This is a genomic window from Desulfosarcina sp. (genome assembly GCF_055467485.1).
In genome coordinates this window covers 1-102751 of record NZ_JBUOIV010000014.1, presented here as the reverse complement: position 1 = coordinate 102751, position 102751 = coordinate 1, and the positions used below count along the sequence as shown (strand labels likewise).

Below are 102751 nucleotides of genomic sequence, written 5' to 3'. Positions count from 1 at the left end.
AATGGCCGCATCCGCGGCGTGGCCGGCGTGGTGGGCTGCAACAACGCCCGCACCCGCCACAACGAGGCCCACATCGCCGTGGTCAAGGAGCTGATCAAGAACGACGTCATCGTCCTGACCACCGGCTGCAACGGCATCGCCTGCGCCATGCACGGCCTGTTGACCCCGGAATCCGCCGCCGTTCACTGCGGCCCGGGCCTGGCCGAGGTGTGCGAGACCGTCGGTATCCCGCCGGTCCTGCACCTGGGTTCCTGTGTGGACAACACCCGCATCCTGCTGGCGGCCACTGAAGTGGTCAAGGCCGGCGGCCTGGGCAAGGACCTGTGCGACCTTCCCGCGGCTGGCAGCGCGCCGGAGTGGATGAGCGAAAAGGCCGTCGCCATCGGCCAGTACTTCGTTTCCTCTGGCGTCTACACGGTCTTCGGCCTGCACTTTCCCACTTCCGGTGCCCCGGTGTTCCACGACTACCTGACCAAGGATATCGAAAAGCTCTACGGCGGCAAGTGGGACATGGAAGCCGACCCGATCAAGCACGCCCACCTGATGATCGCCCACATCGACAAGAAGCGCAAAGAGCTGGGCATCGACAAAGCCCGCGAACGCGTCCTCATGGATATGGCCGACCGCCAGGCACTGGAAGGGTAATCGATTATAAACCAGATCCTCAACGAAGGAGGAATATCGCATGTCTAAATTAGTCGCATTTGCTGCCATACAGGGTGGGTACAAAGTGGTTTCCACCGCTGAGGGCCGCTACAAGAAGGCACTTGACACCTACAACGCCGACACCAAGATCGGATTTCCCAACACGGCCTACTACCTGCCGGTCATCTATTCGCTGACCGGCATGAAGGTGGAGACCCTGGAAGACCTTAAAAAACCACTGGCATTTGCCCGAGGCCTGCTGCCTCCGCATGTCAAGGGCAAGAACCACCTGCCCTACCTGGGTCCCCTGCTGGACGCCGGCATGGCCGCCATCTTCTCTTACGAGATTATCGAAGCCCTGCGCATCCTGGACCAGCCGGACTTCTACCACCCCGAAGAGGACCCGGACATCGAGGCCGGCAAGATCTGGGTAGGCCCGGCCGACGACACCATCCTGAGAAAGCGCGGCGTGGAGTTCGTGGACGGATCGGCCCCCGGCTTCGCCGCCGTGGTCGGTGCCGCCCCCAACCCGGAGATTGCCAAGGACATCATCGAAGAGTACCAGCGCAGAAGCCTTTACATCTTCTGTGCGGCCAACCATAACGGGACCACGGCCATCGAGCAGCTCCTGGAAGCCGGTGTCCAGATCGGCTGGAACACCCGCATCGTTCCCTTCGGACCGGACATCTCCTCGGCCGTATTCGCCCTCGGGTTCGCCAACCGCGCCGCCATGGCATTCGGCGGCGTCAAACCCGGCGACTACAAAAAGATTCTGCACTACAACAAGGACCGCGTGTTTGCCTTCGTCAACGCTCTGGGCGACATCGGCACCGAGTGGGGCGTGGCCGCCGCCGGCTGCGTCAACTGGGGATTCCCGACCCTGGCAGACACCGACATTCCCGAAATCCTGCCCACGGGTATCTGTACCTACGAGCACGTCGTGGCCAATGTGCCCCACAGCGAGATGTGCCAGCGCAGTGTGGAAGTGCGCGGCCTGAAAACCATCATTTCCGACATCGACATCCCCTGCGCCTTCGGCCCGGCTTATGAAGGTGAGCGCGTGCGCGGCGCCGACCTGTTCGCCCAGTGCGGCGGCGGAAAAACCCAGTGCACCGAGCTGGTCAAGATGGCCGATATGAACGCCATCGAAGACGGCAAGGTCATTGTCGATGGTCCGGACATCGCCGACATCAAAGAAGGCGACACCTTCCCGATGGGTATTTTCATCCAGGTGGCCGGCCGCGAGATGCAGGCCGATTTCGAGCCGATCCTGGAGCGCCAGATTCACCACCTGATCAACTACATCCAGGGCGTCATGCACATCGGCCAGCGCGACATCTCCTGGGTGCGCATCAGCAAGGCCGCCATCGAGAAGGGTTTCACCCTCAAAGATATCGGTGTCGTGCTGCACGCCAAGTTCCATCAGGACTTCGGCAAGATCCTGGACAAGGTCCAGGTGACCCTGAAAACCAAAAAAGCCGATGTGGATGCGCTTACCAAAACGGCGCGTGCCGAATACAAGATGCGCGACGAGCGGGTAGAGAAGATGACCGACGAGGATGTGGAGATCTACTACTCCTGCACCCTGTGTCAGTCTTTTGCCCCCAACCACGTGTGCACGGTCAGCCCGGAGCGGACCGGCCTGTGCGGCGCCTACAACTGGATGGACTGCAAGGCCTCTTTCGAGATCAACCCCACCGGCCCCAACCAGCCCATTGAAAAGGGCGAGTGCCTCGATCCGGTGCTGGGCCAGTGGAAGGGTGTCAATGACTTCGTCTACAAGGCCTCCCGCGGGGCCGTCACCCACTACAACTTTTACTCCATGGTCACCGACCCCATGACCACCTGCGGTTGCTGCGAGTGCATTGCGGCCATGCTGCCGTCCTGCAACGGGGTGATGACCGTGGGCCGCGACTACGCCGGGGAGACCCCCTGCGGCATGAAGTTCACCACCCTGGCCGGCGTCATGGGCGGCGGTGCTTCATCGCCCGGTTTCGTGGGCCACTCCAAGTTCAACATCACCCAGAAGAAGTTCATCGTTGGGGACGGCGGCCTCCTCCGGGTGGTCTGGATGCCCAAGATCCTCAAAGAAGAGATCAAGGAGCGCATCGAAAAAGCCGGTGAAAGAATTGGAGTTCCGGATCTCTACGATAAAATCGCGGATGAAACCGTGGGCGTCACCGAAGAGGAGATCCTGCCCTTCCTCCAGGAAAAGGGTCACCCGGCCCTGTCCATGGATCCGATCATCGGATAGGAGACCCAACGGCGGACCGGGCGGCAACGCCCGGTCCCTCCACCCCGACGAACCGATTCCCCGGTCCCTGCGGCCGGGAGAATTGCCCATACAGACAAGGAGAATAGTATGGCATTAACCGGTATTCAGATTTTCAAACTGCTGCCCAAGACCAACTGCAAGGAGTGCGGGGTACCCACCTGTCTTGCCTTTGCCATGAACCTGGCATCCGGCAAGGCCGAATTGGACGCCTGCCCCTACGTATCCGATGACGCACGCGAAAAACTCTCCGAGGCATCCGCTCCCCCCATCCGGCCCGTCGCGGTCGGCAAGGGTGTGCGCAAGGCAACCATCGGCGGCGAGACCGTTCAATACCGCCATGAAAAAACCTTTTACAACCCCACCCTGCTGGCAGCCCAAGTGGGATCGGACATCTCCGCAGCCGACCTGGAAGCCAAGTTGAAAGGCTGGAATGCCTTTCAGTTTGAGCGCGTCGGCCTCAACCTGCGTCCGGAACTGGTGGCCGTCAAGGATGTGAACGGCAAGGCCGACGCCTTTGCCGCCGTGGCCAAGCAGGTCGCCGAGACCTCGGAATTCAACGTCATCCTGATGAGCGAAGACGCCGACGTGATGAAAGCCGGTGTAGCCGCCTGCGCCTTCAAGCGCCCCTTGATGTACGGGGCCACCGCAGCCAATGCCGATGCCTTCGGCGCCATCGCCAAGGAAAACGACTTGCCTTTAGGCATCAAGGCCGAGTCCATCGATGCGCTGACTGCCCTGTCTGACAAATTGACCGGCATGGGCCTCAAAGACCTGGTGATTGACCCCGGTTCACGCGAGCCCAAGCAGTCCAACGAAGACATGATCGCCATCCGCCGCGCCGCGCTGAAAAACGGCAACCGGGCCGTGGGCTTCCCCACCATCGTTTTCCCCTGCGAAATGGCATCCAACCTGGATACGGAGACCATGCTGGCCGCCATGTACGTAGCCAAATACGGCGGCATCGTGGTGATGTCCGATTTTGCCGGCGAGTCCTTGTTCCCGCTGCTGCTGGAACGCCTCAACATTTTTACCGACCCGCAACGGCCCATGACCGTCACCGAGGGCATCTACCCCGTCAACAACCCCGACGAGAACTCGCGCGTGCTGGTGACCACCAACTTTGCCCTGACCTACTTTATCGTCTCCGGTGAAATCGAGGCCAGCAAGGTGCCCACCTGGCTGCTGATCAAAGACTCCGAAGGGCTGTCGGTACTCACTGCCTGGGCGGCCGGCAAGTTCGCTGGCGACGACGTGGGCATGTTCGTCAAAAAGAGCGGCATCACCGACAAGATCAAGCATCAGGAACTGGTTATTCCCGGCTATGCCGCCGCCATCGTGGGCGACGTGGAAGAGGAATTGCCCGGCTGGACCATTACCGTGGGTCCCCGGGAGGCCGCCCATATTCCCGGCTTCCTCAGAGCGTAACCGCGGTGTGATCTAACGGTCAGGGTAGGCATTCCGCCCCCCTGGACGTCGTTTCCTGGCCGGTGCGCCGGCCATCATGTTGGCAATAGCGTCATCCGTGGCCGAAGCACTGGCCGGAGCATGATGCCGAGAAAAAGAAAGGAAAGTCGTATGCTACTCATCGGCGAAAGTTTGAATGTGATTTCTACAAAGATCGGCCGCGCCTTCAAGGAGCGGGATCCCAAACCGATCCAGGAAGAAGCCCTTTTCCAAAAGGAAAAGCGAATGGATTACATCGACATCAACCTGGGTCCCGCCAAGAAAGACGGCCACGAGCTGATGCCGTGGGTGGTCCAGGTGGTTCAGGACGTGGTCCCGGATCTGCCCCTGGCCCTGGACACCTCCAACATCGACGCCATCGAAGCGGCCCTGAAGGTCATCAAGCAGGTCCCTTCCGGTACGCCGCACATCGTCAATTCAATCATGTGCCGGCCGGAGCGCTACGAGCGCATGGTGCCCATGACGGCCGAGTACAACGCCGATTTCGTCGCGCTGATGTGGGGGCCCGAAGGCCTGCCCCGCGATGAAAACGAGCGCGCCGCCCTGTGCGTGGAACTGCTTTACTTCGCCAACGAAGCCGGCATCCCCAACGAGAAGATTTGGGTGGACGGCATCGTGACACCGGTGAACATCCAGCAGCCCCAGGCCATCAGCTTGATGGAGTTCCAGAAAATGATACCGGATATCGCCCCGGGCGCCAGAAGCACCTGCGGTCTGTCCAACATCTCCAATGGACCGCCCGACCACCTTCGCCCCATCCTGAACCAGACCTACACGGTGATGCTGATGAAATGCGGCATGGAATCGATCATCACCGATCCGCGCGACGAGCAGCAAACCGCCATCTGCAAGGGCGAGCGCCAGGATGTCGTGGACCTGATCTACGGCATGCTCGACGGCATCGAGCCCGACCGCGCCAGCCTCTCCAAGGAGATGCTGGATTACGCCAAGACCGTGGACGTTATCCTCGGCAAAACCCTGTATTCCGACTCCTGGTTGGAAATTTAGTCCTTCTAAAACGGTGCACAAAAAACCCCTTCCGTGTTGGAAGGGGTTTTTTTGTCTTGTCGCCGGCGATTTCAGATCTCAAATTTGAAGCGTGAACGCCTCAGTGCCCGGGCATGCGTGTCTTCACCGTATGGTCGGTCAGCGCCCGCGTCCGGTCCGAAAAGAGTTTGGCGCAGGTGGGACAGTATTTATGGCTCTCCTTCACATGGGGATGGGGAGCCGTCCGGCGCTCGATATAATCGATAAACCGCGTGGTGGCAAACCAGCGGCCGCATCCCTCGCAGCGTTCCAGGGGGTGTTTGCCGATCAGTTCATCCCGAATCATCACCGTTCGGACATTCTCACGGTCTATCACCTGGATCGCGCCGGTGGGACAGATATTGGCGCAGGTGCCGCATCCAATGCACCGATCCGGCTCCGGAATCACGTAACTGTCCCCGTCAATCTTCTTCATCTTCAGGGCTCCCGCACCGACGATCTCCTTACATACCCGGATGCACAGACGACAACGCACGCACCCGTCCTGCGGCGGACCGAGATCCACGCCGTGCTCCATGGCCATCTGGCGCAGCCGTGTCGACTGGGGCGCCATGCGCAGCAGATTCTTGAAGGCTTTTTTGCGGGCGGCGTCTACGATGGGACCGGTGGTTTTGATCTCCAGGCCATCGGAGACCTTGAGGATGCAAGAGAGCATGGCAATCTGCCGACCGCCGGTCCTTCCGGTGACTTCGACCGCACAAAGCTTGCACGATCCGGAGGGCTTCAGCGCGGGATGGTAGCACAGGGTCGGAATCGTGATTTGATTTTCCCGGGCCACCTGGAGAGCGGTCTGGCCCTCCTGCACCGGGTAGGCTGTCCCGTCGATGATTGTCGTGATCATAGTGTCAGTCCTGTGCGGCATCCTGAAGATCGGTGATGTATTCTTGAAGGTAATGCAGTTCGGCAGTCAATTCCCCCACGTGATGCTTCACCAGGTCGGAAATCGTTAGCATACTGACAATCCGCTGGTCCTTTATCACCGGCAGGTGCCTGATATCCGCCTGGATCATCATGGCCATGGCACTGCTCGCCAGGTCGTCCGGCTGGGCCACGATCAAGTTGGGGGTCATGGCTTCGGTAAGGGGCATTTCCCGAAACAGTCGGTGGCGCCAGGCCACGTGGCACCGGAGGACGTCCCGCTCGGTAAAAATGCCCACCGGTGTCTCACCGTCCATCACGACCAGCGCAGAGGTTTGATGTTCAGTCATCTGCACAATGGCATCCTCGGCGGTCCGCTGCGCGGAGATGGTGTGGACCACTCGGCATTTTTGTTTCATCACATCCTGGACACGCATGCTCGTCATGCTCCTGAAAGATCGAATGGTTCTGAACGCTCAGCGTTGAGGAAACGGGCCGATGGGCGATACGACTGCGACCGATAATGCAGTCCCGTTTGATTGTATCAACACCTCAACTGTCGATGGGGCGCATGCAGTCCTGGGGAAGCCGGTGCGTGCCCTTGCCTTCCAGGCTCACTTCAACCAGGGCATCCGGATCGTTGATGGCCGTATCCGGGTCGGTGATGATGCCGTGAAGGCCGATGAACCGGTCCATGTAAGCTTCCCAGCTCTCGTCCTTGCTGCGTTGGAAGATTTCTATTTTCTGGCCTTTTCGGAAAACCATGTTGATTCTCCCTGTGTATTCGTCAGCACAATTGATGTTCTCCCCGGCTCTCAACAGGCTATCGCACCGGCATCATATTAACGTTGAACCTGGCCGTTCTGGTACGGGCGCAATTGTCACAGATCAGATCGCCCTCGGGGACGTGTGTCACCGATTTCGTCCGCTTGCGGATATAATCCAGATATTTCATAGGCCCCATGGCTTTGCCGCAGGAGTTGCAGTAGACCAACTTCTGTCTGTTGAGGATGGTTCCGCAAAGCAGCAGCAGCCGCTCATCACCCCGGTCTTCTATTTTCATGGCGTCGTTGGGGCAGTTGGTCGCACATGCACCGCAGGCGATACAGCGTTCCTCGGTAACCCGCAGATCCGTGGGACCGGGATGGTCGAAATCCAGGTATCCCATTTCAAGGGCGCTGATGCCCATTTTATCCCGGCAGACCTCCACACATTTACCGCACCGGCGGCAGATATCGCACCTCAGGCAGCGGCGGGCTTCCTCGCGGACCATGTTTTCGGTGTACCCCAACTCGACCTGCTGAAAGGTGGTCCGGCGGCGGTCCATGTTCAACATATCCATAGTGGGCCGCTTGATGACCGTCTTGGTGCTGGCCGGCACTTCGATGCAGGCCTCCCGCCGCCGTCGAACCGGGACAGGCGGCATCTGGGGTTGAGGGATTCCCAGCAGGTAGCGGTCAATGGCCTCGGCGGCCCTTTTACCGCCACCGATGGCCTCGATTACCGTGGCTGGTCCGGTTACCGCGTCACCGGCGGCGAAGATTCCCTCGACAGTGGTTTCCATGGTAACCATGTTCACATCGATGGTACCCCGTCGCGTCCAGCCCATGCTTTGCAGTTCACCCATGCAAAGCTGGTCCACTTTCTGGCCGATAGCGCTGATTACCACGTCGGCATCCATGGTATACTCACTTCCCAGGACGGGGACAGGCGACATCCGGCTGCTGCCCTCGCGCTTCACCAGTTCAGCCCGGATACAGCTCAGCCCGGTTATTTTTTTTTCTTTTCCGACGATTTTGGCTGGAATGGTCAGAAAAGAAAAGCGAACGCCCTCCTCCTCAGCCTGCTCCACCTCTTCCTCATCGGCCGGCATCTCGTGACGGGTCCGGCGATAGGCAATGGTCACCTCCGGGCATCCCAGGCGCAGGCAGGTTCGCGCGGCATCGATGGCCACGTTGCCCCCGCCGATCACCACCACCCGTTTTCCCGGCACGCGCCGATCACCCAGGGCCACCCGACGAAGCAGATCGATGGCCTCCACAGTCTGGGGGAAATCGGCTTCCCCTGGAATGCCCAAGTTATAGGCCTTATGGGCCCCGATGGCAAAGAAAAAGGCATCGTATCCCTGGGATTTCAGATCGTCAAGGGTGACATCTGCACCGAACCGGGTGTTGAACGCAAAGGTGACGCCCAGTTCTTCCAGCATGGCCACCTCCCGGTCGATCACCTCCCGGGGCAAGCGATAGCGGGGAATGCCCACCATGATCATGCCGCCGGCTGTGGGCAGCGCCTCGATCACGTGAACCCCGTAGCCTTTCAAGGCCAGGTAATAGGCCGCGCTCAGCCCACCGGGTCCCGCACCGATCACGCAGACCCGCTTGCCCTGATCCGGCCCTTTTTCCGGGTTGCGGTAGGTGCCCTCAGACATGGCCCGTTCGGCGGCAAATGCCTTGAGAAATTTGATGGAAACCGGGGTGTCCATGCGGCCGCGCACACACATGAATTCACAGGGCCGGGTACACACCAGGCCGCAGACCCAGGGGAAAGGGTTATCCTGCCTGATCACGTCGATGGCCTCGGCGTCCCGGCCCTGGCCGATGAGGGTCACATAGGTGGGGACATCGATGCCCGCCGGGCACGTCATCTGGCAGGGTGCCGGCGTCAACCACTCACAGGTCTCTGTTGGGCAGTTGTGGGTTTTTACATGGCTTTCGAACACTTCTCCGTGCGCGTCCATGGTCTGGTGAAGGTGTTCACCCAGCTTGAAGCCTTCAGGCTCACCGGGGTCCTGAAGCAGATCCTGGATCAATTCCAGGACAGTCGGCAGATGCTCACCGCCGGCACGCCCCCACGCCACGTCATCCAAAAGGCTGTGAATTTCTTCGGCGATTCGACGGCTCCGCGGGTGCTTCAATCCACCCTTGCAGATGACTTCATCGATAAAGTGAATGCTTTCGGTGACCGGACATTGGCTAATAGACATGAATGACCTCTTGCCACCCATTCAGCCCCTGCTGCCGCGTCTCATAAGATGGCCGGAGTCGAAGGACAGGCTGCCTGCAACCCTGGCCACAAGAGGAGTGATCCCCCCGGGGTTAACCCGGGGGGATCGGTAGGGAGGGGTATGGGTGCTAGGAACATCGATATAAACAAACTTGGTTTTGGTTAAAAAGGGGATATCGGATAATTGTCCCCGTTAACTCATCATCAGCCCGTGGGCGGTGCTTCATTGCTCATGCACCGGCACACTGCATCAGAATGCACAATGCTCAAGCGATGCGATGGCCTGGGCATGGCGATCCCGGCGGATCTGCGTCATCTCTTCCACCTTGCCGAACTTCAGGCAGTGGGTGGTACAGGTGGTCACGCAGGCGGGGTTCAACCCCTGGTCCACGCGGTCTTTGCAATAATCGCATTTGACTACCTTGCCGGTTTCCGGATTCCACTGGGGTGCACCCCAGGGGCAGGCGGAAATGCAGGTCTTGCAGCCCACACACAGGTTGTGGTCAACAAAAACAATGCCGTCACTGCTGCGCTGCTGCATGGCACCGGTTGGGCAGGCGGCCACACACCAGGGATTTTCACAATGAAAGCAGGGCATAAAAATATAGGCGGCCCGGGGAAGCCCGCCGATCATCTTTGGCCCGACCTGAATGATCTGGCACAGCCGGGGGCCGACCGGAAGATTCTTGTTGGCCTTGCACTGCACTTCACAGGCATGGCATCCGATACACTTTTTGGTATCCTGAAACAGATAGTATTGGCTCATAATCCTCGCATCCTATGTAACCCGCGGGAAGCGCTCCAAGAGCATTCCCAGGTTGGTAAATCGGCCTGTCAGGCGGCCTTTACATTGACAAACGTATCATGATAGGCGGGGCTTCCGCCCACCTTGTCGTAGATGTTCTCCTGAAGGGCCGCATCGCTGACACCTCTGTTATAGGACCGCTCCGCCCGCTTGGCCTGGTGCCCGAACCCATGCAGCAGGAAGACACACTCGGGATGGATCAGGTCGGTGACAAACGCACGCATTTTTCCGCTGTGGCGGCTGGAGGCAATCTCCACCATGGCCCGGTCGGCAATGCCCAGTTCGGCGGCCTTCTGGTTGTTGATCCACAACAGGTTTTCCCCGCACAGCTCGTTGAGGTATTCAACATTTTGTGTGGAGACATGGGTGTGCAGGGCCGCCCGGCCGGTAACCAGCCGGAACTTGCCCGGCTCCGCCGACGGCATGGGTTCGTAAGCCGGAAAGGACTCAAACCCGGCATCTTCCAGAAGTGAAGACTTGAACTCGATTTTTTTGGACGGGGTATTGAGCTTGAGACCATCCATCCGATCCCAGAAAATCTGCTTTTTCCCATAGGCCACGAACCCTTTGGCATCAAAATCCTCCATGGTGAATCCGGTGCCTTCCAACTGCCAGCGCACCAGCTCGTCCATGTTTTCATAGGGGAAATAGTTGCTGGTACCGATACGGTCGGCAATCTGCTTGAGGATCATGGCTCCTTCCCGCGTGTCGTAACGCGGGGTCACCGCCTGCCGGCGAAGAAACATCTGGGGTTTTAGGCCGTTGGCCTGCTGGATACAGTCAGTTCGTTCCAGGTAAGTGGATTCAGGCAGGATGACGTCGCTGTACCAAGCGATATCGCTGTAGTTGATGTCGATCGTGACGATGAGATCCAGCTGATCCAGTGCCTTGCGGGTCAATGCCGTGTCGGCGATGGACATGAGCGGCTCGAAGCGGAAATTGAACAGAGCCTTGATCGGGTAGGGATCGGCGTTCATGATGGCATGGGGAAGCCGGTGGGGAACCCCATGGGCCGGGTCCGGCAGCGGAAAGTCGGGCGTCCCGGCCTTGTCGAACCGCGGCACCTTGATTTTCGGAAACTTCTGTTCGACCAGTTTACGAGCCGCCTTTCCGCCTGCTTCGCCGGGGCCTTTTTTAAAGAAGATCCCACCTTTGGTCTCGATGGAGCCCATCAGGGCGTTGAGCATGAGGATAGATCGCCTGAGGTAGATTTCATTGGTGTGACTGGCGCCACGGTACCCATAGTGGAAGGCCACTGCCGGCCGGTCCTTGGCCAGTTCGCGGGCCAGGGCCACTATTTCGGCAGCAGGAATCCCGGTCTCCGCTTCCGCCCACTGGGGAGAATAAGGAGCGACGAAATCCTGAAGCTCGGCCAAGCCATGCACCCAGCGGTCAACAAAAGCGGCATCATAAAGCCGTTCGTCCAGGATCACATGCATCAGGGCGTAATTGAGCGCCAAGTCGGTACCCGGGCGGATCATCCAGTAGCGGTGCGCCTTGGTGGCGGTGACCGAGACGCGCGGGTCGATGTAGGTCATCTTGGCGCCCTCTTCCATGGCTGCCATCAGGTTGTTGACTTCCTTGACAGACAGGGCCTCGAAGATATTGCGTCCATACAGCACGATGTGCCGGGTATTGCGGTAATCGACGCCGATCTGGCCGTCGGTGAGCCCGAAAAGCGATCGACAGGCCGTGTTGACGGATCCCTTGCACAGGGCGTCATGGGTGAAATGGTTGGGAGAGCCGATGGCCTTTAAAAAGGTCTTGCTCACATGGGTGGCCAGTTGGGTCCGTTCACCCAAAACGACGCTGTGACCGCCGTACTGGTCGATGATCGCCTTGAGTTTGTCACCCACGTAGTCCAGGGCCTCGTCCCAGCTGGCCTTGCGCCAGTTCCCCGATCCGCGTTCACCGACGCGGATCATCGGGCTCTGCACCCGCTGACGGTCGTAAAGCAGTGACGTCCCGGCGGCACCGCGGGGGCACAGGCTGCCCTCCATGCCGGCCACATGGGGATTCCCTTCGATCCACGTCACCTGCCCGTCCTTGACCTGAACCTTGATCGGACATCGAATCGAACACATAAAACAGAGACTGTAAACTTCTTTTTCCATTGGTTTCCTCCGACATAGTGAACTGCTAAGCGGTGTTGAATGCTGTTGACCACAGTATTGGCTTTTGCTTCACAAAGCAATAAGCATACCATATCAATCTATGGCCGCTGCTTTCCCGAACTTCCAACTGAAACTCAATACAGCGTCATTTCAGCTTCTTACCTTCGGACAACCCATCGGCTTTGGGCGTTATTGGTTGGCATGAGGAGGTTTGGGCAACCGTTGTGCATTTTTCTTAATGCAGTGATATATTTTTGTTGCACTTCGCCTGGTTTTGTTAAATGCTGTTAATTCAACAGAATAGTACAGTGGCAACATTTTTGTTGCACAAAAAGAAGAATAGCCGCCCGACGAAGCGGATGACAGGCGCCTAACCGTTCGGCATGAAAGTCGTTATCCTTTTGATATCGTTATTTTTTTTACATAATCCGGGAGCATCCCCGATTATCATCCGGTGGCACGCAACTTGCTCAGTAGCGGGCAGTCATTTTATTCCAATAGTCAGGGGGTGATGATTGAAAATCGTAACATTTTGACAAATTTAAGTTTTTTGGTTTTTCATGACAGTGGGAAATGGCCGGCAAGCATTTCGGCCAGTACTATCAACATCCTGGAGGAGAATTATGAATAAGAATGTAACGTTGCTCATGGTGCTGCTGACGATCTTTTCCATCGTGGCCGTGCCGGTTTTCCTGACCACCGGCAATGCAGTAGCCGCCAACCTGGAAGAGGCCATTGCCAAAGCACCCCAGGGAACTGAAAAAGGCCAGATCGATCCCAACGCCGCACCCGGTTACCTGGGGATTCCCGGTGCACCTCAACTCAACCCCATCGTCGGCTTCTTGTGGGCCATTTGGGTCGGCTGGATCTTCTCGACAGTCGGCGCCTTCGGCGGCATCATGGCCGGCGTTGGTCACATCACGATATATGGTCTGGGAGCCTATGCCAAAACTTTCAAGGACACCGCGCCCGGTTTGAACAAGACCATCACCGACAGTATCCGGGTCTCCAACCAGTGGCTGGTGGGAACCTCCGCTCTGGTCTCCAGCTTTAACTACTGGAAACAGAAACGCCTGGTTGCCTCCCTGGGTATCTTTCTGGGTATCGGTGCCCTGCTGGCCACCCTGATCGTGGTATACACCAGTGCGGGTAAAGTCAAATTTTCCCAGTACCAGGGCTACTTCGGACTGGTAGTCTTCATCATCGGCGGATTCATGGTCTATGAAATGACGCCCAAAGGCCAGGCGTCCAAAAAGGCAGCCAAAGCAGCCGCCAAGGCCTTCGAGGAGGCCGCCAAGGCAAAGGTTGCCATTGAAGACCAAGGGGTTAAAACCTCCAAATGGAGCCTGGCCAAAACCGAGATTTCCTTTTTCGGTCAGACGTTTACCTTCAGCCCGCTGTGGGCCCTGGCAGGCGGCTTCTTCATCTCCGCGCTGGCTTCGTTCCTGGGTATCGGCGGCGGTTTCCTGTATGTACCCTTCCTCACTAGTGTGGTCGGCCTGCCCATGTTCGTCGTCGCGGGAACGTCCGCCCTGTCGGTCCTGATCGGCATGATTTTCGCGATTTTCAACTTCATGGTCCTCAAGGGTGTCATGGTACACTGGTCACTGATTGGTGTGGAGTTGATCGGTATCTTCATCGGTTCCATGATCGGTCCGCGAACCGGCAAGTACATCCCCGAAAAGGTCCTCAAGGGTATATTCATCTTCCTGGCGCTTTACATCGGTTTGCGCTATACCTTGAGAGGTTTTTTCGGTATCGCCATGCTGTAGGGCACCGCAGTTGGTTGTTCAATTAACATGCTGACAGGCCCGGTGCCCGGTTTCAGCCTGGCACCGGCCCTGCCGGCAAATCGCCCATCAGCGATGTCACCGAACCCAATCGATACTCGTCGCCGACGTGGCCATGGAAAATATCTTGCACAGCATCTATGTCAATATGGATCTCTTTCTGATCTTTTTTTATCGGATGACCGACCTTCCTATCGCCAATTTTCTGATCGGGACTTTCAACCTCTCTTTTCTGTGTGTCATCGTCGGTGAACTGTCCGTTTCTCTGGCGCTCAAATTCAATAAGCCATACGTAGATCGGATAACGGCTGAAATAAAGGAAAAAGAACGCTTGTCCATGGCTGCCTACCAGGCCGGCGACAAAGTGAGCTACAAGGCACTGAACAAAGAGGCCACCGATATCTGGGGCAAGGGTTTTTTCACTATGGTGGCATACAGCGCCGGCATTCTGTGGCCGCTTCCCTTTGCCATGGGGTGGCTGGGCACACGCTTCGCCGATGTTGATTTCCCGGTGGCGGCCCCTCTCTCCCTTCTGTTCGAAGACGGTGTGGGCTATATGTTCACGTTCATACCCATGTATATTCTCGCCCGCATCCTGTTCAAATATATGAGGCCCTATCTGCCCTATTTCAAAGGCGTGCAGAAAATGCTGGATGCCGCCGACAATCCCAGCCATCAACGCACGAAAAAGACCTGACACACCCCATCGGGAATTAGAGGCGTGCGGAGGGGTTGACGGCCTGTCGATCTCAACGCTGTTTTATCAGGGGTGTGAAATATATCAAAATGCGCACGATCCGACAGATCACTGGCAGTTTTTTACCTTATGCAGCGGCATGCTGGTGTTTCTGCGTCACGTTGTTTTCAAGTACGCCGTCCCTTGCCACCCAGGGTCATGCGGGCATCGAAGGGGTGTGGGTCCACCAGTTCGCCCACCTGTTCTTCCTGTTTTCAATGGTGCTGCTCATCTACTGGCTCAGGCGGGCGGGGCTCGTGAAAGCCCCCGGGTGGCGCTACATCCAGTATGCGGCACTGTTCTTTATTCTCTGGAATGTCGACACGTTCCTGGTGCACTTCCTGGATGAACAGATCCAGGCCGTCGCGGTGGACAATCTCGGCGACTGGCAGATCCGGGTCGTGGCCGTCGGCGACCGCACATGGCTGTCGGCCGTCTATTACCTGGCAAAAATGGATCACCTGCTTTGCGTGCCGGCCATGATCTTCCTGATGCTGGGATTGCGCCACATGCTCAAAGAGGTCGGGCCGGTTGAATCCGGCTCGAATGTCCGGTGATGAATGCATCCCTGATCCCTATCTGGTCGGTGGATGTCGTCGGGTCCATCCTGATGATTGTCTTTGCATTTCTGAGTTTCGGACTGTGCCTGCGGCTCAAGCGCAAAGACCCCAACAACATCATCGTCACCTACCTGTTATGGGTATGCTTTGCGCTGTTCGTGTTCGCCATTTCCCGGTCCGCCGGCCACTTGCTCAAACAGGTTTTTCTGCTGTCCGATCAACCTGACCTGTGGGCGGCCATCCAGCCTTTTTCCGGCGCCATCAACACCTTTACCTTTGTCATGGTGGGATCGGTCACGCTCTTTTTCGAACGGACATGGGCGATTTACGGCACGATTCTGAAAGACCGCCAGGCGCTGCAGAATGCCCATGAAGAATTGCTTTACCTCAATCAGAACCTGGAGCAACTGGTAGATAAGCGCACCGAGGCACTGGTCATTTCAGAGCAGAAGTACCGACGGATTTTCGAAGTTTCCAAAGACATGATCATGGTGACCCGCAAGGATGGCCAAATCGTCAACCTGAACCCGGCAGGCAGAAGCATGGTCGGCTTCAACGCGGCCGACAGCGAGAACTGGATCCATGGGTACGCTTTCCAGGATTTCTTATCGGGCCCCGACGACTGGGATGCAATCAGTCGACAAATCGAAGCTCGCGGATTTATCTCGAGTGAAGAGTTCGATCTGGTACTGAAAGACGGCACCCGGCGTCGGATGCTGCTTTCCGGCAGCCTGGCCAAGAGTCCCGCCGAGGAGGGTGAGACCATTCATTTTCTGATCAAGGACATCGAACAGCGTCGGTTGATGCAAAAACAGATGGCCCAAGCCGACAAACTGGCCTCCATCGGCGAGCTTTCCTCCGGAATCGCCCACGAGATCAACAATCCATTGGGCATTATTTTAGGTTACACCCAGCTCTTGATGCGAAGCGAGCACCCCTATTCAGACCGATTCAATGACCTGAAAACCATCGAAAAACATGTCAAATCCTGCAAGGCCATCGTCGAAGACCTGCTCAACTTTGCGCGCACGTCCAGCGCCCAGAAAGAAAATATGGACATCCACGCGGTGATCGACGAGGTGATCGGTTTCGTGCGCCACCACAGCAACCTGGAAAACATTCAGATCGTAACCGCTTTTGCGCCCGACCTCCCCCTGGTGCTCATGGATGAAAAGAAGATCAAGCAGGTGCTCATCAACCTGTTGATGAATGCCATCCATGCAGTCGACCGGAATGGCACCATCACCATTACCACCGGGCTGAATGAGTCGGGCAGCCGCATCGCGGTGGAGGTGTCGGATACGGGGCACGGTATTGAAAAGGAAAACCTGCTGCGGATTTTCGACCCCTTTTTCACCACCAAACCCACCGGCGAGGGTACCGGTTTGGGGCTTTCGGTCAGCTACGGCATCATCAAGGGACACGGCGGCAACATCAGCGTAAAAAGTGAACGCGGACAGGGCGCTACCTTCACGCTGTCCCTGCCCGTCTCACACCCCCTTTCAGGGAGATAAACCATGCCACAGAATCTTCTAATCGTAGACGACGAACCAGACATGCTCACCCTGCTGAAGCGCAGTCTCGAGCCCGAGCTGGGTTGTCAGGTCGATACCGCCTCATCGGGGGAAGCGGCCCTGAAAATGATGCGGGCCGCCGATTACGACCTGGTCCTGGCAGATATCAAGATGCCGGGCATCAGCGGACTCGAAGTGTTGGAGCAGATTAAAGCCGACCGCGGTGATGAGGTGACGGTGGTGATGATGACCGCATATGGGCATATCGAGATGGCCGTGGAGGCCATGAAGCGGGGCGCTTATGATTTCGTCACCAAGCCATTCGATCACGATGCGCTGGTCATGCGTCTGGAAAAGGCCTTCGAACGAAGCCGCCTGCTCAAAGAGAACCTGAGGCTGCAGCATGAGTGTCATTCTACGGAAATGTTCCAGGAACTGGTTGGAAAGAGCCCCAAGATGCAACGGGTGTATGAAACCATCCAGATGGTTGCCAAAAACGAACTCACCGTATTGATCACCGGTGAGTCGGGAACCGGCAAGGATCTGGCCGCCCGAGCGGTCCACGCCTTGAGCAATCGCAGCAAGCGGCCCTTCATCGCGGTAAACTGCCCCACCGTTCCGGAGCAGATTCTGGAAAGCGAGCTGTTCGGCTACAAAAAAGGGGCGTTCACCCACGCGACCCGAGACAAGAAAGGCCTGTTCCAGGAGGCCCACAGCGGTACGATATTTCTGGATGAAATCGGAGACATCACGCCCACCATCCAAACCAAGCTGCTGCGTGTTCTTCAGGAGAAAGAGATCAAATCCCTGGGCGACGCACGGCCTGTCCACGTGGATGTAAGAATTATCGCCTCCACCAACCAGCCCTTGGCCGAAAAAATCAAATCGGGTGATTTCCGGGAGGATTTTTTTTACCGCCTCAACGTGCTGCCCATCCAATTGCCGCCGCTTCGCGAACGGCCTGAAGACATCCCCCTGATCGCCAATCACCTGCTGAAAAAGCACTGCCTCAAACTGGACAAGCCGCTTAAGCATTTTTCAGCGGAATTGATGGACCTTTTTATCGGCCGCCGATGGGAGGGGAATGTGCGTCAAATGGAGAACATGATCGTGCAGGGAATTCTCTTTTCCGCTACCGACGAAATCACGCCCGCCGACGTGGGCATCGGGCGAAAGCCGCCATCCGGGGCTACCGCCGAGATCACGCCTTCTCTTGACCTGCCCTACAAAGTGGCGAAAGAGAACAATCTGCAAGCCTTCAATGCCGCCTATATCGGCCACATGCTTTCCCTGAGCCAGGGAAATGTCACCCAGGCGGCTAAAGCCTGCGGGCTGGAGCGCCAGGCGCTTCAACAGATCATGCGCCGTTACGGTATCACCGCGGATCCGTATCGGCAGTAGGCTCAAATGCAAAAGGGCATGGCCGCAACACCCGCCCATGCCCTTTTGTGTCAATGTCCATCCGTGTTATTGGACGGTGATCTGCTTGGTCTTGCCGGCATCCGGCTTGGGGATGGTGAGCGTTAGCACACCGTCCTTGTAATCGGCCTTGATCTTTTCGGAGTCCGTTTCAGCGGGCAGGGTAAAGGAGCGCTCGAATCTACCATATGAACATTCACGCCGGTAGTAATTATCTGCCTTGACCGGGTTGTCGGATGAACGCTCGCCTTTTACGGTGAGCACCCGGCCGTTGACGTCGATGGCGATTTGGTCTTTAGCCACACCAGGCAGTTCAGCTTTCATGACGATGCGGTCGGCTTCCTCGAAGACATCCACCTTTGGGTTCCATCCCAGGCTTACATCCGCCCGCTCACCCCAGAAAAGGTCGCCGAAGAAATCATTGAAAAGATGATTCCTGGGTCTTACGTAATTAACTATATTTATGGTCGGATTGAATCTGACGAGTTGCATAAATTGTCCTCCCTCTGTGTTGGTTGATTGCCATTCTCGATCTCGTGCCCATAAAATAGGAATGGAAGCACACGTGTCAATACTATTTTAATACATTACTTTTTATATATTTAGTAAATTTGTAATTTTTCTAAATCCGGGTGAAGGTTCGCCGAAGTGGGGGTCGATCGAAAGCTTACTCTACCGCAAAGCCGCCCTCGCGCCAGCGGGTCCAGCCGTTTTTTAGATAGTGGACATTGTCGAACCCATTGTAAAAAAGCAGTTCGGCCAGCGCCTGGGCCAAGTGGCAGTCCGCGCCGTCGCAATAGGTGATGATCGTGGTCGCCGGGTCGGTGGTGGTCAGAAATTCCTGCAACCCGTTCTCCTGATCTACCGCATACAGGTGAACGGCTCCCTGGATGTGTCCCGCTTCGTAATCGGCGGCATGCCGCGAGTCGGCAAAAATGGCGCCCCCTTCCCGGTGGAGGCGCACGGCGTCCTCGATGGAGATTTCAGAATAATCGCTTTCGGCGGGCGACTGCTGCCCGGCGTCCTGAATTGGCGATGCAGGAATGAGTCCGATCTTGTCGGGTCTGACCGCATAGACGGCAATGGCAATCGCCGTGGCGGTGCCGATCAGGATGAGCGCCTCTTTGGCGGCCAGTTTAAACATGGTGCCGACACCTTTTATTGAAGGAGTAAATGCGGTATTATCAATCGCCACCGGACGTAGGCAATATAGCCATTTGGCGGACAATATCAACCGCATTCATATCCGGCCGGCCACACACCCATCACCCCGGCCCTTGCATTGCAGACCGGGAAGAGAGAAACGGAGAATCAGGATGTGCGACGTCAATGTATTTATCGTAACCAACGGGGTCGAAGAAAAAGTGCTGGAAAATGTGGACCTCATCGAAGAGGTGGCCGGCGGCATGCGGCTGGTCAACATCTTTGGCGAAGAACGCACGCTCAGTGCCAAAATGGTTCGTTACGACAACAGCGGAAAGCGGATGGTTTTCCAGACAATATAGCTAGTCGTAGGTTTCGATAAACAGCCTCGAATCGCCGAACTGCTGGTCTATCAACGCCGTGACATCCCGGATCATGGCCCCCCGACCGCACAGATAAAAGTCATAGGTGCCCGGTTTAAGCTGCCGCTCCAGGTAATGGGTGACCCGGCCCCGAAAAGCGTTTGCCGGGCGATCCATCTTTTCGGGAATTCGGCTGATACAAGGCACATAGTCACCCAGGCTTGACTGCAGAATATCCCGGTAGATCAGCCGGTCAGCCGTGCCGACGCCATGAAGCAGGAGGCCGTTGTCCACCCCGCTCCGGCAAAAGGCCACAAAAGGGGCAACGCCGGTTCCCGTGGCCACGAACACCGCCGGATTCGCCGGGCCCTGGAATACGAAATGACCGTGGGGCCCGGTCAACTGAAACGAGGCATCAGCACCGGCCTTTTGGATGTCACTGGAAAACCGCCCCCCGTCCACCACGGCGATGCAAAAATCGATCGTCGCCGCGTCCGGTGCCGAAACCATGGTGTAATCCCGCTCGTAGCCATCCATGACAAACCGCAGAAACTGCCCGGGAATGAATGCGACATCCTCCGGTCGGGCCAGGCGCAGTTCAAGGATGCCGGGGGCCAGCCAACGCCGGTGAACCAGGCGAGTGCGAAAACGCGGCATACCGCCTACCCGTTCCACTGCACATCCGCCTGCCCCTGGTTATGATTGCACCATCGGGCGAGTACAAAAAGGTAATCGGAAAGCCGGTTGAGGAATACGAGGATATGTTTCATGGTTTCGGTGGCACCCGATTCGCCATCCTCGTATTCAACCAGCTCGATGACCCGTCGTTCCGTTCGCCGGCAAACCGTGCGGGCCATATGCGCCAGTGATGCGGACAGGTGCCCCCCGGGCAGGATAAAATGCTTCAGTTCGGGCAGGGATACGTTCATCCGGTCGATGGCGGCTTCCAACATATTGGCGGGGCCACCGGTAAACGGTTTTAAAAAACGGCTGGATTCGGCACCGGGAGTTGTCGCCAGCCAGGCGCCGGATTCCAGCAGCAGCGCCTGAATGGCCCGGATTTCAGCCTTCAATCCGGATTGCCCATCGTCCAAAGCCGCCGCCACCGCTCCGATCACGGAATTGAGTTCGTCCAGATCGCCATAGGCCTCAAGGCGCGGGCTGCTCTTTGATACCCGTTCTCCGCTGAAAAGGCTGGTTTTGCCCCTGTCTCCCGTGCCGGTATAAATTTTCATGTCGATCCCCCCTTGCGTTGCCCATAGCCAATGAAGGCGGCTATCCCTTTTTGCGGCTGCTGATCATCCGGCTGGCCATGAAAAACCAGACCAGCGTTATCGCCTGAAGGGCCAACATGACAAAAAACCCGCTTCGATAGCCAGGCAGCGCGTATTTACCGCCTGCATCGACCGGCCAGCAGCCGATGATGGCCCCGATGGCCCACTGACCCAAAAAGGCGGCGATAAACACCAACAGATTGACGGCGGTGGTGACCCGGCCGGACAGCTGAACCGGGAATCGCTGCGATAGGGCGGCATAGGCAATGATACCCGATGTACCGAAGAAACCAAACAGCACCCAGGTGAGCAGCGCCCAACGCACCGGTCCCACCAGGACCAGTGCCTGAACGCCCATGAACAGACCCATCCCTGTCACCGCCGTGGTAAGCACGCTGATGCCCGAACGGCTCAATCGCTCGGCCAGCAACCCCAGCAGGATGAATCCGGCGATCATGGCCACGGCAATCCAAAGCAGCACATTGGCCACGGCAGTTCGCTCCAGCCCGGCTACATCCTTGAGCCAGGGTCCGGCCCAGAGCCCCTGTATGGAAAGAAAGGTCGCCTGGGACAAGGTGGTTAACGGTGCCGCCCGCCAGAATTCAAGGCTGGTGAACACGGTCTTGACACCCATCAACTGGCTCTTTAATCCTTCGCCGGTTCCGCTGGACGGCTTTTCGGGAACCACCGTGTAAACGGCCACGGCCACCAGCAGGGTGAGCAGGGCCAGAACCGCGAAGACGCCGCGCCAGTCGGTGATGTGCAGTGCCGCCTCCACGGGAGCCGTCGCTGCCAGGGCACCGAAGCCGCCGGCAGCCATTTGAAATCCGTTTACCAGCGGCCAGCGCTCCTTGGGAAACCACAGGGTGTAGGCTTTAAAGGCAGCCATGAGGCAGGCCGACACGCCGAAGCCGATAAAGGCCCGCGCCACCACCAGGCCGGCCAACGATCCGGATCGGGAAAAAAGAAAGGCCCCCAGCCCGGCGAAAAGCAGCAGGAACGCTTCCATTCGCCTGGGACCGAAGCGGTCCAGCAGCACCCCCAGCGGCAATTGCGATGATGCAAAGGAAATGAAATAGGTGGCCGTCAGCAATCCCAGGGCCGACGGGCCGATACCCATATCGCCCGCCAGATCCGGAGCGATGACTGCGTTGACCACCCGGTACAGGTAAGAAAGGAAATATCCGGCGGCAAATGGAACGAATACGCGCAGTGTGGTCACAAAAGATGCGTTCATGGATTCCGGCCTTGCGATGGGGCGGCAGTTGGTGGAAAATAGTCATTCGATCGTCGACAGACGATCTGATCAAGATACGTTGCCCAAGACGCGATGACAAGTTTTTTCAATTAGGGACGCTTTCGAAGGTTCCAGGGATGCTTAAGTTAGTGCATCGATCAATCTCAAACAGGAGCAAAATCAGCCATGCAGCCAGACACGCCGGATCGACCTCACCGTGCCATGCAGCAGTTGCTCGACAGCCAGCGCGCCGCCTTTCAAAAGGACCCGATGCCCTCGGCCGAGCGGCGGAAAGAGGACCTCGCGCGACTGGCCTCTGCCCTGAAGGCGATCCGGCATCGCCTCGCCGAGGCCATTGACCAGGATTTCAACGGACGCAGCCGCGACGAGACCCTGCTGGCGGAAATCTTTCCCAGTCTGGAAGGCATCCGGTATGCAAAAGCTCATGTGAGTCGTTGGATGCGGCCCGACCGGCGGCGGGCCGGACTGATATTTCAACCCGCGCAGGCACGGGTGCTCTATCAGCCACTGGGCGTAGTAGGCATCATTTCACCGTGGAACTACCCCGTCTACCTGACCATCGGGCCGCTGACCGGCGCCCTGGCTGCCGGCAACCGGGTCCTGATCAAAGCCAGCGAACACACGCCCAACACCACGCAGATCCTTCGAGAACTGCTGTCCGGACTGTTCGCCGACGATCACGTATCCGTTGTAACCGGGGGTGCCGATATCGCCGCGGCTTTTTCACGGCTGGATTTTGACCACCTGCTCTTCACCGGCTCAACTGCCGTCGGCCGCCAAGTCATGCGCGCGGCCGCCGACCATCTGACCCCCGTCACCCTTGAATTGGGGGGGAAATCCCCGGCACTGGTGGCACCGGACTACCCCATTGACACCGCTGCCGGACGAATCGCCTTCGGCAAGTGCTTCAATGCGGGGCAGACCTGCATCGCGCCTGACTATCTCCTCTGCCCGGAGAACCGCCTGGATACGTTTATACAGGCATTTTCAGATGCCGTCGCCCGCCTGTATCCCACCATGGCAGCCAACCCGGACTACACCGCCATCGTAAACCAGCGCCAGTTCGACCGGCTCTCCGGCTATCTGTCAGATGCAAGAGAAAAAGGCGGACGTCTGCTGCAGGTCAACCCATCGGCGGAAACTTTTTCAGACGGCGGTAAGATGCCGCTGTGGCTGGTTCTCGATCCCACCGACACCATGGCCGTCATGCAAGAGGAGATATTCGGCCCGATCCTTCCCGTCGTCACCTACCGGAAGCTGTCCGAGGCTGTCGACTTTGTGAACGGTCGGCCCCGACCGCTTGCCCTGTATTACTTTGATCAAAACAGAAAGCGGACCCAACGCGTTCTCGACCAGACCCGGTCAGGGGGGGTGTGCGTCAACGACACCCTTGCCCACGTCGCTCAGGAGGACCTGCCTTTCGGCGGAGTTGGGCAGTCTGGCATGGGCGCGTATCACGGCGAGGCCGGCTTTCTGGCCTTTTCCAAAGCGCGGCCGGTCTTCACCCGGGGGCGGATCAACAGCACGCGTCTGGCCTGGCCGCCCTACGGCCGCTGGATCCACCGCTGGCTATACCGATTCCTGCTTCGCTGAAAAAGCCGGCCCATCGAGAAAGGAGATCATCCGGGGTAGACCAGAAAAAAAAGAAGCGCCCGTTTGGCCAACAGACGCTTGATCCATATCGTTGCCGAGGTCGTCCGGAAGATGGTGGAGAGAAAGAGTCAGTCCGGATTCACCGCTAAATCGGGTTTACCGGAAGGCATGACACGGGGTCCATCAGGATTCGATGGCACGATTGTTTTTTACGACGACCTTATTTGGTTCCGAAGATCTTATCTCCCGCGTCTCCCAAACCCGGTATGATATAACCGATGTCATTAAGTTTTTCGTCTATCGCCGCCACATACACATCCACATCGGGATGGGCCTTTTCCAGCCGGTTGAGCCCCTCGGGCGCGGCAACCAGAAACAGCCCCCGGATCTGCTTGCAGCCGGATTCTTTCAACAGGTCGATGGTGGCGACCAGGGTGCCGCCCGTGGCCAGCATGGGGTCCAGGATCAGAGCGATCCGCTCTTCCATGTTGCTGGTCATCTTGACGTAGTAGCGCACGGGTTCCAGGGTCTCCTCGTTGCGATACAGCCCCACCACGCTCACCTTGGCCGACGGGATCAGGTTGAGCACGCCGTCCATCATACCCAGGCCTGCGCGAAGAATCGGAACCACGGTGATCTTCTTGCCTTTGATATTTTCAACAACCACGTCGCCCGCCCACCCCCGGATGGTCAGGGTTTCGGTTTCCAGATCCTTGGTGGCCTCATAGGTGAGCAGGGTGGCCAGCTCATTGGCCAACTCCCGAAATTTCTTGGTGGTCACATCATGCACCCGCATGAGGCCGATTTTGTGTCTGATCAACGGGTGTTCGACGAGATGTACGGGCACACGTCCTCCTTTTAGCGGCCCGGTGACCGATCACCGGGCCGCTCTTATGGCAATTGCTGATTAATGGGATGGTTAGAATTCACCCAGCGGTCTGCTGAAGGTGAATTTGAAAGGGTCGGCCAGCAGGTAGTCGTAAGCGGCGTTGGTGTTTCCACCCAGGGCAGAAAACGGCAGGGTTACGACAAAAATCACACCGCCGATCACCGTGGCGCAAATCCCCAATGGCCTGACAACCACTTCGGCAGCCATTTTGCCGGCAATGAGGTCGTCATCCTGTTCAAGCCCCGCGGCAAAGCTGGTCATGCAGGGAACCGCAACCAATGCCATGGTGGTCAGCAGGATGATTACGCGTTTCAGGATCCCGTTCATACCGTTTCCTCCTTTGGTTGTTATGAGTGCCTTCACTCACTGTTAGCAGACGGATAAACCGTCGAATTTAAAGATATTAGCAGGTATTGGGACGACATGCAACGCATGATATGGTTGAAAGCGTCTCCTTCCGGGTCTATAATGCCTCGAACCGGCTAGCTTGCCATTGGGGCAACTGTTCGCAACACCATGAAATTCATACCTAAAAGAAGCCGTGACCCCTGTCAAGGAAAATCAAATGATCGATCGCCGGCATATCGTTCCGGTGGCCGTGGCCTTGCCGGTCCATAATACGTTCCACTACAGTGTCCCGGCGCACCTGGCCCTGCAGGCCTGTCCGGGAAAACGGGTCCTGGTGCCCTTTGGCAAACGCAAGGTAACCGGCTACCTGGTCGGCCCGGCAGGCGAGCCAACTGCTGAAATGGATTCGATGGAGATCAAGCATATCCTGGATGTGCTCGACGAGACACCCCTTTTCCCGGAAACCATGATTCCCTTTTTCGAATGGATTGCCGCCTACTACATTCACCCGCTGGGGCTGGTGATTCATACCGCCCTGCCGGCCGGACTGAACCTGACCGACATCGCCGTCCTGTCCATCGGCGAGGCAGGTCTGGCGGCCTCGGCATCGTCACCCCTTTCGCCCTTGGAAGGATCTATCCTGTCGGCATTGGCAAAACGCCCGTCTGCCATCAAACACCTGCAAAAAGAAATCGGCCAACCCGTCTCATGGGGATTGATCCATCTGATGCGAGAGCGGGGGTGGATCCAGGTGGACCGGCAGATCAAGGGCCGTCAGATAGGACCCAAAACTGTCCGGTGGGTAACCGTTAAAGAAACCGCACCCACTTCCCACCGCCTGTCTGCGCAGCGCAAAATCATCCGGAACGCCCTGGAAACCGAAGGCGACCTGACGATTCCGGAACTCAAGACCCGGGTCCCCACCGCTCCGGCACTGGTGCGTGCCATGCAGAAGGCCGGCCAGGTTGCCGTTTACGAAAAGGCGGTCTACCGGGACCCGTTCGGCGACCCCATCGAACCGGACATCCCGCCCCGGCTCACCGCTGAGCAGGCGGAAGCGGTGAGCGCCACGGTGCCGCTGCTGGGCCAGGGATTCAAAACGGTCCTGCTGGCCGGCGTCACCGGCAGCGGAAAAACCGAAGTCTATCTTCGGCTGACGCGGGCCGCTCTGGACAAGGGGCTCCGTGTGCTGGTGCTGGTACCGGAAATCGCCCTGATCTCTCAGACCGAACGCCAGTTTCGCGCCCGCTTCGGTGAAACGGTGGCGGTCCTGCACAGCAGCCTGTCACAGGGCGAACGCTACGACCAGTGGCTTCGCATCGCCCAATCGGACGCGACCATCGCCATCGGTGCCCGGTCATGCATCTTCGCCCCTTTTGGTGATGTCGGCCTGATCATTGTCGACGAGGAGCACGACGCCTCCTACAAACAGGAAGGCGGGCTGAGCTACAACGCCAGGGATCTGGCCGTGGTGAGGGCCCGCCACCACAATGCCCTGGCCATCCTGGGATCGGCGACACCGTCGGTGCAGTCCTGGTACAACGTCAGCGTGGGCAAATATGAGACTGCCAGTTTAAAACGGCGGGTCAATCGCCAGCCGCTGCCGGCCATCCAAACTGTGGACCTTTCCCAAAGTCGCGACGACCGGGGTATCCGCCGCTACATCACCGCACCGCTGCAGCAGGAAATCCGCAAGACCCTGGACGATGGAAACCAGGCCCTCATCTTTCTCAACCGCCGGGGTTTCTCCGCCTTTCCCATCTGCGGGCAATGCGGCCAGCCCATCCGATGTAAAAACTGCGATATTTCCCTGACCCTGCACAAACGGGTCAACGCCTTTCGCTGTCACTACTGCGGGTTTTCCAAAGCCGCCGTGTCCTCCTGCCCGTCCTGCGGGTCCGATAAAATAAGGCTGCTGGGGGTGGGAACGGAAAAAATTCAGGAGGCGATGACCCAATTGTTTCCCGATGCACGGGTGGCACGCATGGACCGGGATACCATGACCCGAAAAGGCTCGATCGTAAGCCTTCTGAAAGATCTGAAGCATCGCCGGATCGACATCCTGGTGGGCACCCAGATGGTGGCCAAGGGGCACGATTTTCCGGGCATCACCCTAGTCGGGGTGGTCTGTGCCGACTTGACCCTGAATTTCCCTGACTTTCGCGCCGGGGAGCGGACTTTTCAGCTGCTGGCCCAGGTGGCGGGCCGGGCAGGTCGCGGCGATCAGCCCGGCCGTGTGATTCTGCAAACTTACAACCCGGGCCACTTCAGCATTCTTGCGGCGAAAAACCAGGATTTCAAAGCCTTTTTCAATCAGGAAATCGGCTTTCGAAAAGCCCTGGGCTATCCGCCCTTTTCCCGCATGATTGCCGTGCGCATATCCGGTAAAGATCCGAAGCAGACCGCCGCCCGTGCCAGTGCATTGGGGGAGAAGTGCCGCGACCTGTTGACGGCAAGCGGACCGTATCACCCGCGAGTTCAAGTAATGGGCCCCATCGAAGCGCCGCTGTCACGCATTGCCAACCACCATCGCTGGCAGATCCTGGTCAAAAGTCCGGACACATCGATGCTTCACCGGTTTGCCCATGAACTGATCATGGATCAGCGTGCCACACCCGCCGGCAGGCAGATCAAGGTCTCTGTTGACGTGGACCCGATTTTTCTGATGTAGCTTGACAGGATCGCCGCCGAAGCTTAAAAATAGCTTTTTGGTCAATCAACCCAATAAAGGACGCTTTTCCGCGTTATATGCCAACTAAGGAGAACCATCCATGAAACTCCGTATGTGTGCATTCATAGCAACTATCGTGATCCTGTGGGTCGCTGCGGCCACCACATGGGCGTCGGATGGCAAGGAATCAACCGGTCAGGAACCCTCCGCCGTCACGGCCATTCAAAAGCCCGTAGTGGAGCTGCCCGAACTGAAATATGAATTCGACCCCGTGGTGGACGGCACCCAGATCACCCATGGATTTACCATTAAAAATTCCGGAGACGCCCCCCTTGCCATAACCGAGGTCAAGACCGGCTGAGGATGCTCGGTCGCCTCCTACCCGAGGCAGATCCCCGCCGGCGGCGAGGGAATAATCAACATCAAGGTCAACACCAGCGGTTACGGCGGCAGGACGCTGAAGAAAAACATCGAGGTTTTCACCAGCGACCCGGACAACCAACGGGTCACATTGAACATTACCGGCACGGTATCCCACTTTGCGCGCATGGATCCGGCGTATGCCCGTCTGGTCGGCCAAGCGGGAACCGACATTAAAAAGGCGATCACCATTACCCGCGAGAAAGCCTATCCATTCAAGATTCTCCAGGTAAACGCCAGAAACGGCAACGATATCGAATTCGATGTCAAGGAGTTCAGCAGGGCCGATGGAGACGGCTATATCCTGACCATTGCTAACAAAAAAATGGTCGCCGGGCGCTATGCGGACACGGTGACCCTGACCACGGACAGCAGCATCAAACCCACGATAACCATTCCGGTGTATGGCCAGATCCTTTCGGCGTCGCCTCAACCCGTGCCCACGCCACCGAAAAAAAGTGCCAGTGACGGATAATCACCGCCGGCCATCGGCATGATCGGGCTTAGGGTGTTCATCCAGAATGTGAAGATTGTGGTCTGGATCGAGGCCGCCGTATTTTTGAAACCGCAGGCGTAGCAGCGCTAGGTCGAGGATCTCCAAAATACGGGAACACAGGACCGGGGCGCAAGATGCCATTTATGGATGAACAATGAAAAGCACCGACACGATTCTGTCGGTGCTTTTCCGGATGGGAAAGCAGTTATGCCAGTGAAAAGCCCCGCCAAGGTGGTCGCCTTCGACTGCGACGGCGTCATGTTCGATTCCCAGGAGGCCAACCGGGCTTACTACAACCACCTGCTGGACTATTGCCACCTGCCGGCCATGTTGCCGGAGCAGTTGGCCTACGTCCACATGCATACCGTCGATGAATCCCTGGCCTACCTGATCAGTGACGACACCACCCGCAAGGCCGCCCACATTTACCGCAGACAGTTGGGGTACCAACCCTTTTTGAAGTTCATGCAGATGGAACCGGGCTTGGTGCCGCTGTTGGAAACGCTTCGCCCGCGCTTTAAAACGGCGGTGGCCACCAACCGCACGGACACCATGGCCCAAGTACTGGCGGACCACCACATCGACCACCTCTTCGACCTGGTGGTCTGCGCCCTGGACGTTCAGTTTCCCAAACCCCACCCCGAAGCGCTGGTCAAGGTAATCGACCACTTTTCGGTATCCGCCGATGAAGTGGTCTATGTGGGCGACTCCTTGGTAGACGAAATCGCGGCCAAAGCCGCCGGGATTGCCTTTGTGGCCTATCGCAACCCCGATCTGAACGCCGACCACCACATCCGGCACCTTGCCGAGATGGCAGACCTGCTGTGTCCGCAGGCGATCTGAATGAACCGAAAGGATGGACATCTGCCGTTCATCTGCAGAACCGATCCGTATGAATCCTATCATCAAAACTTGAAAGACCAGGCCGAAAACGCCCTCGCCGATCCTCACTTCGATGTCATTGCCAAATACCATGCCGTCGCCGACCTTCGCCGGCTGGCACAAAAGCACCCGGGTGTGCTCGACAGGCACACCATCCGTGCTCTGGAGCAGCTCCTGCTCTCGGGCTCCTTCGGCAACCACCGGCAGTCCTATTTTCTCTACCGGGAAGCCGCATTGGCATTGACCGATCTGGCCACCGGGCCGGGCAGCAACGGCCTGGGATCAATGGCACTGACCACCCTGAGCCATCTGCTCCTTCAAACCGAGGGCAGCGCCCACCGGGGCGTGGCCGAGGCGCTGGGAAACCTGCCCGTCAAGATTAGCGGAAAGCGGCTGGGTTTGGATCGCGGTAAAACGTTGCCGGCGATCTCCTGGACGCAGCTGATGACGATCAACGGCCTGACGAAGACCGGCATCCCCCGCTATATCGGCAGAAGCCTGGTAGTTGAAATGTCGGGCAAGGATCGCCTGCTGGTTGTCAAACTGGCGAAACAGGGAGACACGGCGGCGGGCCTGCAGAAAGAGGTCCGCTGGATGGAAAGGCTGAAGCAACCGGATTACGCGGCTGGCCGCCGGTTCCACATTCCCAGGCCCCTATGCGTTCAGGACCAGCGTGTTTTCAGAATCACCCGCATTCCACTGGCTCCGCCTGCCACCGTCCAGAGGCACCCCGATGGCCTGGCGATTGCCTTTCTCACCCACCGGGATTATTTCGTTTATCCCAACGATCCGCATGTCGATGGAAAATCCGCACGGGAGATGCTGGGGCGCAACGCCTACCTGCTGGGCTGGCTGACAGCCAGAGGAGTGATCCACGATGCACCGATCCCGCTGTTTCACAACCGCACCCAGCGGTTGCGCCGCGACGATCAGGGACGCTATCAGTGGTTTCGTTCGGGACGGTTAGACCAGTGGCTGGATTCCTGCGCATTTCCCAATCTGGGGCTATCCGGGCTGAGGGACTTCGAACACCTGAAGGCCTTCAACGGTTGCAGTCTCAGCCTTTACCGGCATATCGGCAGGCATTTCCTGAGCCTGCTGCTGGTCGCCGGAAGCCATTTTCGCGCCCGGGACAAAACAAGAATGGGGCTGGATAACAACGGGCAGCCGGTGGACGCGAGAGATCTCTTCGACCGGCAGCTTCTGCACGCGATGATACTGGAGGTGTTCGAAGGCTACTTTACCGGGTTTACCGGAACATCGACCGCCCCGACGCTGCCGGTGGACCTGGATCGACTCGTCCTGCGAATGGTGGATGAGATGGGTGTGGACCGTTACATGACCGAACTGCTGCGCCGGAACGATCAGGACGCGCTGACCGACAGCGAGTTTTTCGACTTCCTGAACATGCGGGGATACGACGCGGTCCAGCGCAACGGGTTCAAGCGGGGTGAAAAGGACATTCTCATTTCCAGCGGCCCCCACCTGGGCGCCTTCAACCGGCAGATCTCCCTGCCCGAACTTATCGAATGCGTGGCGGCCATGTCCGCCGTCTGCGTCGCCGGACGATTTATGACCGAAGCAGGCAACGCCATGTAGCGGGCGTCTCCACCTCGAATCGACATTCGGGTCAACCGCCGGTCACAGCGCTTCCCGGGCACGATCGATATTCTCGATATCCCCCATGACGATCAGAGTCATCCCCGCTTCTAATACAAAGGACGACGGCGGCCTGAATTCGAACTCGTCGTTTTGCCGCTGCACCCCCAGCAGAAGCAGGTTGAACTGGTCTCTGAGACCGGATTTCATGATTGTCTTCCCAGCCAGCGTGGAGTTGCCGTTGACGGCAATCTGGTGAATACGCATCTCTCCCCGCTCGCTTCGAAGCATGTTGTCGAGAAAATCCACGGCTGCCGGCCGAATCATCTCGGACGCCATGCGCAGCGCACCGATGGCGTTGGGGGAGACCACCGAGGTGGCGCCGGCCTTGAGCAGTTTGGGTTTGAGCCGGCTGTTGGTCATGCGGCTGATGATCCGCGCCGTGGGGTTGAGCATGCGGGCGGTCATGGTGATATACAGGTTGTCGTTGTCCGACGGCAGGCAGATGGTGATGCCGGTGGCCCGCTCGATTCCGGCGGCGACCAGGTTCTTGTCGTCGGTGGCGTCACCGTGAATATGGTAAAGGCCCTTGATCTGTCGAGACTCCTCGATGACGGCACCCTCCTGTTCGATCAGGACCACTTTGGCTTTGCTGGTCACCAGTTCGACCGCCAGGGGAAAACCGGTCTCCCCTCCGCCGCAGACGATGTAATGGCCGGACAGGGCCTTTATCTTGTTTTCCATTTTCCGTCTCCTGAGCATACCGGTCAATTCACCTTCGATCAGCATGGCCGTCACCGTACTGATGCTGTAGAGGATGATGCCCATGCCGAAGGTGATCAGCAGCATGGTGAAGATCTGGGCACGGGGGTTTCCGGTAATTCCCAGCACTTCACCGTAGCCCACGGTGGTCAGGGAAATGACGGTCATGTAAAGGCAGTCTAAGTAGCTGGACTTGCCCTCGAAGATGATGAAGTAGCCCGTGCTTCCCACCAGCATGGTCCCGATGAGTATGACCGCCGCGTAATATAACCGTCTTCTGATGCCCATGTCGAATAGATGCTCACGCTGAGGATTAAGACACTGACGGACATACAAGGGTCTTGAACAGCCCCGCATCGATATTTCCACCGCAGACGACCAGGGCGACCGTCTTTCCGGTCAGTTGAGGTGCCATTTTAAGAAAGCCGGCCACCGCAACCCCGGCCGCGCCCTCGATCACCAGTCTGTGATTGTCGAACACGCGGACCATGGCGCTGCGAATCTCTTCCTCTGTCACCAGCACCCAGTCGTCGACCAGGGTCCGGCAGGGATCCAAGGTGATGGCATCCGCCTCGATGCCGCCGGCCGTGCCATCGGACAGGGTATCGAGGCATTGGACGTCCAGAATACGCCCCGCCCCAACGGATGCGGCCATGGCCGGCGAATTTGTCGGCAGGCATCCCACGATCCGGGTCGTTTGGCGCAGTCCCTTCACCGCCCCGGCGATGCCGGCGATCAACCCACCGCCGCCCACCGATGCCATGATGCAGTCCACCTGGGGCAGGCGGTCCATGATCTCCAGCCCGACTGTCCCCTGCCCGCCCACCACGAAGGGATCGTTGTATGGGGAGATGTATACCTGCCCGTTTTTCTCTGCCCGATGGCGGGCGTAAGTTTCGGTCACTTCGCAGCTCGTTCCGTGAAAACGGATCTCGGCACCCAGGTTCTCGAGCAGCTGAACCTTCGCTGCGGAAGCACCCTCCGGGAGGCAGACGACGCCTTTTATCCCCAACCGGCTCATGCCGAAGGCCACGGCCAGGCCGTGGTTGCCTGATGAGGCGGTGACGATGCCGGCCCTTCGCTGATCAGTGTCCAGGGTCAGCAGGCGGTTGATGGCCCCACGAACCTTGAATGAACCCGTATGCTGCATGTTTTCCAGCTTGAGAAACACCGGCCCGCCGCTCTCGCGGCCCAGGTCGGCGGACGGCTCCAGGGGTGTCCGGCGGACATGGGGCCGGATTCGTGTTGCCGCGGTCAGGGCCAGGGCGCGGATGTCAAGCATGGTCTACGCCGATGACGATCGAGGTGTCCATTACCGTTCCCCCCCGGCCGAGACGCCGCACGCGGCAGCCATTGCTGCTGCGGCTTCAACGGGATCAGTGGCTCGGGTTATGCAGCTGATGACGGCGACGCCGGCGGCGCCGTGGGCGAAGCAGTCCAGTGCATTGGCCGGGCCGATACCGCCGATGGCAACCGCCGGCACGGGCGACCGGTTGACAATGTCCCGGAGCCCGGCCAGCCCATGGGCGGCCTTGGCATCGAGCTTGGTGCCGGTAGGAAAGGTGGGACCGGTGCCGATGTAATCGCAAGAAGCCAGGTCGGTCCGCTCCAGTTCAGCCATGGTAGAGACCGACACGCCGACGATGGCCTGTGGTCCCATGACTCGCCGCGCCACCCGGGGTAGCGTATCCTCCTGCCCCACATGAATGCCGTCGGCCTCAACGGCCCGGGCCAGCAGCACGTTGTCGTTCACGACAAAGGGGATCCGCTTGTGGCGACAGAGCCGGCCGATGGCCTGGACCTCCTCGAATTTCTCCAGAGAAAAGGACTTGTTGCGGTACTGGATCATGGTCGCACCGGCCTCGACGGCTATGCGCACCTGATCCAGTGCGGCGAATCCGTGTACGCCGTCATCGGTGATGAAGTAGAATCGAAGCGCCTTTCGAATGTCGTCAGGATTCATGACCGGGTCTTCCCATGGGTTGGATAAGATATGGCGGTCCGGCCGCATTGACCGGCCTACAGGTGAACAGCCGGTGAAGCGCCAGGAAACGGTCAGCATAGTCCGCGTCGTAGCGGGCCAGGCCGGCGGTGATTTCGTCGATGGTTTTTTCATGCCGGCCGTTGTCTGTTTTGGAGAAGAACTTGTCCGCGTAGCAGATCAGACGTTCTTCCACGGAGAGGGGGAACATGTCCCTGGCCGGCAAGGGGAGTTTTCGCTGCACGGTCTGACGTGCACCGATTCCCACACCCACATGACGCTCGCAGACCAGCCCGTGGCGTTCAAGGCCCAACCGGTCGAGAATCGCCCGGCCTTCGACGCCATGGCACACATAGGGCAGGGCTCCCGTGCATCCCAGTTGCGGAGATCGGGTCCGACCGATTCCAATGTCGTGGAGAACGGCCGATTGAACGACGAACTCGCGGTCGGCATTCAGCCAGTCGGCCTGGCCGAGAACATCGAGCGCCTTGCGGCCCACCAATTCTCCATGGCGCAAAAGCAGGTCCCTGGTATAGCTGCCGATGGGATAGAAGCGGGTGATGATGGCTTCCGGGTCGATGCTGTGGTTCAATGCGTTCAATAGCGTCTAATCTCGGATCGCTTACAGATACCTGTTAATCCCGCTAAAGCAGAAACCTTTTGGCGTCCCTTGGGATATATCTGAAGTTCAATTTTTGGTGATTACCCGAATCGTGTGCATTCAGAAATCGCAGATGTTGGTTCAGGCCAAGGCCGCAATGCTGCTGAAACCGGAGGCGGTGCTGCGGTGCGTCGCGGGTTTCAGCAGCGCGACAACGCCGGCCTGGGCCGTAAAAAATGCCGCTTTGAATGAACACTATGCCTTGCCCGACAACAGCACCCCTTCGATGAATACATCGATGTCCCCGTCCAGCACGCTGTTCACGTTGCCGACATCCAGGCCGATGCGGTGGTCCTTGACCATCTGGTAGGGATGCAGCACGTAGGAACGGATCTGGCTGCCAAAGCCAATATCGTCCTTGCCGTCGTGGATCTCCTGCAGCCGCTCGTCCTGTTTGCGTTTTTCCGCCTCGTATAGTCTGGACTTGAGCACCTTCATGGCCATGTCCTTGTTGCGGTGCTGGGATTTTTCCTGCTGACACTGAACCACGATACCGCTGGGCAGGTGGGTGATGCGCACGGCGCTGCTGGTTTTGTTCACGTGCTGTCCCCCGGCCCCACTGGCACGGAAGACATCGATGCGAAGATCCTTATCCTCCACGTCTATTTCGATCTCGTTGTCCAATTCCGGATAGACAAAGACAGATGCAAAAGAGGTATGGCGTTTGCCGCTGGCGTTGAAGGGAGAAATTCTCACCAGCCGGTGGACGCCGCTCTCCGACTTGAGGTAGCCAAAGGCGTATTGGCCGGTGGCGGTGAATGTGACGCTTTTGATCCCCGCCTCGTCACCGGGCTGAAAATCGACGATGCTGGATTTAAACCCTTTGCCCTCCACCCATCTCAGATACATGCGAAAGAGCATTTCAGCCCAATCCTGGGCCTCGGTTCCGCCGGCACCGGCATTAATGGAAATAATGGCATTGTTCTGATCGTCGACTCCGTCCAGCATCATATCCAGGGAGAACTGGTGCAACCGCCGGCCCAGTTCGCTGATCTGGCCGGAGACTTCCTGCATCGTATCCGCATCTTCTTCTTCTACGGCCAGTTCCAGAAGGATACCCGTCTCCTCCAGGTCTTTTTCCAAACCGTGAAAGGCGTCGACCCGCAGGCCCAGGAGCGAGCGTTCCTTCAAAATGGCAGTGGTGGCGTCGGGATTGTCCCAGAATCCATCCCGGGAAATTTCCGCTTCGATTTCCTGGAGTCGCTTTTCCTGGTCAGCCAAGTCAAAGATACTCCTTGAGCTGGTCGAGCTTCTGTCTATGTTCTTTCAGTGTCTGTTTGGCTTCGGTGCTCATCTTTTATCTCCTTTTGTCAACCACCCGACTGACCAACCGTTTGATCCAATCAGGTATTTTGGCCGGTACGGCATCATCATGTGCCTCCTGCCGATATCGACACATCAGCCGCCCCATCATCGTGCCCAGCGCGATCAGACAGACAATCGGCAGGACATCCCCGATCCGGGTGTAAAGGGTTTGTTCGGTCAGTATGGGTACTCCTCGGACAAGCACCGCATCTTCAAACAGGGCCGTGTGGGCCATGACCCGCCCAGCCGGATCCACAAACCCGCTGATCCCTGTATTGGCGCTGCGTACCAGGCTGCGGCGATTCTCGACCGCCCGGAAGACCGCCATGGAAAAATGCTGATATGCCGCACTGCTTTTGCCGAACCAGGCATCGTTGGTCAGATTGACCAGCACGCCAGCCCCGTTGCTTACCAGAGAACGGGAAAGTGCCGGAAAAATGATCTCGAAACAGATCTGCACACCAACGGGCGGCTGGTTTTCTCCCCATACGAGGGTTCGACCCTTCTCTCCGGACGAGAAGTCTCCCACCTGGGCAACCATCTTGCCCACAAAGGACAGCACCCGTTTGAGCGGCACATACTCGCCGAAAGGTACCAGGTGGACCTTGTCGTAACGCCCGGTGGTCCGGCCGTCCGGGGCCACCATATAGGCACTGTTGTAATAAGCACGACTGCCCGCCGCTCCTTGGGCGCTGGGGCTGCCCACCAGCAGATGGATACCTGCTTGGCGGACCGCGTCGGTCACCAGCCGGGTAAGCTTGGGGCTGGCCTCAAAGTAAAACGGGGTCGCCGTTTCCGGCCACACCACCAGATCCGGATGATCGGGGACGACCGATAGCGTCAGGTCCACGTATTTCTTCGTGGTACTGATCTGAAATGCCGGATCCCATTTCCGGGCCTGGTCGATATTGCCCTGAATCACGGCGACGCGGGGTGATAACGCCCCTGCCATGGCGCTGTCCATAGCCCTGACCCGCGTGCTGCCGTATGCCAGTCCGAGGCCGATCAGGATGAGGGGCAGCACGGCGGCAAAAGCGGCATGCCGCTTGTCCACCGGATGATCCCGCCATTTTTTCCGCGCAAGGAACAGCAACAGCACATACGCGGCGGCGTTGAAAAGCACCACCAGAAAAGAGATCCCGTACACCCCGAACATATCGGAGATCTGAATGATATGCAACCGATTAAACTGGGAATATCCAACAGTGCCCCAAGTGAATCCGGTCAGCAGAAAGCTGCGGATATACTCCAGCGCCACCCAGACAACCGGGGCGACCACCACGAGGTGGACGGGCTTTTGACAAAGGCGGACCAACGCCAGAGAAAAGAGTCCGGTGTAAAGGGCCAGGTAGGCGGCAAGCAGCACCAGCAGGGAGACGCACTGCCACCACGGCAGGTAACCGTAGGTACGCATGGTGAATACCACCCAGTACAACAGGGTCAGGTAATGCGCCAAACCGGCGATCATCCCGATCCTGAACGCCTCTTTGGGCGTCCGTTCACGTAACGCGATATGCAGGGGGACCAGGGCGAACCAGGCCAACGCCGAAAGCCCTATTTTGGGAAACGCCGCCGTGAGCAGCAGGCCACTGATTAAGGCCGGCAGCCATTTCGATTTAAATTCGATGGTCACGTCATACCTGTTGGTTAGCGGTCTCGCCCAGGTATTCCCGGACGGCATCGATGGTGTGGGAAAACATCTTGCTGCCGGCCAGCATGGCACAGGCATCGTCCGGGTCGCCACAAAACCCGGCAAACGCCGGACCAATGGCCATGGCCGGTTCAGGGACCTTCCCGGCAGCGTCCAGTGCGCCGACATACGTATCGAGTCGCCTCTTGAGGATATCGAAATAGTCGATGTCCGATCCCACGGTCAGGGAGGCGGAGGTGGATAGGGTTGTGGAAAAAGCCCTGACCTTGTCCCAGAAATGCTGACCAAGGGGCGTTTTCAGGTCACTGTCGGCCAGAAAGAAAGCGATCGCCCACCCTACCGAGATGATTCTCAGCAGCTGGATTTCGTATTCCAGCGCCACGCGCTTTTCGGGCACCTCGAGCGGCAGCGCATCCAGGATCGCGTTCATGTCGCCACGATCGATGGCAAATTGAAACAACTGCTCACCGGCGAGGGCAACTTTATTCGCTTTTTCGGTATCGGCCATGGCACCTTCGAACCTTTGACGAGATTGATGATTGCCGCACGCCCTGCCCTCACCGGACATATCCGGCGTGTTACGCGGTGACATTTTAATATAAGACAACACACATCGATCGGTCATCCACTGCACCGGTGTGTGTGTTGGTCCGAACGCTGAAACGGCCCAACAGTAAATCACCGATCCGGGCAAGTCAAGGCGGCTGTCTCCGCGTTGAGGCTTGAACTTCAAACCAATTCATGAGATGAATGTCGAGCCTTTCCGGGAGCGTCGTCAACCACTGGCGAATCGGCCGGACACGTTCTTATCTGCCGACAACGATTGTGACCTTTAGAAAGAGACTGCTCATGCGACACTTCTCTGCGGCGCTGGTGCTTTGCCTGTTTGTTTCTCTTTCCGTTTCCCAGGTTTATTCACAACCCCTTGAGCCGGCCGGCCAGGCAATGGCCGAAAAGAAAAGCACCGCCCATCTCAGTTGGGCTTCCGCCAGCTTCGACCTGTCCGCCGGTTACCGCACCGACAAGTTGAACTGGCACATTGCCGGCAACCTGCAGGGCGCCAATCCCAATGTTCGCTCCGAACTCACCTGGTCGGATCTGCGTATCTATCAGCTGAAACTGGCCAACCGCACGGTGATCAGGGATCGCGTATACATGCGTGGCCATTTGGATTTTGGAATGGTGATCTCCGGCGGCAATCAGGATTCGGACTACAATGGCGACGACCGGACCCAGGAGTTCTCGCGTTCGGTCAACGGCGTGGACGGCAACGAGGTTTGGGACGGGTCCATCGGCATCGGCCCCCGCTTTTCTTTTTTTGAATCCACCATGGTCGTCTGTCCCATGATTGGTTACGCCCTCTCCGAGCAGGACCTGAATATCGTGGATGGCTATCAGGCGCTGACGGCACCTCCCCTCACGACGCCCATCGGCCCCATCCCCGGCCTGGACAGCCGCTTTCAGTCCCGCTGGAAGGGCCCCTGGCTCGGAGTGGATCTCTTTGTTTCGATTCCCGGCACAGGCGCCCGTTTTAGCAAGGTCGGCGTCATCTTTACCGGGGAATACCACTGGGTAGATTATGATGCCGAAGCCAACTGGAATCTGCGCGCGGATTACGACCATCCCGTCAGCTTTACCCAAGAGGCCGAGGGCAGCGGATATGTGGCGGGGGCAACGCTCCTGTTCGAGATAAAAAACCGCTGGGGCTTCCACGCAGGCATGAATGTCAGGGAAATGACCACGGACGCCGGACTGGATCGCACCTATTATGCAGACGGCACAACCGGTGACACCCGACTCAATGAGGTCCACTGGCGTTCATTCACCTTTGAAGCGGGTGTGTCCTGCCGGTTCTGAGAGCGCTATCAAAGCCACCCATCTGATCACCGGCCACACCGCCGGGATATCCTTTCAGCATGGCATCTTCATCAAATCGGGCTTATCGTTGGACCGAAATCGGCTCATCCATAGAACGGGTTCATATCACCCAGTATGAAGACCTTGATGGGATAAGACTTATTTACACCGGCATATTCGCGTAAGTCTGGATTGCGGGCTTGCCAATACACCTCTTGAGAAGGGCAACGCGGCGATCGCCTGACGTCTCGACCCATGCAGGCCATCTATTCGATTGAGTCGGGGAGCGTAATCGATCGAGCAAACAAATGCGCATACCGGATAATCGGATGCAATTGGTGGGGTCTGAATGCCGATGGTAGCGGGCTCAAAAAGAAGCTCCTCGAATCCGGTGGATCTGAGGAGCTGAAACAATAAGGGCACACCCATTGTTTATATAGTACATCAATATCGGCAAAACACAACACTGGAAAATTTGGTACATATTACGTGTTCATAATACGTAGTCTGTCTGACTCAACAGCACGCCGGCAGCAAATAAACTTTCGCACCCGTTTGAGGTTCAGGCAATGCCGTTCATACGGTCCAAGATAATGTTCAGCACCCGACGCAAGGGTTCGGCCGCCCCCCAAAGCAACTGGTCGCCCACAGTAAAGGCGGTCAGGTAATCGCTTCCCATCTTCATTTTTCGAATACGCCCCACGGGGACGGATAGCGTCCCGGCAACTGCCGCCGGACTGAGTTGCGCCAGGGTGGCAGCCTTGTCATTGGGCACCACCGACACCCAGTCGTTTGCCGATGCAATCGCATTTTCAATGACGTCCAACGGTAGCTCTTGGGTCAGCTTGATGGTCAGCGCCTGGCTGTGGCAGCGCATGGCACCCACACGGACACATTGCCCGTCGATGGCAATGGGGTTGCCTGAACGCCCTAATATCTTGTTCGTCTCCACCAGCCCCTTCCACTCTTCCCGGGTCTGACCATTCTCCATCGCACGGTCGATCCAGGGGATCAGACTGCCTGCCAGGGGCGCACCGAAATACTGGACAGGGAAATCTGGCGAGGCCAGTGTCCCGGTAATCTGACGGTCGATCTCCAGGATGGAGGAGGCCGGGTCTTGTAACATGGCCTTGGCACTGTCGCCCAGGATCCCCATCTGCGTGATCAGTTCCCGCATGTGGTTTGCCCCGGCACCCGAGGCACTCTGGTAAGTCATGGAGGTCATCCACTCAACCCAGTTCTTTTCGAACAGTCCACCGAGGGCCATGAGCATCAGCGAGACTGTGCAGTTTCCGCCGATGTAGTCTTTGACCCCGTCTTCAAGGGCGCTGTCGATCACGTTGCGGTTGACCGGGTCCAGGACAATGACACTGTCGTCTCTCATTCGCAATGTAGATGCGGCATCGATCCAGTAACCGTTCCACCCCTTCTGCCGCAGCAAAGGGTGCGTCTGTTCCGAATAACTGCCGCCCTGGCATGATACGACCACTGCCATATCGCCCAGCCTGTCCAAATCATTCGCATCCAGAACCGGCTGGGGGCCGGTGCCGATGTCCGGCCCGGTTTTTCCGGCCTGTGACGTGGAAAAGAAAAACGGATCAAAGCCTGCAAAATCGTTTTCTGCCTTCATCCGATCCATGAGGACCGATCCCACCATTCCACGCCAACCGACAATGCCTACGCTGATCATTTGTCCACGACTCCTTTTTTCAGGTGCAAGCCAACAGTCGGAAAAAATGAGAATTCCTCCGCCTGCCGAAACGCCGTTGAGATATGCCACCTTCCATTAAAGGCCACACTGTCCGGTTGTCAAGGTGTTTTGTGAATAATCGGCGCGCAGCAAAAAAGCCGGTTCCCGGGTTGAGGTGCACCCACAGCAAGCCGGGAAAGGAATTTAGGGCGTCGTCACCCAGCACCCCTGATTGGCAGGTCCGATGACCAGCGGGTCTGCTGCGGAGACGTGCACAATCTCACTAAAGAATAATTGACACCGGCCGAAAAACAAGCCTGGTGGCATCTTTGAATCAGCTTCAAGAAAACCGTCGAAATCTGACAAACCCTGACCCGGACAGCGAGGATGGATAGATGAAAATCAAGTTGAAATTGTTGGTTGGTGTAATCGGTGTTGTCCTGTTCATCATGATCTGCTCGACGGCGGCGGTTTACATGCTGTTGGGCAAACAGAACCACGCCGCGGTTCAGAAAAACCTGGAGAAGACCATCAACCTGATCAAAGAGGACCTCGGTAAACGCCAATCAAAGCAGTCCCGAGATGCCCGCCAGGCGGTCACGGTGAACAAGATCGGTGATAACATCAAGTTCATGGCTGACTTCGCCGGCCAAATCAGTATCACCCGAGACAGCTACATAAAAACGACGTCCGCAATGGGTCAATTCATTAACGTTAGCGAGCTGTGGCAGGCCGCCGTCTATGACCAGAAAGGATCAATCATCTCATTTGTTCAGGCAATGGCAGACAAGACACTGACGACCGTTTACGTCCATGGTGCAGACAAGCCCATTTTCGAGCATGCCCGCATCAATGCCGGAGACCCCTTGAATGAAGCGGACTGGCATCAGTCCGACGCATCCCCCCTGTCGACCGTCGCCGATCATTTCCCCGGCAATCCGGTTGGAGAGACCGAGACCGTTCAGTATGTGGAGGTTGAAGGCAGGCTCTGCCTTCAGACCACGACGCCTATCCATACCAACGTATACAACCGGGACACCGAGAAAGTCGAACCGCAGGTATTCGGAACGATCGTGGCCTGGCAGCGCATTGAAGGCGATTTCTCCGCGACCATGGCCAAGCTCTCCGGCATGGATGTCAATATTTTCTCCGGCCAGGAAAAATTGACCGCCGGCACCCTGCCCGGATACAGTCGACTGGCTGGGGTCGACCATGCATCTATGAACACCCCCCGCTCCGTCGACAACCAGCCTTTCGTATCCAGCCGAATCACGCTAGACGACAACGGCTATTTCCAGGCGGCGCTCCCGCTCCACGACGGATCCAATATCACCGGGTGGGTGAGTGCCGTTGTTTCCAACGAGGCGGTTGCCGCCAATACACGTCAGATGGTCCTTTTGATGGGGCTGGTATATCTGGGCTGTCTGGTGGTGGTCGTCCCCCTGGTTTATGTCTTTGCCGCCTCCTTCTCCCGCCTGGTAAACAATGTGGTGGGTGGGTTGAAGGACATCGCCGAGGGTGAAGGAGACCTGACCCGGCGACTTCAGGAGAACAGCAACGACGAACTGGGAGACCTGGCCCGCTGGTTCAACATCTTCATCCAGCGTCTGCAGGGAATCATCAAGGAGATCGCAGAAAATGCCGGCCGCCTTGGCATATCCTCTGCCGACCTGAAAGGCCTTTCAGAAAAGATGGCCACCAGCGCGGCCGACATGTCCAACGAATCGGCGGCGGTTTCCTCGGCATCGGAAGCGGTCAGCCTGAGCACCACTTCCATTGCTTCGGCCATGGAGCAGTCCAGTGTAAACCTGAGCACCGTTGCCGCTGCAGCCGAAGAGATGACGGCCACCATCAATGACATCGTCCGCAACACCGAGACGGCCAACCAGATTACCGGGAAAGCGGTGGACCAGGTGAAAAGCGCATCTCAGCGGGTCTTTATCCTGGGTACCGCTGCCCAGGAAATCGGTAAAGTCACCGAAACCATTACCGAAATATCCGACCAGACCAACCTGTTGGCCCTGAATGCAACCATCGAGGCGGCCCGGGCCGGCGAGGCGGGAAAGGGGTTTGCCGTGGTGGCCAATGAAATCAAGGAGCTGGCCAGGCAGACAGCGGCGGCGACCGCGGAAATAAAAGAAAAAATCAGCGGAATACAGCAAACGACCCAGGGCACCGTTTGCGAGATCGAGAACATTTCCGGTGTCATCGATGAAGTCAACCAGATCGTATCGACGATTTCAACGGCGGTAGAAGAGCAGTCCAACACCACCGGCGAGATTGCCGGCAATGTGGCCCAGGCATCCCAGGGGGTCCAGGAAGTCAACCAGACCGTGGCCGAAAGTACGCTGGCCGTCGAACAGGTATCCCAGACACTGACCCGGGTCAACCGTGCCTCCAGCGACATGTCCAGCCAAAGTCAGGCTGTCGATGACAGCACCCACACCCTGTTCCGTTTAGCGGACGAACTGAACCGGCTGGTGGGTTGTTTCAAAGTCTAATCTGTTCTGGATTGACCATTCCCCGAGACAGACCGCGGGGGATGGTCTGCCGGCTGCGGCAGTGCTGCGCAGCACCGTAAGGATGAATATCGATTTCCATTCCGCTGGCTATCGCGGTTCAGAGGGCCTCCGGCATATCCGTCCAACGGCCGGACAGAAACTGTGAAACGGTCTTGAGGAACAGCTCCGGTGCTTCAACGGGAATGGAGTGCCCGGCGCCCTTGACCACCAGATGCCGGCCGCCGCTTTTCTCGGCCACCTCCGCCGCGCCGCTGACGCTCACCAGGGGGTCGTCTGAACCGCACATCACCAGCAAAGGCGGATCCAGCTTTTTCAGCATGGATCTCAAGCTCGGGTAAGCGGCAAGCGCAGACAGGTGCGCCTCAAGGGCCGGTGCCCGGTTACGCCGGGCGATGGTTTTGGCGATGCGGTCGAGGATTTTGCTGTTCCGGAGAAGGTAGCCCTCGCCGAAAACGTGTGGCAAGGCAGCACCCACCAGGGTATCGAGCCCACCGCGTTCAATGATCTTCAACCATGACCGGACAATCAGCCGAGCACGAATCGGTGCCCGAACCCCAATGGAACAAGCAACCAATCGGCTGACCGCTTCAGGGGTCCGCCGGGCCATGGCGTAGGCTAACAGCGCGCCGTGACTCAATCCCACCAAACAGACCGGTCCCAGTTCAAGGTGGCGGATCAGCGCGGCAAGGTCTTCCATATGCAACTCCAGGGACAAGGGCAATTCACCCAATTCGCTTTCCCCCTGCCCCCTGGCATCGTAGAGCAGCGAGCGAAACTCAGGTTTTAAGGTCGCCGCGATCACCTTCCAGTACATGGTGGTTTGCAGGGTGCCGTTCAAAAAAATCACTACCGGCCGGGCGAGCTCGAATCCAATGGTTTCATAATACAGGCTGCATCCGTCCGGGGTCCGAAAATAGGCCATATCCGGCCTTCCTTTTCTATAGGGTTGCCGTGTCGGGCTCACCTTCATGCATATCATACTCTCCTGTAATACTGAAGGCGGAACAAGTCGAACTGCAACAGCCAGCGCATCAACGACCCGGAATGGTTAATGTCTTTCAGCCGGGAGGAATTGCTTGCGTTTTTATCCGGACAGATAGATATTGATCCATTGATAGTTGGTTTGTCGGGCACCTTTTGACATCCGGCAATATCGGTCGCATTATTAGGGGCCGGGAAGTTGCCCGGTCAGCATAATCTTGCGCTAACAATGAGCCGATAGCCTGGTCAAGGGATTGACCTTAAACGCTGACCGCCACTAAGAAAAGCCAGTACGGCATTTATTTGCCTGTCGATTGAAAACCTGTCTGATCAGACGGTTTTGAAAGATTCATACGAGGAGCGTTAATCATGTCGACCAAATTTTACTGCAACAGCGAAAATTGCACCCATGCGGACAAAGGGCCGTTCGTTCTAGAATTGGCCCAGGAATCAGTGATGGACGGCAACAACATGGCCACCATCTTCTGCCCCCGGTGCAGCAAACCGATGAGACAATTGCCACCGGATCCGCAAAAAAGTGCAAGCAATAATCGCTTTTACTGTCACAGCGATGCCTGCAGCAACGACAAAAACAGTCTATTCTTCATCGACTTGCCGGGTGAAGCGATTATGGACAGAAACAACATAGCCACTATCTTTTGCCCCAAATGTGGGAAAGAGATGAAACCATTTGACCAGAATCCGAGCACGGCCGTCAACTTCTGACCCCGTTTTGAAAATGCGTCACGAGCGCCGGCAAGACGGGGCGCAATTGGTTCAGCACCGAGCGATGGTGGCAGTTATTGACACGGTCAGGCCATGCACGGTGGCACGCCAACGACCTGAACAGTATTGCGCAACCATAGCTGAAGCCATGCCGTGGAGAAGAATGGATTCCGGCGATCTACCACGGACAAGTCCAAAGGGCGGGCGTCCCATCCAGGATGCCCGCTCTTTTGCATGAATGAACCGACGCCAATACAGCAGCCATCCATGAGCCCATTTGTAAAATCGATTCTGGCCGCACCGGCCTTTCACCGTTTCCTGTACCACTTCATCCGTATATACAGCGGGACCTTTCGGATGGGCATTGAAAATGAAGCCCGATGGCGGCAGCTGATCGACGAGGGAACGCCGGTGCTGCTGTGCGCCTGGCACCAGCAGTTCTTTGCGGCTATCCGCCCTTTCAAACGTTACGCGCGGTACCAGCCGGCCCTGATGATCAGCCGAAGCCGGGATGGGGCCATCATTGCCGCCGTGGCCCGTCAAACAGGATGGAAGACCGTCAGGGGGTCTTCGTCCAGAGGTGGCAAACCGGCTCTTCGGTCCATGATCAGGCACCTGGAATGCGCCAAGCTGGCCGGCCACATCCTCGACGGACCCACCGGCCCCATAGGTGTGGTCAAAGCCGGCGCAATCCGACTGGCCCACGCCGCCCAAGCCGTTGTCGTTCCCTTTTCCGTTTCGGCCCATCGGGCCCTGTATTTCAATAGTTGGGACCGCTTTATGCTGCCCCTGCCATTTTCTCGGGTCAGCTTGCGTTTCGGCGATCCGCTTCGGTTCGTACCCACGAATGACCCGGAAGCGTTCGAACAGCAGCGGGCCCAACTCGAGGCCGTGATGGCGCCCTATCTGTTGACTGGTCGACGGCTGACGGACAAGGGGTCTTGATCGTGGGAAAATTGACTCTGTCGCTGGGAATCATTGTAGTCGGACTGTCACTGGGTTACGCCATTCAACGGCTGTCCGGCGCCGGTCTGCTGCGCCTGCCCCTGTCGCTTGAGAACCTGCGCAAACAGCTGCAGAAAACAGCCCTGCTTTTCGTCCTGCCGGTGACGGTAGTGGGCGCCATCTGGATCGTGGATCTCCAGTCTTTATCCATTGTCGCCCTCCCTTTTATTGGCGTGGGAGCCATTACATTGGGCGGCATACTGGCCATGGGCGCCGCAGGGGTGCTCAGGCTCGAACCGCACAAGACCGGCGCCTTGATTCCCTGTGGCGCATTTACAAACATCGGATCCATCGGCGCCTTGATTTGCTATGCCTATCTGGGAGAAAAGGGGTTTGCCCTGGTTCCCATATACAAGCTGTTCGAAGAGCTGACCTATTATTCAGTGGGATTCCCCATCGCCAAGTATTTCAGTACCATGAACACCAACCAGGACACTTCCGGTGCCCGGCTCAAAGCCCTCGTCAAGGATCCATTCATCCTGGTTGCCGTGTCCAGTGTTTTACTGGGCGGGCTTCTTAACCTTTCCGATCTGCCCCGGCCAGAACGTTTCGGTATCATCAACGCCGTATTCATCCCCTTAGGCACCGGCCTGCTGCTCGTCTCCATCGGTCTGGCCATGCGATTCAAGAATCTTCACCACCATCTGAAAGCGTGCGCCTTGGTATCCTTGATTAAATTCGCCATTGTTCCCTGTTGCGCCACCGCCATCGCCTGGTCCATCGGATACGGTCGAATGGACAACGGGCTGCCCCTGAAGGTAGTGATGATCCTTTCATCCATGCCGGTGGCCTTTAACGCCTTGATCCCCCCATCCATTTACGATCTCGATCTGGATCTGGCCAACGCCTGCTGGTTTTTCACCACGTCGGCATTGATCGTCGTGCTGCCGGTGCTTTTAATGCTGATCGGAATGGTTTGACAAAACGGGGAGGGGCTGGATAAAATAGAATCTCTCAACAAGTGAACAGGATGGTTAACTAACCGATTTTCCGTTGACCAGATGAAACCTCTTTGCATCATTATGTTGCTCTTGAGCCTGTCCATGCCTGTGTCGGCTCAGGATACGGTAAAATGGGTGTTCACCAACTACCCGCCGGCAAACGTCCAGACACAAGGTGGCCATTTCAAAGGGTTCCTGCATGATATCGTCGTCGAAGTGTTCGCCGAGGGGCTTAACGTCAAAGTGGACATCGCCGTCTATCCATGGAAACGCTGCCAGGCCATGGTAAAAGACGGCACCGCTGACATCATGGTCACCATCCCCACCCCAGAAAGGCTGGAATACGCCGTCACCCACACTCGGCCTATCTGGATCAAACGCCGAATTCTCTATACCTATCGGGATCATCCAAAAATCCACGACATTCAACGGCTAAGCGGGCTTCCCAGCATCAAGAGCGGCGGGTATACGGTCATTTCCTACATCGGCAACGGATGGGTGGAAAATGACGTTGAAGGCGTTGGAATCGCCGTCAACTACGCCACTACCGTAGACGGCATGTACCGCATGCTGGCTGCAAAGCGCGGTGACATCGTCATTGAAGAAAAGAGCCTTGCGGCACCACGGATAGCCGAGCAAGGCCTTTCAGAACGGATCGTCGAAACCGACGGCATCGGCAGCGAAAGCGGTTTTCACATTCTGATCAGCAAGAAGTCTTCCTACGCCGCCCTGGTTTCCCGGATCGACCGGGAAGTCGAATCGATGCGCAGCCGCAACAGGTTCAAACAGATTTTTTCCAATTACGGTATGGCTGACCCCAATTAGGTCCCCATGGCTTTTCTCCGGACACCTTTCACCAATACGGTTTTCGGACTTATCGTCGACTATCGTCAGCATTGCTCAGGATCCCGACAAGCTGCGGATTGCCCGGGCCGGACGCCAAGCGACCCGGACCTAAAGAGAATACCTCGGTTGACCTGACTCCCCATTTAGATGTAAGAGCTTAAAATCATCTGCCCGTGGACCACGGGCACCATCGGTTTGAACCCAAAGCTGTTTTTTAGACATAAAAACAGAATATTGCTCACGTGAAAATAAGAATCCGATCTTTCTGTCTGCTCTTCATCCTGTGCCTGTTTTCTGCCGTTGCTGCTCCTGCCGATGACCAGCGGATCATCGTGGGACTTCATGACAACACCCCGCTGATTTTCACCGATAGTGACAGTCGGGTCAAGGGTATCGCCGTCGATATTCTCACCCACATCGCCCGCAAGGAGGGCTGGGAGATCCAATACCTGCCAGGCTCCTATGCCCAGTGCACCCGGCGCCTGGAAACCGGCACCATCGATCTGTTGCCGGGCATGGCCGTGTCCGCACAGACGGAAGGTATCTTTACCTTCGGCGAGGAAACTATCGTTGCGAACTGGGGACAGCTCTATATCAGTTCGGATACCTCCTACTCGGACATCCTCGATTTCCACGAAAAAGATGTGGCGGCGGTTGAAGCGGACATCTATTTCCAATTCTTTGAAACCATCCTGGATAAGTTCGAAATTCGCCCCCGATTCATTATGGTGGACAGTTACGGAAAGGTGCTGTCCATGGTCCATGAGAAAAGCGTGTCGGCCGGCATCGTTCCCCGGCTTTACGGCGCTTACTATGAAAAGCGATTCAGGATTCGCCAAAGCCCGATCAGCTTCAGACCGACGGAGCTGCGGTTCGCCGTGGCCAAGGGCCGCAACACAACCGTTATCAACGCGCTGGACCGCCATCTGAAGCAGCTTAAGGAAAACCCCAACTCGATTTTCTACCAGTCGCTGGACCTGTGGATCCAGGGGGTCCGGAAAGTGACCCTTCCCTTGTGGCTGCGCCCCCTGTGGGTACTGGGTTTCATCGCCGGTATCATGGGGCTGGTCATCGTGGGAAATGTCTTTCTCAGGAAACAGGTCAAACTGCGCACGGAAGCGTTGAAAACCACCATCGCGGAAAAAGAGAAGATCGAAAGCGAACTGGCCGTGGCCCGGGAGATCCAGCTGCAGCTGCTGCCGGGCAATTTCCCGACTGCGCCCAACAGACGGGAGTTCGACATCTACGCCAGCCTGGAGCCGGCCCGCGAGGTAGGGGGTGATTTTTACGACTTTTTTTTCATCGATCGCAACTCCTTGTGTATCGTCATCGGCGATGTATCCGGCAAAGGGGTGCCCGCGGCCCTGTTCATGGCCATGACCAAAACCATGATCAAAGCCGCTGCTCGACTGCTGGTGGAGCCGGAATACATTCTGGCCGATGTCAACCGCGAGATCGCCAGGAACAATCCGTCCCTCACTTTTGTGACGGTTTTTCTGGGTGTCCTGGACCTGAATTCCGGGAACCTCACCTATACCTGCGCCGGCCATAACCCCCAGCTGTTCATTGGCCAACGGGGGAACACGGTGCTTCTCGGCGATGCACAATGCCCGGCCATCGGACTGGACGACACCTTTCAATACCGGCAGGCCACCATGCAGCTGCGGCACAAAGACGGCCTGCTTTTGTTTACCGACGGCGTCACCGAGGCCCAAAATGACAAGGACCGCCTGTTTACCCTGGAATCCCTCATGAACACGGTCTCCCTGACCGCCGATGTTACGCCCAAAGAACGGGTCGTGGCCATCTTGTCCCAAATATACGAATTTAGAGGAAATCGCCCGCTCGACGATGATATGACACTGCTGGCGCTGACCTATTTCTCTCCGAACCGAATCAGCGACGCGCGGAAAACCATTGTACTAAGGAATGACATCCGTGAAATGAGCCGGATCATAGACGCGATTACCCAGATTGCCGATTCGGTTGCATGCCCGCCGGTGGTGGTTCACGACGTCACCCTGGCCATGGAGGAGATATTCTCCAATATCGTCTTTTACGGTTTCGGTGACGATCTGGATCACCACATCACCCTCCATTTGGTTGTTGAAGGTAATGCCCTGATCCTGACATTGCAGGATGAAGGCATCCCCTTCAACCCCCTGAATGTTCAGTTCGGTCGTCGCGACAAGCCCCTGGAAGAGCGGGACAAGGGGGGCATGGGAATCACCCTGGCCAAAAATCTCATGGATCAGATGGAATACCGTCGTGAACGAGGCAAGAACATCTTACGAATGGAGAAGCGGTATCGATAGTCCAACAAGGAGAAACAGATGAATCTTATGGTACAATCGAGGCAGAAGATGGACGGGGTGTATATGCTCTCACCTTCCGGGCGGCTGGACACCAGCACCTTTCCCATTTTGGAGGACCGGGTGGATATGGTGCTCCAGGAAAAGCCCCACACCCTGGTGTTCGACATGGAAAGACTCGACTACATCTCCAGCATGGGCGTACGGGTGATCGCCAAAGCCCAGAAGACCATGAAAACCTACAACGGCAGGGTGATACTGCTGAACCTGCAGCCCCAGATACAGAAAGTATTCGACATCATCAAAGCCCTGCCATCCCAGCAGGTCTTTTCGACCATGGGGGAACTGGATGACTACCTGGATCGGATGCAGCGGCAATTCACTGGATAATGGCGTTTCCAGTCGCCGCGGTCCGGTGCGACTTGACATCGTTTTGCAGGGAAGATAGAACCGGCATCATAACCGGTCAGAGCAACCCTAGTCGAGCGCATCAGAGGAGATCCACATGGACAACCCCATTCACCAGTACTGGGAGCTTCGGCTTCAAAAACTGAAAAAAACACTGGAAGCCAATAACTTCGATGTCTATATCGCCGACAACAAGGACCTGGCCAAAAAAATGGCCTACGACACGATAATCCCGGCCTGTGGCCCGAAAACCATCTCCTGGGGCGGATCCATGACGTTTGTCGGCACCAGGCTTTACGAAGCGCTGCGAAACGATCCCCGCTACACGGTATTGGATACCTACGACAAAAGCCTTTCACCCGAGCAGAGCATACAGCGGCGGCGGGAATCACTGCTGGTGGACCTGTTCATCACCGGCACCAATGCCGTTACCGAAAGCGGCCAACTGGTCAATCTGGACATGATCGGCAATCGGGTCGCCGCCCTGACCTTCGGCCCTCGCCACGTGCTTCTTTTCATCGGCCGGAATAAGATCGTGCAGGATCGCGAGGCGGCCCTAGTCCGGGTCAAAAGCTACGCGGCACCGGTGAACGTCATGCGGCTGGACAAAAAAAGTCCCTGCGGTAAAACCGGTCGCTGTGAAGATTGCAGCAGCCCCGATCGCATTTGCAACACCTGGACAATCACAGAAAAGAGTTTTCCCAAGCACCGGGTGAAAGTCGTTCTGATCAACGAAGACATGGGATTCTGAGGCCAACGCGACAAACCGGGCCATCTGAATGACGATTGGCGGCCCAACCCATCGGAGCAATGGAAACACGATCGGCGTCATCTGAAAAAGCGCCGGACCGATCAGGGAGCATTTTATATGAGCATCGAAGCAACCACCTGGCTCTATGTGGCCATCTTGAAAACCGGCCCCGGCGAACAGATCGTCGGGCAGACCGATATCGAGCACGATATCTCATTCATCCCGGCCTTTTTGGACAAAGACTCCGCTCAGCAGGCCATGCTCCATCTGAAACTGGATAAAAAGAAGAAGTACGAAGTACAAGCCATCATCTACGAAGACCTTGCCCGCCATGCTGCCGAAAACGGTTTTCTCGTTTTTGTCCTGAACGATGATGGCAAGGTTCTGGAGCGTCTTCCCGCCCCCCATTGAATCCGGTTTTTGCTTTACCGATGAAACCGGAGCAGTGCCCATCGATCCGACCAAAGTGGAGCGGAACCCGGTGCATGTGCAAGCGATCGGGTTAACCCCTTGCGCCAATCCGGGGCTTAATAAATGCCGTGATGGCCGCCAGGGCGATATCGGAATTTTCCAGGTGCGGCGCGTGCCCACAGCCGGCAATCACCTCGACGGAAACCCCGCCGGCGGACTTTGCCTGGATGACGTCAAGCTGAGCCTGCGACCCGTATGGGTCCATTTCCCCCTGGATGGCCAATACCGGTACATGGATGGCCGGTAGAAAGTCGTCGATCCGCCAATCCCTGAAATCCGGATGGAGCCATACATCGTTCCAGCCCCAGAAGGCGCAGTGGGTGTTTTCTCCGTGGTAAGGGGACAACCGCGCTTTAAGCTCTCCGTTGAGATAGCGTTGCCGTGCGGCCTGAATGGATCGCCGCGTGAGTCTTTCGCAAAAAACGTGAGCGGCCAGGGTGACCACCCCCTTCAGGCCCGGGCAGGGATTGCCGCCGGCGTGGATCAGAGCGATGGAGCCACCGTCGGAGTGGCCGACCAGCAGGTATTCGCGAACCCCACTTTGACGAATGACCTCGGGCAGCACCACCAATGCCTCGTGGTGCATGAAATCGACCTTTCGCGGCAGCGGACAGGGTGCGGAACCACCGTATCCCAGGCGGCTGTAAACCAATGCCCCGCATCCGGTCATGGCGGCCAGCCGGGCCGGGAAATCCCGCCATAAGGCGACACACCCCAGCCCTTCGTGAAGAAATATAACTGTGGGCGCTTTGTCCGGCGGGGGGCCGATCCACGCAGCCTCCAGCCGGTCTCCCGTGGCGCTTAACTGAAGGTCGACGCTTACCTGGCGGCTTATTTCTGAACCCACTTGCCACCGGCATCCTGGAGCCATTCTCCGGGCTTGGCATTCTCGGCAATCTGCAGCGCCCGACGCCGACCGACCACGTCGGCGGTGGTTCCTTGCTGCTTGGCGATGGCGCTGTAAACCAGCTGCCGATCCTGGTTTTCCGCCTCCACCAGCGCCTGCTCAGACTGGTTGCCGCCGATGAAGGCGAGAAACCCTTGATTGTTCTCCCCGACAATGCCGGCGGCCTTGAGCTCGATGATTCTCGGCAGCCGGTCCTTCATCCTGGCTTTGATGTCGGCGCAAGAGGCGGATGCCGAGAAGAGAAACACGCCGGCAACCACCGTTGCCGCCAACCACCCATATCGTTTCCGGTTCATTTGAATCGTCCTTTCATGGCCGACAAAACACCGTTTGCCGCCGGCATCATTCAGTCGGCTTGATTGCCTTGGCGGTTTCGTCGATATCCCCGAAGAAATCGTCCAGAGCCCGATCCACTTTGACGTTGACGTCGATGGTAATGTGGATGGGTTTGATTTCAACCGGCTTCACCTCCACTTCGTGGCGCGTGGCGCAGGACGAGAAGCCCCACAAGGCCCAGACGATTACCGCCGGCAGCACCATTTTATTCAGCATAACGGGTCTCCTTGTATAGGCTTCAACATATTCGATTTGGCAGGGCCATGGGGAGGGCTCCCTGCGGGTAATTTTGCGACGATCGATAACGCGGTCGCAATCAATTTCGTTTGAAGCCTATGTTACTCGATCATGTTGACAATGCCCTTATACTGTAAAAGCTGGTCGAGTGGAAGTCTCAGGTTCACGTCGAGGCCAATGCCCTGGAAGCGCGAGCCCTGCGCACCGGCCTCGACGCGAACGAAGCTGCCGATCTCTTTTTTATAGATGAAAGGCAAGGGGTTGGCCGGTTTGCCGTCAAACTGGAGGCGCATGACAAAATCCTCACCCTCGGAGACCAGCCCAAGCTTGGCCCAGGTATACGCATAGTCCTTCAAGGCCTCCCGGGCCAGCTCCACCTGGGCAAACTGGGGTGTCCCGGCCGGAATTCCCCGGGTAAGCATATCGGTGCCGGTCAGCTGTATCTGTCCGGGTTCCCCGGGGGTGGAAAAAAGGAACCCGTCATCGAAACGAATGCGTCCATTGTTGTAGGCGATGGGAATCCTGCCGTTAACCGTGCCGCTGCCCCTGGCGTTCACCGCTCCCAGTTGTTCGAGGATCCGCGACAGGCCCAACCGCTGACAATAAAGACTCACCTGATAGTCCTGTTTGTCGGCCGTGATGCGCAGCGCCTGGGCATCCACCTTGCCGCCGCACCAGTTCAGGCGGCCTTTCTCGATAAACAGGGTGTCCGCCGACTCCACCTGGACATCGAACATGCCCCCGTCCACCACGATGCCGCCCATGGCGGCCCGGGCAAAGCGAATCGCCTGGGCAGGACCGCTGCGAATGCGCGGCAATTCCGGGAAGTGCAGGGTCGCATCGATTCCCGCCACGGTGATTTTCTTTTTCGCCATGTGCAGCTCGCCGCCCTTTACGGCAACCTCGACATCGCCGTTGAAGCCATTGGCAGCGATGGATGCATTTCCCGCTGCGGAGATCGTTCCGGACAGGGTCACTCCGTTGGCCGCCGGGAGAAATTTCCCCAAATCGCTGCCGGCCGGCAATTCGTATGGCGGAATCTGAAATGCGACGTCTGCATCCCCGAGGCGGGGCGAGTTGATTGGCACGTTGCCGGAGAGCGTGGCGGTCATTCCGGGAAACAGAACGCTGGCGTGGGTGGCGGTGAACGCATAGGCGTCTTTCGCCTGGGTGATCCGACCCGTGAGCGTCCCGATGGTGCGTTGATGGTGTTCGATCCGTGCAAGGGAAAACGTGCCCTGGCTGAAAGTTGCCCCGGGGCCCGAACGAAAGGGAAGATCCAGACGCCCCCCCGACACTCCCAGTCCGCTGTCCTGATGATGAAACCAGCCGTTGGCGCATTGCAGCCGCGCATCGACAACCGGTGCGTTACCCCCTTGTTTTCCAAAGCGGGCGGACAGGGTCACGGCATCGAGCCTGCCGGCCATTCCCTTACCGTCGAGGGTGGGGGATGCAAGCCGTATGCGGGCATACCCGGTCCAGGCCGGATCCTGGGATTCATCCTTGAACTGCAGATCTCCACTCGCTTCAACCGATGGCAAGGTGAGGGTGGTCCCGGCGTCGATTGCCCGGATCTCCTTCATATCCAACAACCAGTCTGCACGCCTGTCCTGCCCGTCCCCCGCAGCTGTCAGGCTGAAGCGGGGCGAACCGGCATGGATGCTCGCTCCGGCCAGCGTGAATGCCAGCGGGTCCGATCGAATGCCAGGGTTGTTTCCGTTCGTACCGAACCCGGCCGTCCATTCCCCCGTGGCCTTTCGGGAGACATCGAAGGTCACCGGCAGGGACGCGCTGGCTTTCAGGGAAACCGGTGTCGGGCCTTCGATGGACCCGGGCAGGAGGGTCAATTCGGCATCGCCCGCCATGGCCAGAAGGCCTTTACCGAGATTCACGGTCGCTGACAGCATCTCCATGGCCACGGGAGCCGGCGTCCGGAGCTGCACACCCTGAGCCTTGATCCGCCAGGTCCGGGTATCCTCGGAGACGGCCGACAGAGTGGCCGGCGTCTCGTCCGGCCCCGGTTCAACCACCGCTGACGCATAGGTCAGCCGACCGCTGTGCCAGGTCAGGCGGATATTCGCAGTGGATATGGCCAACGGGGTCCATGTCAACTCCACGTTTGAGGCAACAGTCACTTTACCGGTGGCATCCAGCCCTGCAATCCGATGAATCAGGTCGGCGAAACCATCCATGGCGATGGCGGGCCCGTCGAGACTGACCCTTGCCAGTTGGCCGTCAACGTCCGCATGCACAGCCAGCGCCAGGAGTTGGTCGCGGAGGAACAGGCGTACATATGCGTCCAGCGTCGTGGCATCCTTTTCACCGGGCCTCAGATCTGCTTCAAAAGGGATTTTATGGGTCGCGTCGTCCCAGGTTAGATTGACTATGCCGCCGCGGATGGCCACCTCCTCCACTTCGATGCCGGCGAGCGGCGACCCGGTGTCTGAGCCTTCCTGATCGACCGGCTCCTTTCTCGCCGGCGTGGCTCGGTCCAGCCCCGGAAAGGTAAGCCCGTCCGGACCAAGGGCTCCGTTTACGGTCACATCACTGATGCGGATGCGCCGAATTTTCTTTCGACGCAGTTCTCCCGGCGTATAGTCAATGGCGATGGAATGGATGGAAAGGGCCGGATGGTCGGCATGGCCGAAAACAAAGGGTCCCGCAGTCGTCTGAAACGGGCCGATTCTGCCGACCCGCCCCTTGAAATCCGTAAATCCCAGTCGCCGGACCTGCGCCACGGGAAGCCGGCCGGTGACCAGCTCCGGCAGATACAGGTAGCCCGCGAAAAGCAGGCACACCACCAGGGCGGACGCCGTGATCAAAACCAGAAGGACGGTCGGCCAATGCCGTTTATCGCTTGGGTGTTCGTTCATCTACCCGTCGATGTCCTGGGCGCAAAGCGGTCGCCTCGCGCGTCAATGACCCAAGCCGGCTGCCCGCAGGACATCTCGATCCGCCTTTGCCGCCAGGCGTGGGTTGCTTCGCTGAAACGGTGGTCGGGCATGGCTGCCTCCAGGCGGCAGAAACCGCCGGGACTTCAATTCCTGTTGCGGATATAACTGGAAAATTCTAATTCTAAATGATATTGAACAGATATATTGGTGTCAAACAAAAAGGCCGTGTACCGCGATAGCGCACGCATTATCCGAGGATCACCGCGGGGAGGACTTATCCACCCCCGCGAAGCGGTGGATTCGATGAGTGTGAGAAATTGATTGCCTGCCATGACATCACATTTCGGTATCCGGGTGCAGAGACCCCGCTTTTCGAAAATCTCGATTTGTCCATCGACAAACCGGGTTTTCACGCGCTTTTCGGACCCTCCGGCGTCGGCAAGACCACTCTTGCCAGAATAATTTCAGGTGACATCGACAACTTCTCGGGGCAGGTAAAAGCCATCGGGGAGCGCCGCTGCCTGTATACCTACAACCGGGAGCGGCTGCCCGGGTGGTCATCGGTGGGCAGGCACCTGGAAAAGACCACCCCATCCGGCCGCCAAGGGCTGAAAGACGAGCTCATCCACCATTTCGGTCTGGCCAGACTCATGGGCATGCGCCATTCCCAACTATCCATGGGGCAGTGCAACAGGGTCAACCTGCTGCGGTATCTGCTCCAGGACTTTGGCATCCTCATCATGGACGAAAGCCTGGCCAATGTGGACGAACCCACCCGACAGGCCATCCTTTACAAGATCAAATCGCTCTTTCCGGAAGCCGGCTTTCTCTACATTTCCCACAATGTCGTGGAAGTGGCCCGCTTCTGTGACCAGATCATCGTCTTTCGCGGGGCGCATCAATCGTCCCAGACGTGTCGCGTCAGCGGCCAGGATCACCGTGAAACCCGGCCCCTTGACAAAACCGCATTAGAGCGGTCCATGCTGGAGATCATGAATGCTGCATAGACGGATCTTCCAGTTTTTCATCATCTACCTGCTGGGCATCGGGCTGCTGTTCGGCATCAAGCTTGTCCTGAACCTTTCCGATTACGTCATTCCCGGCCCCGTAGGTGTCTGGCAGACGGGACAGGCGGAATTTCCCCGGTATATGGGTGATGTGCTGGACACTTTCGCCGTGGCCGTCGTCGGCCAGGTGCTGTCCATCCTGATGGCCCTGGGCGTCGGTGTGGCCGGACGCCGGGCCACCTGGTTCGGCTCTTTCATCAAGGTGGCGGCCTACAATGTACAGGCTTATCCCATTGTGGCCATCGCACCGATCCTGTTTATCCTGCTGGGGGACGGATTCCTGACCCGCCTGTTCATCGCCGCCATGATCTGCTATTTTCCGCTGCTTTTGTCGGTCATCGGCATCATGAGTGAACCGGTGGTCGATATCGAACATTTCTATCGGGTAACGGGCCGGCTGCGCTGGCAGCTCGAAGTCAAAATCCGGGCCTTCGAAAACCTGCACAAGCTGACCACTGTGATTTCCGGCAGTGCCACCCTGGCCATGGCAGGCACCATCGTGGCCGAATTCATCGCCGCCAATGCCGGAATCGGTTACAGCATCCGCATCGCCCTGTACCAGAGCGATCTGTCCAAGATTCTGGTGGCGCTGTTCATCATCGGCATCACCCTCTCCCTGTACCAGGGCATACTGGAATTGCTGGGCGCCGGCTTGAAAAAAGCCTGGGCGGCCGGATAGCTATTACTCACTGACGGGAGGTTGCAGCATGGGTCAACGCCTTGCATGTCAATGGCTTACCGCTATAGTCCTGCTGTGTGTCGTCGGCAGCACCCTGGTTGCGGCCGACCCGGCGCTGGCCCAGGAAAGGATTGCCTACCGCCTGAAATGGCTGATCAATGCCAGCACCGCCGGGGACATATTCGCCCTGGATCAGGGCTTTTTTTCCAGGCAGGGGATGGACGTGGCGGTCAAGGCCGGAGGCCCTGAGCGGGATGCCGTCCGGGAGCTGGAACTGGGATATGCCCAGTTCGGCGTGGCCTCGGCGGACCAGGTGATTCGGGCGCTGGCCAAGGGTGCTGAGGTGGTCGTGCTGGCCCAGCTGTTCCAAGTCAACCCCCTCCAGTGGGTCTACCGGGCGGATGACTTTTCCCTGTCACGGGTCCAGGATTTGGCGGGCCGCACCGTGGGCATCACCTACGGCGGCAACGACGAAACCATCATGCGAGCCTTGCTGGCCAGCGTCGGCATGGATGAGCGTCAGGTTCAATTGGCCAGTGTTCGGTACGACTACACACCTTTTTTTCAGAATCGGGTGACCGTCTGGCCAGTCTACCGCAATACCCAGGGAATCTTTTTGTCGGACAAGCTTGCGGCCGGGGGCGAGCGGGCGGCTTTTTTCGATCCGTCCGAACACGGGGTCCGGTTCGTCGCCAACAGCGTCGTTACCTCAAAAAAAATGATGGACCGCCATCCGCAAACGGTAGGCCGATTCATCCGGGCACTGCTGGCCGGATGGCAGGCGGCCATGGCACCAGCCAACGAGAGCGCGGTTATCCGGGCAGTGGCCGAGTACGATCGCGACACATCGGACGCGGTCTTGCGCCGTCAACTGATGGTCACCCGGCAGATGATCCAACCCGACCCCGGCATCCCCGTCGGCCATATCGATACAGCGGCATGGCAGCAGACAGAGCGGATCATGATTCGGCAGCGGCTGATTCCGGGCCCGGTGAACGTCATCGCCCGGCTCGCCCCCCAGCCCTCCCGCTGAGGGCAGAATACCGGCCGTCATGCGAGCACATGGCCACCGGGCATGGACGGTCAACCCCCGGGGACAGCCGATGAAATGACCGGCGGCGCGCTATTCCGGATAGCGCGCACTGACCTTTTCGTGCAGGACCGTGGAGCGCATCCATAAAAAGCCCATATCCGTGTCGTGGTCGTAGGCGAGCAGCCGGTCGGAACCCTCGTCCGTCCAGCGATACTTTTCTTCATGATCACTTTCCTGCCTGCCTTCACCATAACGCCGGAAAGCCTCCGCCTTCAGATCCATGAAATCCAGAAAATTGCTGATCTCTACGAGAATGGTGTAGAGCCCCCCCTGCCAGAATCCGTAGAAGATATTGTCCACATGCGCTCGGCCGAAACGCTTCTTACGCTGCACGTAGGCGTACTGCTGCACGCCCCCATATGCCGGATCGGTTCCAACGAGTGCCAGACCGTCAATCTGCGAGAGCGGTTGTCCCCATTTCAGGCCAAGGTACCCGGAGTCATCACCCGTCGGCGACGGCGGTGAAAGTGGCTGGCTGGCGGCAGGGATATCGGTCGGATAGGTTGGATCGGCGGCTGGCTGTTGCTCGGAAGGCGGTTGGTCTTCAAGCGGTACCGGTGATTGAATCAGTCGATCCACCTCTTTTTCATCGACCCTGACCACCCGTCCGTCTTTGTAGTAGTTGACGGTACCGTTTTCCTTCCACGCTCTCGGGGTCTGATACATCTCACCCGACCTGAGGATCACCATATCGGCTCGAACCAGGTTTGAGCCTGTGAAGAGGCCGATTCCAAGAAGAAGGGCTATCAATCGGTTAGGCATCCGATTCAACTCCATCATATGGCAACACACCGGCTTGAAACAGTAAAAAATGACACTGACGATTGCACAGACGCTTGACCCGGCCCCAATCTATCCGCCTCCATCGACCATGTCAATTCTCAAGGAAAATCCTTTGAGTTTCTCCCGTCGCTGTCATAACCTGTGACCCTGATGAATCGAACAACGGAGGAAACGTTGACGGAAAGAACTGAAAGCGGCAGACATCGACCTGATCCGCCACGCGTGTGGGACTACATAATCTCCGGCGGCCACCGGGTCATGGCAGGAAAAACCGATGCGGACAACGATCACCTCAGCCTGAAAGTCGCCGGGCCCAACGACTGGTGGTTCCATGTGCGCGGCATGCCCGGCAGTCACGTGGTCCTGGTGGCGGACGGGGATCGGCCGCCGGACCGCAAGACACTGAACCAGGCCGCGGCCATTGCGGCTTACCACAGCAAGGCCCGGAGTGGCGGAGTGGTGGCGGTTTCCGGAACCCTGGCCCGCCATGTCACCAAACCCCGTGGCGCCAAGCCGGGCACCGTGCAGATACGCAAAGAGCGGATTTTTAAAGTCCGGCCGGCGCTACCTGAGGGTTACTGAATCCACGGCCTGGACAACCGCCGGCCATGGTCGCCGATGAAGACCAGGTTCCTGCAGCGGCCGCACAGACCGGGCAGATTGCGATGAAGGACGACCTGACCGAATGGATGAACCGATTTCAATCCGTTGGTATTGATGAAGACCTGTTCCACATCCGGCCCGTAGGATTTCAGGGTGTTGACCAGTTCATGGGCGGAGGTGCCGTCGAAATCTCCGTCAAGGGTGATGTGGACGCTATTGCTGTTTTTATGCTGGAAAATCTTGAAATTCATGGCCATCGGCTGCCTTCCTTTCCACCGCCGGGCGGTGTTACCATCCGTTTGCCAGAAAAGGATTCCAGTAGTGGACGCCGGGAGCGTCACACCGAAAGTGGTGAAGCGGCGGGAAGCGCAACGCAGGCAATTCGCTTTCAGACCCGCAACCATCGACAGCACAATTTTTACATTCACACCAAATCAGATTCAGGATGCCGCCTCACACGACACCAATCAGCAATGATAGTGCCATCTTGAGAGATGGCGAAAAATTTGAAAAAAATACTTTGTATATAGGATGGTTAAACAGAAAACCCATCCGTTCGACCGATTCATCGCCCCGTTCATTGTGGTAAAAACTACCCAATGTCCATGAAAACCGTGTTATAGGAACTGCCGCCCCCGTCTTATCCTGGCATCCTGATTTCACTATAAACTAAAGTTTTCAGCAAATAATCCGATGCAACCACCAGTTGGCGCCTTATGTTAAGTAGGACGAAGACTGCTGGACGGGATTCGGCGCAGTTGATCTGCAAGGATGGAGTGGGTTCGCATGACCGATGAAAAAGAAAAAGGCAACCGCTTTGGCGTGATTGCCGTTGAAATGAATTTCGTCGACCAGGAAAAGGTGGACAAAGCCCTGGTGGTCCAATCGCGCATTTACGAAAAAACGCGCGTGAGCATGCCCATTGGTGAAATATTGACTGAAATGGGCGCCATTACGCTTGCCCAGCGCAACGAAATCCTTCAGATGCAACAAGTAATTTTCGCCAAAACAGAATCCGGGGAAACACCCCCCCCCAAAAAAAAGAGCAAACCCGCCCAACCTGCCCGAAAAAAAGGCGGCACCCTGGACATCAGCGTTTCCAAAAACAAACTGACGGCGTCGGCCTATATCGATGGCGAGGTCCCGGCAACGGAGCTTGACATCAACGACGTCAAAGTCATGCTCCACGCCGAAGGCATCCTTTACGGAATCGTTGACGATTCACAGATCGAGGCCTTCTTAAAAGGCGAGGTCAGCCGTGGTGAACGATGGACTATCGCATCCGGTACCGATCCGATTCCAGATGCCCCGCCGCAAATCAACTATCATTTTGATACGAATCCACTTAAAATAGGCACATTGACCGAAGATGGCCTGATGGACTGGAAAGAACGCGGGCAGTTGCCCCAGGTCAAAGAGGGAGATCTGCTGGCGGAAAAAATTCCCGGCCCCAAAGGCAAAGAGGGCATGGATATTTACGGAAAAAAAATTCCCATCCCCAGATTACGGGAGCAGCGCTTCAAGTGCGGTAAAGGCGCCCGTCGGTCGGAGGACGGCCTGAAGGTCCACGCCACGCTTTCCGGAATCCCCAAGCTATCCGTCACCGGCGAACTTTCGGTAATGCCGACCCTGCATATCCAGGGCGACATCTCCCTGGAAACCGGGCATGTGACATTTGACGGACATATCGAAGTGGCCGGCGCCGTCGAGAAAGGGTACCGGGTAAAAGGGGGAAGCCTGCGGGCCAACGAGATTCGCGACGCCCAGATCGATATCGAGGGAGATGTCACTTCGATGAACGGTATTTTCGGTGCCACTCTGCGAATCGGCGGGAACCTGAAAGCCGGGCATATTCACAATTCCGATATCATCCTGGCCGGTGACATGGCCGTGGAAAAAGAGATCATCGATTCCACGATTGAAGCCAATGGCCGCTGCCTGATCAACGATGGCATCATCATCGCCTCAACCATCTCGGCCAAGATGGGACTCACCGCCATGGACATCGGCACGAAAGCATCAAAATCCAGCGAAATCGTTGTGGGCATTGACCGACAGATGGAAAGGGAGGCGAATGCAATCAAAGCGAAGGTTCAGGCGATCAAGGCCGAGCACGAAAAGCTTCCAAGACTGCTCCAGAACCTTAGAAACCGGTCGGATGAGCTCAATACCCGTCTCGGCGACGTGGCCCAGGAGCAGGACCGATGCATGGTTCAGCACCGGCGTCTTCAGGAAAAAGCCGAGGCCGGCATACTGAAGCCGGGCAGTGATGAAATGGAAAAGCTTCAACAGACCATCCTTGATCTGAAAGCCAGACAAGATGCCTACGATCACGATGTGGCCAGGCTCATGGAGGAGGATGAATCAATCGGCCAGGAGATCGCCGCCGCTCAAACGGCAATCACCGAAAACGCCACGACGATCCTTGATTTGAACACCCGTCTGGATGTCATCAACGAGGCCCAGAAGGAAAACCGCGGTGTGGCCATGGTCAAAATCGGAGGGAACGTTTTTTCGGGAACCCAGATTGTCGGTCCTCACTGCACGATGGTTCTTCAAGAAGACCTCAAACGGCTCTCCATCGTCGAAACGGACAAACCGGACCATGATGGGGCGAAACGCTGGCGCTTTGAGTTAAATCCCTTTCGATAGGCAGCCGGGTATGCCTGCCGGGCCGAATCGGCCAAGCGTTAAGCACGCCCGATGCAGGGCCTGATAGTCTCACCCCAGGTCTTTTTAAGGCATTGACAGGTCGCAATGGTCCCGAGCTGTTTTTAACGCGCCATCCGCTAGCTTGCAATGAATCGCAGTCTATTACACCAAACCAGGTGTGCCGTGGGCAGGCGGGCACTAGACGCATCCCTTCCTTCCGCGTGCCCGTAGCCACGGAGAAAAACTCGGGTGCCCGAGGGTCGACTGAGGGCTGGCGGTTTTCGGGAATGTGCCCGAAAACCGTTTAAGCACTTGACGGACAAGGTATTTGCAGATATAGGTGGCCACCTTAATGGTCCTTACGGTTAACATTAATATGGAGGAGAATGAACATGAATAAAGGTGATTTAATCAACGAAGTGGCCCAGATCGTTTCAACCAAAAAGCAGGCTCAGGAAGTCGTGGATGGGGTCTTTTCAGCTATTACCAGCGCCCTGAAAAAGAATGAGCCCATCCAGATCGCTGGTTTTGGCAGTTTCAAGACCGCCAAGCGGGAAGCCCGCACCGGACGCAATCCCCAGACCGGCGCCGAGATCAAAATTGAAGCCAGAATGGTTCCCAAGTTCGTACCGGCAAAAGCACTCAAAGACGCTGTAAAATAAAAATCCCGTCGATCCGTCACCAAAAAGGCAGGGCCGCTGGCCCTGCCTTTTTTTATGACCCGCGGCGGGTGGCGTTGCGTTGAGGCGGCCGGTTGACGATCGTCGCATCGTGGACGCACATTGACTTTCACCAAGGGGGTTGCTAATACAATCAGCCATGGAATCAGGTGAAATTGTAGAATATATTGACGATCAAAAAATCATCTGCACAGTGGTGATGGAAGGCGGCAACCAGCGGCTCCGGCTGTTGACCGAACACAACCGGGAGGTCAAGGTGGCCGCCCAGCGGCTGTCTCACCGGGGGAACATGCGCCTGGACCTGTCCGCGGGCAGGAACCGTCTGGTGGAATCGCTACGGGAACTGTCTCTCAAGCGAAGCGCCATTGCCGATGAAATCGAGATCGGCGTGCTCTGGGAAATCCTCAACCAGGAACAGGCGTGGATTGATCTGGAAACCATGACCGGCCTGTGTTTCCCAACGGCTGTGGACGATGACCACCAGGCGGGCGTCATCCGTGCTTTGTTTAAAAGCCGGCGGTATTTCAAGTTCAAACCGGACCGATTCCTGCCCCATACCGAAGAACAGGTGGCCGCTATCATCGAGGCTGAACAAAAAGCCGCCCGCAGGGACAAACTCATCGACGACGCAGCGGCATGGATCCAGTCTGTCCGGTCGGGATCGACCATCCAGCCGCCGGCATGCCACCGGGAACTGGTGGAAAAATTCAAATCGTTTTACCTGTTCGATAAAGAGAGCCCCCATTACGAAGAGACCCGGACGATCATGAAAAAGGCCGAACTGACTTCGCCGGAGGCCATCTTCAATCATCTGGTGGCCGTGGGGGTGTGGACGCCGGATGAAAATGTGGATCTGCTGCGCTATAAAATCCCCACTGAATTTCCGCAGCCGGTCCTCGAGCGGGCCCAGTCCGTGCCGGCGGCAACCGCAAGTACGCTCAAAGACAGCGGCCGCGTGGATCTCACCCACCTGACCACGATCACCATCGATGGTCAATCCACCCTGGATTTTGATGATGCCCTGAGCATTGAAACCCGGGACGATCATTTTCTTGTTGGAATCCATATCTCCGATGTGGCCCAGCACATCAAAAAAGGAGACCCGCTGGACATCGAGGCGCGCTCGCGCGGCAGTTCGATTTACATGCCGGACATCCGGATCTCCATGGCGCCCCCCCTGCTTGCAGAAAACCGATTGAGCCTCAAAAAAGACCATCTCCGGCCGGCGATCAGCACCATGGTGAAGATCAGCCTGACCGGCGACATCATCAGCTACGACATATTCCCCTCCATCATTTGCGTCGACCATCAGCTCAGCTATTTCGAAGCCAACGTCAGTGCAGAGGAGGGCGAAGCCATCGGTACGCTTTACAACATCGCCACCCGATTCAGGGAAAAACGCCTGAGCCAGGGGGCCATCCAGATCACCCTTCCGGAAATCAACATCTGGCTGGATGAATCCGGCACCCCCGTGGTCAACCGGGTAAACCGGGAGAGTCCGGGCCGGATGCTGATCGCCGAAATGATGATTCTGTCCAACTGGCTGTCAGCCCGTTTTCTTGTTGAGAACCAGATGCCGGCCATTTTCAGATCGCAGCCAAAGCCCAAGGACCGCATCCTGAAAAACGGTACCGGCTCCCTGTTCCAGAACTGGATGCAGCGGAAACTACTCAACCGGTTTGCGCTGAAGCCGGGGCCGGACCATCACTGCGGACTGGGACTCGATGCCTATGTAACCGCCACTTCTCCCATCAGGAAGTACTTTGATCTGGTCACCCAGCGCCAGCTCCGGGCGGTTTTGGGCCTCGAAACGGCATACACCGAAAAGGAAATCGAGGAAATCATCGGTCAGTTGGCCCAGCCCATGGCCGATGTGGGGCGGATTCAGTTTCGCAGAAACCGCTACTGGCTGCTCAAACACCTGGAAGACCGGATTGGGGGCAAAGAAGAGGCCATCGTCCTGCAGCGGCGGAGAAATGCCTATTCCATCCTGCTCAAGGCTTACATGATCGAATGCCCCCTGCCCCAGTCGAGCGGCATCGACCTGAAACCCGAGGATCTGGTGCAGGTCACCATCCAGCACGTGAATGCTCGCAACAACACCTTGTCCGTATTCATGGGATAGCCCACCATGTGCGCTGCAGTCCCTTCAGGGATACCTGTCGACCCCCATTTTCCCGTTGGACACCTTACCCCCAGAGCCACCGTTTCTACCCGGCGTCGCACCCGTTGCACCTCTTGACTTATTTTGATCTGGACTTAAATTATGACGTTTTTTTGTAGCAGGCCATCGCCGCCAGCCACGCCACAACAGGGTCTCACGAAAATTCGGGAATTTCCCTTGACCCAAATAACTTTATTCTCTATAGAGACGTTTTCTAAATAAATCACATTCAGGAAGCAATCGCATCATGGGTATTCAGGAACGAAAAGAGAGAGAAAAGGAACGGCGGAGGCAACAGATTATCGTTGCTGCCAAACGGGTGTTTTCGGAAAAGGGTTTCAACAAGGCGACCATGGAGGACATTGCCAAAGAGGCGGAGTTGAGCCCGGGCACCCTCTACCTCTACTTTAAGAACAAGGAAGAGCTTTACGCCTCACTGTCACTACGAATTCTCCAATACCTCCACATTCGAGTCACGCATGTCAACAAAGACGCGGCCCTGTCCCCCGAACAGAAGCTGGGCGCGCTCATGGAAGCCATGTACGACGTCTATGATTTCGACCCGCTGATTATCATCAATATGTTTCACCTTCAATCCAGCGAGACCCTGAAAAACCTGTCCGAATCGCTGCTCGAGGAGATCAAGGATCTGTCCCAGAAATCCATCGGGGCCATTGCCAAGATTTTTGAAGAAGGGATGAAAACGGGCATCTATGTCGATCGTCATCCCGTAGCGCTGGCCGACATCTTCTGGTCCATGTTCTCAGGGGTGGTGCTGTGGGAAGCCAGCAAGAAAATTATCAGCGCCGACAAGGATTACCTCAAATCCACCCTGGCCACAGCCTTCGAACTGTTCGAGCGGGGAATCCGAAAACCAGGTTGACCGGGTCGATCAAAGCCACCATGCGCACAGGCAAGGCAAGGCTTAATTCGGCAACAAGGCCACTGTCGTGAACGGCAGACCAACCTGTTGCAACCTATTTTTAGGCTGCAGCCAAGTGCAATGGATTGCCCCCTCTTAACAACCGCTGAAAACCGCGAACGGCTTGACCACTTGCCGACGGCCCAAACCGTCCATTCGTTGTCACACAAGCCGGCACCTGGTGCCGGCTTGTGTGTTTTCCGACTGACGGCCCCTTCAACCCCTCATAAACAAGCGAGTACGCCATGATCGGCACCCTGGTCAATGCAGCGGCAATAACGGCAGGCGGCGTGGTTGGCCTGCTCCTTAAAAAAGGAATCAAAGATAATTACAAAACGACCATCATGCAGGCCATCAGCCTGTCCGTCATTCTGATTGGCGCCCGTTCGGCACTGAATGCAGCAGATCTTCTCGGCGTCATCTTATGCATGGTGATCGGCAGCCTGCTGGGGGAGGCCATGCAGATCGAGGACCACATCGAAGCGCTGGGGGCCTATGCCGAAAAGCATTTCAGCCGGTCGGCCCAAGGGGGGTTTTCAAAGGGGTTGGTCACGGCCAGCCTGGTCTTCTGTGTGGGGTCGATGGCCATCGTGGGATCACTGGAAAGCGGACTGGCTGGCAACCATGAGACTCTGTTTGCCAAGTCGTTGCTGGACGGCATCACCTCAGTCGTCTTTGCTTCCACCTTCGGCAGCGGGGTAATCTTCTCCGCCTTGCCGGTCCTGTTCTATCAGGGTGCGATCACCTTGGGCGCATCCCTGCTCAAACCGTACCTGACCGCGGGTGTGATCGCCCAGATGTCCGGGGTTGGCGGACTGCTGATTGCCGCCATCGGTATCAACATGCTCCGGCTGACCCACATAAGGGTCGGCAACATGCTCCCGGCCATTTTTCTGCCGCTGATCTACGATGTGGTGGTGCATGTGTTTTAAGCGGTTGGGAACCGTCTCGAACATCGTTTCATGTAAAGCCAATGCTTGCGAACGCCGGAGGCTGGATATTCTGAGACGGCTGGGTTCAGTGCGCGGGTATCTGCACGCTGATCGACAGCCTGCGGATGTTTTGCCCCAGAGCCGGAGGGCCAAACAACAATCCCCCCATCACCGGATGGGGGGATTGTTGTTTGGTAAGCGGGCGCTAAAAGCGGATCGTCACCTTAGTCCTTCGGATGGCACCCGATACAACCGGCTGGACCGGTGACAGGCAGTTTCCCATCGATAGAGGCCATGCTTTTCGCCATCTCCTCGATATTCTTCTTCATGGTCTTGTGGCAGCCGATACATTGGTTGTGGTAGGCGTTTTTATAGTAGCGGAACGCCTGATCCTTGTCGATGGCCTTGGACCCTTCTTTTCTGGGCAGCGCTTCGAGATCGTGGCATCCGGAAGTCATGCAACCGACAATGGGCTCTGCACCTTTCCAGGTGTGATGGCAGTTGTTGCAGGCAAGAACCAGATGGCGGCCATGCTGGAAATCCACCGCGGCTCGTTTGCTCTCAACCCCATCTGGCGGTTCCAGGGTGATGATCCCCAGGGGAACACACATCTCTTCATCTCCGGCAACGGCGACACCCAGAGAGATACAGGCAACAATACCGCTGAGCAACACTACCCCCACAAACGCCACCACAAACGATTGGCTACGCATACGCTTCCCCCTCTTCAATTCTTGGCTTGGGCGTTGGTCATTGAAAAACGAAGCAGATATAAACCCAAATGGAAAATTTTTCAATGAATAATTGCCGGCTACCTGCACCGGCCCGCGCTCCCCTCACTGTTGCTCCGGCCGCAGGCCACTCGGAATTATCGGCAATTGGCCCTGTTTATTTTCGCACGGCACGGACAGCGCCGCAACTTTCCTCGGTTTTCGACGTCCGCTCAAACACGGTTTCCGGCTGAGATGTAACCACATCCACCACCCGGTGATATCCCCGGACAAATGTTTCAGACGTCCAGTACCAAGCGGCGCCGCTATCGGGGAAAAAAGGACTATTTTTATAGAGCGTGGCCAGTTCTCCGGCCGTGGGAAGACGCCAGTCCGCATGACCGCCGGTGGTCAATCCCTGGACGTACGCTTTTGCCTGTTGATAGGAGATGCACGTGGCTAGGTCCAGGTGTGAATCCAGCAGGCACCAGGTGAGCCCGGTGACCGTGTCGGTAACCGTACCGTCCCGGTTGTCGGCAAATCGGGTCGCCAGGGGACGCAGTTGCCCGGCCACCTGATCCCGGAGCCGCTGAATCCGCCGGGACTCTTTGGCCCGTCGGGCCTGCTCGGCCTGCCGCCGGGCCAACGCCTCACGTCGCGCAGCCTCTGCCCGCTGGGCACGAAGGGCATCCTGAAACTCCGGATCGAGCTGCGCCCTCAGATTTCTGGCGAGAGCGGCATACGGCCCCGACGCATGGTTTTCCACATACATGTCCAACCGCTGGATGCGGCTGACGATGTCGTTGGCCGGGTTGGTGGCGTAGGATTCCGTTTTTTCCCAGGTTTTCTGCTTGGCAAGATTGGTATTCAATGCATCGATACGCGCAATGATGGTCTCTTTTTGGGTGGTATCCGGCCGTTTGTCGAGGTAGTCGAGATAGACTTTCCTGGCCTTGGCATAGTCATCGGCCATCAGTGCCGATTTGGCCGACAGGTCGATGACGTCCTTTTTATCCTGAAGCTCGCTGCGCAGCAGCCTGGCTTTTTCGGCCCATTCCCCATTGGAAAAAGCCGATAGAAACTGGTCGCATCGGGCGATGCAGTCATCCCAATTTTCCCGGGCATCGCAAGCGGCCGTCTGCTTCTCGATGACCCCGTAGTATTCTTGCGCCAAATCAGCAATCATCCGTTCCACGGCCCCTCGCTCCGCACCTTCCGGGAACTGCTCGAGATATTCACGATAAGCGGACAGACGCGCTTTTAAATCGGTGGTGGCCACCTTTTTCAGGTCCTCGAAATGGGCGGTCCCCAGCAAATTCCGGATACCGCCCATGGCTTCATTGATCTGAGCGGCATAAGGGCTTTGGGGGAATTTTTTTAGAAAGGCGGTGTAAAGGGACAGGGCCTTTTTCTCGTAATTCTCATCAATCGCCAGCCCATTGACCGCCAAAATGGTTGTTTCATAGTCCCGCTTTTCAATTTCGGCGTTGGCATCGCTCAACCGGGCCTCTAATTCCGACCGGTGGGCATCCTCAGGGTGGGCTTTGATGTATTGCATCAGCATCACGATCTGGGCGTCGAGCGCTTTGGTAACCGCAAGGTCAGCGATCAGCTGCTCGTACCGGCGATTGATCTGCCTTTTCTTGAGCAGCCATCCACCAGCGGTAGACGCGATGGCAAAAAGAATCACCACGCCCAATACGATGAGCAGTTTGTGGGTCCGCCCCATCTGATCCTGCTTGCCCACCGAATGATCGGTGCTTTTTTCAAAGGGCACGGCAACCACCGGTTTTGGCGGTTTCTGTAATTCCGCCAATTCCGATAGTTCCATCATTTCCATCATTTCCATCGATTCCGGCGGAGATGGCGGGGACGGTGCTTTTGGGGCGGGCTTCTCAGGAACCGGCGTCGAAGCCTTCTTAACGGGCGATTTTACCGGTTGGGTGTCGTCACCCGTTGCCGGCCGGTCCGCAGGCGGGGTTTTTTTCGGTTTGGGCGGTGGAGACGGGGCCTTGCGATCGGTCGGCGCTGGCGGCGGGTGATCGCCGGCCTCGTCTTTGATTTTCAGGCTCTCCATCATCACGCTCATGAGCGGGTCGTGGATCTCCCTGACCCGGTCGGGATCGGCCGCCTGAATCTGAATAGCGGCGTTGTCCCAGCTGATGATCCGGTAGGCGGCTTCGTTGCCTGCCAGTTCTCCGACCTGCGCGGCGATAAGGCTTCCGCCATCAATATGCAGATGGCCGGTGCGATTGCCGCTGGTCACTTTGAGCGTATACGTGGCACCTTCCATTTCCGACATCTGAAGAAACGAAGGAAGGCTGATACCGTGGATCTGTCCACCCACGTCGGTAATGGTTTCAATCTTTTTTTTGCTTAAGAACTTTTGAACCAGGGATCCCAGCTGTTTGTAGTCCTGGTCGCTCATGCTGGTCGAACAGAAACCCAAGAGGACTTCGATCTTACCCGCATCCTGCTGCCACGGCCACAAGGCACCGTAAAAGGCACCGGTTTTTAGTTTTTTCAGGAAAAGGGCCTGATCCTTGCGGATGCCGCCCAGGAATTTCACGGTGGGGTCGAAGCGCAGGGAGACGGGCAGACCTTTGCCGGGGGCCTTGGCCGGTTTGCCGAAAAAGGAGGACATGACCGTGGCCAGCTCATCTATGGAACGACCCGCCGAGGTCACCTGATAGAGGCTACGCGGCTCTTCATAAAAGCGGCTGCTCATATCCGGCAGATCATCGACGCCTTTGACCAAGGTCAGAAATCCGACCAATATCGCTTCGTTATTGGCAATATCCCGGATTTCCTTGCTGTCGCCGGTCAACAATTCTTCGATCAGCGGTACCCCCATGGGTTGTCGCGTCCTCTATCTTTCTGAAGGTATCCTACCGATGGCCCGGATATCAACGACATGCGGCTTTCCGGCCGTTGCCTGTCGAAAAGTTGTAATCCTACGGCAGTGGATCACTGCATGCCAAGGGCAACCATTCCCCGGCAAAGCTTATTTTTCCAATAATCCATAGCAGATGGCAATGAATCTTGTCAAAGACAAGATCACCTGGGCGCATCTTTATCGTCACGTCACCGTTTCGGACTCGCCGTGATTGAAGAAAGGCGTTTTCACCCCGGCCGGCAGCACCCCACCCGCATCGACCCGCATCCCAAGCCGTCATCTTTTCTGCCACGCATCTGCCGAACGATCGTCCCGGGCCTGGTTCGCCAAGCGCTGATACGCATGATTGACATCCAGGACCCCATCTGATAGTTTTTTTTAATTACATCGTTCCATTGCATAGGGTATTTCGATCCTGCACCCCTATCCCATCGCCAACGTCGGTCTGCCGCGTTCCCGCCCCAGGGGAAATGGAAATATCACCTTTAACCTCGCAGGAGGCAACCATGGATGTAGACGACCTCAAAAAGATCCTGGCAGGCTTTTGTATCGCCGGGCTGATTGCAGGGTCCACCTTCACCCTGAGCGGCTGCGCAGCCGGCAAGAGCGCCTGAAGCGGCGACAAAGCCGGAGCCGGTGGCTCCGCAAGCGGTTGAAGTGGCAGCTCTTCCGGTGCCGGTGGCACCGACAGTGAAAAAAAGCAGCCCGCCAAAAGTGGCTGAAGCTGAATGTAATCACGCAGGTTGCGTGAGCGATTCCAGCACAGGCCAAGTTCACAATCTAACCTTTTGCATGCCATTCAAAACGCAGTGGATTCAGCACCGCTTGATACGGTCGAAAAAATCTTCTCCATTTGCCGCCGCACCCTTGGCAGTAAAACCTGGGGCAGGGTGCTGGCGGCAATGGATGATGATTGGACGGCCCACTCTTTTCCCGGCCGGCTCGCCGCCCTGACCGAACCAATGGATCTACCCGGCTACGTCGCCGACCTGGCCCGGCTGGAATGGATCCTGCACAAAAAAGCGGCCATCGATGAGCCGATCCAACCGATTCAGGCCGTCACCGTCAATCCCACCCTCACGGTGGTCCCCGTCCGCTGGAAAAATCTGGTGGCTCTCATCCGGTCGAACGCCACGGATGCCACCCCGGAAAACGAACCGGCCCATGTGATGGTCTGGCGGCATCCAAAATCCCGCGATCTGCGCTATCGGGAGGCCGGAGACATCGACCTGCTGGCCCTTAAACTCATCGTCGAGCAGATCAACCCCTTAGCAGCGGCAAGACTGGGCAGGGTGACCCCGGGCGACATCCAGACCGCCATCGACCGGGCTATCTCCCAGGGCATCCTCCTGAGCCCGGGCTCCCGAATCCGCAGAGCGACGCCGCCCGAGGGGAAAATGCAGCCTTGCCTGGCAGCATTTCTCTCCACGGATGTCTTCACCCTCCAATGGCATGTCACCCAGGCCTGTGACCTCGATTGCCTGCACTGCTACGATCGAAGCGACCGTACTCCCCTGGCAGTGGATGCGGCTATGGCCATCCTGGATGATTTCTACGACTTTTGCCGCCGGATGCATGTGCGGGGCCAAGTAACCTTCACCGGCGGAAACCCGTTGCTCTACCCCCACTTCGACGATATCTACCGGGCCGCATCGCGGTTCGGTTTCGGCATCGCCATTTTGGGCAACCCCACCCCTCTCGACCGGATTAGACAACTGCTGGAAATCGACCGCCCCCTTTATTTCCAGATCAGCCTTGAAGGACTGGAGGCGCATAACGACACTATCCGCGGCAAGGGGCACTTCGCCAGGTCGCTGGCCTTTCTGGATGGACTGCGGGAGTTGGGCATCTTCAGCATGGTGATGCTCACCCTGACCCGTGACAACCTGGCCCAGGTGCTTCCCCTTTCGCGGCTGCTCGCGGACAGTGCCGATGCCTTCACCTTCAACCGTCTTTCCGCCGTGGGAAAAGGGGCGAAACTGTTGATGCCGGAGAAAGCGGCGTTTGAATCCTTTTTAAGGCAGTACGAGGCGGCGGCCGCTAAAAATCCGAAAACCGGGCTCAAGGACAACCTGACAAATATTATTCGTCAGGAAAAAAAGCAGGCCTTGTTCGGCGGATGCACCGGCCACGGCTGCGGAGCGGCATTCAATTTCCTGGCGCTGCTGCCCGACGGCGAGGTGCACGCCTGCAGGAAATTTCCCTCCCAGATCGGGAACATTACCAAAAGCAGTCTTTACGACATTTATCACAGCAATCTCGCAGAACGTTATCGCGCTGGCAGCCGCGCCTGCCGCAACTGCCGCCTGAACCCGGTCTGCCGAGGGTGCCTGGCCATCGTCTACAGCCTGGGCCTGGACCCCTTCACGGACAAAGATCCCTTCTGCTTTGCACCCCGACAGATCACCGGCGAATAAGGGTCCCCGACGGGTTTCATTGCCATACCCTCCCAAATGACATTCGCCACCCGAAATTAAATTCCCGTTTTTTCTTCTGAATAATCAGGCGTGAGCGGATACTTGTTTCTTTGCCCGGCGATTCGTTAACCGTGCGATGATCATGCAAACTGACGCTGCAACCGCTTGGTGGAAGTCGTTTTTATTGTTGAGCATCTTCCTCTGAGCCTGTAGTGTTGCATCAACTAACCTATTGGTGTTAAATAAGAATACAGCGACTGAAACCTTCTACGGCAACCGCACCCCGGCAAGACGCCGGACAGGTCAATCCATGCCAGCCAAAAACATCCTCCACCCACCGGATCGACTGCCCCGCGTGATGATTCTCGCCACGGGCGGCACCATTGCCGGTTCGGCTGCGACAGCGACGCAGGCAGGGTACACGTCCGGCCGGATGACCGTTGACGCCATGATCGGTGCGGTGCCCGGCCTGACCGGGATTGCCCGTATCCACAGCGAACAGGTGGCCAATGTGGGGTCCCAGGATATCACCTTTGCCATCATGATCGACCTGGCCAACCGGATCAACGACCTCTTGGGCACCGATGGGGTCGACGGCGTGGTCGTCACCCACGGCACGGACACCATGGAAGAGACGGCCCACTTTCTCAACCTGACCGTCAAAAGCAGGAAGCCGGTGGTTCTGACAGGGGCCATGCGCCCATCGACCGCCATCAGCGCCGACGGGCCGCTTAACCTGTACAACGCCGTTGCCGTCGCCGCCGATCCGGATGCCGCCGGGCGCGGCACGCTGGTGGTGATGAATGACCGGATCCATGGCGCCCATTCGCTGACCAAAACCAACACCACCTCGGTGGAAACCTTCATTTCCCCGATCAATGGCCTCATCGGAACGGTCAATTACGGGAAGACGGAATATTTCCGCCGGCCGTTTCGCAGGCACACCCACAAAAGCCAATTCTCCGTGAAAGGCGTCACGTCGCTGCCCCGGGTGGATATCATCTACGCCTGTGCGGACATGCCGGCCGACCTCATCGACGGCTCCATGGAAAAAGGCGCCAAGGGGATCGTGGTCGCCGGTGACGGCAACGGCAACATGAACGCGGCGACCATCCGGCGGGCGGCCCGGGCGGCCAAAAAGGGCGTCGTCATCGTCCGCAGTTCCCGCGTACCCACCGGGAAGGTGGGACGAAACGTGGAGATCGATGATGACCGCATGCGCTTTATCGCCTCGGATGAACTCAACCCGGCCAAGTCCCGGATCCTGCTGATGCTGGCACTGTTGAAAAAACGCGGGTTGGATGACATACAGCGGCTGTTTTATGAGTACTGACCCGCTGGACGCATGGATCGACCGGCAAGAAACGTTCTGACCACCTGCCCGGTCTGGCGGGCCAGCAGGCCATCCGCTTCCTTAATAGCCTCTGCCAAAGTTTGCGGACCGCTGCAGATCGAAAAGACGGCATCGATGCCGATATCGTGAAGCGATTCGATGCCTTCACCGATCCCGCCGCAAATGGCGATACACGGAACCCCGGCTGCCTTTGCCGTTCGCGCCACACCCGCCGGGGCCTTGTTGAACCGGGTTTGACGATCGATACGGCCCTCGGCGGTCAACACGAGGTCGGCACCGGCAATGGCGTCTTTGAGCCTGACCACATCGATGACCAGGTCGATGCCCGGCTTCAGTTCGGCACCGACGAAGGCGTGCAGTCCGCCGCCAAGGCCGCCGGCCGCACCGGCGCCCGGCATATCTGCAATATCGACACCCAGATCCCTTCGGATGACCCGCGCCAGGTTGGCCAGCCCGGCGTCGAGTCGGGTGACCTGCTCGGGCGTAGCGCCTTTCTGGGGGGAGTAGACCGCCGAGGCGCCGCTGTCGCCGGTCAACGGGTTGGTCACGTCGCAGGCCACCGACACGGATAGGCCATTCAGCCGCGGATCGACGTTTCGGCGGTCGATGGAGGCGATCGCTCCCAGGCAGCCGCCCACCGGTTCGACCGGCGTGCCGGTTTCATCGAGAAACCGGTAGCCCAGGGCAGCCGCCATGCCGATCCCCCCGTCGCAGGTGGCACTGCCGCCGATGCCCACGATGATCCGCGTGGCGCCTTTATCCATGGCCGCACGAATCAGTTCGCCGGTGCCGTATGTGGTGGTGCGCGTCGGGTCGTGCCGCGCCTTGGGCAAAAGGGCCAGCCCGCTGGCCTTGGCCATTTCCACCACGGCCAGCTTCTGTGAGGGGACCATGCAAAAGGGTGCCGAAAGCGGATCCATTCTCGGGCCGGCGACCGTCGCCTCAACCCGGTTCCCGCTCAATCCGGCAAGCATGACTTCGGTAAGCCCGTCTCCCCCGTCGGCCACGGGCACGCAAGTGACATCGCCTTGGGAAATGACAGACAGAATGCCCCTCTTCATCGCCTCGGCCGCCTGCACGGCGTCCATGCTGCCCTTAAAGGCGTTGGGAGCGACAACGATATGCAAGTTCATTGGGCACCTCGAGATTGATGGCTGCCGGGATCCCCGGGCGCGAAACGGGACGCGCAAACGACCTCGTCACGGGCTATCGGCAACGGTTGCGGAGTTATAGGGCGATTGTACTTGACCGCCGAAGATTATCAAATACAAAATTTTAAATCGGGTGCGTATGCGATCCATTAGAAAACGAGCCAGGGAACTGGGCATTGCCCCGGGCGTTCTGCCCACGGGACCGCTCAATGCCATTACCGATGTTCATCCGGTCGGGGTCGGTCACCTCACCGTGATCGAAGGGGACGATATCCGCACCGGGGCAACGGTCATCCTGCCTCATCCGGACAATGTCTATCAAAACAAGGTGCCCGCCGGCATTGCCGTTGGCAATGGGTTCGGCAAACTGACGGGCAGCACCCAGATCAGCGAACTGGGCGAGATTGAAACACCCATCGTGCTGACCAACACCCTGTGCGTGCCCCGGGCGGCCGAGGCCGTTCTCGACTGGGTCCTGGCGCTTCCGGGAAACGAGACGGCAACCACGGTCAATCCGGTGGTCGGCGAGACCAACGACGGCCGGTTGAACAACATCCGGTGTCGCGCCCTGACTCCCGTGATGATCGGCGGGGCGATCGACGCTGCCACCGGCGGACCGGTCGAGGAGGGAAGCGTGGGCGCCGGTACCGGGACCATGGCTTTCGGATGGAAAGGAGGCATCGGCACCAGTTCGCGACTGATCCCCAGGCGCCTGGGGGGGTACGCGGTCGGCGTGCTGGTGCAATCCAATTTCGGCGGTATTCTCCAGGTCCTGGGTCTGCCGGTCGGCCGGTCGCTGGGACGGTACTATCTCAAAGGGGGATTGGACACGGGTGATGCGGACGGATCGATCATGATCATTGCGGCGACCGATGCCCCCCTGTCGGATCGGAACCTGGCGCGGCTGGCCCGACGGACCCTGTTCGGTCTGGCACGCACCGGCGCATCTTTCGCCAACGGGTCCGGGGATTATGCCATCGCCTTTTCCGTGGCCGATGACGTTCGCCGCACCCCTGATCGTCGCCGGGCACTCTCTTCCATGGCCGCGTTGCCCAACGAAGGGATTTCGCCGCTCTTTCAGGCGGCCATCGAAGCAACGGAAGAAGCCGTCTTGAACTCGCTGTTCAAAGCCGAAACCATCATTGGACACAACGGGTTCGTCGGGGAAGCCCTGCCGTTGGACCGGCTGATGCGCCTCATCGAAAACGATCGCGGGAAACGGCTGGATTCGGATCACCGGCAATCGACCGATCGAGCCATCCCCACCCTTTAGCATCAGAGCAGTATGGCACGGCTTGTCTGCTGCTGGAGAAGACGGCGCCTAGCGACCGGCGCGAGGCTGCTTGCATGAAAAAGGAGGGCAAGCCCGGATCCAGGCTTGCCCAAGGAGGAGGGTAGATGAATAGGATTCAATTTACCCGTGATTCCCTGCTCGGCAGGGTTTCAATTTCATGATAAGACCGACCTGGCCGTTATGCAACTCCAGGCATATCAATTTCGGCAAAACGGCCCTGGCCTCATTTTCGATGATTGAACCCTCCCCGCGGCAAGCTGCGGGGAATGCGCTCGCTGTCGCGGTTCAAGGCTCCCTGCCACCAGGTAATGGCAAGGATGGCCGCCCGACAAGCAACTCGCGTGTCATATCAAACAGGCAGTTGCTGAAAGGTAAAAGTAAGGTGGGGAGATTAGGATGCAGCCTTGCCGGCACCGGCGCCTTTTCTTGCCAGGTATACCACATGCCCGGCGCCGCCGCGCCCCGACCGGTGGCGGCTGACCACGAATCCGGCCGCAGTCAGGCGCTTGGCAAAGCCGGCGTCGTAGTCTTCCCCCCAAACGGCAAAGACCCCTTCCGGTTTGAGGGCCGACCGGGTCGCATTGATGGCGATGCTGCCGTAGAGCGGGTCGTCGCGCTTGTGGCTGCGTACGTACGGACCGGTGTAAAGGTCCAGGATGACGGCATCCAGTTTCTGCGGTGCATCGTCTTTCGCATAGCGGCGAATCAGTTGGGCCACATCGCCGATTTCCACGCTGACCCGCGCGTCTGCCACGGCATTGCCGGTCAGCGCCGACAAAGGTCCGCGGCACCATGCCAGCACCACGGGATTCAATTCGGCCACCACGACGCGTGCCGCGACAGGCAGGGTGTCGAGCACCGCCTTGAGCGTAAATCCCATGCCCAGCCCCCCCACCAGCACCAGCGGATGGGTCGAATGCGTCAGGTGTCCGCAGGCAAGTTGCCCGAGAGCCACTTCGGACCGGTTGGCCATGCTGTTCATCAGCACCTGGCCGCCCACGGTGATGAGGAAATCGCGCTCCCCGCGCTGTCGCAGTTCAAGGAGGCCCGCGTCGGTGGGAACGCGGTCGATGGTCTGCCAGGGCTGGGCCATGGGTTCTGTCGCCTTTCGCAGGTGTCGGTCAGCCCGCTGCGCCCGCGTGTTCATAGTTAACCGGTACAGGCCTGTTGAAACAGGCCAACAACGGTGCCCATCGGGATACGGGTATCCGGCATTCAGGGATCAAACCGCTCCGATTGGGATCGATCCATAAGTTTGTGCGACCTTACGCAGCTGTATGGAGGACATCTGCATACCAACGGATCCGGGGGCCGGTCAATTTTATTTTCTTATAAAAATTTCATAATTTTGAAACCATTGTCCGGATTGTATCTATCCGTGTTGAACGCATGCGCGGAAATGGACATACCCCTTCAATCCAGCCATGTAAAAGCAAAATTCCGGATGGTCACCGGTGGACCACACGCCTATCAATGGTTAAGGTAAAAGTAGCTGACACTGACAAATACGTGGGTTCACCCTATCGGAGGTGGAAGCATGCAAAACAGCCTCAACAATAGCCGTAATCGTCCCCAACCGCGCCAGCCAGCGGTCGACAGCCGCCTCAAAGAAGCCCTGGCGAACCGCGACCGCTATCTGGAACGACACCCGCACCTGCGGACCTATCAGGCGGAGATCGACAGGATCCTGGATCAATCCGGCAATGTTCATGGCCGCCTGGCCGTGCTCGGTATGCTGATGCAGGGAAAACTGCTAGAAATGCAAGGGGAGTTCTACAAGTTGAACCGATTCCTCCAGTAGCCATCATACGCCATCGCCGGTGACGGCTTTCCCCGGCGATGGCTTCTCCCGATATCCTGGCCGTCGGCGGCCAAAACGCTAATTTGCCCTGATCCTGACGTGTGCAGCGACATCTAAAGAGACCGGAACGGTTCTTGGTTCCGGCACGAATGGTCGCCCGTCAGCGGGCGGTTAGCTTGATCTCGATCCGCCGGTTTTTCCGGTAGGCCGACGGGGTGTCCGCCGGATCCAGGGGATGGAATTTACTGAATCCGGCCGCGGCCATATGGGTCTGGGGAATACCCTGGCTGGACAGAAAACGAACCACCGAGACGGCTCGGGCGGTGGACAGCTCCCAGTTGGAGGGGAACCGCCCCGAGGTGACCGGTACGCGGTCGGTGTGTCCGTCGATCCTCAGGATCCAATCGAGTTCCGGCGGGATCCTGGCCATCAGCTCGTTGAAGGTGGTGGCCAGCTGGGTGAGGTGGTGGATGCCCGCAGAACCAAGCTCTGCCGAACCGGTGGCAAACAGCAGCTCGGCCTGAAAAACAAATCGGTCGCCTTCGATGCGGATAAGGGGGTTGTCGCCCAGCACCTTTCGCAGCCGGCCGAAAAATTCCGACCGGTAGGCTTCCAGGTCATTGACGCGCCGGGCCAAGGCAAGGTTCAGGCGTTTGCCGAGGTCTTTTATTTCAGTGTCCTTGACCGCGTTTTCACCGTGGGCAAGGTCCAGGGCCTGGCTGACCTGTTCCAGGCGGGCCTTGAGGGCGGCGATGCTGCGGTTCAACTGGGCGATCTGAGCCCGGGCGCTGGCCGACAGGCGACGCTCCTCCGCCAGGGCCTGCTCCTGTTCATCGATCAGGGCGGACAGGGCCTGGATGCGGAGCTCCTTGTGTTGAATCGCCTGCTGGGCCAGGCGTGTGCGCTCCTGGGCATCGACCATGCGGGCCTCGAGGGCTTTCGAGCGGTCCCGCAGCACCCCGATCTCGGCCTGGCCGGACTGCAACGCTGCGGCCATGCCGCCGACGCGGTCCTCGAGTTCCTGCCGCAGTTGCCGCAGGGCGTCGATATCCTCCTGAAGGCTGCCGATCATCAGCAGCTGCTGCTCGATCGTTGCCTGATCCTGCCGGGCGCCGGCCGTCATCTGCGTGACCGTATCGTTCAGCAGTGCGTTGTCTTCGGTGAGGGAGCCCACCGTGAAGGACAACTCGGAGATGGTGGCCGCCAACTCCCGGTTGCGCTGGTCTTCGAGTCCCAGCTGGGATGTCAGTTCGTTGACCTTGCGCTGCAGAATGGCCAGTTCGCTCTCCTGTCCAGAAAGGACCTGGCTCAACAGGAACTGAGCGATAGAGAAGATCAGGACCAGAAAAATGACCACCATGAGAAGCGCGCTGAGCGCGTCCACATAGCCGGGCCAGACATTGAATTCACGATGGGAACGCTTGGCGATGGTCGACATGGCTCAGGCATTCATGGCCGCAGCGGAGCGATCGTCGGACGCGGCGGCGGAAGGTCGATCGGACAGCACCTGCGCGACCATGCGGTTGTTTTCGCGCAGCTCCCTTGTCATCAGGATCAACTGGTCCTTGATTTCATGAGACCCCTGGGGCATCGGCAGGGCTTCGAATCCCGACGCCTGGCCTTCCGCCTTGTCGATCAGATGCGTCACCTCGGACAGCCACTCCTCCAGTTCGTTGAAAAAGCGGTTCTGGGCGTGCCCCGCCTGGAGGTCGATAAACCCTAAGACCAGTGACCCGCCTAAACCGAACAGGGAGGAACTGAAGGCGGTGCCCATGCCGCTCAAGGGACCCTGGAGACCGGTTTTGAGGTTCTCGAACACCGCAGCGAAGTCGTGCCGGGCCACCTCCATCCCCTCGATGACGCGCCAGACCGATGAGATGGTCCCCAAAAGCCCCCAAAACGTTCCCAGCAGGCCCAGGAAAACCAGCAGTCCGATCATGTAGCGGGAGACCTCGCGGGACTCTTCCAGCCGCCCGCGAATTCCGTCCAGAACCGTGCGCATGGAAAATGCCGACAGCGAAAAGCGGTCCCGGTTGAGTCCCTCCAGGTGCTTGGCCAGAGGCTTCATCAGGCGGGTGGGCTCGGAGACCGAAATCCCGATATTTCCCGTACGGAACATCTTGATCCAGTGCAGCTCCGGTTTCAGGGCGAAAACCTGGCGCACATTGATGGCAATGCCGGTGACCAGCGCCGCCAGGATCAGCAGGTTGAATCCCCAATTGGCCATGAAGGCCATTTTCAGGGGCGCAAACATCAACAGGCAGACAACGGCGACGACCCCCAGATAGAGGGTCATCCAAAAAAGTTGATGGCGTGGATGGTTCATCAGACTTCCTTTTTATGGTGTGTGCGTTCTGCGGACGGGCGGTATTGCCTCGATGTCGGGAACACCCGTTCAAAGATTGATTATCAAATTGTGTGCCACTATTAAACGTCTTGATTTCATATGCAATATCATCCGATTGGGCTGATCCGGGAGGCTTGAACCGGCAACGGTTTGACAACGGCCGTCAGAAAGCGGTCACCGCTTCCGGGTGGGATGGGACCCTGTTCGGGCAGAAAAATGGGTTCATCGATGCCCTCGCGTCCAACCGGAGCGGGCGGATCGCGCGCCGGGCCGGTGTGTCCCGGTTTCCGGGCAACAGCCGCAACGGCCCGTTTCTTTGGGGAATCCGCGGGACGACAGACCCTATGTACGTTCGCGCCTAAATATTTAATCGAAAATGCCGATATATTCTCCAGAAGATTGAAGACTCCGCGCAGCCACCTCCAGTGACTGCGCCGGGACAAGGGAGTATTATCAATGCCAGTGAAAATCGTCGTTTTCGTTCTTGCCGCCCTGATCCTTGCCGCGATGCCGGCCTGCGCCAATCAGGCGGCTGTCATCCCGGCCTATTCGTTCGTATCGGCATTTCAATCGTCGATGAAGGAGTATCAGGATTTCATCAACAGCCAGAACCGTGCCGCCGCGCGCAAGCTGCTCAACTCCGAAAAAATCTTTATTTCACCCAGGGATATCCGGGTCGAATTGGTCACGGTCGACGAAAGCCTCGCCAAGGTGAAATGGAGCCGATTGGATGAAAATGCCCAGCCGGTCACATTGTATTTCTGGACCCTGGCCGACCAGCTGAAAATCCTGCCGCAGGAGTAGCCCCGGCCACCCCGGCCGCGGCGTGGGCGCCACCGGTGCCACCGGACATTGTTGCCGGCCTGCCATTTTTCGGAAGGTGGTGCCGGTGCAGTCCGGCAGGGCCAACCGGCAAATGCCGTGCGACGGTGCCCACGATGCGATTATTCTCCAGGCGACACCCGGCAACATCCGACTTGATTGTCGGCTACGCATCAGATATCAGTATGGACATTCCCGGCCAGTCCCATCACTTTCAGCCCGGCGCAGGGGAGCGGCTGACGGCCTTCTTCTCAGTTCCCCTGACTTGCCCACAACTGGTGGATTATCAAACCATGAATCGATCGATCATCAGGAGCACCGGCCGTTACGTACCCGACCGCCGCGTCACCAACGACGAGTTGTCCGCATGGATGGACACCTCGGATGAATGGATTCGTCAACGCACGGGGATCGAGGCCAGGTATTGGGTCAACCCGGACGATGACCTGGGCACGTCGGACCTGGCGAGGGAAGCATCGGCCATCGCCCTGGAAAGAGCCGGTTGGACCCCCACCGATCTGGACCTGATCGTGTTTGCCACCATGACCTCGGATGTCTATGTCCCCGGCTCCGGCGTGATTCTGCAGCACAAGCTGGGGGCTGAAAAGGTCCCCGCGCTGGATATCCGCCAACAGTGCACCGGCTTTCTGCATGGATTGGAAGTGTGCGATGCCTATATCAAAAGCGGCAAGGCACGCAAAATCCTGCTGGTCGGCGCCGAGACCCAGAGCCGGTTTCTGGAACTGAACACGCAGAATCGCGACACCGCCGTCATTTTCGCCGACGGTGCCGGGGCGGTCTGTATCGAGGCCGAAGCCACAGACCGAGAGGCCGGCATCCTGGCGGCCGTCTTCCATGCCGATGGAAAATACGCCGATGTGTTGCGGGTGGGCGTCCCGGCCCGGAAAAGCGGCCCGGTCATGAACGCCGAGGTGCAGGCCAGGCAGGAGTATCTGCCCTACATGGATGGAAAAACCGTGTTCAAACTGGCGGTCACCCGGCTGCCGGCGGTGGCGCGGGAGCTTCTGGACAAAGCCGGCATGCAAATGGCGGATATCGACATGGTGGTTCCTCACCAGGCCAACCTGCGCATCAATGAAGCCTTCAGGGAGCGCATGAATATTCCTGAACACAAGATCTTCAACAACATTCAGGAGTATGGAAACACGACCGGCGCAACGATTCCCATCGCCCTGGATGAACTGATGGAGAAAGGGATGCTCACGTCCGGTGACAACCTCATGTTCATCGGACTGGGCGCCGGTCTCACCTGGGGCGGTGTGGTGTACCGGCTTCCCTGATTCGTCCAGCCGCGTTCGAGCGGTGCCGGGCTGTTTCCCGCGTCATCGCACGGGATCACTTCTTCCTGGATCGCATCGCTGCGCAAACAGCATTCGAGAGCCGGGCGTCTTGCCATTGAGAAGAAAATACATGACAGCTGGAAAGGCGGGAACCGCCCTGCCCGCCGTTGGTCTTTGCCTTCGACCCGAGGACCCGCCTGGGTGTTGGCTCTCCAGCAATAAAATTGGAAAAAGTCACCAACTCCTTGACAAGAATGGGAATATTTGCAAACGTATACTTGCCCAACCTGCCAATTTCGCCGTCACTGAAACGGAGTTCCACCATGGCCCTGAAGAAAATTGACATCTTGGAACCGTTGGCGTCCGAACCGAAATTCCCCAAAACACCATCCGTTGTAGGACCCGCCCCCCCTCCTGAGTGGGCGGCGCCCCCCCTTCAATCCGGCACGTTGCGCGAGAAAGCGAATCAGAAACCATGAAAGTCAGTCCGAATCGCCAACAACGCTCGCGCCGCACCTCCTATATCATCGCCGAGTACACCGTCAAAGAGGGAACCCACCGGGATGTGATCAAGAACATCGGTGCCGGTGGCCTGTACATCCGGACATCCAGGAAGATTGCCGAAGGGCAGTCCATCGAAATCGAATTTCCTTTGTTTCGATTCGACAACACTGTCCGGGTCTCTGGAAAGGTGGTCCGCGTCGATGCCGACGGGTTCGCCGTGGCCTTCGACAGCCTTCTTGAGGAGCTCAAAGCAAAGAACGGACAGCTGCCTGATATCGTTCACGAAATCGACCGTACGACCTGAACGGATCGGAGCGCCACCCGTCTTCTTGATCGCAGCCGCAGGTCTGTCGGGCGATTGAACCGCGATAGCGAGTGCAGTCCCCGTCGCTTGCGGCGGGGTAAACGAGCGAACTGAAAATCGATTATTTTTCCTTCCATTGAAGCCTGCCCCCGTTCAACTGCCTGGCCGTGACTTCTGACGCGCCCTGACAGCGGGTTTGAGCTGACGAACGACGGCCGCCGCTTCGCAGGCCTTCCATGCATATCGATCAAATGCGGTCACCGAGACGATGCCGCCGGACGCGGCGGTCTGTTGAGCTTATTTCATTTGACGTTTATGGCCGAAACGCATAGTTTCATGCGCATCCCCGCGTCCCCTTGAACGACGGCTGTCTAACCATTCTGGCAAGGGCGCCCGGGACGTCATGAGCGCAGGCAAGGCAAGGTGAACTCAGGGCGAAAAAGCAGCGTATACGTGCAGTCGATGGGCATCTTGGACGAACGGTCAACGCGGTATGGCCACGCGCGATCGTTATCGACCCCGCTTCGCACAAGCGGCGGGAATTGCGCTCACGATTGCGGTACAACATCCTTTGCCAATCCGGCGGATCCTCCAGTCGGGGGGGTTGACATGAAACATCCCAACGGGTCAGGTGAGTTCAGTAAGATGGGCATCGCCACCCTGATCATGATGGCCAGCATTTTCCTCAGCCGCGTCACCGGCATCGCCAGGGAGATGGTGCTCGCCGCGCTGGCGGGCGCCGGAACGGAAGTCGATGCCTACCGCGTCGCTTTCGTGCTGCCGGAAATACTCAATCACATCCTGGCCAGCGGATTCTTATCGGTGACCTTCATTCCCATTTTCTCGAGCTACCTGGCCGAAAAGAGGGAAATCGACGGCTGGCGAACCTTCTCCAATATCTCGACAGTATTCGGCGCCCTTCTCATCGTTCTCATCATCGCCGGAATGATCGTGGCCCCCACCATAGTGCCCATGTTGGCGCCGGGGCGCCAGGACCCTCAATTTCTGGCCCTGGCCGTGAGAATGACACGGATCACCCTGCCGGCCCAATTCTTCTTCTTTGCCGGGGGCTTGCTGATGGCAGTGCAATATGCCAAGAAGCGTTTCCTGTTTCCGGCCCTGGCGCCGTTGATTTACAATATCGGCATCATCGCCGGCGGGTGGCTGCTCGGCCGCCGGCTGGGTGTGGAAGGTTTTTGCTGGGGGGCTCTGGCAGGTGCGTGCATCGGCAGTTTTGCGATCCAGATTATCGGCGCCGTTCGAATCGGCATCAAATTTCGTCCGACCATCGACCTTGCCCACCCGGACCTCAAACGCTATGTCTTATTGACCCTGCCCCTGATGATCGGCCTGACCATGGTCTTTTCCACGGAGCTGTTCTCGAAATTCTTCGGCAGCTTCCTGCCGGCGGGGGCCATCGCGTGGATCGACTATGCCATGCGGGTCATGCTCATGCTGGTCGGATTCTTCGGGCAGGCCGTGGGGGTCGCCTCCTACCCGTATATGGCGCAGCTGGCCGTTCAGGGACGCCTGTCAGCGTTGAACGATGTCATCAACACCATCTTGCGCTACCTGTCCATCGTTATCCCCTTATCCATACTGGTCGTCGTTCTGCGGCATGAAATTGTCTACGTGCTATTTGAGCGGGGCCGCTTTTCTCCCGAAGATACGAAAATGACGGCCCTGACCTTGTCCTGCCTGATGGTCGGGGCGATTGCCTTCATCTCCCAGAGCGTCGTCAACCGCGGTTTCTATGCGACCCAGAACACCCTTTTGCCGGCGGTTTTCGGCACCATTGCCGTGGTCCTGAGCCTGCCGATATACTGGGCCGGGTTGACCCTTTTCGGCGTGGCCGGGGTAGGTCTGGCCATTTCCGCGTCTGCCATCCTCCAGACCCTTCTCCTGTTTTCCGTATGGAACCGGCGCAGCAACAATACGGACGCCGGCGGTGTGTACCGCGCCTATCTGAATGCGGCCATGGGCGCGCTGGTCATCGGGACACTCCTCTGGTGGGTGCACGGGGCGCTTCAGACGAGCTTTGCCGGCCAGACACTGATCACCAGCCTGGTAGTGATCGGTGTCGTCTCAGGGATCTTTGTCGTTTTAACCGGGTTGTGGGGCTGGATTTTCAACATCGAGGCCATCCACTATGTGTTCAGTCGCATCGCATCCCTGATTCTAAGAAAAAGCAGGCGCGGTTGATCAGAAAGGGTGTTGAAAAACGTCATGAGGCCAGGCAATACATAACACAATATAGAGAAAACGGACTTGCCTGTTGTTGACCATCATCTCGTCCGAAGATTCTCTCTCTGACATATCAGCGCGATTAAGCTGCTCGGTAGATTGACCGATGGAAACCTTTTTAAAAATTTTGCCCGTTATCATTGTCGTCCTGCTTGTTTTTCTCCTCCGGGAGGGTCTGTCCTATTATCGATACGTAAAGTATTGCAAACTTCATGAAGCGGCCAAGACCGGCAGGATCGATACCGTTCGCCGGCTCATTGAAGAGGGGCACCCGATCAATGCCGTGGACCCGAGCTTCGGTTTGACGCCGCTTCATTTTGCCGTACGAAACGGCCGGGTCGAGGTCGCACGGCTGCTCATTGAAAAAGGCGCCGATCTCACCCAGCCGTCAACCCAGGGCATCACCCCGCTCGACTGGACATCCGCATACCTTGACCCCGACCAGCGCGATGTGCTGTTGCGCGCTGCCGCCGGCGGCAAGGACCCCGACGATATTCAGTGAATGTTTACAGGCCAATGGTATTTGTGTAGGATGACAGGGCATTCTGCTTTTCACCACCCGGACGAAGGAGTCCATCATGGCTATTCATCTGCTGCCTCTGGCCAAACTGGCCCTCATGGCCGGAAAAGCGGGAACATCGAAAACCGCCAGCGCTGCCCTGGTCAAGCAGGCGGCCTCCCTCTCGACGCGCAAGCAGGTGCCCGGCTGGGTGGTAAAGGGGGCACTGGCCGGCCTGATTGGATTCAAACTGCTGTTTCTTCTGGTCCTGGCCCAAAAGCGCAACCTGTTCAAATCGCCCTCCGACGTCGGCGGCACCTGTCCCCACTGCAGGCATTTTGTCAATCTGAATGAACTCTCCCGAGCATTCCACCCCCGGCTGGTCGACAAGGAGTTTATCTTCAGTGGCGCGTGTCCGTCGTGCAGTGAGATCATCTCCATTCGGGACAGCAGTCTGAAGTCAATCTCCTGACCCAACCCCATCTGCCGGATCGAATAGACACCAACCCCTTGACAAGAAAAGGAATTTCTGTAAACGTGGAGTTGTTGCGACTAGTACATCCTCACCCGTTTGCCAGAGGAGTCACTGACGATGAACGTGACCGTCTATCTGCCGGGCCTCACTACCATCGCCATGAGTTCGTTTTTTATCCGTCACCCCCATGAACCGGTCAACGCGTTTACGGCCGTCTTTGACAGTTACCCGCTCAATTTCCTTTCCGTTATTCCAGCGACCGTGGGTTTGCTCTTCCTGATGTCTGCACATGCTATCTCTTATCCCTGGGCGTTTCGGATCGTTGCCGTATTTGCTTTTGCCGGGGCCGTGCTGGCAATCGTCAACCCCGCCACGATTTTCAGCCGGATAGTGGACGGGTTGTTTAGAGACATATCCGATCGGACACACCGGTTGTTCGGCAACATCTTTGGAGCCGTAATGATCACCTGGATCAGGTAGGAGAAACCATGGCACTAACGAAAAGCGGCATCATCAAGCAGGTCTGCAATGAACTCGCATGTCCCAGGAATCAATCCGTTGAAATCGTTGAGTCCCTTCTGGAGACCATCAAGGCGACGCTGGCGTCCGGTGATGATCTGCTGGTCAGCGGGTTCGGCAAGTTCCTGGTCCGGGACAAGAAGCCGCGCAAGGGCCGCAATCTGGTCACGGGTGAGACGGTCACCCTTCCGGCCAGACGGGTGGTGACATTCAGGTGCTCCGGCAAGTTGCGGGAAAAGGTGAATGTCACCATGAAAACCGGATCGGATCGACGCCGCTATCCCCGCCGCACTGCCGCGTTTGCCGTAAAATACACCGTCAACGCGGTGACCTATCGGGATCTGGTCAGGGACGTCAGTGAGGGAGGCATCTATATTGGCAACTGGAGAGCGATCAAGGATGGGCAACGAATCAGCCTGCGTTTCCCGTTGTCCGCCATCGCGGAAAAGCCCGTCGTGACGGGAACCGTGATGCGCTCGCGGGACAAGGGCTTTGCAGTCATATTTGACAGTCCGATTGAAGAGAAGGTAATCCGGACCAGTCAAAATCCCGAGATCGACATCGCGCGTTATCGATCAATAGCGCGTCAGGTTCCTCAACCGCCCCCCCTCTCCCACTGGCAGGGGCCCTGACGACAGGCACGGTCACATCGCTTGCCAACCGGGTGGTGGATGGGCAGCCGGCGGTTCGATCCATACCGGCATACCTGCAGCTCAGTTCAGCGAATTGACGCCCGCCCGCGGCGAATCGCCGAACTGTCAATTTCCAGCAGCGCTCACCGCTTGCTGGGTGTATCTTGTCCCGACACTATCCACAATTATCGCACAGGTGACGATGCAACCGCCAACCACCGTAAGCAGGCTGGGGACTTCGTTGATACCGAAGATCGGCAGGTAGACCCAGACGACCCCGCCAACCACCTCCACCAGCGAGAGCAGATTCAATTCGGCCGCCGGGAAATAGCTGGCACCGAGTGAGAATAAAATCAGCCCCACACCGACCAGCGTGCCGTGCACCATGCTAAGAAAGATATTGCGATCCGGCATCAGCAACGGGTCACCTTGTAAAACGAGTATGCCTACAGTCAAGATTGCGCAAAGGAAGCCGGCCAGTGCGACGGTTGCAAACTGGGGGGTTTCCTTGCGCCACCGGAGGCACACCGAAAAGGTCGAAAAACCGCAAGCCGCGGCAAATCCCGTGACCGTTCCCAGAACGCTTCCGGCTTCCAGGCCGTCGATCACCATCACGGTGATTCCGATCAGGGCAACGGTCATCGCGCCCCAGGTGAGCGGGCGGATCTTTTCCTTGAGGATCACAATGCCCATGAATGCGGCGAGAAAAGGGATGGTTGCAAACAGAAACAGCGTATTGGCAGCGGTTGTCAGGGTTATCGACCAGATAAATCCGATAAAGGCGCCCACCAGCCCGCAGGCGCCGACAACACCCGACATCCCGACTCGCTTAAAATTGTCGAAAAAGCGGCCGCCGTCCTTGGCGATGAGATAGATGCACAATATCGCTGCGATCGTCAGCCCCCTGAAAAACAGGTACTGCCACCGGTAGACCTGCGGATCGACCATGTAGCGGATCGTCAGGGCGCCGAAAGACCAGAGCGTACCTGCAATCAAGACCGAGAACAGCGCTTTGGTATGAGACGTTTCGTTCATCTGTATGTCGTTTCGTTCGCAGTCATCGTCTGACGGTGTCGGTGGCCATGTCTGGCTCAGATGGCACAGTTAGGGCTCGCCTTCAAGGTTTATTTATCTCCTGTCGGATGTGGTGATCCGATTCCTCCGCCGAAAAATTGCACAACGGGCACTTCGCTTAGAAAGGCGAGGCATCCACTACCCCTTGTGTCAACACTAGATCATCTTCGCCCTGTTCGATCATTGTCGCTCCGCGACCTCAAAAAGATGCCGATCCGACCTTCAACGGCGACCAGTCATAATGCTTTTTCTGGCCAAATTTTCAATATACCAGGCAGTTGCCGAATGCACTATCAGCTATAAGATCTGGATTGCAGCAACCGTGGCAGGGACGGCCAGAGCCCCTGCGGGCGATCGAATGGCGACCCCTCGCGGCCCGGGCTGAACACCCACGTCTTATCGAGCAACCGAAAAATGGAGAAAAGCGATGGGGTCGACCAGATATACCGTTATGGCAGTCCTGATGGTGTTGGTTTCAGCCGCCGGGTTCATCGGTGCCGCCAGGGCACAGGCCGCCGACTACCTCAATTACGGTCAGATTCGATTTGGTCTTAACGATTTCAGCGGCGACCTGGAGGATGCCGACTACGATGCCGGCGCGAACCTGGCCGTGGCCTACGGACGCTACCTGACCCCGCACCTGGTCCTGGAAGCGGCAGTCGATCTGTTCGGCACCGAAAAGGGACATGGCGGCAGCACAGCCATTGCCGGCAGCTACAACCGCGACGATTCCATCGCCGTCGTGGCCGTCTTGTCCACCCTCAAAGGCGAATGGCCGGCCCGCTGACCTTTTTCGGCGGCGGCGGTGTGGGCTTTTATCTGCTGGCCCTCAATTCCGAGATCTCGACAACCCATCTCGGCGAATACGATAAAAGTGAAGGCGACAGCGTCTTCGGGTTCACGCCGCAGCCGGTGTCAACTGCGACATCACCCCACGCGTATTCGCCGGCTTCCAGGGCCTTTACCGCTGGACCGGCGACATCGACATCAATGAAACGGTCGGAACGGTCCCCGTCAGGGTGGGGGGGGGATTTGAACGGCTAATCGCTTGCCTTGACCGCCGGCTTCCGCTTTTAACAAGACGTGCCGGTAGAACGACGGTTGACAACCGGGTCGCCCGCTTCGTATAGATGCCTGGCTATGCTTTGGTTGCCCTTGAATTTAAGAAAACGGTTCCTGCCGGCTGCGCTTGGTTGCCTCGCCATCGGACTGGCGCTGCCGTCCGCCTCAACGGCTTTTTCCAGTGCCCAGCGCGACCGGTTCCAGGGTGCCATCATCGATCACCGGCCGCGCTTGAACCCCGCATACAAAAAGATCAAACGCAAGCATACCCGCTACCTTATCGTCCACACCTCGGAGCTCGGCCTCGACACCACGCTGCGCGTCGTTTCAAGGGGCAAGCAGTTTCGCAACGGCCGGCGCACCAACGGCGGCCATACGCACTATGTCATCGCCCGCGACGGACGCACCTACCGCATCCTGGACAAGCAGTGGATCGCCGACCACGCCGGCACCAGCATGTGGGACGGCCGGGCCGATCTCAGCCAACTGTCCATCGGCATCGAACTGGTCGGCTACCATTACGCACCCATCACCGACAGCCAGTATCGATCGATCGGCCTGTTGCTCCGCATCCTGAAGGAGGTCTACGGGCTGGACGACCGGGCGGTGCTGACCCACAGCCAGGTCGCCTATGGACGGCCCAATCGCTGGCACAAACACGACCATCGCGGCCGCAAACGCTGCGCCAAAAACTTCGACCGGGCCAGAGCGGGCCTGGAGCCGACCTGGCCATACGACCCTGACGTACGCGCCGGACGGCTCGTGGCCGACGCCCAATTGGCGGACGTGTTCTACGGCCCCCGGATGATGGCCGCCGCGGTCGAGGAAACCAACCTCATCTCCAAACACAACACCGCCTGGTTGATCGCCGGAGAGGACTTTGACAGCAGTTCGACGGTATATCAATTCCCGGACGGCCGCATCTACACCGGTGACCAGATCTCCGACCAGGTCGGCTGGAACCGCCTCCCGGCCGACACGGTGGTCCTGCTCAACCACAGCGGCAGCCTGGCCGAATTGAAGGACGACGGCCCGGTAAAGACCATTGCCGACGGCTTCACGGCCTGGTCCCTGGCGGGCAGGTCCTACAATCATTCCACCACCATCTATTTTCTTCCTTCCGGGCGGATCAAGAACGGATCGATGATATCCGACTGGGACGATCTGCCGGTGAGCACCCGCCTGATCATCGGGTACAAGGGGCCGTTCCCGGTGCGCAAGGACCGGTCGGCATACCGCATCGCCGGGAAAAAGTACAAGGACCCCCAGACCATCTACTACCTGCCTACCAAGGAACTCCTGGGCGGCAGCCGGATCGAGGATTTCAGCCGGCTTCAGGCCGGCACGCTCGTCTTTGTTCCCGCAGCCCTGTAGCCGGTACCGCCGTGCGATGCATCGTGTCTGATCGGCGGAAACGGTCAGAGGCGGTCCGAGTCATTTTTATGACCGGACCACTTGGGCAGGTCGTCGTTCATATCGATTATCCGCAGGCTGTAAAAAATGTGGCAGGTCGGTTTGAACGATGCCGGGACCTGCAAGGCATGCCCGAAGTCGAAGAGGGAGGGGAAGGCGAGCCACATGCGGCGTCCCTCGTCGGCGATCGGTGTCCCGCAGCGGCCGCAGCTGACTTTGCACGGCAGGGTTCGCTCATGACGCTGGTGTTCGCTGTTGAAGAAACTCAGGTGTTGGATCCCGTCTGTTATTCTGACGTCGCGCTTGTGAAAGATGGCCGCCCACTGCATCGGTGCACCGTGAAGCTTCTGGCAGGCCGTGCAATGGCAGATCTTGGCGTCCACGGGATCCGCACAGACGTCGTACCGAACCGCGCCGCAATGGCACCGCGCACGGTATTTCGGTATGAAATGCTGATCCTCGACAGATGCGTAGTCCGGGCCGAATTCTCTTTTCATCTTCACCTCCATCGTCGCCAGGTATCAGCGCCTTTTTCAAAGCGGAGCAGGGTCGCGCGCTTGCCTGTCCGTATCCGTAATGGTACAAGCCCGTCAAGAAGGATGAGACCGGCCCTTACATCCAAATGGGTGCTGTTTTTCGGTTGCTCCGCCATGCAACCATTCGAGTCCTCGATCATTTGTCGATTCAGATTGGATTGCCGTCAACCATCAGGTGAGGAAACGATGACTTCAAAGCCCGGCCAGCGTGGATATCCCCGGAAGGATGCGCTCATCATTGCAGCGTACACCACTTCCACGGACAATGCCCACTGTCTGATTACAAATATCAGCGCCGGCGGCCTGTTCGTTAAAACATCGTGGAAGCTCGACGTCGGGCAGCCCATCACACTCAAATTCCCGTTGTTCGATATCGATGAACCCATCACGGTGTCAGGCACGGTGTCTCGCATCGAACCGGCCGGGTTTGCCGTTGCCTTTGACAAATCCATCGATGGTCTGGTTGGTGAGGAGGGGCGATTGCCGACAATCGTTAATGAAGGTGATCGGTGATTCCATAACTGCCCTGAGAGGACCGAATTTTACGTCATGCGCCAAGGGGCGGGCTGTGCTTTTGGGCGGTACGCGGGTTGGGCACAGCATGGCGGCCATGTCCCGACGGCCCGGCATCTTCCTTGCCGACAGCGAGTAAAACGGTAACTCGGGGGGCTGAGATAGCGAAAGCAAACGGGTGTCAGATCAGTATGGTTGATAGGTTAAGGGCGTCCTCAATCCCCCACAGAAAAACAACGATCGGAAGCGCCGCTCCTTCCATCTCTGTATCCTTTTCGATCGGTAGGCATTATGGTCGGCAACCATCTGACGTCAGCCTGTCGTATGCGTTGCACCGCTTCGGACGCATCCCCTTCATAGCTTGACCGGCATTCCCATCCATGGCCAAAGAAAGAAAACGGCCAATGCCAGCACGACCATCAGGATCAGGCTGGCGTATACACCGTAAATAAAAAACTCGGCGGTGGTGAACTGGCTGGAGTCATAGGCAATGGCGTTGGGGGCGGCGCCGATCAGCAGCATGAAGGGCATGCCGGCCGTGACCAGGGAGGCATAGAAGATCACTTCCGGGGCGACCCCCAGGTAGGGCGCGATCACCAGCGCCACGGGCAGCGAGATGGCGATGGCCGCCACATTCATGATGAAGTTGGTCATGACCATGACAAAAAAGCCGATGCCGATCACGAAAACGAACCAGTTGGCCTTTTTAAACATCACCAGCCAATTCACCGCCAGCCAGTTGGCCGCTCCGGTCTCCCACAGGCAGAGCCCAATGCTCATGGCACCGGAAAAGAGCAAAATGATGTTCCAGGGGATCTGCTCCAGGTCGCTCAAGTCGAGTATTTTGAGAATGTAAAACAGCAGCGTGGTAACGATCAGGATGCCGGATTTATTCAGTTTGGCCAGCGGCGGAAAAAAGGATTGCAGGGCCAGCACCACTACACAAGCGATGATTATCGCAGCGGCCGTCGCTTCCTTGCGGGTCAGCGGCCCCATATCGGCCCTGAGCTGCCTGGCGCGTTGTTTCAACCCGGGTATCGTTTTTCTTTCCGGCCTGCACAGAACCATGATCAATCCCCAAATCAGCAGAAGCATCAGCCATCCTAATGGGAAGAAATAGTAGCTGTACTCGAAAAAACTGATCGTCTTGCCGGTGATGTCCCGGAAAAAGCCGATCGCCACGGCCCCTCGCGCGGCGCCCAGCAGGGTGATGATGCTGCCGGCACCGGCCGTGTAAGCCATGCCGATGAACAGCCCCTTGCCAAAACGGGTCTTGGATCCGTCACTGCCATACAGGCCGTGAATGGCCACCAGCAACGGATAGATCGTGGCCGCCACGGCCGTATGGGCCATAAAGTGGGTCAATACGACGGTCACGCTGAAGCATCCCAGGTAGATCATGCTGGTCCGTTCACCCACCACGGTGAGCATCGTATAGGCCATGCGCCGGGTCAGACCGGTCTTGGTAAAGACCTGGCCGATGACGATGGAGCCGAAGATGAACAGCACGGACGGATCCATGAAGTTGCCGAACACATCCTTGGCCGGCCGGATGAAAAAAAGCGTCTGGAAGACACCGATGGCCAAACCCGTGATCCCGATGGGCAGCACCTCGAACACCCACCAGGTCCCGGCCAGCAGAAACACGGCCAGTGCGCCTTTGCCTTCGTGGCTCAGGGCAAAGTGCTTGCCGGCCGGATCAACGGCATCCGGCCAGGGGGGTGAGTAGAAGGTCAGCACGAAAAGCCCCGCACCGAGCATCAGAAACAGCCACCGTTTGATCTCTTTTTTCTTGTCAGCCACCAGGTTTAAACCGTTATCCGCCACGGCGTGCATCCTTCCCATTTAGCGTCGGGGTCTCTGTCGAAACCGTCACTGCGTTTGACCGTTGGATCTGAACATATCGATTCGGCAGCAGTGTGTGAGCGCAACAACCATACCACTCAATGCGCGGATGTTTGCCTTGACCGGCACCCCGTTGAATCTTATGGCGAATCCATCGATCCACGAATTGGTGTTTCTGCAGCGCAATGAAGATCGACCGCTATGAATGGAAGTGGCGGTTCTGCTTTTTACATGCCACCGGAATCGGTATGACCGGTTGCTCTCCTTTAGGGATAGATCAAGTTATTTCAGTGCAGTTGTTGCCAAATCCAATGGGTAACGGATAGACTGCGCATTGATCGCCCACCTTGAAAGATTGCTGTGAAAGGCAAAGCCATATGCGCATCGGTCGCAAGGAATTCGAGGATGCCGTGGAGCGCGCGCTCGGGATGATTCCCGAGATGTTTCGTGCGCAACTGAACAACATGACCATCGCCGTCGAGGACCGCCCGTCCCGGGACCTGCGGCGCGAGATGGACGTGCCCCCCGGCGAGACGCTGTTCGGCTTGTTCACCGGCGTCCCTTTGCCCGAGCGCTCGGTCATCGAACCACCGCTGTACCCCGACGTCATCCTCATTTTCAGGGAACCGTTGATGGCCGCCTGCCAGAGCCGTGAAGAACTTGAAGAGGAGATCGCCATCACAGTGATTCACGAGGTGGCCCACTATATGGGCCTCAGTGAAGAACAGCTGGAGGACCTCGGCTACGGATAGCCTGTCCGTTAGTTAGGGGCCTTTATAGCTGCGCTTACCTTCCACGCACCATTGGATGAGGCATGACTGCAAAACAGCAACACGAACCACCGGCAGCCCCCGCGCCCGAGCAGAGCCCGTCGTTAAAGGCCTCGATCAAGGACGGGGCATCCTATGCGGTGATGATGGGCAGCGGCGAAACCTATTTCGGTCCCCTGGGTATCTTCCTGCACGCCAGCACCTTGCAAGTCGGCCTGCTGGCCAGCCTGCCGCAACTGGTCGGTGCCGTGCTGCAATGGGCCGGTGCCATCAACATGGACCGCATCAAAAGCCGGCGTCGCTTCGTCATCATCGGCGCCGTCATCCAGGCCCTGACCCTCATCCCCATGGCGTTGATCCCCGTCTGTTTTGGCCAGGGAACCCTGCCGGTACTCATCCTTCTGGCCCTGATCATGGTTTACAACGGCGCCAATGCAGCCGGACTGCCGGTCTGGAGCAGCCTGATCGGAGACCTGGTGCCGACCGATATCCGGGGGCGGTTTTTCGGACACCGCAACCGATTGACCACCATGAGCACCTTTATCTCTCTTTTGGCGGCCGGTGTCATCCTGCATCTCTTTGCCCAGGCCGGGCTGCCGCAATGGGGCTTCATGGCCACCCTGGTTATCGCGTTCCTGGCGCGCCTGAATTCCGTTCGCTGGCTGACCAGATACGACGACCCGGGCTTCACGATCGCCGCGGACCAGGTATTCACTTTCCGGCAATTTCTGAAACGGTCACCGCGCTCCAATTTCGCCAAGTTCGTCTTTTTCATCGGCGCCATCAACTTCAGCGTGGCGTTTTCAGCACCCTATTTTGCCCTGTATATGCTCAGGGACCTGAAGTTCAGCTATGTCGAATTCACCGCTGTCACCGGCGTCGTCACCATCACCCAATTTCTGGCCTTCAGGCACTGGGGAACCTTGAGTGACCGCTTCGGAAACAAAAAGATCCTCAACGTGTGCGGATGGGGGGTGGCGTTCGTACCCGTACTCTGGGTGGTCTCACACCACATCGTGTATCTGATGATGATCCAGGTATTCGCCGGGCTGGTGTGGTCGGGGTTCAGCCTGGCGTCGGCTAATTTTCTGTTCGATGCCGTCTCGCAGCCCAAACGGGCGCGCTGCGTGGCCTACCAGGGTCTGGTAAACGGTCTCTTCTTCTTTCTCGGCTCCCTGACCGGGGGCTTTGTCGCCGGCCACCTGCCGCGCAGCATCTCGATCGGACCGTGGACCTGGACGCCGCTTTTCATGCTGCCCGTCTTGTTTCTCCTGTCCGGCGTCATGCGGGCGGCTGCCGCGGGAATCTTTCTGCACCGGTTCAAAGAGGTCCGGCCGGTCGAACCCATCCGGCACCGGGATCTGATCTACCGGGTCAGCCAGATCCGGCCCATCGCCGGCGCCACCTTCAGCTTGATCACGGGCCTCTTTCGCGAGCAACCCCAAAGTCAGGACCGACACCCCAGGAATAAGAATCGGCCGGGCGGGTCAAACCTCGATTTGTAAATGAGCTTCGGACAATCCCTGAATGTTGAGACGGGTGATTCGGCGTCGACAGACCGACCTGTCGACGTGATGCACGGAAAAGGCGATTAAGAAAAGCGGCCTTACCCATCGGCGTATGTACGAAACCCGCCACACGTTTGCCTCCTGGGCGCTGGCAGCTGGTGAATCGCCTGAAGGGGTGGCCCGCACCCTCGGCCATGTGGACACCTCGATGGTTTATCGCACCTATGGACGATACATCCCGAACCGAACCCGGCAAGACGGCAGCGCCCTCGAAAACCTGGATGCGGGAGCCGCTGAATGAAAAAGGCAGCGCTCATTTCCGACATTGTTGGTCACAATCATGGACACAATGGCGAAAATCAACCCTGCCTATATGAATTAAACAACCGTAACTGCTTAACTTTTTTGTGGTGATCCCAGCGGGATTCGACCCGCGTTACCGGCGTGAAAACGACCCCACACCACTCCGATATTTATGATTTCAGATAGTTTCGGCATGCACTGGACACAAAAAACGCATCATTTGCATGAGGTTTTGTGTCCGTTTTGTGTCCGGGGCCTTAACCAGCGCAACAGTTTTTCCACCATCGGCACCTATTGTCTGGTAACACCATAATTTGGCAGTTGCGGCCGTCGTGGATTAGGCTCAATCTATCTGTAATCGGGTAAAAGTTGCGATAAGGTATTATAACCTGTATCAGCTCGATACCGACGTGGAATTTACGTCGGGTGGCTATCAGCATCGGGGCAGATTTGTACTAAGTTGGAGGTACCTCCACCAGGCAGCCCATGCTAGAATTGATGCTTATTAGGCCATAACTCACGATATGGCCCAGGTGGCTTTGACCCTGCATAGGGCACATAGAGAAACATGAGTTTTTGGTCTGAGAGATACTTAAAAATGATAAATGGCAGAATCGGTAAAAGATTCTGCCATTATCGGTCAGGGATAAGATTATTGTCCATTGCTTCCTACAAGAACTCCTGACATGTTAAGGCTAACGATCGCACCATTTGACCTTGTAGGAGCAGGGATCATGATGCAAGTAAATCCTGCCTGCCGTCCTCCAGGAACGTAAAATTCCATTGCCTGGGAAAATTCGTGAGAATAATCACCATCCTGATTCTGGAACCTTGGTTGCCTGAAACGTTTAGATGTGATGGTATGATGTTCGCCTTGAGCTCCTAATGGGGTTCCATTAATCATTTGGACGACGGTGCAGCTAACCCATGAATCGACATCAGTGAATGTTCTCCCTGATACGAATTTGACTATTCCCGTCATTCCTTCAGGAATATCAAAGACCGGTTCTGAATTGCCGACAGTACCTACTGCGATAGTCATTAAAATTTCATCTTGGAATCTTCCGGCCGGACCTGCATCTTGAATGACAATTGGATCTGACTCATCATTATTAACAGTGACAGACCAATCGCCGCTTTGCATTGCATCAACAACTGGTTGGTTTACAACATTCACATTCAATCCGTTCGGTGGTCCGTTCGGTGGTCCGTTCGGTTCGCCGAGGACTATGAAGGGCGAGATGAAACTTACGCAAACAAAAAGCCCCAATAAAGTTAAGATTTTCATGAGGTCTCTCCTTTCTTATGCTGTGTGTTGATAAAAAAAAGCCGAGTTGCTCCAAAAGTGACCTTGACGATGTCACCCTCGGCAGCCCGGCTGTCTATACTAACCCAGATTCAGCTAATACACTAAAGGAACGAGATCATTAGACCCGTGGTTTTCCGTCCGCACCTCACGGTGGGTTTGGCTTTAGCAAATTTTAATATATACGGTGGGAATATTTGAGATTAACAATGGAGAGGGAATAGTGTCAAGCGGGCGATAGTAGCATTTTGATATTATGGATTGGCTATCAAACGAAATCAGGCTTTTACAAAACCGTTGGTATCTCCAACCTATCCCAACTTTGGCCCATATCCATCTTTGTGCCGTCTATCTTGATCATGGAGTGTGCCGAGCCGTCGTCAGAACCGAATTGGCAGGTTTGTTGTGGAAATCACCGGTTTTGATAGCAACGGTCGATTTCAGGTACTCTCAATCAATCACAAATCAGATCAAAACTAAGATTAGTATTTGTAATCATAAGGTTAATAATTTTCAGATCTGCCTGGATGACATAGCCATGTTTCACGTTTCTCAAAAGGACATATCTATTGAAAGGATATGTTCTTCAAACCATTCTTCCGAATGTTAGGCCAGATAGAGATCATCCAGAGCTTCAAACAACTTTTCCCGCGTTTTTTCAAATTCATCCATCAAGCCGGCGGCTTTTTGCTTTTCGTCCTGGTGGTACAAATCGACAATACGGCGGGCATGGGTATGGACTTTTTCATGAAGCTGGCCCACGGTTTGAAATGAGGCAATTCCCTTGAGTTTCTGGCCGGCAGGGCCGTCATACCATTTACCAAAGGCGCATTGGTGGTGGTCGGCGACTTCTTCTGGTTTTAAGGCCTGACGGCCATGCAGCAATCCTTCGAGTTTTGAGCGCCACTGCAGGTGGGCGCCCTTGACTGCGCCGATATCGAAGATGGCTTCGCTGATCTTGAAACCACCGACAATTTGGGACATTCGGGTCGCCAGCTTTAGCAGATCGTGAGCGCTGATGTTAACTTGCGAACTGCTGGTGGCCATCTCGTCGGCTGACAGATTCACCCCGGCAATCTCTTGGGAGATGATGCCGGCTACCTCCGAGCTTTGGGCCACATTGGTGTTGACCTCCTGGATGCCCTGGGAGGCCTGGCTGACGTTCTCCGCGATCTCTCGGGTGGCCGTGGATTGCTCCTCCACGGCGGTGGCGATGGTGGCAACGATATCATTGACTTGGCTGATGACCTGGGAGACCTTTTTGATTTGGCCCACAGTATCACTGGTGGAGGTTTGGATACTCCCGATCTTGGTTTTGATCTCCTGGGTGGCTTGGGCGGTTTGCTTGGCCAGTTCCTTGATCTCATTGGCCACGACGGCAAAACCCTTGCCCGCTTCACCGGCGCGGGCCGCTTCGATGGTGGCGTTGAGTGCCAGCAGGTTGGTCTGCTCGGATATCTCGGTGATCACCTCCGTAACTTTGCTGATGTCCTGGGCGTCGGCACCCAATTTATCCACCTTGACAGAGGCGTCCTGGGTCAAGGACACCGCTTCACCGGTGATGACGCGCCCTTTTTCCGAATTCTGCGCGATTTCGTCGATCGTGGCACTCATCTCTTCTGCGGCCGCGGCCACCATATCGACATTGGTGGCGGCTTGCTCGCTGGCGGCGGCCACACTGCTCATATTGGAACTCATCTCTTCGGCTGCTGTAGCCACCGTGTTGGCCTGGCCCGAGGTCTGCTCGGCCCCTTGGTTCATCTGTTCGGAAATGGCGCTCAGGTCGCTGGAAGATGCGTTCAAGGTAGTGACACCGTTGTTGACCTCCCGCAGCATTTTGCCCAGGTTGGTGACCAGATGATTCATAGATTGGGCCAGCTGGCCGATTTCATCTTTTTGTTGCATGGGTAGGGTTTGGGTAAAGTCTCCCTGGGAGAGTTGTTCCGCAAAGGCAACAACCTTGGCTGTGGATCGGGTAAGAGATAATGAAATTAACATGGATAGCACCAATCCGGCGACGACCGCTATCACGGTCATGATGATCACATTGCGGCGTGTGCCATCGGCCGCTTGAAGCATGGCCTGGTCGCTCATGATATTTTCTTTCGCTGATTGGCGGATAGCATGCAGCAACTCTTGGACCCGAGCCAGCGCCGGTACGGTTTTTTGTCTTAAAATGGTGCCGGCCGCTGACAACCCGGCGGCTCTATCGATGTTATCAGCCATATGCTGATTAATTTGGATCACCGAGCTATGCAGCTGGTGATGGGGAGCTTCAATTTTTTTAACCTGCGCCTTCAGATCGGGATAGGTCGTTTCCAGCTGTTTGCGGCCCTCACCATAGAGCCATTGACCGAAGCCACATTTGTGGTCGTCGGTCTGCACATCGATTCGGCTTGCATTCGGATCTGTCCATAGGTCGTTGACCTTGTTGATCCAATTGAGGTGATCCACCTCTTTTTGGGTCAACAGGCTGTCGATTTGATTGCCCATGATGACTGTATTAGCGTTTTGGGTCACCGTACCCACACCACTGTACGCAATGATTCCAATAGCCATCAACAATAGGGTCACAATGCCGAACCCAAAAAATAATTTTCCACGCAGCGAGATGTTGTTCCAGACCATGTTTTCCTCCCCCGTTCAGCAGCAATTCAATTGGTATGCAGAATGATAAAAAATGGATTCTCCTTCAAAAGTTAATTACGGTCTCTGCAGATGTATCATTATGATCGGCATGTTTTTATAGACCATTAGAAAAAAATGTACCACAATGTGTCAAATGAATTTATTGCGCTATGGAACCGCAGAGATGTTTTTTAGAAGAGGTTTAGAAATCAACAGAGAGGCATTAGATGGCCATTTGCTATTTTCCATTTCACTGAAAACCTATGGTTCACTTGCCGGCTTGCTCTTTGTGCCACCACCCTGTTAAGGCTGACGGTATAGAATGGCTCGATCTCAGCCGTTGCTATTATGATCGAATATAGGGCATGCCAGAGTTCAGGTATGACACTGTAACCACGAATCCATCTGCAATAATTCTTGGTAAACCCTTCATACATTCGCCTCCTGGGCCCTGGCCGCTGGTGAATCGCCTGAAGGGGTGGCCCGCACCCGGCATTGACCAAAGATCATGCTGGCCTTGTTGGCGCTGTCGTCAATCG

93 protein-coding genes, 1 pseudogene and 1 riboswitch are annotated in these 102751 nt (G+C 57.4%); of the genes and pseudogenes, 56 read left to right on the top strand and 38 right to left on the bottom strand.

The features are described from left to right. The 4 genes and pseudogenes from ACZCED_RS09395 to ACZCED_RS09380 form a co-directional block, all read left to right on the top strand. Positions 1–645: pseudogene (locus tag ACZCED_RS09395) on the top strand (anaerobic carbon-monoxide dehydrogenase catalytic subunit); the annotation flags it as partial. 40 nt (positions 646–685) lie between these two features. Further along, entirely contained in the window at positions 686–2899 is a 2214-nt protein-coding gene (gene acsB / locus ACZCED_RS09390) for an acetyl-CoA decarbonylase/synthase complex subunit alpha/beta (protein WP_464860680.1), read from the top strand. 108 nt (positions 2900–3007) lie between these two features. Beyond that, the gene (gene acsC, locus ACZCED_RS09385; protein ID WP_462971003.1) at positions 3008–4345 is read left to right on the top strand and encodes an acetyl-CoA decarbonylase/synthase complex subunit gamma; all 1338 of its coding nucleotides are present in this window, start codon (positions 3008–3010) and stop codon (positions 4343–4345) included. Positions 4346–4495: 150 nt separating this feature from the next. Further along, positions 4496–5392: a dihydropteroate synthase gene (locus ACZCED_RS09380; protein ID WP_462971004.1), complete on the top strand. Its 897-nt coding sequence runs from the start codon at positions 4496–4498 to the stop codon at positions 5390–5392. A gap of 100 nt (positions 5393–5492) precedes the next feature. Here ACZCED_RS09380 and ACZCED_RS09375 read toward each other — a convergent pair whose 3' ends face one another. From ACZCED_RS09375 to ACZCED_RS09350, 6 genes are all read right to left on the bottom strand, one after another. After that, positions 5493–6272 carry a 2Fe-2S iron-sulfur cluster-binding protein gene (locus tag ACZCED_RS09375; RefSeq protein ID WP_464860679.1) on the bottom strand — a complete coding sequence of 260 codons (780 nt, stop codon included), beginning with the start codon at positions 6270–6272 and terminating at the stop codon, positions 5493–5495. Between the two features lie 4 nt (positions 6273–6276). Then, positions 6277–6726 carry a CBS domain-containing protein gene (locus tag ACZCED_RS09370; RefSeq protein ID WP_462971006.1) on the bottom strand — a complete coding sequence of 150 codons (450 nt, stop codon included), beginning with the start codon at positions 6724–6726 and terminating at the stop codon, positions 6277–6279. Between the two features lie 115 nt (positions 6727–6841). Continuing rightward, entirely contained in the window at positions 6842–7054 is a 213-nt protein-coding gene (locus ACZCED_RS09365; protein ID WP_462971007.1) for a hypothetical protein, read from the bottom strand. A gap of 58 nt (positions 7055–7112) precedes the next feature. Further along, positions 7113–9272: an FAD-dependent oxidoreductase gene (locus ACZCED_RS09360; protein WP_462971008.1), complete on the bottom strand. Its 2160-nt coding sequence runs from the start codon at positions 9270–9272 to the stop codon at positions 7113–7115. A gap of 270 nt (positions 9273–9542) precedes the next feature. Continuing rightward, positions 9543–10058 carry a 4Fe-4S dicluster domain-containing protein gene (locus ACZCED_RS09355; RefSeq protein WP_462971009.1) on the bottom strand — a complete coding sequence of 172 codons (516 nt, stop codon included), beginning with the start codon at positions 10056–10058 and terminating at the stop codon, positions 9543–9545. 68 nt (positions 10059–10126) lie between these two features. Beyond that, a complete protein-coding gene (locus ACZCED_RS09350; protein WP_462971010.1) occupies positions 10127–12211 on the bottom strand; it encodes a molybdopterin-dependent oxidoreductase in 2085 nt (694 codons plus the stop codon). A 623-nt stretch (positions 12212–12834) separates the two neighbouring features. Between ACZCED_RS09350 and ACZCED_RS09345 the strand changes: the two genes are divergently transcribed. The 5 genes from ACZCED_RS09345 (at position 12835) to ACZCED_RS09325 (ending at position 18212) form a co-directional block, all read left to right on the top strand. Then, the gene (locus tag ACZCED_RS09345) at positions 12835–13983 is read left to right on the top strand and encodes a sulfite exporter TauE/SafE family protein (protein ID WP_462971011.1); all 1149 of its coding nucleotides are present in this window, start codon (positions 12835–12837) and stop codon (positions 13981–13983) included. Positions 13984–14116: 133 nt separating this feature from the next. Continuing rightward, positions 14117–14698 (top strand): hypothetical protein, encoded by a 582-nt coding sequence (locus tag ACZCED_RS09340; RefSeq protein WP_462971012.1) that lies wholly within the window; start codon positions 14117–14119, stop codon positions 14696–14698. A gap of 89 nt (positions 14699–14787) precedes the next feature. Next, complete coding sequence (locus tag ACZCED_RS09335; RefSeq protein ID WP_462971013.1) at positions 14788–15294, top strand: hypothetical protein; 507 nt, start codon at positions 14788–14790, stop codon at positions 15292–15294. After that, the gene (locus ACZCED_RS09330) at positions 15294–16811 is read left to right on the top strand and encodes a two-component system sensor histidine kinase NtrB (protein WP_462971014.1); all 1518 of its coding nucleotides are present in this window, start codon (positions 15294–15296) and stop codon (positions 16809–16811) included. The genes ACZCED_RS09335 and ACZCED_RS09330 overlap by 1 nt, the downstream gene beginning before the upstream one ends. 3 nt (positions 16812–16814) lie before the next feature. Further along, positions 16815–18212 (top strand): sigma-54-dependent transcriptional regulator, encoded by a 1398-nt coding sequence (locus tag ACZCED_RS09325; protein WP_462971015.1) that lies wholly within the window; start codon positions 16815–16817, stop codon positions 18210–18212. Between the two features lie 66 nt (positions 18213–18278). Here ACZCED_RS09325 and ACZCED_RS09320 read toward each other — a convergent pair whose 3' ends face one another. Next, positions 18279–18722, bottom strand: coding sequence for an Hsp20/alpha crystallin family protein (locus ACZCED_RS09320; RefSeq protein WP_462971016.1), 444 nt, complete (start codon positions 18720–18722; stop codon positions 18279–18281). 175 nt (positions 18723–18897) lie between these two features. Beyond that, entirely contained in the window at positions 18898–19374 is a 477-nt protein-coding gene (locus ACZCED_RS09315) for a rhodanese-like domain-containing protein (protein ID WP_462969270.1), read from the bottom strand. 172 nt (positions 19375–19546) lie between these two features. Here ACZCED_RS09315 and ACZCED_RS09310 point away from each other — a divergent pair, with 172 nt between their 5' ends. Beyond that, the gene (locus ACZCED_RS09310) at positions 19547–19735 is read left to right on the top strand and encodes a CooT family nickel-binding protein (RefSeq protein ID WP_464860678.1); all 189 of its coding nucleotides are present in this window, start codon (positions 19547–19549) and stop codon (positions 19733–19735) included. On the opposite strand, the gene ACZCED_RS09305 is transcribed toward ACZCED_RS09310, so the two are convergent. The 3 genes from ACZCED_RS09305 to ACZCED_RS09295 are packed head-to-tail and all read right to left on the bottom strand — an operon-like array spanning position 19736 to position 22246. Beyond that, positions 19736–20392, bottom strand: coding sequence for a ferredoxin--NADP reductase (locus ACZCED_RS09305; protein WP_464860677.1), 657 nt, complete (start codon positions 20390–20392; stop codon positions 19736–19738). It abuts the gene before it with no gap. Positions 20393–20397: 5 nt separating this feature from the next. Beyond that, positions 20398–20970 carry a cob(I)yrinic acid a,c-diamide adenosyltransferase gene (locus tag ACZCED_RS09300; RefSeq protein ID WP_464860676.1) on the bottom strand — a complete coding sequence of 191 codons (573 nt, stop codon included), beginning with the start codon at positions 20968–20970 and terminating at the stop codon, positions 20398–20400. 40 nt (positions 20971–21010) lie between these two features. Next, positions 21011–22246, bottom strand: coding sequence for an MFS transporter (locus tag ACZCED_RS09295; RefSeq protein WP_462969274.1), 1236 nt, complete (start codon positions 22244–22246; stop codon positions 21011–21013). Between the two features lie 186 nt (positions 22247–22432). Here ACZCED_RS09295 and ACZCED_RS09290 point away from each other — a divergent pair, with 186 nt between their 5' ends. After that, a complete protein-coding gene (locus ACZCED_RS09290; protein WP_462969275.1) occupies positions 22433–23860 on the top strand; it encodes a coniferyl aldehyde dehydrogenase in 1428 nt (475 codons plus the stop codon). A 220-nt stretch (positions 23861–24080) separates the two neighbouring features. Here ACZCED_RS09290 and upp read toward each other — a convergent pair whose 3' ends face one another. Further along, positions 24081–24707 (bottom strand): uracil phosphoribosyltransferase, encoded by a 627-nt coding sequence (gene upp / locus ACZCED_RS09285; RefSeq protein ID WP_462969276.1) that lies wholly within the window; start codon positions 24705–24707, stop codon positions 24081–24083. Positions 24708–24779: 72 nt separating this feature from the next. Further along, complete coding sequence (locus ACZCED_RS09280; protein WP_462969277.1) at positions 24780–25076, bottom strand: hypothetical protein; 297 nt, start codon at positions 25074–25076, stop codon at positions 24780–24782. 238 nt (positions 25077–25314) lie between these two features. Between ACZCED_RS09280 and priA the strand changes: the two genes are divergently transcribed. From priA to ACZCED_RS09260, 4 genes are all read left to right on the top strand, one after another. Next, complete coding sequence (gene priA, locus ACZCED_RS09275) at positions 25315–27768, top strand: replication restart helicase PriA (protein ID WP_462969278.1); 2454 nt, start codon at positions 25315–25317, stop codon at positions 27766–27768. 100 nt (positions 27769–27868) lie between these two features. Continuing rightward, positions 27869–28663 (top strand): OS_HP2 family (seleno)protein, encoded by a 795-nt coding sequence (locus ACZCED_RS09270; RefSeq protein ID WP_462969279.1) that lies wholly within the window; start codon positions 27869–27871, stop codon positions 28661–28663. Positions 28664–28891: 228 nt separating this feature from the next. After that, a complete protein-coding gene (locus ACZCED_RS09265; protein WP_462969280.1) occupies positions 28892–29527 on the top strand; it encodes an HAD family hydrolase in 636 nt (211 codons plus the stop codon). Next, positions 29528–31165, top strand: coding sequence for a SidJ-related pseudokinase (locus tag ACZCED_RS09260; protein WP_464860675.1), 1638 nt, complete (start codon positions 29528–29530; stop codon positions 31163–31165). It abuts the gene before it with no gap. A 42-nt stretch (positions 31166–31207) separates the two neighbouring features. Here ACZCED_RS09260 and ACZCED_RS09255 read toward each other — a convergent pair whose 3' ends face one another. From ACZCED_RS09255 to ACZCED_RS09225, 7 genes are all read right to left on the bottom strand, one after another. Next, a complete protein-coding gene (locus ACZCED_RS09255) occupies positions 31208–32215 on the bottom strand; it encodes a potassium channel family protein (RefSeq protein WP_462969282.1) in 1008 nt (335 codons plus the stop codon). 25 nt (positions 32216–32240) lie between these two features. Next, positions 32241–33209 (bottom strand): threonine/serine dehydratase, encoded by a 969-nt coding sequence (locus ACZCED_RS09250; protein WP_462969283.1) that lies wholly within the window; start codon positions 33207–33209, stop codon positions 32241–32243. A 30-nt stretch (positions 33210–33239) separates the two neighbouring features. Further along, the gene (gene thiE / locus ACZCED_RS09245) at positions 33240–33890 is read right to left on the bottom strand and encodes a thiamine phosphate synthase (RefSeq protein WP_462969284.1); all 651 of its coding nucleotides are present in this window, start codon (positions 33888–33890) and stop codon (positions 33240–33242) included. Then, positions 33880–34509 carry a phosphohydrolase gene (locus tag ACZCED_RS09240; protein ID WP_462969285.1) on the bottom strand — a complete coding sequence of 210 codons (630 nt, stop codon included), beginning with the start codon at positions 34507–34509 and terminating at the stop codon, positions 33880–33882. The genes thiE and ACZCED_RS09240 overlap by 11 nt, the downstream gene beginning before the upstream one ends. 255 nt (positions 34510–34764) lie before the next feature. Further along, positions 34765–35863 (bottom strand): peptide chain release factor 2 gene (gene prfB, locus ACZCED_RS09235; RefSeq protein WP_462969286.1). Its coding sequence is split into 2 segments (ribosomal slippage): positions 34765–35793 and positions 35795–35863, totalling 1098 coding nucleotides; the frame shifts between segments, so codons are not numbered across the junction. A gap of 3 nt (positions 35864–35866) precedes the next feature. Continuing rightward, on the bottom strand, positions 35867–37507 hold the full coding sequence (lnt, locus tag ACZCED_RS09230) for an apolipoprotein N-acyltransferase (RefSeq protein ID WP_464860674.1): 1641 nt from the start codon (positions 37505–37507) through the stop codon (positions 35867–35869). 1 nt (position 37508) lies between these two features. Continuing rightward, positions 37509–38033, bottom strand: coding sequence for a hypothetical protein (locus tag ACZCED_RS09225; RefSeq protein ID WP_462969288.1), 525 nt, complete (start codon positions 38031–38033; stop codon positions 37509–37511). Between the two features lie 341 nt (positions 38034–38374). On the opposite strand from ACZCED_RS09225, the gene ACZCED_RS09220 reads away from it, so the two are divergent. Further along, on the top strand, positions 38375–39382 hold the full coding sequence (locus ACZCED_RS09220) for a hypothetical protein (protein ID WP_462969289.1): 1008 nt from the start codon (positions 38375–38377) through the stop codon (positions 39380–39382). Positions 39383–39944: 562 nt separating this feature from the next. Here the strand turns inward: ACZCED_RS09220 and asd are convergent. Then, a complete protein-coding gene (gene asd, locus ACZCED_RS09215; protein WP_462969290.1) occupies positions 39945–41072 on the bottom strand; it encodes an aspartate-semialdehyde dehydrogenase in 1128 nt (375 codons plus the stop codon). Positions 41073–41467: 395 nt separating this feature from the next. Here asd and ACZCED_RS09210 point away from each other — a divergent pair, with 395 nt between their 5' ends. After that, complete coding sequence (locus ACZCED_RS09210) at positions 41468–43573, top strand: methyl-accepting chemotaxis protein (RefSeq protein WP_464860673.1); 2106 nt, start codon at positions 41468–41470, stop codon at positions 43571–43573. Positions 43574–43691: 118 nt separating this feature from the next. On the opposite strand, the gene ACZCED_RS09205 is transcribed toward ACZCED_RS09210, so the two are convergent. Next, entirely contained in the window at positions 43692–44516 is an 825-nt protein-coding gene (locus ACZCED_RS09205; RefSeq protein WP_462969292.1) for an alpha/beta fold hydrolase, read from the bottom strand. Between the two features lie 428 nt (positions 44517–44944). Between ACZCED_RS09205 and ACZCED_RS09200 the strand changes: the two genes are divergently transcribed. The 8 genes from ACZCED_RS09200 to ACZCED_RS09165 all read left to right on the top strand — a co-directional run bounded on the left by ACZCED_RS09200 (position 44945) and on the right by ACZCED_RS09165 (position 51975). Further along, positions 44945–45301: a hypothetical protein gene (locus ACZCED_RS09200; RefSeq protein WP_462969293.1), complete on the top strand. Its 357-nt coding sequence runs from the start codon at positions 44945–44947 to the stop codon at positions 45299–45301. A 267-nt stretch (positions 45302–45568) separates the two neighbouring features. After that, positions 45569–46246, top strand: coding sequence for a lysophospholipid acyltransferase family protein (locus tag ACZCED_RS09195; protein WP_462969294.1), 678 nt, complete (start codon positions 45569–45571; stop codon positions 46244–46246). 2 nt (positions 46247–46248) lie between these two features. Beyond that, positions 46249–47226 (top strand): AEC family transporter, encoded by a 978-nt coding sequence (locus ACZCED_RS09190; protein WP_462969295.1) that lies wholly within the window; start codon positions 46249–46251, stop codon positions 47224–47226. A gap of 123 nt (positions 47227–47349) precedes the next feature. Continuing rightward, the gene (locus ACZCED_RS09185; RefSeq protein ID WP_462969296.1) at positions 47350–48072 is read left to right on the top strand and encodes a substrate-binding periplasmic protein; all 723 of its coding nucleotides are present in this window, start codon (positions 47350–47352) and stop codon (positions 48070–48072) included. A 263-nt stretch (positions 48073–48335) separates the two neighbouring features. Further along, positions 48336–50408, top strand: a complete 2073-nt coding sequence (locus tag ACZCED_RS09180) for a SpoIIE family protein phosphatase (protein WP_464860672.1) — start codon at positions 48336–48338, stop codon at positions 50406–50408. 18 nt (positions 50409–50426) lie between these two features. Next, positions 50427–50795: an STAS domain-containing protein gene (locus tag ACZCED_RS09175; RefSeq protein ID WP_462969298.1), complete on the top strand. Its 369-nt coding sequence runs from the start codon at positions 50427–50429 to the stop codon at positions 50793–50795. Between the two features lie 115 nt (positions 50796–50910). Continuing rightward, positions 50911–51564, top strand: coding sequence for a lactate utilization protein (locus ACZCED_RS09170; protein ID WP_462969299.1), 654 nt, complete (start codon positions 50911–50913; stop codon positions 51562–51564). Between the two features lie 117 nt (positions 51565–51681). Continuing rightward, a complete protein-coding gene (locus ACZCED_RS09165) occupies positions 51682–51975 on the top strand; it encodes a hypothetical protein (protein ID WP_462969300.1) in 294 nt (97 codons plus the stop codon). A gap of 91 nt (positions 51976–52066) precedes the next feature. Here ACZCED_RS09165 and ACZCED_RS09160 read toward each other — a convergent pair whose 3' ends face one another. The 4 genes from ACZCED_RS09160 to ACZCED_RS09145 form a co-directional block, all read right to left on the bottom strand. Further along, complete coding sequence (locus ACZCED_RS09160) at positions 52067–52882, bottom strand: alpha/beta fold hydrolase (protein ID WP_464860671.1); 816 nt, start codon at positions 52880–52882, stop codon at positions 52067–52069. Continuing rightward, the gene (locus ACZCED_RS09155; protein WP_462969302.1) at positions 52867–53238 is read right to left on the bottom strand and encodes a YdbL family probable chaperone protein; all 372 of its coding nucleotides are present in this window, start codon (positions 53236–53238) and stop codon (positions 52867–52869) included. Before ACZCED_RS09155 ends, ACZCED_RS09160 begins: the two co-directional genes overlap by 16 nt. 46 nt (positions 53239–53284) lie before the next feature. Further along, entirely contained in the window at positions 53285–53494 is a 210-nt protein-coding gene (locus ACZCED_RS09150) for a hypothetical protein (protein ID WP_462969303.1), read from the bottom strand. Positions 53495–53616: 122 nt separating this feature from the next. Beyond that, entirely contained in the window at positions 53617–56388 is a 2772-nt protein-coding gene (locus ACZCED_RS09145; RefSeq protein ID WP_464860670.1) for an intermembrane phospholipid transport protein YdbH family protein, read from the bottom strand. 338 nt (positions 56389–56726) lie between these two features. On the opposite strand from ACZCED_RS09145, the gene ACZCED_RS09140 reads away from it, so the two are divergent. The 3 genes from ACZCED_RS09140 to ACZCED_RS09130 are packed head-to-tail and all read left to right on the top strand — an operon-like array spanning position 56727 to position 59188. Further along, entirely contained in the window at positions 56727–57416 is a 690-nt protein-coding gene (locus ACZCED_RS09140; protein ID WP_462969305.1) for an ATP-binding cassette domain-containing protein, read from the top strand. Beyond that, the gene (locus tag ACZCED_RS09135) at positions 57406–58155 is read left to right on the top strand and encodes an ABC transporter permease (protein WP_462969306.1); all 750 of its coding nucleotides are present in this window, start codon (positions 57406–57408) and stop codon (positions 58153–58155) included. The genes ACZCED_RS09140 and ACZCED_RS09135 overlap by 11 nt, the downstream gene beginning before the upstream one ends. A gap of 28 nt (positions 58156–58183) precedes the next feature. After that, positions 58184–59188: an ABC transporter substrate-binding protein gene (locus ACZCED_RS09130; protein WP_462969307.1), complete on the top strand. Its 1005-nt coding sequence runs from the start codon at positions 58184–58186 to the stop codon at positions 59186–59188. Between the two features lie 90 nt (positions 59189–59278). Here ACZCED_RS09130 and ACZCED_RS09125 read toward each other — a convergent pair whose 3' ends face one another. Further along, positions 59279–59914 (bottom strand): hypothetical protein, encoded by a 636-nt coding sequence (locus tag ACZCED_RS09125; RefSeq protein ID WP_464860669.1) that lies wholly within the window; start codon positions 59912–59914, stop codon positions 59279–59281. A 291-nt stretch (positions 59915–60205) separates the two neighbouring features. On the opposite strand from ACZCED_RS09125, the gene ACZCED_RS09120 reads away from it, so the two are divergent. From ACZCED_RS09120 to ACZCED_RS09090, 7 genes are all read left to right on the top strand, one after another. After that, positions 60206–60613, top strand: coding sequence for an NFACT RNA binding domain-containing protein (locus ACZCED_RS09120; protein WP_462969309.1), 408 nt, complete (start codon positions 60206–60208; stop codon positions 60611–60613). A gap of 26 nt (positions 60614–60639) precedes the next feature. Continuing rightward, entirely contained in the window at positions 60640–61125 is a 486-nt protein-coding gene (locus ACZCED_RS09115; protein ID WP_464860668.1) for a hypothetical protein, read from the top strand. A 295-nt stretch (positions 61126–61420) separates the two neighbouring features. Beyond that, positions 61421–63286 carry a DUF342 domain-containing protein gene (locus ACZCED_RS09110; protein WP_464860667.1) on the top strand — a complete coding sequence of 622 codons (1866 nt, stop codon included), beginning with the start codon at positions 61421–61423 and terminating at the stop codon, positions 63284–63286. Between the two features lie 392 nt (positions 63287–63678). Then, positions 63679–63948, top strand: coding sequence for an HU family DNA-binding protein (locus ACZCED_RS09105; protein WP_462969312.1), 270 nt, complete (start codon positions 63679–63681; stop codon positions 63946–63948). A gap of 157 nt (positions 63949–64105) precedes the next feature. Beyond that, positions 64106–66091 (top strand): ribonuclease catalytic domain-containing protein, encoded by a 1986-nt coding sequence (locus ACZCED_RS09100; protein ID WP_462969313.1) that lies wholly within the window; start codon positions 64106–64108, stop codon positions 66089–66091. A gap of 286 nt (positions 66092–66377) precedes the next feature. Further along, a complete protein-coding gene (locus ACZCED_RS09095; RefSeq protein ID WP_462969314.1) occupies positions 66378–67013 on the top strand; it encodes a TetR/AcrR family transcriptional regulator in 636 nt (211 codons plus the stop codon). 284 nt (positions 67014–67297) lie between these two features. Continuing rightward, positions 67298–67984 carry a DUF554 domain-containing protein gene (locus tag ACZCED_RS09090; protein WP_464860666.1) on the top strand — a complete coding sequence of 229 codons (687 nt, stop codon included), beginning with the start codon at positions 67298–67300 and terminating at the stop codon, positions 67982–67984. Between the two features lie 224 nt (positions 67985–68208). Here the strand turns inward: ACZCED_RS09090 and ACZCED_RS09085 are convergent, their stop codons facing one another. Then, on the bottom strand, positions 68209–68697 hold the full coding sequence (locus ACZCED_RS09085; protein ID WP_462969316.1) for a cytochrome c3 family protein: 489 nt from the start codon (positions 68695–68697) through the stop codon (positions 68209–68211). A 175-nt stretch (positions 68698–68872) separates the two neighbouring features. After that, a complete protein-coding gene (locus ACZCED_RS09080) occupies positions 68873–71548 on the bottom strand; it encodes an Lcl domain-containing protein (protein ID WP_462969317.1) in 2676 nt (891 codons plus the stop codon). Between the two features lie 249 nt (positions 71549–71797). On the opposite strand from ACZCED_RS09080, the gene ACZCED_RS09075 reads away from it, so the two are divergent. From ACZCED_RS09075 to ACZCED_RS09060, 4 genes are all read left to right on the top strand, one after another. Further along, positions 71798–71959, top strand: coding sequence for a hypothetical protein (locus tag ACZCED_RS09075; RefSeq protein ID WP_462969318.1), 162 nt, complete (start codon positions 71798–71800; stop codon positions 71957–71959). Positions 71960–72096: 137 nt separating this feature from the next. Further along, a complete protein-coding gene (gene sbtA / locus ACZCED_RS09070) occupies positions 72097–72312 on the top strand; it encodes an SbtA family thio(seleno)oxazole RiPP natural product precursor (protein ID WP_462969319.1) in 216 nt (71 codons plus the stop codon). 87 nt (positions 72313–72399) lie between these two features. Then, entirely contained in the window at positions 72400–74007 is a 1608-nt protein-coding gene (gene sbtM, locus ACZCED_RS09065; RefSeq protein ID WP_462969320.1) for a thio(seleno)oxazole modification radical SAM maturase SbtM, read from the top strand. A 310-nt stretch (positions 74008–74317) separates the two neighbouring features. After that, the gene (locus ACZCED_RS09060) at positions 74318–75340 is read left to right on the top strand and encodes a type II asparaginase (RefSeq protein ID WP_462969321.1); all 1023 of its coding nucleotides are present in this window, start codon (positions 74318–74320) and stop codon (positions 75338–75340) included. Here ACZCED_RS09060 and ACZCED_RS09055 read toward each other — a convergent pair. Further along, entirely contained in the window at positions 75328–76494 is a 1167-nt protein-coding gene (locus ACZCED_RS09055) for a glycerate kinase (protein WP_462969322.1), read from the bottom strand. The genes ACZCED_RS09060 and ACZCED_RS09055 overlap by 13 nt on opposite strands. 157 nt (positions 76495–76651) lie before the next feature. On the opposite strand from ACZCED_RS09055, the gene ACZCED_RS09050 reads away from it, so the two are divergent. After that, entirely contained in the window at positions 76652–77785 is a 1134-nt protein-coding gene (locus ACZCED_RS09050; RefSeq protein ID WP_464860665.1) for a DmpA family aminopeptidase, read from the top strand. Between the two features lie 412 nt (positions 77786–78197). Here the strand turns inward: ACZCED_RS09050 and ACZCED_RS09045 are convergent, their stop codons facing one another. Further along, on the bottom strand, positions 78198–78899 hold the full coding sequence (locus ACZCED_RS09045; RefSeq protein WP_464860664.1) for a spermidine synthase: 702 nt from the start codon (positions 78897–78899) through the stop codon (positions 78198–78200). A gap of 444 nt (positions 78900–79343) precedes the next feature. Between ACZCED_RS09045 and ACZCED_RS09040 the strand changes: the two genes are divergently transcribed. Then, the gene (locus tag ACZCED_RS09040) at positions 79344–79607 is read left to right on the top strand and encodes a hypothetical protein (RefSeq protein WP_462969325.1); all 264 of its coding nucleotides are present in this window, start codon (positions 79344–79346) and stop codon (positions 79605–79607) included. Between the two features lie 160 nt (positions 79608–79767). On the opposite strand, the gene ACZCED_RS09035 is transcribed toward ACZCED_RS09040, so the two are convergent. Both ACZCED_RS09035 and ACZCED_RS09030 read right to left on the bottom strand, forming a co-directional pair. Beyond that, positions 79768–81045, bottom strand: coding sequence for a peptidoglycan -binding protein (locus ACZCED_RS09035; RefSeq protein ID WP_462969326.1), 1278 nt, complete (start codon positions 81043–81045; stop codon positions 79768–79770). A 3-nt stretch (positions 81046–81048) separates the two neighbouring features. Then, the gene (locus ACZCED_RS09030; protein WP_462969327.1) at positions 81049–81933 is read right to left on the bottom strand and encodes a biopolymer transporter ExbB; all 885 of its coding nucleotides are present in this window, start codon (positions 81931–81933) and stop codon (positions 81049–81051) included. A 477-nt stretch (positions 81934–82410) separates the two neighbouring features. Between ACZCED_RS09030 and ACZCED_RS09025 the strand changes: the two genes are divergently transcribed. The 8 genes from ACZCED_RS09025 to ACZCED_RS08990 all read left to right on the top strand — a co-directional run bounded on the left by ACZCED_RS09025 (position 82411) and on the right by ACZCED_RS08990 (position 89254). Beyond that, positions 82411–82758 carry a hypothetical protein gene (locus tag ACZCED_RS09025; protein ID WP_462969328.1) on the top strand — a complete coding sequence of 116 codons (348 nt, stop codon included), beginning with the start codon at positions 82411–82413 and terminating at the stop codon, positions 82756–82758. Positions 82759–82892: 134 nt separating this feature from the next. After that, entirely contained in the window at positions 82893–84077 is a 1185-nt protein-coding gene (locus ACZCED_RS09020) for a beta-ketoacyl-ACP synthase III (RefSeq protein ID WP_464860663.1), read from the top strand. Positions 84078–84552: 475 nt separating this feature from the next. Further along, a complete protein-coding gene (locus tag ACZCED_RS09015) occupies positions 84553–84885 on the top strand; it encodes a PilZ domain-containing protein (protein WP_462969330.1) in 333 nt (110 codons plus the stop codon). 609 nt (positions 84886–85494) lie between these two features. Beyond that, on the top strand, positions 85495–87087 hold the full coding sequence (gene murJ / locus ACZCED_RS09010) for a murein biosynthesis integral membrane protein MurJ (RefSeq protein WP_464860662.1): 1593 nt from the start codon (positions 85495–85497) through the stop codon (positions 87085–87087). 148 nt (positions 87088–87235) lie between these two features. Continuing rightward, positions 87236–87631, top strand: a complete 396-nt coding sequence (locus ACZCED_RS09005; RefSeq protein ID WP_462969332.1) for an ankyrin repeat domain-containing protein — start codon at positions 87236–87238, stop codon at positions 87629–87631. Positions 87632–87707: 76 nt separating this feature from the next. Continuing rightward, positions 87708–88100, top strand: coding sequence for a hypothetical protein (locus tag ACZCED_RS09000; RefSeq protein WP_462969333.1), 393 nt, complete (start codon positions 87708–87710; stop codon positions 88098–88100). 120 nt (positions 88101–88220) lie between these two features. Beyond that, positions 88221–88583: a hypothetical protein gene (locus ACZCED_RS08995; protein ID WP_462969334.1), complete on the top strand. Its 363-nt coding sequence runs from the start codon at positions 88221–88223 to the stop codon at positions 88581–88583. Positions 88584–88591: 8 nt separating this feature from the next. Then, entirely contained in the window at positions 88592–89254 is a 663-nt protein-coding gene (locus ACZCED_RS08990) for an HU family DNA-binding protein (RefSeq protein WP_462969335.1), read from the top strand. Positions 89255–89380: 126 nt separating this feature from the next. Here the strand turns inward: ACZCED_RS08990 and ACZCED_RS08985 are convergent, their stop codons facing one another. Next, positions 89381–90289, bottom strand: a complete 909-nt coding sequence (locus ACZCED_RS08985) for a DMT family transporter (RefSeq protein ID WP_462969336.1) — start codon at positions 90287–90289, stop codon at positions 89381–89383. 466 nt (positions 90290–90755) lie between these two features. On the opposite strand from ACZCED_RS08985, the gene ACZCED_RS08980 reads away from it, so the two are divergent. The 3 genes from ACZCED_RS08980 (at position 90756) to ACZCED_RS08970 (ending at position 92764) form a co-directional block, all read left to right on the top strand. Further along, entirely contained in the window at positions 90756–91115 is a 360-nt protein-coding gene (locus tag ACZCED_RS08980) for a hypothetical protein (protein WP_462969337.1), read from the top strand. Then, positions 91100–91372, top strand: coding sequence for a hypothetical protein (locus tag ACZCED_RS08975; RefSeq protein ID WP_464860661.1), 273 nt, complete (start codon positions 91100–91102; stop codon positions 91370–91372). The genes ACZCED_RS08980 and ACZCED_RS08975 overlap by 16 nt, the downstream gene beginning before the upstream one ends. 111 nt (positions 91373–91483) lie before the next feature. Next, positions 91484–92764 carry an N-acetylmuramoyl-L-alanine amidase gene (locus tag ACZCED_RS08970; protein WP_464860660.1) on the top strand — a complete coding sequence of 427 codons (1281 nt, stop codon included), beginning with the start codon at positions 91484–91486 and terminating at the stop codon, positions 92762–92764. A 44-nt stretch (positions 92765–92808) separates the two neighbouring features. On the opposite strand, the gene ACZCED_RS08965 is transcribed toward ACZCED_RS08970, so the two are convergent. Next, positions 92809–93300 carry a GFA family protein gene (locus ACZCED_RS08965; RefSeq protein WP_462969339.1) on the bottom strand — a complete coding sequence of 164 codons (492 nt, stop codon included), beginning with the start codon at positions 93298–93300 and terminating at the stop codon, positions 92809–92811. 225 nt (positions 93301–93525) lie between these two features. Here ACZCED_RS08965 and ACZCED_RS08960 point away from each other — a divergent pair, with 225 nt between their 5' ends. Then, a complete protein-coding gene (locus ACZCED_RS08960; protein ID WP_462969340.1) occupies positions 93526–93852 on the top strand; it encodes a PilZ domain-containing protein in 327 nt (108 codons plus the stop codon). A 354-nt stretch (positions 93853–94206) separates the two neighbouring features. On the opposite strand, the gene ACZCED_RS08955 is transcribed toward ACZCED_RS08960, so the two are convergent. After that, positions 94207–95613 carry an SLC13 family permease gene (locus ACZCED_RS08955; RefSeq protein WP_462969345.1) on the bottom strand — a complete coding sequence of 469 codons (1407 nt, stop codon included), beginning with the start codon at positions 95611–95613 and terminating at the stop codon, positions 94207–94209. A gap of 494 nt (positions 95614–96107) precedes the next feature. Between ACZCED_RS08955 and ACZCED_RS08950 the strand changes: the two genes are divergently transcribed. The 3 genes from ACZCED_RS08950 (at position 96108) to ACZCED_RS08940 (ending at position 98276) form a co-directional block, all read left to right on the top strand. Then, on the top strand, positions 96108–96449 hold the full coding sequence (locus tag ACZCED_RS08950; protein ID WP_462969341.1) for a metallopeptidase family protein: 342 nt from the start codon (positions 96108–96110) through the stop codon (positions 96447–96449). 62 nt (positions 96450–96511) lie between these two features. Further along, the gene (locus ACZCED_RS08945; protein ID WP_462969342.1) at positions 96512–97972 is read left to right on the top strand and encodes an MFS transporter; all 1461 of its coding nucleotides are present in this window, start codon (positions 96512–96514) and stop codon (positions 97970–97972) included. 115 nt (positions 97973–98087) lie between these two features. Continuing rightward, positions 98088–98276, top strand: coding sequence for a hypothetical protein (locus tag ACZCED_RS08940; protein ID WP_464860659.1), 189 nt, complete (start codon positions 98088–98090; stop codon positions 98274–98276). Between the two features lie 654 nt (positions 98277–98930). On the opposite strand, the gene ACZCED_RS08935 is transcribed toward ACZCED_RS08940, so the two are convergent. Both ACZCED_RS08935 and ACZCED_RS08930 read right to left on the bottom strand, forming a co-directional pair. After that, on the bottom strand, positions 98931–99566 hold the full coding sequence (locus tag ACZCED_RS08935; RefSeq protein ID WP_464860658.1) for a hypothetical protein: 636 nt from the start codon (positions 99564–99566) through the stop codon (positions 98931–98933). A gap of 77 nt (positions 99567–99643) precedes the next feature. Continuing rightward, a riboswitch (cyclic di-GMP riboswitch) is annotated at positions 99644–99758 on the bottom strand. A gap of 432 nt (positions 99759–100190) precedes the next feature. Beyond that, the gene (locus ACZCED_RS08930; protein ID WP_464860657.1) at positions 100191–102104 is read right to left on the bottom strand and encodes a methyl-accepting chemotaxis protein; all 1914 of its coding nucleotides are present in this window, start codon (positions 102102–102104) and stop codon (positions 100191–100193) included. Positions 102105–102751 lie beyond the last annotated feature (647 nt).

Excerpts from the sequence above, each read along its gene's own strand:
- ACZCED_RS08995 (WP_462969334.1), top strand. The coding sequence starts at position 88,221 with ATGAACGTGACCGTCTATCTGCCGGGCCTCACTACCATCGCCATGAGT.
- ACZCED_RS09030 (WP_462969327.1), bottom strand. The coding sequence starts at position 81,933 with ATGAACCATCCACGCCATCAACTTTTTTGGATGACCCTCTATCTGGGG.
- ACZCED_RS09100 (WP_462969313.1), top strand. The coding sequence starts at position 64,106 with ATGGAATCAGGTGAAATTGTAGAATATATTGACGATCAAAAAATCATC.
- ACZCED_RS08965 (WP_462969339.1), bottom strand. The coding sequence starts at position 93,300 with ATGAAAAGAGAATTCGGCCCGGACTACGCATCTGTCGAGGATCAGCAT.
- ACZCED_RS09050 (WP_464860665.1), top strand. The coding sequence starts at position 76,652 with ATGCGATCCATTAGAAAACGAGCCAGGGAACTGGGCATTGCCCCGGGC.
- ACZCED_RS09085 (WP_462969316.1), bottom strand. The coding sequence starts at position 68,697 with ATGCGTAGCCAATCGTTTGTGGTGGCGTTTGTGGGGGTAGTGTTGCTC.
- ACZCED_RS09035 (WP_462969326.1), bottom strand. The coding sequence starts at position 81,045 with ATGTCGACCATCGCCAAGCGTTCCCATCGTGAATTCAATGTCTGGCCC.
- ACZCED_RS09340 (WP_462971012.1), top strand. The coding sequence starts at position 14,117 with ATGGAAAATATCTTGCACAGCATCTATGTCAATATGGATCTCTTTCTG.
- ACZCED_RS09360 (WP_462971008.1), bottom strand. The coding sequence starts at position 9,272 with ATGTCTATTAGCCAATGTCCGGTCACCGAAAGCATTCACTTTATCGAT.
- ACZCED_RS09265 (WP_462969280.1), top strand. The coding sequence starts at position 28,892 with ATGCCAGTGAAAAGCCCCGCCAAGGTGGTCGCCTTCGACTGCGACGGC.
- ACZCED_RS09375 (WP_464860679.1), bottom strand. The coding sequence starts at position 6,272 with ATGATCACGACAATCATCGACGGGACAGCCTACCCGGTGCAGGAGGGC.
- ACZCED_RS09090 (WP_464860666.1), top strand. The coding sequence starts at position 67,298 with ATGATCGGCACCCTGGTCAATGCAGCGGCAATAACGGCAGGCGGCGTG.
- ACZCED_RS08985 (WP_462969336.1), bottom strand. The coding sequence starts at position 90,289 with ATGAACGAAACGTCTCATACCAAAGCGCTGTTCTCGGTCTTGATTGCA.
- ACZCED_RS09335 (WP_462971013.1), top strand. The coding sequence starts at position 14,788 with ATGCGCACGATCCGACAGATCACTGGCAGTTTTTTACCTTATGCAGCG.
- ACZCED_RS08990 (WP_462969335.1), top strand. The coding sequence starts at position 88,592 with ATGGCACTAACGAAAAGCGGCATCATCAAGCAGGTCTGCAATGAACTC.
- ACZCED_RS09025 (WP_462969328.1), top strand. The coding sequence starts at position 82,411 with ATGCCAGTGAAAATCGTCGTTTTCGTTCTTGCCGCCCTGATCCTTGCC.
- ACZCED_RS09125 (WP_464860669.1), bottom strand. The coding sequence starts at position 59,914 with ATGTATCAGACCCCGAGAGCGTGGAAGGAAAACGGTACCGTCAACTAC.
- ACZCED_RS09040 (WP_462969325.1), top strand. The coding sequence starts at position 79,344 with ATGCAAAACAGCCTCAACAATAGCCGTAATCGTCCCCAACCGCGCCAG.
- ACZCED_RS09095 (WP_462969314.1), top strand. The coding sequence starts at position 66,378 with ATGGGTATTCAGGAACGAAAAGAGAGAGAAAAGGAACGGCGGAGGCAA.
- asd (WP_462969290.1), bottom strand. The coding sequence starts at position 41,072 with ATGATCAGCGTAGGCATTGTCGGTTGGCGTGGAATGGTGGGATCGGTC.
- ACZCED_RS08975 (WP_464860661.1), top strand. The coding sequence starts at position 91,100 with ATGGCCGGCCCGCTGACCTTTTTCGGCGGCGGCGGTGTGGGCTTTTAT.
- ACZCED_RS09330 (WP_462971014.1), top strand. The coding sequence starts at position 15,294 with ATGAATGCATCCCTGATCCCTATCTGGTCGGTGGATGTCGTCGGGTCC.
- ACZCED_RS08955 (WP_462969345.1), bottom strand. The coding sequence starts at position 95,613 with ATGCTCGGTGCGGGGCTTTTCGTGCTGACCTTCTACTCACCCCCCTGG.
- ACZCED_RS09315 (WP_462969270.1), bottom strand. The coding sequence starts at position 19,374 with ATGTTTAAACTGGCCGCCAAAGAGGCGCTCATCCTGATCGGCACCGCC.
- ACZCED_RS09205 (WP_462969292.1), bottom strand. The coding sequence starts at position 44,516 with ATGGCCTATTTTCGGACCCCGGACGGATGCAGCCTGTATTATGAAACC.
- ACZCED_RS09130 (WP_462969307.1), top strand. The coding sequence starts at position 58,184 with ATGGGTCAACGCCTTGCATGTCAATGGCTTACCGCTATAGTCCTGCTG.
- ACZCED_RS09000 (WP_462969333.1), top strand. The coding sequence starts at position 87,708 with ATGGCTATTCATCTGCTGCCTCTGGCCAAACTGGCCCTCATGGCCGGA.
- priA (WP_462969278.1), top strand. The coding sequence starts at position 25,315 with ATGATCGATCGCCGGCATATCGTTCCGGTGGCCGTGGCCTTGCCGGTC.
- ACZCED_RS09020 (WP_464860663.1), top strand. The coding sequence starts at position 82,893 with ATGCGATTATTCTCCAGGCGACACCCGGCAACATCCGACTTGATTGTC.
- ACZCED_RS09280 (WP_462969277.1), bottom strand. The coding sequence starts at position 25,076 with ATGAACGGGATCCTGAAACGCGTAATCATCCTGCTGACCACCATGGCA.
- ACZCED_RS09115 (WP_464860668.1), top strand. The coding sequence starts at position 60,640 with ATGGTCGCCGATGAAGACCAGGTTCCTGCAGCGGCCGCACAGACCGGG.
- ACZCED_RS09170 (WP_462969299.1), top strand. The coding sequence starts at position 50,911 with ATGGACAACCCCATTCACCAGTACTGGGAGCTTCGGCTTCAAAAACTG.
- ACZCED_RS09060 (WP_462969321.1), top strand. The coding sequence starts at position 74,318 with ATGCCAGCCAAAAACATCCTCCACCCACCGGATCGACTGCCCCGCGTG.
- ACZCED_RS09305 (WP_464860677.1), bottom strand. The coding sequence starts at position 20,392 with ATGCCGCGTTTTCGCACTCGCCTGGTTCACCGGCGTTGGCTGGCCCCC.
- acsB (WP_464860680.1), top strand. The coding sequence starts at position 686 with ATGTCTAAATTAGTCGCATTTGCTGCCATACAGGGTGGGTACAAAGTG.
- ACZCED_RS09175 (WP_462969298.1), top strand. The coding sequence starts at position 50,427 with ATGAATCTTATGGTACAATCGAGGCAGAAGATGGACGGGGTGTATATG.
- ACZCED_RS08980 (WP_462969337.1), top strand. The coding sequence starts at position 90,756 with ATGGGGTCGACCAGATATACCGTTATGGCAGTCCTGATGGTGTTGGTT.
- ACZCED_RS09045 (WP_464860664.1), bottom strand. The coding sequence starts at position 78,899 with ATGGCCCAGCCCTGGCAGACCATCGACCGCGTTCCCACCGACGCGGGC.
- ACZCED_RS09300 (WP_464860676.1), bottom strand. The coding sequence starts at position 20,970 with ATGAAAATTTATACCGGCACGGGAGACAGGGGCAAAACCAGCCTTTTC.
- ACZCED_RS09005 (WP_462969332.1), top strand. The coding sequence starts at position 87,236 with ATGGAAACCTTTTTAAAAATTTTGCCCGTTATCATTGTCGTCCTGCTT.
- ACZCED_RS09145 (WP_464860670.1), bottom strand. The coding sequence starts at position 56,388 with ATGAACGAACACCCAAGCGATAAACGGCATTGGCCGACCGTCCTTCTG.
- acsC (WP_462971003.1), top strand. The coding sequence starts at position 3,008 with ATGGCATTAACCGGTATTCAGATTTTCAAACTGCTGCCCAAGACCAAC.
- ACZCED_RS08935 (WP_464860658.1), bottom strand. The coding sequence starts at position 99,566 with ATGAAAATCTTAACTTTATTGGGGCTTTTTGTTTGCGTAAGTTTCATC.
- murJ (WP_464860662.1), top strand. The coding sequence starts at position 85,495 with ATGAAACATCCCAACGGGTCAGGTGAGTTCAGTAAGATGGGCATCGCC.
- ACZCED_RS09255 (WP_462969282.1), bottom strand. The coding sequence starts at position 32,215 with ATGGGCATCAGAAGACGGTTATATTACGCGGCGGTCATACTCATCGGG.
- ACZCED_RS09380 (WP_462971004.1), top strand. The coding sequence starts at position 4,496 with ATGCTACTCATCGGCGAAAGTTTGAATGTGATTTCTACAAAGATCGGC.
- ACZCED_RS08960 (WP_462969340.1), top strand. The coding sequence starts at position 93,526 with ATGACTTCAAAGCCCGGCCAGCGTGGATATCCCCGGAAGGATGCGCTC.
- ACZCED_RS09345 (WP_462971011.1), top strand. The coding sequence starts at position 12,835 with ATGAATAAGAATGTAACGTTGCTCATGGTGCTGCTGACGATCTTTTCC.
- ACZCED_RS09200 (WP_462969293.1), top strand. The coding sequence starts at position 44,945 with ATGTCGACCAAATTTTACTGCAACAGCGAAAATTGCACCCATGCGGAC.
- ACZCED_RS09260 (WP_464860675.1), top strand. The coding sequence starts at position 29,528 with ATGAACCGAAAGGATGGACATCTGCCGTTCATCTGCAGAACCGATCCG.
- ACZCED_RS09295 (WP_462969274.1), bottom strand. The coding sequence starts at position 22,246 with ATGAACGCATCTTTTGTGACCACACTGCGCGTATTCGTTCCATTTGCC.
- ACZCED_RS09250 (WP_462969283.1), bottom strand. The coding sequence starts at position 33,209 with ATGCTTGACATCCGCGCCCTGGCCCTGACCGCGGCAACACGAATCCGG.
- ACZCED_RS09320 (WP_462971016.1), bottom strand. The coding sequence starts at position 18,722 with ATGCAACTCGTCAGATTCAATCCGACCATAAATATAGTTAATTACGTA.
- ACZCED_RS09185 (WP_462969296.1), top strand. The coding sequence starts at position 47,350 with ATGCCTGTGTCGGCTCAGGATACGGTAAAATGGGTGTTCACCAACTAC.
- ACZCED_RS09165 (WP_462969300.1), top strand. The coding sequence starts at position 51,682 with ATGAGCATCGAAGCAACCACCTGGCTCTATGTGGCCATCTTGAAAACC.
- ACZCED_RS09055 (WP_462969322.1), bottom strand. The coding sequence starts at position 76,494 with ATGAACTTGCATATCGTTGTCGCTCCCAACGCCTTTAAGGGCAGCATG.
- ACZCED_RS09290 (WP_462969275.1), top strand. The coding sequence starts at position 22,433 with ATGCAGCCAGACACGCCGGATCGACCTCACCGTGCCATGCAGCAGTTG.
- ACZCED_RS09365 (WP_462971007.1), bottom strand. The coding sequence starts at position 7,054 with ATGGTTTTCCGAAAAGGCCAGAAAATAGAAATCTTCCAACGCAGCAAG.
- ACZCED_RS09370 (WP_462971006.1), bottom strand. The coding sequence starts at position 6,726 with ATGCGTGTCCAGGATGTGATGAAACAAAAATGCCGAGTGGTCCACACC.
- ACZCED_RS09210 (WP_464860673.1), top strand. The coding sequence starts at position 41,468 with ATGAAAATCAAGTTGAAATTGTTGGTTGGTGTAATCGGTGTTGTCCTG.
- ACZCED_RS09015 (WP_462969330.1), top strand. The coding sequence starts at position 84,553 with ATGAAAGTCAGTCCGAATCGCCAACAACGCTCGCGCCGCACCTCCTAT.
- ACZCED_RS09080 (WP_462969317.1), bottom strand. The coding sequence starts at position 71,548 with ATGGGGGTACCGCTGATCGAAGAATTGTTGACCGGCGACAGCAAGGAA.
- ACZCED_RS08940 (WP_464860659.1), top strand. The coding sequence starts at position 98,088 with ATGTACGAAACCCGCCACACGTTTGCCTCCTGGGCGCTGGCAGCTGGT.
- ACZCED_RS08945 (WP_462969342.1), top strand. The coding sequence starts at position 96,512 with ATGACTGCAAAACAGCAACACGAACCACCGGCAGCCCCCGCGCCCGAG.
- ACZCED_RS09355 (WP_462971009.1), bottom strand. The coding sequence starts at position 10,058 with ATGAGCCAATACTATCTGTTTCAGGATACCAAAAAGTGTATCGGATGC.
- ACZCED_RS09225 (WP_462969288.1), bottom strand. The coding sequence starts at position 38,033 with ATGGCCGATACCGAAAAAGCGAATAAAGTTGCCCTCGCCGGTGAGCAG.
- ACZCED_RS09150 (WP_462969303.1), bottom strand. The coding sequence starts at position 53,494 with ATGCTGAATAAAATGGTGCTGCCGGCGGTAATCGTCTGGGCCTTGTGG.
- ACZCED_RS09325 (WP_462971015.1), top strand. The coding sequence starts at position 16,815 with ATGCCACAGAATCTTCTAATCGTAGACGACGAACCAGACATGCTCACC.
- ACZCED_RS09220 (WP_462969289.1), top strand. The coding sequence starts at position 38,375 with ATGCGACACTTCTCTGCGGCGCTGGTGCTTTGCCTGTTTGTTTCTCTT.
- thiE (WP_462969284.1), bottom strand. The coding sequence starts at position 33,890 with ATGAATCCTGACGACATTCGAAAGGCGCTTCGATTCTACTTCATCACC.
- ACZCED_RS09105 (WP_462969312.1), top strand. The coding sequence starts at position 63,679 with ATGAATAAAGGTGATTTAATCAACGAAGTGGCCCAGATCGTTTCAACC.
- ACZCED_RS09110 (WP_464860667.1), top strand. The coding sequence starts at position 61,421 with ATGACCGATGAAAAAGAAAAAGGCAACCGCTTTGGCGTGATTGCCGTT.
- ACZCED_RS09195 (WP_462969294.1), top strand. The coding sequence starts at position 45,569 with ATGAGCCCATTTGTAAAATCGATTCTGGCCGCACCGGCCTTTCACCGT.
- ACZCED_RS09310 (WP_464860678.1), top strand. The coding sequence starts at position 19,547 with ATGTGCGACGTCAATGTATTTATCGTAACCAACGGGGTCGAAGAAAAA.
- ACZCED_RS09155 (WP_462969302.1), bottom strand. The coding sequence starts at position 53,238 with ATGAACCGGAAACGATATGGGTGGTTGGCGGCAACGGTGGTTGCCGGC.
- ACZCED_RS09135 (WP_462969306.1), top strand. The coding sequence starts at position 57,406 with ATGCTGCATAGACGGATCTTCCAGTTTTTCATCATCTACCTGCTGGGC.
- ACZCED_RS09350 (WP_462971010.1), bottom strand. The coding sequence starts at position 12,211 with ATGGAAAAAGAAGTTTACAGTCTCTGTTTTATGTGTTCGATTCGATGT.